At 71.2% G+C, this 113,223-nt stretch carries 103 protein-coding genes and 2 pseudogenes (2 of these 105 running past the window's edge); 41 read left to right on the plus strand and 64 right to left on the minus strand.

Annotated features, from left to right (window positions below):
* The 8 genes from ACH4U7_RS18825 to ACH4U7_RS18860 all read right to left on the minus strand — a co-directional run.
* Nucleotides 1–658, minus strand: partial view of a response regulator gene (locus ACH4U7_RS18825; RefSeq protein ID WP_398529017.1) — the 5' portion only. It extends 35 nt beyond the left edge of the window; only the first 658 of its 693 coding nucleotides appear in the window; it begins with the start codon at nucleotides 656–658; its stop codon lies beyond the left edge, outside the window.
* Nucleotides 586–1,776 (minus strand): hypothetical protein, encoded by a 1,191-nt coding sequence (locus tag ACH4U7_RS18830; protein ID WP_398529018.1) that lies wholly within the window; start codon nucleotides 1,774–1,776, stop codon nucleotides 586–588. The genes ACH4U7_RS18825 and ACH4U7_RS18830 overlap by 73 nt, the downstream gene beginning before the upstream one ends.
* The gene (locus ACH4U7_RS18835; RefSeq protein WP_398529019.1) at nucleotides 1,773–2,891 is read right to left on the minus strand and encodes a sensor histidine kinase; all 1,119 of its coding nucleotides are present in this window, start codon (nucleotides 2,889–2,891) and stop codon (nucleotides 1,773–1,775) included. Before ACH4U7_RS18835 ends, ACH4U7_RS18830 begins: the two co-directional genes overlap by 4 nt.
* A gap of 257 nt (nucleotides 2,892–3,148) precedes the next feature.
* Complete coding sequence (locus ACH4U7_RS18840) at nucleotides 3,149–6,217, minus strand: PQQ-dependent sugar dehydrogenase (RefSeq protein WP_398529020.1); 3,069 nt, start codon at nucleotides 6,215–6,217, stop codon at nucleotides 3,149–3,151.
* Nucleotides 6,218–6,319: 102 nt separating this feature from the next.
* A complete protein-coding gene (locus tag ACH4U7_RS18845) occupies nucleotides 6,320–6,802 on the minus strand; it encodes a hypothetical protein (protein ID WP_398529021.1) in 483 nt (160 codons plus the stop codon).
* Complete coding sequence (locus ACH4U7_RS18850) at nucleotides 6,799–8,838, minus strand: BRCT domain-containing protein (RefSeq protein ID WP_398529022.1); 2,040 nt, start codon at nucleotides 8,836–8,838, stop codon at nucleotides 6,799–6,801. Before ACH4U7_RS18850 ends, ACH4U7_RS18845 begins: the two co-directional genes overlap by 4 nt.
* Before the next feature lie 52 nt (nucleotides 8,839–8,890).
* The gene (locus ACH4U7_RS18855; RefSeq protein WP_398529023.1) at nucleotides 8,891–9,358 is read right to left on the minus strand and encodes a MarR family winged helix-turn-helix transcriptional regulator; all 468 of its coding nucleotides are present in this window, start codon (nucleotides 9,356–9,358) and stop codon (nucleotides 8,891–8,893) included.
* 144 nt (nucleotides 9,359–9,502) lie between these two features.
* Complete coding sequence (locus ACH4U7_RS18860; protein ID WP_398529024.1) at nucleotides 9,503–10,009, minus strand: hypothetical protein; 507 nt, start codon at nucleotides 10,007–10,009, stop codon at nucleotides 9,503–9,505.
* 279 nt (nucleotides 10,010–10,288) lie between these two features.
* On the opposite strand from ACH4U7_RS18860, the gene ACH4U7_RS18865 reads away from it, so the two are divergent.
* On the plus strand, nucleotides 10,289–11,017 hold the full coding sequence (locus ACH4U7_RS18865; RefSeq protein WP_398529025.1) for a GntR family transcriptional regulator: 729 nt from the start codon (nucleotides 10,289–10,291) through the stop codon (nucleotides 11,015–11,017).
* A 97-nt stretch (nucleotides 11,018–11,114) separates the two neighbouring features.
* Here the strand turns inward: ACH4U7_RS18865 and ACH4U7_RS18870 are convergent, their stop codons facing one another.
* Nucleotides 11,115–11,693, minus strand: a complete 579-nt coding sequence (locus tag ACH4U7_RS18870; protein ID WP_398529026.1) for a TetR family transcriptional regulator — start codon at nucleotides 11,691–11,693, stop codon at nucleotides 11,115–11,117.
* 245 nt (nucleotides 11,694–11,938) lie between these two features.
* Here ACH4U7_RS18870 and ACH4U7_RS18875 point away from each other — a divergent pair, with 245 nt between their 5' ends.
* Entirely contained in the window at nucleotides 11,939–12,862 is a 924-nt protein-coding gene (locus ACH4U7_RS18875; RefSeq protein WP_398529027.1) for an SDR family oxidoreductase, read from the plus strand.
* A 292-nt stretch (nucleotides 12,863–13,154) separates the two neighbouring features.
* Here the strand turns inward: ACH4U7_RS18875 and ACH4U7_RS18880 are convergent, their stop codons facing one another.
* Nucleotides 13,155–13,424 carry a hypothetical protein gene (locus tag ACH4U7_RS18880; RefSeq protein ID WP_398529028.1) on the minus strand — a complete coding sequence of 90 codons (270 nt, stop codon included), beginning with the start codon at nucleotides 13,422–13,424 and terminating at the stop codon, nucleotides 13,155–13,157.
* 163 nt (nucleotides 13,425–13,587) lie between these two features.
* Here ACH4U7_RS18880 and ACH4U7_RS18885 point away from each other — a divergent pair, with 163 nt between their 5' ends.
* Entirely contained in the window at nucleotides 13,588–13,944 is a 357-nt protein-coding gene (locus tag ACH4U7_RS18885; protein ID WP_398529029.1) for a DUF488 domain-containing protein, read from the plus strand.
* A 21-nt stretch (nucleotides 13,945–13,965) separates the two neighbouring features.
* On the opposite strand, the gene ACH4U7_RS18890 is transcribed toward ACH4U7_RS18885, so the two are convergent.
* Both ACH4U7_RS18890 and ACH4U7_RS18895 read right to left on the minus strand, forming a co-directional pair.
* Nucleotides 13,966–14,508, minus strand: coding sequence for a hypothetical protein (locus ACH4U7_RS18890; RefSeq protein WP_398529030.1), 543 nt, complete (start codon nucleotides 14,506–14,508; stop codon nucleotides 13,966–13,968).
* Between the two features lie 2 nt (nucleotides 14,509–14,510).
* Entirely contained in the window at nucleotides 14,511–14,753 is a 243-nt protein-coding gene (locus ACH4U7_RS18895) for a helix-turn-helix transcriptional regulator (protein ID WP_398529031.1), read from the minus strand.
* A gap of 149 nt (nucleotides 14,754–14,902) precedes the next feature.
* Between ACH4U7_RS18895 and ACH4U7_RS18900 the strand changes: the two genes are divergently transcribed.
* From ACH4U7_RS18900 to dctA, 5 genes are all read left to right on the plus strand, one after another.
* Nucleotides 14,903–15,976 (plus strand): Ldh family oxidoreductase, encoded by a 1,074-nt coding sequence (locus tag ACH4U7_RS18900; protein WP_398529032.1) that lies wholly within the window; start codon nucleotides 14,903–14,905, stop codon nucleotides 15,974–15,976.
* Complete coding sequence (locus tag ACH4U7_RS18905) at nucleotides 15,973–16,275, plus strand: putative quinol monooxygenase (protein WP_398529033.1); 303 nt, start codon at nucleotides 15,973–15,975, stop codon at nucleotides 16,273–16,275. The genes ACH4U7_RS18900 and ACH4U7_RS18905 overlap by 4 nt, the downstream gene beginning before the upstream one ends.
* Nucleotides 16,276–16,306: 31 nt before the next feature.
* Entirely contained in the window at nucleotides 16,307–16,741 is a 435-nt protein-coding gene (locus ACH4U7_RS18910; RefSeq protein ID WP_398529034.1) for a cupin domain-containing protein, read from the plus strand.
* Complete coding sequence (locus tag ACH4U7_RS18915) at nucleotides 16,738–18,129, plus strand: aldehyde dehydrogenase family protein (RefSeq protein WP_398529035.1); 1,392 nt, start codon at nucleotides 16,738–16,740, stop codon at nucleotides 18,127–18,129. Before ACH4U7_RS18910 ends, ACH4U7_RS18915 begins: the two co-directional genes overlap by 4 nt.
* Before the next feature lie 234 nt (nucleotides 18,130–18,363).
* A complete protein-coding gene (gene dctA / locus ACH4U7_RS18920) occupies nucleotides 18,364–19,707 on the plus strand; it encodes a C4-dicarboxylate transporter DctA (protein ID WP_398529036.1) in 1,344 nt (447 codons plus the stop codon).
* Nucleotides 19,708–19,723: 16 nt separating this feature from the next.
* Here the strand turns inward: dctA and ACH4U7_RS18925 are convergent, their stop codons facing one another.
* Nucleotides 19,724–20,281, minus strand: coding sequence for a TetR/AcrR family transcriptional regulator (locus ACH4U7_RS18925; protein WP_398529407.1), 558 nt, complete (start codon nucleotides 20,279–20,281; stop codon nucleotides 19,724–19,726).
* Nucleotides 20,282–20,421: 140 nt separating this feature from the next.
* Between ACH4U7_RS18925 and ACH4U7_RS18930 the strand changes: the two genes are divergently transcribed.
* Together ACH4U7_RS18930 and ACH4U7_RS18935 are read left to right on the plus strand one after the other, a co-directional pair.
* A complete protein-coding gene (locus ACH4U7_RS18930; protein WP_398529037.1) occupies nucleotides 20,422–21,612 on the plus strand; it encodes an FAD-dependent monooxygenase in 1,191 nt (396 codons plus the stop codon).
* Between the two features lie 107 nt (nucleotides 21,613–21,719).
* Complete coding sequence (locus tag ACH4U7_RS18935; protein ID WP_398529038.1) at nucleotides 21,720–22,577, plus strand: NmrA/HSCARG family protein; 858 nt, start codon at nucleotides 21,720–21,722, stop codon at nucleotides 22,575–22,577.
* Between the two features lie 30 nt (nucleotides 22,578–22,607).
* Here ACH4U7_RS18935 and ACH4U7_RS18940 read toward each other — a convergent pair whose 3' ends face one another.
* The 6 genes from ACH4U7_RS18940 to ACH4U7_RS18965 form a co-directional block, all read right to left on the minus strand.
* Entirely contained in the window at nucleotides 22,608–25,622 is a 3,015-nt protein-coding gene (locus tag ACH4U7_RS18940) for an NACHT domain-containing protein (RefSeq protein WP_398529039.1), read from the minus strand.
* An 89-nt stretch (nucleotides 25,623–25,711) separates the two neighbouring features.
* The gene (locus tag ACH4U7_RS18945; RefSeq protein ID WP_398529040.1) at nucleotides 25,712–26,578 is read right to left on the minus strand and encodes a haloalkane dehalogenase; all 867 of its coding nucleotides are present in this window, start codon (nucleotides 26,576–26,578) and stop codon (nucleotides 25,712–25,714) included.
* A gap of 43 nt (nucleotides 26,579–26,621) precedes the next feature.
* Nucleotides 26,622–27,011 (minus strand): pyridoxamine 5'-phosphate oxidase family protein, encoded by a 390-nt coding sequence (locus tag ACH4U7_RS18950; RefSeq protein WP_398529408.1) that lies wholly within the window; start codon nucleotides 27,009–27,011, stop codon nucleotides 26,622–26,624.
* 2 nt (nucleotides 27,012–27,013) lie between these two features.
* Nucleotides 27,014–27,838 carry an SDR family oxidoreductase gene (locus tag ACH4U7_RS18955; RefSeq protein WP_398529041.1) on the minus strand — a complete coding sequence of 275 codons (825 nt, stop codon included), beginning with the start codon at nucleotides 27,836–27,838 and terminating at the stop codon, nucleotides 27,014–27,016.
* A gap of 68 nt (nucleotides 27,839–27,906) precedes the next feature.
* Nucleotides 27,907–28,233, minus strand: coding sequence for a hypothetical protein (locus ACH4U7_RS18960; protein ID WP_398529409.1), 327 nt, complete (start codon nucleotides 28,231–28,233; stop codon nucleotides 27,907–27,909).
* Nucleotides 28,202–28,522 carry a transposase family protein gene (locus ACH4U7_RS18965; protein WP_398529410.1) on the minus strand — a complete coding sequence of 107 codons (321 nt, stop codon included), beginning with the start codon at nucleotides 28,520–28,522 and terminating at the stop codon, nucleotides 28,202–28,204. The genes ACH4U7_RS18960 and ACH4U7_RS18965 overlap by 32 nt, the downstream gene beginning before the upstream one ends.
* Before the next feature lie 471 nt (nucleotides 28,523–28,993).
* Here ACH4U7_RS18965 and ACH4U7_RS18970 point away from each other — a divergent pair, with 471 nt between their 5' ends.
* Entirely contained in the window at nucleotides 28,994–31,003 is a 2,010-nt protein-coding gene (locus tag ACH4U7_RS18970) for a transposase (protein ID WP_398529042.1), read from the plus strand.
* Between the two features lie 60 nt (nucleotides 31,004–31,063).
* The gene (locus tag ACH4U7_RS18975) at nucleotides 31,064–31,657 is read left to right on the plus strand and encodes a TetR/AcrR family transcriptional regulator (RefSeq protein ID WP_398529043.1); all 594 of its coding nucleotides are present in this window, start codon (nucleotides 31,064–31,066) and stop codon (nucleotides 31,655–31,657) included.
* A 38-nt stretch (nucleotides 31,658–31,695) separates the two neighbouring features.
* On the opposite strand, the gene ACH4U7_RS18980 is transcribed toward ACH4U7_RS18975, so the two are convergent.
* Complete coding sequence (locus ACH4U7_RS18980) at nucleotides 31,696–32,799, minus strand: hypothetical protein (RefSeq protein ID WP_398529044.1); 1,104 nt, start codon at nucleotides 32,797–32,799, stop codon at nucleotides 31,696–31,698.
* A 136-nt stretch (nucleotides 32,800–32,935) separates the two neighbouring features.
* On the opposite strand from ACH4U7_RS18980, the gene ACH4U7_RS18985 reads away from it, so the two are divergent.
* Together ACH4U7_RS18985 and ACH4U7_RS18990 are read left to right on the plus strand one after the other, a co-directional pair.
* Nucleotides 32,936–34,159, plus strand: coding sequence for a DUF4032 domain-containing protein (locus tag ACH4U7_RS18985; RefSeq protein ID WP_398529045.1), 1,224 nt, complete (start codon nucleotides 32,936–32,938; stop codon nucleotides 34,157–34,159).
* Between the two features lie 187 nt (nucleotides 34,160–34,346).
* The gene (locus ACH4U7_RS18990; RefSeq protein WP_398529046.1) at nucleotides 34,347–35,921 is read left to right on the plus strand and encodes a PQQ-binding-like beta-propeller repeat protein; all 1,575 of its coding nucleotides are present in this window, start codon (nucleotides 34,347–34,349) and stop codon (nucleotides 35,919–35,921) included.
* A 111-nt stretch (nucleotides 35,922–36,032) separates the two neighbouring features.
* Here the strand turns inward: ACH4U7_RS18990 and ACH4U7_RS18995 are convergent, their stop codons facing one another.
* The 8 genes from ACH4U7_RS18995 to ACH4U7_RS19030 all read right to left on the minus strand — a co-directional run bounded on the left by ACH4U7_RS18995 (nucleotide 36,033) and on the right by ACH4U7_RS19030 (nucleotide 43,893).
* Nucleotides 36,033–37,679 (minus strand): AMP-binding protein, encoded by a 1,647-nt coding sequence (locus ACH4U7_RS18995; protein WP_398529047.1) that lies wholly within the window; start codon nucleotides 37,677–37,679, stop codon nucleotides 36,033–36,035.
* 10 nt (nucleotides 37,680–37,689) lie between these two features.
* A complete protein-coding gene (locus ACH4U7_RS19000) occupies nucleotides 37,690–38,703 on the minus strand; it encodes an alpha/beta fold hydrolase (RefSeq protein ID WP_398529048.1) in 1,014 nt (337 codons plus the stop codon).
* A 42-nt stretch (nucleotides 38,704–38,745) separates the two neighbouring features.
* Nucleotides 38,746–39,135, minus strand: coding sequence for an acyl-CoA thioesterase (locus ACH4U7_RS19005; protein ID WP_398529049.1), 390 nt, complete (start codon nucleotides 39,133–39,135; stop codon nucleotides 38,746–38,748).
* Nucleotides 39,122–39,598 (minus strand): holo-ACP synthase, encoded by a 477-nt coding sequence (locus ACH4U7_RS19010; RefSeq protein ID WP_398529050.1) that lies wholly within the window; start codon nucleotides 39,596–39,598, stop codon nucleotides 39,122–39,124. The genes ACH4U7_RS19005 and ACH4U7_RS19010 overlap by 14 nt, the downstream gene beginning before the upstream one ends.
* Nucleotides 39,574–40,524: an acyl-ACP desaturase gene (locus tag ACH4U7_RS19015; RefSeq protein ID WP_398529051.1), complete on the minus strand. Its 951-nt coding sequence runs from the start codon at nucleotides 40,522–40,524 to the stop codon at nucleotides 39,574–39,576. The genes ACH4U7_RS19010 and ACH4U7_RS19015 overlap by 25 nt, the downstream gene beginning before the upstream one ends.
* Entirely contained in the window at nucleotides 40,521–40,817 is a 297-nt protein-coding gene (locus ACH4U7_RS19020; protein WP_089506720.1) for a hypothetical protein, read from the minus strand. The genes ACH4U7_RS19015 and ACH4U7_RS19020 overlap by 4 nt, the downstream gene beginning before the upstream one ends.
* Nucleotides 40,818–40,963: 146 nt before the next feature.
* Nucleotides 40,964–42,388, minus strand: coding sequence for a cytochrome P450 (locus tag ACH4U7_RS19025; RefSeq protein ID WP_398529411.1), 1,425 nt, complete (start codon nucleotides 42,386–42,388; stop codon nucleotides 40,964–40,966).
* A 68-nt stretch (nucleotides 42,389–42,456) separates the two neighbouring features.
* Entirely contained in the window at nucleotides 42,457–43,893 is a 1,437-nt protein-coding gene (locus ACH4U7_RS19030) for an MFS transporter (protein ID WP_398529052.1), read from the minus strand.
* Nucleotides 43,894–44,130: 237 nt separating this feature from the next.
* Here ACH4U7_RS19030 and ACH4U7_RS19035 point away from each other — a divergent pair, with 237 nt between their 5' ends.
* From ACH4U7_RS19035 to ACH4U7_RS19060, 6 genes are all read left to right on the plus strand, one after another.
* On the plus strand, nucleotides 44,131–45,924 hold the full coding sequence (locus ACH4U7_RS19035; RefSeq protein ID WP_398529053.1) for a fatty acyl-AMP ligase: 1,794 nt from the start codon (nucleotides 44,131–44,133) through the stop codon (nucleotides 45,922–45,924).
* 192 nt (nucleotides 45,925–46,116) lie between these two features.
* The gene (locus ACH4U7_RS19040; protein WP_398529054.1) at nucleotides 46,117–46,383 is read left to right on the plus strand and encodes a MoaD/ThiS family protein; all 267 of its coding nucleotides are present in this window, start codon (nucleotides 46,117–46,119) and stop codon (nucleotides 46,381–46,383) included.
* A gap of 5 nt (nucleotides 46,384–46,388) precedes the next feature.
* Complete coding sequence (locus ACH4U7_RS19045) at nucleotides 46,389–47,243, plus strand: acyl-CoA thioesterase (RefSeq protein WP_398529055.1); 855 nt, start codon at nucleotides 46,389–46,391, stop codon at nucleotides 47,241–47,243.
* On the plus strand, nucleotides 47,240–48,976 hold the full coding sequence (locus ACH4U7_RS19050) for an acyl-CoA dehydrogenase (protein ID WP_398529056.1): 1,737 nt from the start codon (nucleotides 47,240–47,242) through the stop codon (nucleotides 48,974–48,976). The genes ACH4U7_RS19045 and ACH4U7_RS19050 overlap by 4 nt, the downstream gene beginning before the upstream one ends.
* An 89-nt stretch (nucleotides 48,977–49,065) precedes the next feature.
* A complete protein-coding gene (locus tag ACH4U7_RS19055) occupies nucleotides 49,066–49,338 on the plus strand; it encodes an acyl carrier protein (protein WP_398529057.1) in 273 nt (90 codons plus the stop codon).
* Nucleotides 49,335–52,010 carry an acyl-CoA dehydrogenase family protein gene (locus tag ACH4U7_RS19060; RefSeq protein WP_398529058.1) on the plus strand — a complete coding sequence of 892 codons (2,676 nt, stop codon included), beginning with the start codon at nucleotides 49,335–49,337 and terminating at the stop codon, nucleotides 52,008–52,010. Before ACH4U7_RS19055 ends, ACH4U7_RS19060 begins: the two co-directional genes overlap by 4 nt.
* Before the next feature lie 68 nt (nucleotides 52,011–52,078).
* Here the strand turns inward: ACH4U7_RS19060 and ACH4U7_RS19065 are convergent, their stop codons facing one another.
* From ACH4U7_RS19065 to ACH4U7_RS19075, 3 genes are all read right to left on the minus strand, one after another.
* The gene (locus ACH4U7_RS19065; protein ID WP_398529059.1) at nucleotides 52,079–54,289 is read right to left on the minus strand and encodes a hypothetical protein; all 2,211 of its coding nucleotides are present in this window, start codon (nucleotides 54,287–54,289) and stop codon (nucleotides 52,079–52,081) included.
* Nucleotides 54,290–54,300: 11 nt separating this feature from the next.
* Nucleotides 54,301–54,813 carry a hypothetical protein gene (locus ACH4U7_RS19070; RefSeq protein ID WP_398529060.1) on the minus strand — a complete coding sequence of 171 codons (513 nt, stop codon included), beginning with the start codon at nucleotides 54,811–54,813 and terminating at the stop codon, nucleotides 54,301–54,303.
* 140 nt (nucleotides 54,814–54,953) lie between these two features.
* A complete protein-coding gene (locus ACH4U7_RS19075) occupies nucleotides 54,954–55,778 on the minus strand; it encodes an alpha/beta fold hydrolase (protein WP_398529061.1) in 825 nt (274 codons plus the stop codon).
* A gap of 146 nt (nucleotides 55,779–55,924) precedes the next feature.
* Between ACH4U7_RS19075 and ACH4U7_RS19080 the strand changes: the two genes are divergently transcribed.
* From ACH4U7_RS19080 to ACH4U7_RS19090, 3 genes and pseudogenes are all read left to right on the plus strand, one after another.
* On the plus strand, nucleotides 55,925–56,863 hold the full coding sequence (locus ACH4U7_RS19080) for a LysR family transcriptional regulator (protein WP_398529062.1): 939 nt from the start codon (nucleotides 55,925–55,927) through the stop codon (nucleotides 56,861–56,863).
* A 194-nt stretch (nucleotides 56,864–57,057) separates the two neighbouring features.
* Nucleotides 57,058–57,459 (plus strand): annotated as a pseudogene (locus ACH4U7_RS19085) (DUF4158 domain-containing protein); the annotation flags it as partial.
* A gap of 983 nt (nucleotides 57,460–58,442) precedes the next feature.
* Complete coding sequence (locus ACH4U7_RS19090) at nucleotides 58,443–60,098, plus strand: Tn3 family transposase (protein ID WP_398529063.1); 1,656 nt, start codon at nucleotides 58,443–58,445, stop codon at nucleotides 60,096–60,098.
* Nucleotides 60,099–60,183: 85 nt separating this feature from the next.
* Here the strand turns inward: ACH4U7_RS19090 and ACH4U7_RS19095 are convergent, their stop codons facing one another.
* Nucleotides 60,184–60,600: a winged helix-turn-helix transcriptional regulator gene (locus ACH4U7_RS19095; RefSeq protein ID WP_398529064.1), complete on the minus strand. Its 417-nt coding sequence runs from the start codon at nucleotides 60,598–60,600 to the stop codon at nucleotides 60,184–60,186.
* Nucleotides 60,601–60,707: 107 nt separating this feature from the next.
* Between ACH4U7_RS19095 and ACH4U7_RS19100 the strand changes: the two genes are divergently transcribed.
* The 8 genes from ACH4U7_RS19100 (at nucleotide 60,708) to ACH4U7_RS19135 (ending at nucleotide 66,316) form a co-directional block, all read left to right on the plus strand.
* The gene (locus tag ACH4U7_RS19100; protein WP_196945089.1) at nucleotides 60,708–61,415 is read left to right on the plus strand and encodes a DsbA family protein; all 708 of its coding nucleotides are present in this window, start codon (nucleotides 60,708–60,710) and stop codon (nucleotides 61,413–61,415) included.
* A gap of 41 nt (nucleotides 61,416–61,456) precedes the next feature.
* Nucleotides 61,457–62,101 (plus strand): FMN-dependent NADH-azoreductase, encoded by a 645-nt coding sequence (locus ACH4U7_RS19105; RefSeq protein WP_398529065.1) that lies wholly within the window; start codon nucleotides 61,457–61,459, stop codon nucleotides 62,099–62,101.
* A 25-nt stretch (nucleotides 62,102–62,126) separates the two neighbouring features.
* Nucleotides 62,127–62,789, plus strand: a complete 663-nt coding sequence (locus tag ACH4U7_RS19110; protein WP_398529066.1) for an NAD(P)-dependent oxidoreductase — start codon at nucleotides 62,127–62,129, stop codon at nucleotides 62,787–62,789.
* Nucleotides 62,790–62,845: 56 nt separating this feature from the next.
* On the plus strand, nucleotides 62,846–63,562 hold the full coding sequence (locus tag ACH4U7_RS19115) for an SDR family NAD(P)-dependent oxidoreductase (protein ID WP_398529067.1): 717 nt from the start codon (nucleotides 62,846–62,848) through the stop codon (nucleotides 63,560–63,562).
* A gap of 210 nt (nucleotides 63,563–63,772) precedes the next feature.
* Nucleotides 63,773–64,780, plus strand: coding sequence for a recombinase family protein (locus tag ACH4U7_RS19120; protein ID WP_398529068.1), 1,008 nt, complete (start codon nucleotides 63,773–63,775; stop codon nucleotides 64,778–64,780).
* A gap of 126 nt (nucleotides 64,781–64,906) precedes the next feature.
* Nucleotides 64,907–65,707 (plus strand): hypothetical protein, encoded by an 801-nt coding sequence (locus ACH4U7_RS19125; protein ID WP_089513090.1) that lies wholly within the window; start codon nucleotides 64,907–64,909, stop codon nucleotides 65,705–65,707.
* A 203-nt stretch (nucleotides 65,708–65,910) separates the two neighbouring features.
* Nucleotides 65,911–66,117: a hypothetical protein gene (locus ACH4U7_RS19130; protein ID WP_398529069.1), complete on the plus strand. Its 207-nt coding sequence runs from the start codon at nucleotides 65,911–65,913 to the stop codon at nucleotides 66,115–66,117.
* Nucleotides 66,118–66,142: 25 nt separating this feature from the next.
* Nucleotides 66,143–66,316 carry a hypothetical protein gene (locus tag ACH4U7_RS19135; protein ID WP_398529070.1) on the plus strand — a complete coding sequence of 58 codons (174 nt, stop codon included), beginning with the start codon at nucleotides 66,143–66,145 and terminating at the stop codon, nucleotides 66,314–66,316.
* Here the strand turns inward: ACH4U7_RS19135 and ACH4U7_RS19140 are convergent, their stop codons facing one another.
* Entirely contained in the window at nucleotides 66,317–66,913 is a 597-nt protein-coding gene (locus ACH4U7_RS19140; protein ID WP_398529071.1) for a Clp protease N-terminal domain-containing protein, read from the minus strand. It lies immediately after the preceding gene.
* Nucleotides 66,913–67,122 (minus strand): helix-turn-helix domain-containing protein, encoded by a 210-nt coding sequence (locus ACH4U7_RS19145; protein WP_043491624.1) that lies wholly within the window; start codon nucleotides 67,120–67,122, stop codon nucleotides 66,913–66,915. Before ACH4U7_RS19145 ends, ACH4U7_RS19140 begins: the two co-directional genes overlap by 1 nt.
* Nucleotides 67,123–67,213: 91 nt before the next feature.
* Between ACH4U7_RS19145 and ACH4U7_RS19150 the strand changes: the two genes are divergently transcribed.
* Nucleotides 67,214–67,873 (plus strand): GNAT family N-acetyltransferase, encoded by a 660-nt coding sequence (locus ACH4U7_RS19150; protein ID WP_398529072.1) that lies wholly within the window; start codon nucleotides 67,214–67,216, stop codon nucleotides 67,871–67,873.
* A gap of 161 nt (nucleotides 67,874–68,034) precedes the next feature.
* Nucleotides 68,035–69,042: a hypothetical protein gene (locus ACH4U7_RS19155; RefSeq protein WP_398529073.1), complete on the plus strand. Its 1,008-nt coding sequence runs from the start codon at nucleotides 68,035–68,037 to the stop codon at nucleotides 69,040–69,042.
* Here ACH4U7_RS19155 and ACH4U7_RS19160 read toward each other — a convergent pair.
* Nucleotides 68,987–69,481 (minus strand): MarR family winged helix-turn-helix transcriptional regulator, encoded by a 495-nt coding sequence (locus ACH4U7_RS19160; RefSeq protein ID WP_385610546.1) that lies wholly within the window; start codon nucleotides 69,479–69,481, stop codon nucleotides 68,987–68,989. The genes ACH4U7_RS19155 and ACH4U7_RS19160 overlap by 56 nt on opposite strands.
* A gap of 70 nt (nucleotides 69,482–69,551) precedes the next feature.
* Between ACH4U7_RS19160 and ACH4U7_RS19165 the strand changes: the two genes are divergently transcribed.
* Entirely contained in the window at nucleotides 69,552–70,124 is a 573-nt protein-coding gene (locus ACH4U7_RS19165; RefSeq protein ID WP_398529074.1) for a carboxymuconolactone decarboxylase family protein, read from the plus strand.
* 101 nt (nucleotides 70,125–70,225) lie between these two features.
* Here the strand turns inward: ACH4U7_RS19165 and ACH4U7_RS19170 are convergent, their stop codons facing one another.
* The 5 genes from ACH4U7_RS19170 to leuA form a co-directional block, all read right to left on the minus strand.
* Entirely contained in the window at nucleotides 70,226–70,939 is a 714-nt protein-coding gene (locus ACH4U7_RS19170; protein WP_353589591.1) for a response regulator transcription factor, read from the minus strand.
* Entirely contained in the window at nucleotides 70,936–72,297 is a 1,362-nt protein-coding gene (locus ACH4U7_RS19175; RefSeq protein ID WP_398529412.1) for a sensor histidine kinase, read from the minus strand. The genes ACH4U7_RS19170 and ACH4U7_RS19175 overlap by 4 nt, the downstream gene beginning before the upstream one ends.
* 175 nt (nucleotides 72,298–72,472) lie before the next feature.
* On the minus strand, nucleotides 72,473–74,632 hold the full coding sequence (locus ACH4U7_RS19180) for an MMPL family transporter (protein WP_398529075.1): 2,160 nt from the start codon (nucleotides 74,630–74,632) through the stop codon (nucleotides 72,473–72,475).
* 325 nt (nucleotides 74,633–74,957) lie between these two features.
* Nucleotides 74,958–75,725, minus strand: coding sequence for a TerB family tellurite resistance protein (locus ACH4U7_RS19185; RefSeq protein ID WP_398529076.1), 768 nt, complete (start codon nucleotides 75,723–75,725; stop codon nucleotides 74,958–74,960).
* A gap of 217 nt (nucleotides 75,726–75,942) precedes the next feature.
* Nucleotides 75,943–77,727: a 2-isopropylmalate synthase gene (gene leuA / locus ACH4U7_RS19190; protein WP_398529077.1), complete on the minus strand. Its 1,785-nt coding sequence runs from the start codon at nucleotides 77,725–77,727 to the stop codon at nucleotides 75,943–75,945.
* A gap of 307 nt (nucleotides 77,728–78,034) precedes the next feature.
* On the opposite strand from leuA, the gene ACH4U7_RS19195 reads away from it, so the two are divergent.
* Both ACH4U7_RS19195 and ACH4U7_RS19200 read left to right on the plus strand, forming a co-directional pair.
* The gene (locus ACH4U7_RS19195; protein WP_398529078.1) at nucleotides 78,035–79,132 is read left to right on the plus strand and encodes a M4 family metallopeptidase; all 1,098 of its coding nucleotides are present in this window, start codon (nucleotides 78,035–78,037) and stop codon (nucleotides 79,130–79,132) included.
* A gap of 129 nt (nucleotides 79,133–79,261) precedes the next feature.
* Nucleotides 79,262–79,528 (plus strand): protealysin inhibitor emfourin, encoded by a 267-nt coding sequence (locus ACH4U7_RS19200; protein WP_398529079.1) that lies wholly within the window; start codon nucleotides 79,262–79,264, stop codon nucleotides 79,526–79,528.
* A gap of 170 nt (nucleotides 79,529–79,698) precedes the next feature.
* On the opposite strand, the gene era is transcribed toward ACH4U7_RS19200, so the two are convergent.
* The 13 genes from era to hrcA all read right to left on the minus strand — a co-directional run bounded on the left by era (nucleotide 79,699) and on the right by hrcA (nucleotide 91,635).
* Entirely contained in the window at nucleotides 79,699–80,664 is a 966-nt protein-coding gene (gene era, locus ACH4U7_RS19205; RefSeq protein WP_398529080.1) for a GTPase Era, read from the minus strand.
* Between the two features lie 88 nt (nucleotides 80,665–80,752).
* Nucleotides 80,753–81,103, minus strand: a complete 351-nt coding sequence (locus tag ACH4U7_RS19210) for a cytidine deaminase (RefSeq protein ID WP_398529081.1) — start codon at nucleotides 81,101–81,103, stop codon at nucleotides 80,753–80,755.
* Nucleotides 81,104–81,262: 159 nt separating this feature from the next.
* Nucleotides 81,263–82,576, minus strand: coding sequence for a hemolysin family protein (locus tag ACH4U7_RS19215; protein ID WP_398529082.1), 1,314 nt, complete (start codon nucleotides 82,574–82,576; stop codon nucleotides 81,263–81,265).
* Complete coding sequence (ybeY, locus tag ACH4U7_RS19220; RefSeq protein WP_311722500.1) at nucleotides 82,573–83,070, minus strand: rRNA maturation RNase YbeY; 498 nt, start codon at nucleotides 83,068–83,070, stop codon at nucleotides 82,573–82,575. Before ybeY ends, ACH4U7_RS19215 begins: the two co-directional genes overlap by 4 nt.
* A gap of 12 nt (nucleotides 83,071–83,082) precedes the next feature.
* Nucleotides 83,083–84,084, minus strand: coding sequence for a PhoH family protein (locus ACH4U7_RS19225; RefSeq protein ID WP_398529083.1), 1,002 nt, complete (start codon nucleotides 84,082–84,084; stop codon nucleotides 83,083–83,085).
* 197 nt (nucleotides 84,085–84,281) lie between these two features.
* On the minus strand, nucleotides 84,282–85,406 hold the full coding sequence (locus tag ACH4U7_RS19230; protein ID WP_398529084.1) for a carbohydrate kinase family protein: 1,125 nt from the start codon (nucleotides 85,404–85,406) through the stop codon (nucleotides 84,282–84,284).
* 143 nt (nucleotides 85,407–85,549) lie between these two features.
* A complete protein-coding gene (locus ACH4U7_RS19235) occupies nucleotides 85,550–86,470 on the minus strand; it encodes a ribonuclease Z (protein WP_398529085.1) in 921 nt (306 codons plus the stop codon).
* 5 nt (nucleotides 86,471–86,475) lie between these two features.
* Entirely contained in the window at nucleotides 86,476–86,835 is a 360-nt protein-coding gene (locus ACH4U7_RS19240; RefSeq protein WP_398529086.1) for a histidine triad nucleotide-binding protein, read from the minus strand.
* A 142-nt stretch (nucleotides 86,836–86,977) separates the two neighbouring features.
* Nucleotides 86,978–87,454, minus strand: coding sequence for a hypothetical protein (locus ACH4U7_RS19245; protein ID WP_398529087.1), 477 nt, complete (start codon nucleotides 87,452–87,454; stop codon nucleotides 86,978–86,980).
* Nucleotides 87,455–87,564: 110 nt separating this feature from the next.
* Entirely contained in the window at nucleotides 87,565–88,308 is a 744-nt protein-coding gene (locus ACH4U7_RS19250; RefSeq protein WP_014179732.1) for a 16S rRNA (uracil(1498)-N(3))-methyltransferase, read from the minus strand.
* Nucleotides 88,305–89,396 carry a nitronate monooxygenase gene (locus ACH4U7_RS19255; protein ID WP_398529088.1) on the minus strand — a complete coding sequence of 364 codons (1,092 nt, stop codon included), beginning with the start codon at nucleotides 89,394–89,396 and terminating at the stop codon, nucleotides 88,305–88,307. Before ACH4U7_RS19255 ends, ACH4U7_RS19250 begins: the two co-directional genes overlap by 4 nt.
* Before the next feature lie 82 nt (nucleotides 89,397–89,478).
* Nucleotides 89,479–90,618: a molecular chaperone DnaJ gene (dnaJ, locus tag ACH4U7_RS19260; RefSeq protein WP_358703309.1), complete on the minus strand. Its 1,140-nt coding sequence runs from the start codon at nucleotides 90,616–90,618 to the stop codon at nucleotides 89,479–89,481.
* Nucleotides 90,619–91,635, minus strand: a complete 1,017-nt coding sequence (hrcA, locus tag ACH4U7_RS19265) for a heat-inducible transcriptional repressor HrcA (RefSeq protein ID WP_358636095.1) — start codon at nucleotides 91,633–91,635, stop codon at nucleotides 90,619–90,621.
* A 150-nt stretch (nucleotides 91,636–91,785) separates the two neighbouring features.
* Between hrcA and ACH4U7_RS19270 the strand changes: the two genes are divergently transcribed.
* On the plus strand, nucleotides 91,786–92,514 hold the full coding sequence (locus ACH4U7_RS19270) for an MBL fold metallo-hydrolase (RefSeq protein ID WP_398529089.1): 729 nt from the start codon (nucleotides 91,786–91,788) through the stop codon (nucleotides 92,512–92,514).
* Nucleotides 92,515–92,575: 61 nt separating this feature from the next.
* Nucleotides 92,576–93,406 (plus strand): DUF3097 domain-containing protein, encoded by an 831-nt coding sequence (locus tag ACH4U7_RS19275; RefSeq protein WP_398529090.1) that lies wholly within the window; start codon nucleotides 92,576–92,578, stop codon nucleotides 93,404–93,406.
* A gap of 132 nt (nucleotides 93,407–93,538) precedes the next feature.
* Here the strand turns inward: ACH4U7_RS19275 and hemW are convergent, their stop codons facing one another.
* From hemW to lepA, 4 genes are all read right to left on the minus strand, one after another.
* Complete coding sequence (gene hemW / locus ACH4U7_RS19280; protein ID WP_398529091.1) at nucleotides 93,539–94,771, minus strand: radical SAM family heme chaperone HemW; 1,233 nt, start codon at nucleotides 94,769–94,771, stop codon at nucleotides 93,539–93,541.
* A gap of 225 nt (nucleotides 94,772–94,996) precedes the next feature.
* Nucleotides 94,997–96,994 (minus strand): SpoIIE family protein phosphatase, encoded by a 1,998-nt coding sequence (locus tag ACH4U7_RS19285; RefSeq protein WP_398529092.1) that lies wholly within the window; start codon nucleotides 96,992–96,994, stop codon nucleotides 94,997–94,999.
* Between the two features lie 366 nt (nucleotides 96,995–97,360).
* Nucleotides 97,361–99,250 carry an AMP-dependent synthetase/ligase gene (locus tag ACH4U7_RS19290; protein ID WP_398529093.1) on the minus strand — a complete coding sequence of 630 codons (1,890 nt, stop codon included), beginning with the start codon at nucleotides 99,248–99,250 and terminating at the stop codon, nucleotides 97,361–97,363.
* 249 nt (nucleotides 99,251–99,499) lie between these two features.
* Nucleotides 99,500–101,380 carry a translation elongation factor 4 gene (gene lepA, locus ACH4U7_RS19295; protein WP_398529094.1) on the minus strand — a complete coding sequence of 627 codons (1,881 nt, stop codon included), beginning with the start codon at nucleotides 101,378–101,380 and terminating at the stop codon, nucleotides 99,500–99,502.
* 259 nt (nucleotides 101,381–101,639) lie between these two features.
* Here lepA and rpsT point away from each other — a divergent pair, with 259 nt between their 5' ends.
* Complete coding sequence (rpsT, locus tag ACH4U7_RS19300) at nucleotides 101,640–101,906, plus strand: 30S ribosomal protein S20 (protein WP_089506760.1); 267 nt, start codon at nucleotides 101,640–101,642, stop codon at nucleotides 101,904–101,906.
* Nucleotides 101,907–102,070: 164 nt separating this feature from the next.
* On the opposite strand, the pseudogene ACH4U7_RS19305 reads toward rpsT, so the two are convergent.
* Nucleotides 102,071–103,846 (minus strand): annotated as a pseudogene (locus tag ACH4U7_RS19305) (hypothetical protein); the annotation flags it as partial.
* Between the two features lie 407 nt (nucleotides 103,847–104,253).
* On the opposite strand from ACH4U7_RS19305, the gene ACH4U7_RS19310 reads away from it, so the two are divergent.
* Nucleotides 104,254–105,069 (plus strand): hypothetical protein, encoded by an 816-nt coding sequence (locus ACH4U7_RS19310; protein ID WP_398529095.1) that lies wholly within the window; start codon nucleotides 104,254–104,256, stop codon nucleotides 105,067–105,069.
* Nucleotides 105,070–105,179: 110 nt separating this feature from the next.
* Here ACH4U7_RS19310 and holA read toward each other — a convergent pair whose 3' ends face one another.
* Nucleotides 105,180–106,166, minus strand: coding sequence for a DNA polymerase III subunit delta (holA, locus tag ACH4U7_RS19315; RefSeq protein ID WP_385610639.1), 987 nt, complete (start codon nucleotides 106,164–106,166; stop codon nucleotides 105,180–105,182).
* Nucleotides 106,167–106,219: 53 nt separating this feature from the next.
* Between holA and ACH4U7_RS19320 the strand changes: the two genes are divergently transcribed.
* Nucleotides 106,220–106,498, plus strand: coding sequence for a hypothetical protein (locus ACH4U7_RS19320; protein ID WP_398529096.1), 279 nt, complete (start codon nucleotides 106,220–106,222; stop codon nucleotides 106,496–106,498).
* Nucleotides 106,499–106,543: 45 nt separating this feature from the next.
* Here ACH4U7_RS19320 and ACH4U7_RS19325 read toward each other — a convergent pair whose 3' ends face one another.
* The 5 genes from ACH4U7_RS19325 to leuS form a co-directional block, all read right to left on the minus strand.
* The gene (locus ACH4U7_RS19325; protein WP_398529413.1) at nucleotides 106,544–109,108 is read right to left on the minus strand and encodes a ComEC/Rec2 family competence protein; all 2,565 of its coding nucleotides are present in this window, start codon (nucleotides 109,106–109,108) and stop codon (nucleotides 106,544–106,546) included.
* 452 nt (nucleotides 109,109–109,560) lie between these two features.
* Entirely contained in the window at nucleotides 109,561–110,625 is a 1,065-nt protein-coding gene (locus tag ACH4U7_RS19330; RefSeq protein WP_398529097.1) for a helix-hairpin-helix domain-containing protein, read from the minus strand.
* 120 nt (nucleotides 110,626–110,745) lie between these two features.
* Entirely contained in the window at nucleotides 110,746–111,591 is an 846-nt protein-coding gene (locus ACH4U7_RS19335; RefSeq protein WP_398529098.1) for a DegV family protein, read from the minus strand.
* A gap of 60 nt (nucleotides 111,592–111,651) precedes the next feature.
* Complete coding sequence (locus tag ACH4U7_RS19340; RefSeq protein WP_398529099.1) at nucleotides 111,652–112,413, minus strand: hypothetical protein; 762 nt, start codon at nucleotides 112,411–112,413, stop codon at nucleotides 111,652–111,654.
* A gap of 203 nt (nucleotides 112,414–112,616) precedes the next feature.
* Nucleotides 112,617–113,223, minus strand: the final stretch of a protein-coding gene (leuS, locus tag ACH4U7_RS19345; protein ID WP_398529100.1) for a leucine--tRNA ligase. 2,267 nt of this gene lie beyond the right edge of the window; only the last 607 of its 2,874 coding nucleotides appear in the window; the start codon falls outside the window, past its right edge — the gene reads right to left on this strand; the stop codon is at nucleotides 112,617–112,619.

Genomic DNA, 113,223 nt, shown 5'->3' on the forward strand with positions numbered 1-113,223 from the left:
TGATCTCATGGGGACTGACCAGACCGTCCTCAATCGCCCTGGCCAGCATGTCGGCCTTGGTCGGCGCGGCCCTGCCGACCTGCGCGTACTTCACCCGGGCCCGCTTGATGTACATGTCCACGGTGTGCGCCGACACTCCCATACGACGTGCCACCGACGCCTTCGACATGGACTGGAACCACCACAGCAACGCACTGCGCTCCTGCTCGGAGAGTGCGGGACGCCGTGGACTGCGGTCCCCCACGAGGACGCCTGCCACCGTCGGAGTGAGGTACGGCCTGTCCGCAGCCGCCTCGCGTACGGCGTTCAGCAGATGCGCCCGGCCCTCGTGCTTGGCGACAAACGCGCAAGCGCCCACGTTCAGCGCGCCCATGACCACCGCCTCCTCGGTGAACTGGGAGAAGGCGATGACCCGTTGGCCGGCGGCGGCGAGCTCGCCCATGTCGTCGAGGACGAGCCGACCATGCAGATTGAGGTCCATGATCAGCACATCCGCCGCCCCGGGTCGCAGCCCCGTCGTAGTCTCGGCCGTGTGCACGATCTGGATCCACGGTTCCTCGGCCAGCCAGGTCCGGATGCCTTCGATCACGACGGGGTGGTCTTCGATGACGCCGACCGCAAGCGGTCGGGTGGCGCGCTCCACCGGGTCTCTACCCATAACTGATTCTCCTCCTCGTCGAACAGCACGGAGGTCTCCAGCCGGTCCGCCCGATCAAGCCGGATACCAGAGCCCGGCGGATCGAGTTGGTTACCGGACGGAGCATCGGCGACGACGCTCACCGTGACCCCCGCCACGTCGGCCACCACGGTCACCCTGGCCCGGGCCCGCGCGGAAGCCAGCACGAGCAGGGGAGTCTCGATCAACGCTCGGCGTACCGACACCGGCACCGACGGTAGGTCGCCACAGGCGGCCAGGGTGACGGCGACATCGCGGCGCTCGGCGATATCCGCGCACGCCCGGATCTCGTGCAGGAGTGGATGTGGGACCTCATCGGTCTCGGCGAACAGCCGGCGCAGCCGGGACGCCTCGATCGCGGTCGCGCGGCGCACCGCGTCATCGGACGGATCGAGGCAGCCGTCGGCCAGCCCGTACAGCAGGGGCTCGATCCGCTCCCGTAGATACATGTAGCGACGCCGCCGGTCGGCGTGCACGGTCTCGTTGGAGACGGCACGGGCCAGGCTCTCCGCGTGGGCACCCACTGTACGCGTGGCGTGCCGCGCGGCTTGGTGCAGTTGCCGGCCCAGCAGCGCGAAGATCAGCTGGATACCCGCGGTGGCATAGGTGACGGTGATGAGCCGGGACCAGGTCACCGAGTCGTCCAGATCGCCGTCCAAGGCCAGAACCACTACGGTGACAGCGGTGTTCAGGGTCAGCAGGACGGCCAGTTCCGACAGCGGACGCCGCATCAGCAGCAGCACCCCGAACCAGCCCACCGTGTTCCACGCCCAGCTGATGTCGCTGATCGCCTGCCCCGCGGGATAGGCGGCAGTGGCGGCGGCTCCGGCCGAAAGCGCCGCAGTGGACAGCGCCCAGGCCATCCGCCTCCCGAGCGCGGACCGTAGCAGCAGCACCGAGCCGACTGCCTGGATCACGGCGAGGGCCAGCCAGGCGCCCGCGGCCGCCCACCGCGGCTCGTACTGCCCCCAGCCCCGCAACACGATCAGCACGTCATAGCCAAAATGCCATACCGCGACGATGACCACGACCGCGACGCTCACCGCATGGGCGTACCGGACCGCCACCAGATCCTCCGCCGTCCTCGAGCCGCCGGTCACGGCCGCCACCGCAGCAGGACCCGACTGCCCGCCCCCGGGCGGGACACGATCTCCGCGCTGCCGCCCACGGCCGCCATCCGGCCTGCGATCGACTCGCGCAGCCCTCTGCGGTGCAGGGGAACGGCATGGGTGTCAAAGCCCCGGCCCAGGTCACGCACCTCCACGGTGACCCCGGCTCCGGTCGCCCCGGCCGTCACCCTGGCCTCGCCACTGCCCGCATGTCTGGCCACATTGGACAAGGCCTCTGCGACACTCTGTGCGATCTCCACAACCACCGCGCGCGGCAGTTGCATCGGCGGTACGTCGAACTCGATCGCAGCCACCGGCAGTCCGGGCCGCGGCGCCTGCACCACTGTATGGAGCGCGAGATCCAGCCGCGCCGTGCCCACCGTCCTTGCTCCCGGCGCACCAGGCGGCGTTCTCATAACGTCGATCACCCGCAGATCCGCCCGCGCGCGCCGACGAATGCTGCGGAAGTCGCGGCTGACGCCGCCGGTGCCGACCATGGTGAGAGTGGCGAGCGCAGTGTCGTGCAGCCGGCGCTGCTGATCGAGTTCATCGGCACGGGCCGCCGCCCTGGCCCGGGCGTCCGCCAGCGCCACCGCCTGCCGGGCCAGCGTCGCGTCCGCCGTATCGGCCGCCCTGTGCAAGAGCGCCGTCAGGGCCGCCGCGAGCAGTCCCTGTGCCACGAGCACGACCGGAGCCTCCCTGGCCCCCGGGGCCCCCGCCATATAGGCCGCGGTGATGCCGAGCGCCGCCATCAGCCCGTACGGCTGGCGCATACCGAACTGGGCGATGAAGACGGCCGTGCTGGCCATGAGATCCACCCAGCCGGTGCCCGCGCTCGCCGCCAGCACCGCGCCTGGAACCAGTCGGCCGTGCAGCGTGCAGAGCACGGCGGCCACGAGGCTGTCCGCCAGGAACAGCCATCGACACAGCCCACGGCGCAGTAGCTGGTGGCTGAACAGCGCGGTCCATATCAGCAGCCCCGCAAGGGCAGGAAGCATCCAGGCCCGGTCTACGGGCGCTGTTGACCCGATCAGCGCCACCACGGTGCCCACCACCGTGCTCGATACCCGGAGCACCACCGACATGACCACCGCTCGACGTTCCACGGCGAGCTTCGCCGGACCACCAGCGGACCCGGGTCCATATTCAGCCAGCAGAGCGCGGATGTCCTGCAAACACGCGTGCTGTTCCCCCGTCACGTGCCCACCTAGAGAATCGTGGCGTACTGGGCATTCAGGATGACGAGTGCGGCAGCAGTCCCCTTTGTCATTCTGCGCAGAGTTGTTGACGATGCGCGCACGTCGTGGGCGGCAGGGGTGACCGGAGAGGACCCCCTCCGGCCACCCCTACTTCACCGCAACGGCTACGTGCCCGCGTTGGAGTTACCGCGCAGCTTCACGTTCGCCGTGCTCGCGTTCTTGATCGCCGTTTCGATCTGGGCCATCGACGAGCCGGAGTTGATCCCGGGCACGGTCGAGCTGTTCACCGCGTACAGCGTGAAGGTGTACGGATGTGTCGAACCGCCGGGGCAGGGCCCGAAGTACTGCTGGGCGTTCGCGCCGCTGCCCATGGCCTTCTGTTTGGCGCCGTCCTGGCCGGGGACGTTGAAGCCGGACCCCAGCGCCTCGGGCAGTGACAGCTTGGTCGCCGGGATGTCCCAGATCGCCCAGTGGAGCTTGTTGCCGCCGTTGGCGACATCCGCGAAGACGATGGCCCAGCTGCGCCCGCCGGTGGTTCCGGCGCCCCAGGCCAGCGGGGGCGAGGGGTCCTGGCCCGCCGTTCCGTCCCCGGCGCAGGTGTGGCGTGTGGGGATGGTCGCGTTGTCGTTGAAGGCGCTGCTGCTGAGCTTGAAGTCGCCGGCCGTGCCGTCGTCCGAGTAGACGATGTCGATCCGCAGGATGCGGTCGTTGCCGTCCGTGCCGTCCTTGTCGGTGGAGGTGGTGAGCCAGATGTCGCCGTCGTGGTCGACCTCGACCGTACGCAGCCGGTCGTAGGTGCCCTGGAAGTACGTCTTCTGCTCGACGAGGTTCGACGAGGAGTCGATCCGCATCCGGTAGACGCGCTTCCCCACGGTGGTGGCGACGAAGACATGGTCATTGATGATGGTCAGCCCGCTGGGCGAGGCCGAGGAGGTGGACCAGGTCTTCTTGGGGGCGATGTAGCCGGAGCCGGAGCAGTCGCCGCTGGTGCCCTCGCAGTTGGGCCAGCCGTAGTTGCCGCCCTTCTGGATGAGGTTGACCTCGTCCATGACGCTGTTGCCGAACTCGGACTCCCACAGGCGGCCCTTGGAGTCGAAGTCCAGGCCCTGCGGGTTGCGGTGGCCGAGGGACCAGACGGCGTTGCCGAAGGGGTTGTCGGACGGGATGGAGCCGTCGGGGTTGATCCGGAGGATCTTGCCGTTGAGCGAGTTGCGGTCCTGGGCCCGCGACTCGGTCTGGGCGTCGCCCATGGTGGCGTACAGCTTGCCGTCGGGGCCGAAGCGCAGCCGGCCGCCGTTGTGGTAGCGGCTCTTCTCCATGCCCTGGAGCAGCACCTTGTAGCCGCTGAGGGTGTTGTTCTCCAGGGTCATACGGGCGATGCGGTTGCCCTCGCCGGCGGTGTGGACGAAGTAGAGGTAGTGGTCCGTGGCGAAGGTCGGGGAGACCTCGAGGCCCAGCAGACCGCCCTCGCCGCCGGTGGTCTGGGAGTTGGGCACCTTGCCGACCAGGGTCTTCGTACCGGACTTGGTGAGCTTGTAGACGTTGAAGGTGTTGCGCTCGGTGAAGATGCCCGTGCCGTCGGGCAGGAAGCCGAGGCCCCAGGCGACGTCCACCCCGCTCGCGATGGTGCTGACCGCGCCGGGGTCGGGGGTGCCGCCGGGCTGGGTGCCGGAGGTGGTCACCGTGATCTCGGGCGTGAAGGCGGACTTGTTGCCCTTGAGGTCGTACGCCCTGACCTTGAAGGCGTACGCGGTGTTCGGGGTCAGGCCCGCGACGCTGGTGGAGGTGGTCTCGGAAGTGCCGGACAGGGCGCCGTCGCGGTAGATCTCGTAGCCCGTGACCTTGACGTTGTCGCTGGACGCGGCCCAGGACAGATCGACGGTCGTGGCCGTCTTCGACGGGGAGGTCAGGTTGCCGGGGGTGGTCGGCGGCTCGGTGTCCGGCGGGGCGGGCAGGGTCGCGATGGTGACGGCGTTGGATGCCTCCGAGGCGTTTCCGGCCGCGTCGCGCGCGAAGACGGTCCAGTCGTACGAGGTCTCGGGGTCGAGGTTTTCGACGGTCGCCGCGAGGACGTCCGGGCCGACCTTCTTCATCAACTGGCCGTGCTGATAGATGTCATAGCCGGTGACGCCCACGTTGTCGGTGGCCGCGTCCCAGGCCAGCGAGACGGTGGTGGCCGTCGGCTCCTTGTCCTTGCGGAGGTTCGCGGGGGCGGTCGGCCGCTCGGTGTCGGCGGGGCCGGTCGGGGTGACGGTCAGCTTGTCGAGGTTGGGGCCGTCGACGCCGGAGGTGGTCGCGCGGATCTTGTTGCTGCCGGCCTTGAGCGTGGCGTTCACGCTGACCGTCTTCCAGGTGGTCCAGGCGCCGGTCGCCGGGAAGGAGAGGTCGTCGGCGACGGTGGCGCCGTCCACGGCGATGTCGAGCGGGCGGTCGGCGGAGGCGCTGGCGTAGCGGAAGTCGAGCCGGGCGGGGCCGGCCTGTGCCGCGTCGACGCTGAACTCGACGTATGCGCCGGTGACGACGTCGAAGTTGACGAATCCGGTGCCGGAGTAGCCGTCGTGGTTGGACTCGGCCGCGCCCTGGGAGATCTGGGCGGACTCGGCCTCGTAGTCCGTGCCGGCCGGTCCGTCGGCGGCGGTGACGTCGACGTAGTCGAGGTTGGGCCCGCCCTCGGCCGCCGCCGAGGTGGTGCGGATGGTGTTCGCACCGGCCTTGAGGGTGACGGTCGTGGTCACCGACGACCAGGTGGTCCAGGCGCCGGTGGACGGGAACGTCGGGTCGTCCGCCGTCTGGTCGCCGTTGACGGCGATGCCCAGCGGGCGGTTGGCGTCGGTGCCGTTGGCGTAGCCGAGGGTGAGGGTGGCGCTGCCCGCGGCCGGGGCGTCCACCGTGAACTCGACGTAGCTGCCTGTCTTGTTGTCGAAGTTGACGAATCCGGTGCCGGAGAAGCCGTCGTGGTTGGACTCGACCGCGCCCTCGGAGATGACCGCGGACTCGGCCTCGTACCGTACGGGCGCGGCGGCGGCCTTCGCCCCGGCGGCCTTCGCTCCGGAGGGCTGGGCCACGGAGGGGTGGGCGCCGGAGGGGTGGGCGCCGGCGGGGTGGGCGCCGGCGGGGTGGGCGCCGGCGGGCTGGGCCGCGCTGAGATTCGGCAGGGCGATGGTTAAGGCCGCGGTGGCCGCGGCGAGGAAGGCACCGACCGCTCGGCGCGGTCTGTGGGAGATGGGTGGCACAGGGGTCCTCCCGCTTTATGGACTGATAGGAAAGGTTCCTAACAGTGATGCGCAGCCGACGCGTCCACGTCAAGAGGCATGCAAGCGTTTACCGAAGGTGATCTAGACGCGGCCGGTGTGAGCGGTCGACCAGCGCATGCCACCGACCATGTGCTCCAAGTAGGCCGGGTCTCGCACCGTTGCCGTGAAGTCCGCGTAGAGAGACTCCTCAAAGGGGCGGGTGCCCGCGAACACCCATGTGCGCCAGTCGGACAGATCCGCCGCGCCCTCCAGGTCCGCGATCTCGGCGGTTCGCCGGTAGAACTCCTCGGGGTTTCTTTCCGTCATGACATAGCGGGAGATCTGGTCCTGTCCGCCGCCACCAGTCAGTTGTTCCCCGTATACGGCTTTCGCGGTGCGCCTGGGGGTGAGCACGGTCTTGCCGTCGTCCGCCAGCAGACACCCGTCTTCGCTGACTCGTATCTTCTTGCCGAGGAGGGCGTGATACCCCTCGTCCAGCAGCCACCACGCGTCCACCAGCAGCACCCTCCCGCGGAGGGTGCACCCGTCGACGGCGTCGATGGAGACAGCGAAGAGATCGGTCATGGCGCGGTTCCCTCTCGCCGGGCGCGGGTCGCGACGGTCGCGGCGCCGTTCGGTGGCCGGGAGGCTTCCTCCTCGGCGGGCTCGGCGGGCTCGGCGGACTCGGCGGACTCGGCGGGCTCCGCGGGCTCCGCGGGCTCGGCCTGCTCCGCGCTGGCGCGCACCGCCCAGCCGTCGTACCGGTCCCCCAGCCGCTCACCCGCCGTCCGCGCGTCCGGTACGACATCGAGCTCGCCCCAGCGGACCGGCCAGGCCAGGCGCTGGTCCACCGTCCAGGCGAGCATGTCGTCCAGCGCCTCCCGCCGGCCGTCCGGAGCGATGACGACACCCGACGGGAACGTCGCACACCACGTCTCGTCGTCGAGCGCGCAATGGTTCGCGTCGAACCGGTCGTCGCCCTCCAGCGGCCTGGGGGCCGGGGGTTCGCGGAGGAAGGTGAAGTCGCCCAGGACCTCGCCCGATCCGGCCTTCACAAACCTGAGGGTGGTGGCGCCCAGCGCGACCAGGACGTCGTCCGCGCCCCACACCACCCCGGCGGTGCCGGACGGTACGTCCAGGTTGCGCAGCCGCAGCGGCTCGTCGTCCGCGAGCGACCACACCTCGACGCGCCCCTCGCCCGTCAGGCAGGCGCCCGCCTCACCGGACGGCGCCCAGGCCCAGGTGCCGACGTCGGTGAGCCCCGGTTCCACGGGCGTGACGTCGAGGCGGAAACGGTACCGGCCGTCGTCGTAAATGAGGACGCCCGGCTCCACTCCGGCGTCGTTGTCCGCACGCACCACGGCCGCCAATCGGGGGGTGTCCCCCCGCATGCCCCACAGCAGCGCCGACGCCCCTTCGTGCCCCCTGGCGTCCTCGCCGATCGGCAGGCCGGTCGCCGCGTCGAGGAACCGCAATCCGTTGTCGTCGTGGGCGAGGAGACGGTCGTCCGGGGACCACGCGGCGAGCCCGCCGATCTCGGCCAGCCAGCTCAGCTGCCCGGAGTCGACATCGATGGCGAACGCCTGCCCGTTGTCCCCCCAGTTCCTGTCCCGCCACGAGTTGACCGCCTGCAGCCTCGCTCCGTCCCGCGACCAGCGAACCCAGTCGTAGACCCGGATCGCCTCCTCGTCGTACTTGTCCATCTCCTCGGTCCGCAGATCCTCCCGGACCCGCTCGGCCAGCAGGAACGGATGCGGGGCGGTCGCCTCACCGGATGTCCACATCAGCTCGCCCCGCTCCAGGGGAACGACACAGCCGCTCACCTCGCAGGGAGACCCGGCCGCCACAAAGGCGCGCCGGCCGTCGGGCGCCAGCGCCCAGGCCGGCGGCCGCGACGCGCCGTTCGTCACCAAGCACTCGGCGACGGGCTCGCCGTAGGTGAGGGGGCTGAACGGGTCGAAGACACCGACCACGTTCGTGGAGTACGCGAGACCGACGCGCCGGCTGTCGGCCGACCACTGGATGGTGCGCTCGTGGTCCGGCCAGCCGACGCCGCCGTCGATGCGGTCCAGGACATTGACGCAGCGTCCGGCGGCCAATTCCCAGATCTGAAGCGTGCCCCCGGCGTCGTAGTCGTCGCCGACCCAGCTTCCGGTGGCCAGATACCGGCCGCAGGGGCTGAGCGCGGAGGCAAGCGGCTCCGTCTGGTGTCCGTACGGATGCCGCAGCCGTACGCCGTCCATGGCGCGGACCTCGCGAGTGGCGGCACGGTGCTCCTCCGTGACGCCCTGGTCTCGCTCCACCTCCAACAGCCGTGCCCGCAGGGCCAACAGATCCTGCTCTCGCCCGGACCCGTCGCCCCCGTCGCCCCCGTCGTCGTCGAAACCTTCCTGATAGCCGAGCACGCCCCGCAGCGCCCGGTCGTCGAATATCGGAATGTTCCGCTTCCAGGCTTCGTCGAGGGCCCGCCCCTCCGCGCGGTGGGCGAAGACGACGTCCGTCCTGCTGGACACCTTGGCGGACACCTGGGCGCCCAGCTCCTCCAGCAGTCGCTTCGCCTCGCCCTTGCTCAAGTCGCCGAAACGGCCGACGAGCACGATCCGCTTCCCCCGTACATCCATGCCGGGGACCATAACCGCATCCTGTGACAACGGACTTGTCCGGGGGCAGACGCTAGACCGGGGTGCCGCCGGTGTTACGGATCATCTGCTGAAGGACCTTCAGGGTGGCGACGTAGTCGGCGTCGTCGATGCCGTGGTGGATACGGTCGCGGATCGCCGGGGCGTGCTGCTTGAGTCCGGCGCGGGCCTCGTCGCCCGACTCGGTGATCCACAGCCGCCCCTCGCCGTCGCGGGTGAGCCAGCCGCGCTCCAGCAGGACTGCCGCTGCGGCCTCCAGATCGTCCTCGGGCCTGAGGTAGCTGCTCATGGCCTGCTGGAGCTCGGCGATGGTCATGCCGTGGCCGTTGGGTGAGATGTCGTTCTTCGACAGATTGCGCAGCAGCCAGTACTGGGGCTGGGTGAATCCGAACTCGGCCAGCTGGGCTCGGGTGAAGGCGATCAGGGACTCGTAGGCCACCCCCGTCCAGTACGCGGCGGGCTGTGCGGCGAGTTCGGCGTCGGAGAGGTGCTGGGTCTCCATGAGGGCGCTCCCTACGCGTGGTGATCACTGACCCGAGCAACGTAAGACTCGAAGTGAGGTTGAGATCAAGACGGACAGGTCGGCGCCGAAGCGGTGCCGGCATGGCCCGGGGGAACGCGTGGACCCCCGGGCCGCACCTGACCGCTATGTGTACGGGTTGTCGGCGCTGTTGCCCGGGTAGAGGATCGGGCCGTGACTGCCGTTCTTGACGTAGACCTGGGCGTTGATCGCCCGGATCTTCCACGAGGCCTCGAAGTGCAGGTTGTACCAGGCGTCAGCCGGCTTGTGGCAGGCGCCGTCGTACCGGTTCCAGTGCACCGGGCCGCCCCACGTCTGCCCGCTGACGCCCAGGACTTGGAGCTGGACGCCGACCTGCTTGCCGTCGCACTTGGTGTCCCGCACCGACATGCTCACCTGAGTCAGCTTCTTCGCGCCCCAGGTCACGGTCACGCTTCCGCAGGCCCGCGAGCCGCACGCGTCACTGCGTCCCGTGGCGGCGGCGATCGTGTGGGCGGCCTCGTCGGCGTGGCCCGACGCGGCGAGGGAGGTTCCGGGGGCCATGAGCAGCCCCGCCGTCGCCGCGGTGGCGACGGCCAGCGCCTTCCACGGTCCGTGCTTCGACGCCTTCATCTGCGTCATCTGCGTCTTCATGTGCGTTGAGCTCCTTCGGATCGCCGTCGGCCGCCGTCTCGCGGCCGAGCGGTCCCCAGGCTCGCCACCCCGGCGAAGGCCGCGCCAGGGTCGCGGACGATTGCGGGACAAGGAGGGATGAAAAGAGCCGTTGCCTGCGGAAACACCGTCCCGGACGGGATTTCCCGGAACACTCGTCGGCCACGGCAGCCCGATATTCCGGGCCGCAAGCCAGCACCGCCATGACGGTAACCTGCGTATACAGGCAGGTGTGCAGGTGGATCGACAAGGAGAGCCACGATGGCCCGGGCGACCGGCAAGAGCGAGGCCGTCTACGAGCGGCTGAAGGGGGACATCGAGTCGCTGCGCCTGAAGCCCGGGGCGAAGCTGAGCGAGGTCCAGCTCGGCGAGGAGCTGGGGGCCTCCCGTACCCCCGTGCGCGAGGCCATCCGCCGACTGGCCGCCGAGGGGCTGGTGGACTTCGTACCGGGCGAGGTGGCGCGGGTGGCCACCATTTCGCTGGGCGGGGTGCGGGCGCTCTTCGAGATCCGGATGCTGCTGGAGCCCCGGGCCGCGGCCCTGGTCGCCACCTCGGCGGCGGCTGACGAGCGCGTACTGGCTCCGTTCCATGAACTGCTGGCGCGGCTGGACGAGTTCGACGAGTCATTCCGGGCACTGGATGCCGCCGGGCAGACGCGCGGCTATCAGGACTTCTACGTGCTGGCCGAACGCCACGACCAGGCGGTCATCGCCGCGTGCCGCAACCCGTACCTCGCCCGTACGATCCGCGATCTGCGCAGCCAGACCGTACGGCTGCGGCATCTGTCGCACAGTGGCCCGCGGCGCATGCTGACGTCGCTGGAAGAGCATCGCGCGATGCTGAAGGCGATCACACACGGGGATGCCCAGGCGGCCGAGTCGGCCTCGCGGCACCATCTGGCGCAGACCCTTCAGGCGCTTATCGACAGCCTGACGAGCGGCGAAGGCGCGGCGCCCGGTGTGGAGATCCAGTTGGACATCGCCCGCTGAGCCTCAGAGCCACTGAGCCTCAGGGCCTCAGGGCCTCAGGGCCTCAGGGCCTCAGGGCCTCAGGGCCTCAGGGCCTCAGCCACTGTGCCGCTGGACCCTACTCCGACGGACACTTCCCCGCGGTCGCGGCTTTGAGCTCGTCGAGCGCTTCCCGGATGAGTTGCGCCAGGTCGCGCGGGTCCGGCTCCTCGACCCAGCATTCGAACGCGACCTTGAAAACGGCGATGCCCGCCTCGGCGATCAGACTCGCGGCCGGGTCCCCGACGCCGCGCTGACGCAGGGTGTCGGTCAGCGCCGCGGACCAGGCCGCGAGTTTGATCAACTCACGCTCCCGGAGCTCCGCGTTGGCGGCGATGACGGCCTGGCGCTTCCGGGCGTGGGCGTGGCGCCCCTGGAACCCGGCGGCGACGGCTTCGAGGGCCGCGGCCACCGCGTCGATCGGCGCCACGTCAGCGGGTAGGTCGGCAACGATGCCCACGAAGAGCTCCTGAAGCGGGCCGCCGCCCGCGAACAGCACCTCCCGCTTGTCGGCGAAGTGCCGGAAGAAGGTCCGCTCGGTGAGCCCCGCCCGCTTGGCGATCTCCGCCACCGTCGTCTGCTCGAACCCGCGCTCGCTGTAGAGCTCCAGCGCCGCCTGTTCGAGTCGCCCGCGCGCGTTCGGCTCCCATCGACCCATGCCGCTGATCCTACGCGATGACAGTGAATGACATCAGATGGGATCAGGTGCTACGGTCGATGACAGTGACTGACATCGCCTATCGGTCCGTCCTGGTCGCCGCGCCCTGCCGTGCGGCAGGGATGGCTGCCTTGCCACCCGATGCACCACCCGATTCACCACCTGATTCACCACCTGATTCACCGGCCGACTTACCGGTCGACTTACCCGCCGACCTACCGGTCGGCCTTACTGGAGGTCTTCTCATGCGCGTTTTCGTCACCGGCGCTTCCGGCTGGATCGGCTCCGCCGTCGTACCCGAGCTCATCGGCGCGGGCCATCAGGTCGTCGGGCTCGCCCGCTCGGACGTCTCGGCCGCCGCGCTCACCGCGGCCGGCGCCGAGGTGCAGCGCGGCACCCTCGATGACTTCGACAGCCTGCGGAGCGCGGCCGCCGCCTCGGATGGCGTGATCCACCTCGCCTTCAAGCACGACATCGCCTTCTCGGGGGGCTACGAGGAGGCCGCCGAGGCGGATCGCCGCGCCATCGAGACATTCGGCGACGCGCTCGCGGGTTCCGGGCGGCCGTTGGTCATCGCCGCCGGGACGCTCGGGCTCGCACCTGGGCGCGTGGCCACCGAAGCGGACGGCACTTCCAACGACCCGACCCCCCTGGGCGCCGGGCGGCACGCCAACGCACAGCTGACGCTGTCCTTCGCGTCCCGCGACATCCGCTCGTCGGTCGTGCGGCTCCCCCCGACGGTGTACGGCGAGGGGGACCGCGGCTTCATCGCGATGCTGGTCGACATCGCCCGCACCCGTGGCGTCTCCGGCTATATCGGTGACGGGACCCAGCGCTGGCCCGCCGTGCACCGGTTCGACGCGGCGCACCTCATCCGCCTGGCGGTCGAGAAGGCCCCGGCGGGATCGGTGCTGCACGCCACCGGGGACGAGGGCGTACAGATCCGCGCCGTCGCCGAAGTGATCGGACGCCATCTCGACCTCCCCGTCGCCTCCGTCTCCCCCGAGGAGTCGGCCGAGCACTTCGGCTGGCTGGCCGGCGCCCTCGCGGCCGACGGCCCGACGTCGAGCGTGCTGACCCGTGAGCTTCTGGGGTGGCAGCCGGCCCACCCCGGGCTCATCGACGACCTCGACAAGGGCCACTACTTCCGCACCACGACGGCGGCCTGACCGCCTGACCGCCTGACCAGCCCGGCCAGCCGGGTTGCCCGACCAGCCGGGCTGGCCGGCCGGCCGGGCTGAACCGCAGGTGCCCCGTCTCGGCCGACGCTCCGGAGGGCGGCGCAGGGGTATCGATTCCGCCTACAATGGACGAATTGCGGACGATTCACGGCTAGGCCGCCCGGATATGAACGGCAGCGGGCTCAGCGAGCCGCACTCTTTCACTCCGAAATCTCGGAACCAGGCCGGGCGAGCGATTCCCCACCCACAGTCGGCGCAGGATGGAGGAGTCGTGGAGAAGTCATTCGACGTTGTCGTGACCGGGACCGGGGAGGCGGGAGCGGCGGCCGCGCCCTTCGCCGAGTACGAGGGCGAGCCGGCCGCCCGTAACGTGATCGAGGGCAACCAGCACCCGGCCGAGCTTTCCGGCGTGGCGAGCGTCGTGCACTCCATCCCCCCGCTGGGTGCGGTCGGCCTGACCGAGGACCAGGCCCGGGCCAAGGGGCTCGACTTCGCCGTCAAGCAGACGCGACTCCTCCGGCTGGTACTCCGCGCGCCGGGTTGCAAACATGCGCGCCGACGACCTGCGGCAGACGCAGTTCGTCTACCCGGCCCATGCCTCCAACATGGCGTGGATGCTCTGAAGGTAACAATGGTAGTAGGACCGCATCGCATGGCGGGCCGAGTCAGCCGGCGGTGCGGACGTCGGAAACTCGAGAAGGGGTGACGATGCCATGCAGGAGGTGCGCTCGCGCCGCGTTTATGAGCAGGCCGAACGGTCCGACGGCAGGCGCGTACTGGTGGACCGGCTGTGGCCGCGCGGCCTGTCCAAAGAAAAGGCCCACCTGGACGAATGGCTCAAGGCGGTGGCGCCATCCGATGAGCTGCGCCGTTGGTACGGCCATCAGCCCGCCAAGTTCGCCGAGTTCAAGCGCCGCTACAAGACCGAGCTGACAGAACCGGACCGGGCCGAGGCCTTGCGCCATCTGCGTGACGAGGCCCGGACCGGTCCTGTGACGTTGCTGACCGCGACAAAGGACATCGAACACAGCGAGGCGGAGGTTCTCGTGCAGCTCATGCGCTCGAAGTAGGACACGCCCCGCGGGCTCACGTCATGTGGCGGCCGTCGTCATCACAAGTGCCTCGTCGTCGGCCGGCTCGTCCTGGGCCATGAGGCCGGCCACCCACAGCGGCATCAGCCAGTGGGCCACGAGGGCGGCGATGAGCACGGGCGCCACATAGGCCTTGGGCGCGTCGCCGCTGGCGGCACCCGCCATCAGCAGCCCGGCCGCGGCCGTGACCAGCAGCAGGGTCATCACTCGGTGGGCACGGGCCAGGACCCGGCTGCGCTCGGCCGACTGCCGCTCGTCCAGGGCGCGTTCACGCAGTTCCAGCAGACCGCGGGTGGCGGCGTTGATCACCCCCGTCGCGATCATCCAGGGCAGCAGCACCGCCATCACGACGATGGTCCACATAGGCTCGGGCTCCGCGAGGTAGAGGTGGATCATCAGCGCCCCGAAGGCCGCGGTGAGCGTGATGTGTACGGCGACGACCAGGCGTCGGCGTGCGGCCGTGGCGTACAGCGGCCGCCCTTGGGTGTTGTTCATCAGCCGCACCATGCGCCGGTCATAGTTGGTCATTCGAGTCGTCGGCATGGCTATTTCCTCCCGTAGACCTCGTCCGTGAGCGGCCGGAACGGCTCGAGCGAGAACAGCGCCTCCACCGGCAGGCCGAAGAACTTCGCGATCTTCAGCGCCAGGTCGAGGCTTGGGTTGTACTGCCCTCGCTCGATGTAGCCGATGGTCTGGTAATGCACCCCTACCGACTCGGCCAGGCTCTGACGCGACACTTTCCGCTCGGCGCGCACCATCGCCAATCTGTTGTGCACCTGCTCGCCCATGTATAAGAAGTACTACATCCCGAAGCATGGTCGCAACAGAACCGCCGACACGGGACCACCTCCACCCCGCCCCCCCATGGCCTCCTTGCACACACTGCTGTATACAGGAACGGATACAACTATGTACCCCTGACGCGAGGACAAGCCTCATGCCGCATACCGTCGGCGCCGCCGACCTGCTCCGGTTCGCCACCGCCGCCGCCGAAGCCCATGGCGTACCGCCCGCGGACGCCCGCCTGCTCGCGGACACGCTGGTGACCGCGGAGCTATGGGGGCATCCCTCCCACGGGATGCTGCGCCTGCCGTGGTACCTGGACCGCCTCGCCACCGGCGCGACGGCCCCGGTCGCCGACCCGCGGACCGTGAGTGACGGCGGAGCGGTGCTCGTGGTGGACGGCCGGGACGGGCTGGGGCAGGTGCTCGCCGACCGGGCTGTGGACCAAGGCGTCGAGCGGGCCCGGGAGCATGGGATCAGCGCGGTGGCCGTACGCAACTCCGGTCACTTCGGCACCGCCGCGTACTTCACCCGCAAGGCCGCCGAGCGGGGCTGTGTGGCGCTCCTCGCCACCAACGCCAGCCCGGCGATGGCCCCGTGGGGCGGGCGGGAGAAGCGCGTCGGCACCAACCCCTGGTCGATCGCCGCCCCGGGCGGCCGCTACGGCACGGTCGTGATGGACATCGCCAACACGGCCGTGGCGCGCGGCAAGATCTACTACGCGAAGGAGCGCGGGCGGCCGATCCCCGAGGGCTGGGCGGCCGATGCCGACGGCGTGCCGACCACCGATCCGCGCCGGGCCGTCGAGGGGCTGATCCTGCCGATGGCCGGCCACAAGGGGTACGCCATCTCGTTCATGTTCGACGTGCTGGCCGGGGTACTGACCGGCAGCGCGTTCGGATCCTCGGTGGTCGGTCCGTACCGGCCGACGGACCGCAGCGGCGTGGGCCATCTGCTGATCTGCCTCGACATCCGCGCGATGGCCGAACCGGCCGAGTTCGAGCGGCGGATGGAGACGCTGATCGAGGAAACCAAGGCCACCCCCACCGCTCCGGGCGTGCCCGAGGTCTTCGTCCCCGGCGAGCCGGAGGCCCGTACCGCCGAGCGGCTGCGCACCGGGGGCATCGCGGTCGCCGAGGACACCTGGCGCTCCCTCACCCGCGTCGCCACCGCCACCGGCGCGCCCCTGCCCACACCAACCATGACGTCCAAGGAGCTCTCCGCATGATCGCGCTGACCGTATCCCTGCAAGTCGTCCCCGGCAGCCGCAAGGAATTCCTGGCCGCCATCGAGGAGAACGCCGAGCGCTCCTTCCACGATGAACCCGGCTGCCGCTTCTTCGACGTCGTCTGCGATCTCGACGACGACCACCACTTCGTCTTCCACGAGATCTACGACGACGAGGCCGCCGTCGCGGCCCACCGCTCCGCCCCGCACTACGCGGTCTGGCGCGAGGCCGCCGCGAAGTACGTGGTGCCCGGCAGCCAGGTCAACACACTCTCGCACCGCCTGTTCCACCACTCCTGACCCCGTATCCCCAGAACGGAACCCCACCCCCATGTGCGCCAAGCCCATCCCACCGAACCTGCTCATCCACCCCGACGAGGTCGAACGCTTCGACCGCGGCGGAGGTGTCGCCACCGTCCCCTACGTCGGCAAGTGGAACTCCGACACGGCCCTCATCACCACCGGCCAGACCGTGTTCCAGCCGGGTACCGGACTTCCGCTGCACAGCCACAACGTCGAGGAGTCGGTGCTGATCCTCGCCGGCGAGGCGACGGCGGAGATCGACGGCGAGCTCTTCGACCTGGAGCCCGGCCAGGCCACCTGGGTCCCGGCCGGCGTGCCGCACCGGTTCTTCAACCGGGGCGAGGGCGTGATGCGGATCTACTGGGTCTACGGCGGGCGGGACGTCACCCGGACCATCACCGCCACCGGCGAGACCTTCGTGCACCTCTCCGAGCACGACAAGGGAGGGGCGCCCACAGCATGAGCGACACCACCATCAAGGTCGTCAACCCCGCTACGGGCCGGCTCATATCGGCCGTCGAAGGGTGGGACGCGGAGCGCGTCGAGGCGGCCGTGGAACGGGCGCACACGGCGAGCCGCGCCTGGGCGCTGCTCCCGGTCGCCGAACGGTCGGCCCGCGCCGCCCGCCTCGCCCGTACGCTGCGCGAACACCGGGGCGCGCTCGCCTCCCTGGCCGTTGCGGAGATGGGCAAACCGGTGCGGGAGGCGGAGGGCGAGGTCGAGAAGTCCGCGCTCACCGCCGAGTACTACGCGCGGCAGGGGCCGACCATCCTCGCCGACCGGCACATCGAGGTCGACACCGCCGAGGCGGCTTGGGTGTCCCATGAGCCCCTGGGTCTTGTGCTGGCGGTCATGCCGTGGAACTTCCCCGTCTGGCAGGTCATGCGCTTCGCCATCCCCTCCCTGGTGGCGGGCAACGGCGTGCTGCTGAAGCACGCGTCGAACGTGACCGGGAGCGCGCTGGCCCTTCAGGACCTGTTCGTGGCGGCGGGTTTCCCCGAGCACCTGGTGACCGCGCTGGTGATCGCGGACCGCGAGGTGCCCGAGGTCACGGCCCGGCTCATCGAGGACGACCGCATCGCCGCCGTGACCTTGACGGGCAGCGACCGGGCGGGCGCGGCCGTGGGCTCCGCGGCGGGGCGCGCGGCGAAGAAGTCCGTTCTGGAGCTGGGTGGTTCGGACGCCTTCGTGGTCCTCGACGACGCCGACGTCGGGGCGGCCGCGGCGGCCGCCGTGAAGGCGCGCTTCGCCAACTCCGGCCAGAGCTGCGTCTGTGCGAAGCGGTTCATCGTCAGCGCGTCGGTGGCGGACGCCTTCACCTCCGCGTTCGTGGCCGGTGTCGAGGCGCTGCGGGTCGGCGACCCGCGGGAGCCGGACACCCAGGTCGGCCCGCTGGCACGGGACGATCTGCGCGCGGCGATCCACCGGCAGGTCCAGGACTCCGTGGCGGCCGGGGCTCGCCTCCTCACCGGAGGCCGCCCCCTGCCGGGCGACGGCTACTTCTACGAGCCGACCGTCCTGGCGGACACCGGACCGGGCATGGCCGCCTTCGACGAGGAGACCTTCGGCCCGCTGGCCGCCCTCGCCGTCGCCCGGGACGACGAGGACGCCGTCCGGCTCGCGAACGCCACCGCGTACGGGCTCGGCCTGAGCGTATGGACGGCGGACCCGGCCCGCGGTGTGGCCCTGGCCCGCCGCATCACCAGCGGCGCGGCCTTCGTCAACGCGATCGTCGCCTCCGATCCGCGGCTGCCCTTCGGCGGCACCAAGCGGAGCGGATACGGGCGGGAGCTGGCGGCCGCGGGCATCGTCGAGTTCACCAACGCCCGTACGTACTGGGTGGGGTGCTGATCCCTGCCGCCACCCGTGCGCCACATCCGTAAACCACCCGTGTGACCTGCTGAGTTTCTTCCGGGGTCCCGTCTGCGCGGCTGCGCGGACGGGACCTCCGGCGTTGCGGGGGCACCGCCCCAAATCGTGTCGACAGAGCTCTATACAGCAGTGAATTCAGCGCTGTATACAGAGACTGCTTTCCCGGGTTTCCGGGTCTCCGGCCCCTAGAAGGGCCCGTAGAAGGGATGAGAAATGTCCAGCACTCCGAGCGCGGCAGCAACGACGCGCGGCATCGGATACTGGCTGCGCCAGCTGTGGGTTCAGGTCCTCATCGGCGTGGCGGCAGGCATCGTGGTCGGCGCGGTGTGGCCGGGCGCCGCGGTGCGCATGCAGCCGTTCAGCGACGGATTCGTCGGCCTGATGAAGATGATCGTCGCTCCGGTGATCTTCTGCGCGGTGGTCCTCGGCGTGGGCAAGGTGGACAGCATCGGCCGGGTCGGCCGGGTGGGCGCCAAGTCACTTCTCTACTTCGTCGTTCTGACGGGGCTGTGCATGGCCGTCGGCCTGGTGGTCGGCAATGTGTTCCAGCCGGGCGCGGGCATGCACATCGACGCGTCGTCCCTCAGCACGGAGGACCTGCCCGAGGGCACGACCAGCACCCATATCGACCTGCCCGACTTCGTGCTGTCGATCATCCCGACCACCATGTTCAGCGCCTTCACCGAGGGCGAGATCCTGCCGGTCATGCTCGTCTCCGTGCTGTTCGGCATCGGCGTCAAGGCCGTGGGCGAGCCCGCCCAGGGGCTGCTGCGCGGCGTGGAGAACCTCTCCAAGGTCGTCTTCAAGGTCGTCGGCTGGGTCATGCGCACCGCCCCGCTGGGCGCCTTCGGAGGCCTGGCACTGACCGTCGGCAAGTACGGCATCGGCACCCTCCACCAGCTGCTGATTTTGATCGCGATCTTCTCCGTGACCTGCCTGGTGTTCATCCTGGTCGTCTTCGGCGGACTGCTGCGCTACACCAGACTGAACCTGTTCAAGCTCTGCCGCTATCTGAAGGAAGAGCTCCTGATCATCCTCGCCACCTGCTCCAGCGAAGCCGTCCTCCCCCGGATGGTCGGCAAGATGGAGCACCTGGGCGCCTCGCGGCCGGTCGTCGGCCTGACCCTTCCGGCGGGCTACTCCTTCAACCTCGACGGCACCGCCATCTACCTCACGATGAGCTCGCTCTTCCTCGCCCAGGCCCTGGACATCCACCTGTCGCTGGGCGAGCAACTCACCATGCTCGGCATCATGATGCTCACCAGCAAGGGGGCGGCCGGTGTCCCCGGCGGCGCCTTCGTCGTCCTGGCCAGCAGCGTCAGCATCATCGGCCATGTCCCGATGGCCGCCCTGGCCCTGATCGTCGGCATCGACCGCTTCCTCAACGAGGGCCGCATCCTCACCACCGTCCTCGGCAACGCCGTCGCCACGATCTTCATCGCCAAATGGGAGGGCGAGTTCGACCTGGAACGCGCCAAGGCGGTCCTCGACGGCAAGGACGTCGCCCCCGTCGCCGACGTCGACATGCCCCTGGTGCACGCGGGCGCTCCGAAGTGACTCGACGCCGCGCGGGCTATCGCAGAGCCGCGGCCACCAGTTGGCGGATCTCTTCGCCGGATACGCTTCCGCCGTTCACCAAGCGGTCGAAGACCATTCCGTCCACGCAGGTCAGCAGCGTGACGGTACGGCCCCCCGGGTCCGCGACGCCGTGCGCGGCCAGGAAGTCGCGCACGAGCTGTCGCCCGGCGTTCTCGCGCGGCACCAGAATCTCCCGCAGTTCGGGATGGTGGACGCTCTCGATGGCGCATGCGTAGCGCGCGAGGGTGCGCCGACGGCCCTCTCCCGTGAGCCGCAGCTCGGCGAGTGCGGCGATCCCGGCCACCAGGTCCTCGGGGGTGCGGGGCGGCGGTGTCCGGCTCCCGAGCTCCTGGAGCTCGGCCTGGTCGCGTGCGACCAGGCGCCGGACCAGGGCGGTCAGCAGCGCCTGGCGGGTGCGGTAGTAGGCGGAGGTGGTGCCGGGCGGCAGCTGCGCCGCCCGGTCCACCGCGCGATGGGTCAGTCCTCGTATCCCGGCCTCGGCGAGTACGTCGATGGCCGTGTCGGCGAGGAGGGTGCGTCGGCCGGCAGGCACGTCGGTGGGCTTGTCGGTGGGTTTGTCGGTGGATACATCGGTGGGCATGTCGGCGGGCATACCCCTTTCTACACCTGTAGAGGAGGCGGAGTACGCTCCTCCCATATCTGCTTTCTACATCTGTAGAAGAAGGAGCGGGCATGGGCGGTACTGCCGTGGTGGTCGGGGCAGGCATCGGAGGGCTGGCCGCCGCGATCGGCCTGCGGCTGATCGGCTGGGAGGTGACGGTCGTCGAACGCGCCCGCGCACTCGCCGACGTGGGCGCGGGCATCTCCCTGCACGCCAACGGCCTCCGCGCCCTGGACGCCCTCGGCGTCGGCGAGGCGGTACGGGCGGCGGCCCGGCCGCAGTACACCGGAGGCACCCGTACGCCCGGCGGCCGGTGGCTGGCCCGGATGGACGGGGCCGCGCTCGAACGCGCGCTGGGCACCCCGATCGTCGGCATCCCCCGCGCCGAACTCCACCGCCTGCTGCGCGCCGCCCTGCCGCCCGAGTGCCTGCTCGTCGGCGCCGAGGTGTCATCCGTCGACCGCTCCCACCCCACTCGCGTACGGGTGCCCGTGGGCAGCAATGTCCTGGACGCGGACCTGGACGCGTATCTGGACGCGGACCTGGTCGTGGCCGCCGACGGGGTGGGCAGCCGGCTGCGCACCCAGCTGTTCCCCCGGCACCCCGGCCCCGCCTACAGCGGATCGACCGTCCTGCGCGCCATCACCGAACGCCCCGTCCCGCTGCGCACCGACTCCGTACTGACCTGGGGCAAAGGCGCCGAGTTCGGCCATATCGCCTTCACCGACGGCCGGGCCGAGTGGCACGCCGTGCTCAACTCACCCCCGGGGCTGCGGCCCGTCGACGCCCTCGCCGCGCTGCGCCACCGGTTCGGCGGCTGGCACGACCCGATCCCCGCGCTGTTGGAGGCCACCCGGCCCGACGCCGTCCTGCACCACGACATCCACGAACTGGCGACCCCGCTGCCCACCTTCACCGCGGGCCGGATCGCCCTGCTCGGCGACGCGGCCCACGCCATGACCCCGAACCTGGGCCAGGGCGCCTGCCAGGCCCTCGAAGACGCGGCCACACTCGCCGCCGCGCTCGCCGGCGAGCCCACCGTCCCCGCGGCACTGTCCCGTTACGACGCCGAACGCCGCCCGCGCAGCCAGTCCGTCGCCCGCGCCGCCCGCCAGGCCGGCCGGATGGGACAGCGGCTGGCACACCCCCTGGCCATCGCCGCGCGCAACACGGCCCTCCGGCTGGCCCCGTCCCGCGTCACCGTCCGGGCCGTCCTCCGACACGGCGGCTGGGCACCACCGCGGCTGCCGGCCGCTCGCTGATCATGTACGACGATGGGGGCGCACAGGGCACAAGCGCGCCCACCGAGTTCCGAGGCCATCGGCCTCGGCTGTTCTACTCGGCTGTTCTACGAAGTAACGGAGTACTCATGATCACAGTGCTGGGAGCCACCGGTGGACAGGGCGGCGCGGTGGCACAGGCGTTGCTGGCGTCGGGGCAGGCCATCCGCGCCGTGGTCCGCAACCCCGCCGAACCGCGGGCGCGCCGGCTCGCCGACCAGGGGGTGGACGTGGTCCCCGGCAACCTGTCCGACGCGGCGTCGCTGACGGCGGCCTTCGAAGGCTCGTCCGCCGCCTTCGCGGTGACCACGCCGTTCGAGTCGGGCACGGACGCGGAGGTACGGCAGGGCCAGGCGATCATCGAGGCCGCCGGGCGGGCCGGGCTGGAGCATCTGGTCCTCGCCTCGGTGGCCTCGGCGGACCGCTCCACCGGCATCCCCCACTTCGAGAGCAAGGCGCGGATCGAGCGCGCGCTGGCCGAGGCGGGCCTGCCTGCGACCGTGGTCGCGCCGACGTACTTCTTCGAGAACGCCATGGGCGGCCTGGACGAGATCGCCCAGGGCACCCTGTCCCTCGCGGTCCCCGCCGACACCCCGCTCCAGCAGATCGCCCGCCGCGACCTGGGCGCGGTCGTGGCCGCCGTGATCGCCGCCCCCGAGCGGTGGATCGGCCACCGGGTGGAGGTCGCGGGCGACGCGCCCACGCCGCGGCAGATGGCCCAGGCGATCAGCGCGGCGGCCGGCGGCCCGGTCGAGTACCGCCATGTGCCGCTGGACCTGGTCCGGCAGGCCAGCGCGGACATGGGGGCCATGTTCACGTTCCTCACCGAGACCGGCTATTCCGTGGACATCCCCGCGCTGCGCGACGACTTCCCGGGCATCGCCTGGACCTCCTTCGCGGACTGGGCCGCCGATCAGCGGTGGCCGCAGCCGCGTCCGCTGGGCTGAGCTGAGTCCGTTCCGCGTGATCAGGCGCGGTCAGGCACGGACCAGGACGATCGTCTCGGTCGGCGCGATGGTGCCTTCGGCGCGACGCTGAAGCACCAGAAAGCCGGCCGCGACGTCCCGGTAGAGGCCCACCAGCATGGGCTGGTGGAAGAACCGGTCCATCACCGCTGCCATGGTGAGCGCGGCGATCCGCAGGTACGGGCCGTCGGCGGGATCCATGGCGTGCGGCGCGTCGGCCAGCACCCCGGCCCGAGAAGCGATGAACTCGGCCAGTTCGCGGATCGTGGGCCTCAGCCGCTCCGGCGCGTCGCCCGGGCGCAGTTCGTCGAGGCTCTCCGCGCACCTGACGGCATAGGAGTGACACAAGTCCGGGAAGTGAGATCGGTGGCCGACGGCAAGGGGGCCCAGCCCGTTCAGCAGCGGTCTGCAGCGTTCCGCGAGAGGTTGTGTCCCCCAAGCGGAACGGTCGTTCCCGTCCCCCAGCTCGCCCAGCGAATACAGCAGCGCCACACACCGGGTGGCCCACTCGATTCGCGCCGGGAACCCGAGATCGGCGAATTCGCCATCCAGGAGTTGTAGACCCGCCTCGACTCTGTCGAGAGTGATCCAACCCTCGCCTCGGTGGATTCGGGCCATCAAGTCGGCGAGGTCCGAGCCACTTGCGGCGCCGAACCGCTGGCTGCGCCCGTGGACGGCGCCACGTACGCGAATTTCGAAGTTGATTTCCACGACAGAAGAGCGACCGCGGTCCACGCCGGTGTGGCGGGTGATCGCGCTGGCGAGCCCGAGGCTCCCCTCGGAGAAGACGACGTCGTCCTTAATGCTCCAACCGAGCCACGCGCCGTCCACCGCGCCCGCCGGAACCGCCCACGGCTGCTCGGCCCCGTCCGGCACCCACAACAATGGAGGGGCGTGCCGCCCCACCTCCGCGCCCCCCTCGCACCACACCGACCGGTTGCCCGGCCCAAGGACCAGACCGAACGCCTCGTCCTTCACCTCCGCCCAGGTAGGCAGCCGGTAGCCGAACTCACCGCCCGCGCGGGCATTCACCCACTCCACGAAGGCCACCGCTTCTGTTCTCGTCATCCCGACCGCGATGTCATCGGCCGGACCCTCGGTGAGCCCCGGGGCCGCGGGGATACCGCACTCCGCCGCGAAGAGCCGGTAGACCTCCTTCGTCACCGGCCGCGCACAGACCAAGGTGTCCTCACCGAGCCGTACGGCCGACCGGAGCGAGCGCATCAAGGTGACCCCCGTCATCACCATGCGCTGGGGGGAGTCCACCGGCCCGTCCATCAACTGCTCGCGCACCGCCCGGAGACGGGCCGCCGTGGCCGGGGCGAGCTCGGTGGCCTCCTCCTCGCAGTCGAAGGCGAGCGCGAGTTTGTTGATGGTGAGGGGTCCTCCCTCGGAGAGGCAGGCCTCCACCACCGGCGCCGGATCCACCCGCGCCGCGTACAGCAGCGTGGTCTCACGCCACCAGTCGTCGTCGACGCCGGCGACCAGGACGTCGGCCAGCCCCCGGTGCTGGATGTGCAGGGCGGCCAGATGCTCCTGGAGGGTGAGATGGGCGAACGCGTACAGCTCGCGCTCCCGCTCCACCAGCAGCCCGCTGGAGACCATCGCGTCCAGGAACTCCCGCGAGGACAAGGTCGCGGCGACCCTCAGGAGGACCGGCCGCAGCACCTCGGACGCGTACTCGCCCCGGATGTCCCGCAGCCGGTCGGCCATCATCACATACGCCAACTCGCGCGCGACCAGCTCCTTCTTGGCCCCGCTCAGCTCGTCCGGCGCGGCCGTGGCCCCCTTCGCCTCCTGCCGCCGCCACAGCAAAACCTCGCAGATCTCGCCGTACAGCTCCGCGCGGCTGCCCGGCAGCGCGCCCCGGTAGCGGTGGACGTTCGCGATCATCGTGAGCAGCAGGGGGTTGGCCGCGAGGTCGTACAGGACCGGGCGGGCATGGAGGCGCGCGAGGAGGTCCCGGGCGCCCTCCTCCGCGCGGTCCGCCACGGCCGCGTCGTCCGTGCCCGTGCTCAGCCGCTCGATGGCGCGGTACCAGCCGTGGACGAAGCGGGTGATCTGCTCCCCGGTGAAGCGGCGGACCTGCAGTACGCGGGCGCGGTTGACGGGGGCGCTCGCATAGCCGTGGGGGCGCGAGGTGAGCACGAAGTCGTTCGGCTCGTACTGCTCGATCTGTTCCTCGACCCACTTGGACACATTCCGCCGGTCCTCCTCGCGGGCCACCTCGTCCAGGCCGTCCAGCAGCACCACACAGCGCCCGTCCTGGAGTTGCCGGTCGAACCAGCCGGGCAACTCGTCGTCCGGCGGGCGCCGCAGCGAGGCCCCGATCACCTCGGGGAGGGTGATGGCGGGGTTCGCGGTGATCGCCCCGATGTGGTCCCGCAGAAGCAGCAGTACGGGCAGGTCGCGGCGGCCCCGCCCGCCGCGCTCCCGGGCCAGGCCCAGCGCGAGGTGCTTGAGCATCGTGGTCTTGCCGGTGCCCGGGGCACCGATCACCGCGAGCGCCGCGCCCTCCGGCCGGCCGAGGAATTCGCGGATCGACCGGCGTACGGGTATGCCGCCGTCCGTGCCGCCCGGCGGCGGCCCGGGCACCGGACCCGCCAGCGACTCCTGCGATGCCTCGTGCGTCGGCCGGGGCACCAGGCTGACGTCGACGAACACCTCCTCCAGGCCCGGGGTGTAGTCCCCGCGCGTCGCCAGCCCCTTGAGGTCGATGAACCGGTGGTGCCGCAGCACATAGGCCCGGTGGTCCCGTTCGAAGCGGGATATCCGCCACTTCAGCCGCCGGTCGACGGCGTCGGCGGCCCGGTCCACCCACCGGTCGGCCACCTTGCCGTACACCTTCGCCGCGAACGCGATGGCGGCCAGCGCGGCCTCGTACGCCAGGAACAGGAACAGCGCCACCACCGGATGGGCGGCGACGGACGACCAGAACTTGGCGCCCACCACCGCCGGCGGCCCCACACTGGCCGCCGCCAGACCGACCTTGGTCAGGAGCTCCGCGCCCTTGCCACCACCCGCCACAGCCGTCGTCCCCCTCGCGCCCTCATCCGCTGTGCGTGCACTTCTCGTGACAATCTGTATAGCGCACAGCGGGGCGTGGCCGTGCCGAGTTACGGGTGGCGGAGGCCGAGTCGGTCCGCCCAGGCGGAGATGGCCTCGGCCATCAACGCCGGTTGGTCCTCAGGGGTGTGATGGCTGGCGACGGCCTCGGAGTGTTCGATCTCAAGACCGGCGATGTTGGCCGCGCACCACGCGATGATGTCCGCATGCATCATGGCCCCCGGCCAGGGCTGATACGTGAGCAGCAGTTTGGGCACTTCGGGGCTGGCCGCCAGCCACCGGTCGTACGCCTCGATCCTGGCCACGACGTCGGCGGGCTCGCCGCCCAGCGGCATCGAGCGCGGCCACCGCAGAAGCGGCAGCCGGCTCTCCCGGGTGGGGTAGGGCTTGCGGTAGACGTCGTGGTCGCCCTGGCTGAGGGGGGTCGCCACGGCGGCGGGCAGGGCCTGTTCGATGAAGGCGTTCTCGTCGAGGATCATCGCCTCGCCGACGCCGTCGGTCTTGATCGCCCGGAACAGCTCCCGGCCGCCCTCGGGAAACTCCTCCCAGGCCATCGGCTTGACGATGGTCTCGGTGAACGCGATGCCGCGCACCCGGTCCGGGTGACGCGCGGCCCAGTCGAAGGCCAGCGCGCCGCCCCAGTCATGGCCGACGAGCACCACGTCCTGAAGGTCGAGCGCGTCGAACCAGGCGTCCAGGTAGTGGGCGTGGTCGGCGAAGGTGTAGTCGATATCGGGCTTGCCCGAATCGCCCATGCCGATCAGGTCGGGGGCCAGCAGCCGTCCGGGCCCTACGGCCGGCATGACGTGCCGCCACAGGTAGGAGGATGTCGGGTTGCCGTGCAGAAAGACGATCGGCACTCCGGTGCCGGACTCCCGGTAGTGGATGGTCGAGTCGTGGATGGGGAGGACGGGCATTTCGGTTCCTTTATCCGTTCAGTTCAGTTCAGTTCAGTTCAGTTCAAGGGAGGTTGAGGCGGGTGAAGCGGTCGACCGAGATCTCGATGACCACGCGGCCGGGCGGGGCGGGCGGCGGCGTCCCGTAGCGCGCGGTGTAGCGGCGGGCGCCCTCGGCCACCCGATCGGGTGCGTCGTGCACGGTGGCAGAGCCTTCGAGCGTCACCCACCGGAACCCCACCGCCTGGCAGAGCGCCACGCGCCCGCCCGGCCCTGCGGTGAGGTTTCTGGCCTTGCGGGTCGTGTCGACGGTCAGGACGCGGGCGAGGCCCGCCGGAGCGTCCCAGGTGAAGCGCACCGCGACCACGTGGGGCGAGCCGTCGGGGCGCAAGGTGGTCAGGGTGGCCATGTGCGGCTCGGCGAGGAAGTCCTCGGCCGACGCGCTCACCGGCACCCTCACCGGAAGGCCGCGATGTTGCGCTCGGCCCAGCCGGCGAAGGTGCCCGGCGCCCGGCCCAGAATTTCCGCGACGTCGGGGCTGACCTGCCGCTCCTCCTCGGTCGGTGCACCAAGGAGGGCGAGGGTGCCCTCGACCACGGGCAGCGGCATGAACCGCGCCATCAGCTCATGGGCCTCCTCGCGGGTCTGCTCGGTGAACCGCACCGCCTCCCCCAGCGCCGCCGCGATGGCAGCGGCCCGCTCGCGCGGGGTGGTGGGGGCGGGGCCGGTGAGGGTGTGGACGGCGCCCTGGTGGCGGGCCTGGTCGCGCAGCACGGCGGCGGCGACCGCGGCCACGTCGTCGGGGTCGACGAACGGCAGTCCGATGTCGCCGAACGGCGCCGCGGCCTGCCGCGCCGTACGGATCGGCTCGGCCCAGGCGAAGGCGTTGCTGTCCAGCCCGCCCGACCGCAGGATCGTCCAGTCAAGACCCGACTCCCGTACGGCCGCCTCGAACAGGCCCGCGTGCCGGTACGCGTCCGGGCGGGTCCCGGCGCCCTGGGAGGACAGCAGCACCACCCTGCGGATCCCGGCGGCCTTCGCCACGCCCAGGATGCCCCGCGGGTCCTCCCCCGCCACCAGCAGGAACAGCGCCTCCGCCCCCTCGAACGCGCCCCGCAGACCGGCCGGTTCGGCCAGGTCGGCGGCCACCGCCCGCACCTCCGGGGCCGCGTCGGCGTCGGTGATGTGCCGGGCCACGGCCGTCACCGGCACCTGGGCCTCGGTGAGGGTCCGCACCAGCGCCCGTCCGACGTTTCCGGTCGCACCGGTCACAACGATCATGTCGATCTCCCTACTCCGAAAGGCTCACAAACGAGTTAGTCGACTAACTAACTTCGCCGAGGCGGACACTAGCAGATGTTCCGTATTCGCCGATAGTCGATCTTCATGTTGTGGAGAACGGCGCCGACGCAGGCGGTGTCGTTGAAGACCTTCCCGCGCCTGCGGTGCTGGCGTAGGACCTGGAAGTCCTTGAGTCGGGCGATGGCGTGTTCCACCCTGGCCCGCCGCTTGGCGAACGCCTTGCTCTTGGTCTTGCTGGTGATGACCTCGGGTGCGGCGCGGTATGCACCGTCGCCGATGATGAGGCGGTGACCCGTGGCCTGGTCGGTCATGGTGGCGCGGTAGACGACGATGTCGTTGCGGTTACCGGGCCAGGCGTCGCCGACCGCGACAATAACGCCGGTCGCGGGCTCGTACGGGAATCTGGAAGTTGACGCTGCGCCGGTAGTTCTTGGAGCAGGCCGCCGTGGTGCGGTCGTGGACGGGAACGAGGGTGCCGTCCACAACCCACAGATCCGAGCGGCTTCCTTCGGGTGATTCGAGGAGCCCGGCGGCCAGAGGCGTCATACGGTAAATGGTCCGGTGCACGGTCGCCAGGCGGACGCCGAACAAGTCGGCAAGCTGCTGGTGGGTGAGGTTGGTCCGCCATGCGATGGCGGCCGGCAGAACGCGGTTGTCCAGCAGGAGCGTCCATGGCCGTCCGCGCCCCGACTTCGGCGACGCGAGTGACCAGGACGATGAACGCCTTGATGGTCAGGCCGGTCCAGTGCGGCAGGGCGCGGGGGCGCAGGCTGATGAGGTTGATCTTCGACACGGTCGAACAGAACGACACATGAGGTCACTTACTTCCTGTTCGGGAAAAGGGCGATTGATCTCCGCGCTTCGGGTGCGCTGCCTGCCATGTGTCCAACAGGTCCACCCCACAGCGGGGCGCTCGTGACGCAGACCGGGGTGGGGAAGTCGGCGCGACCGCTGTTGAGGTTGCAGACGTGCTGCGCGGTCACCTTGAGTCGTGTCGCGACCCGCCGGGCACTACATGCGTACGTGCGTACGAGACGTCGCGGGGATTGGTGAATGTGTGCGCAGTTCGCGTGTGTGTGCGAGGTGTTCTCTAGGTTGGTCTGGAGCCGTGGTGATGCCGAGGGGGTGACGGTTATGCAGGCTGCCCGGGCGGCGGGGAAGTTCCGGGGGAAGAACAAGGCCCCGAAGTGGAAGAAGCCCGACGACGGGATGGTGTCGGTGATGGTGCTGCCGCTCACCGTCACCGACACGGGCGACCTGGACCGGCTGAACAAGCTGTTCGGCGCGATGTGGAACATCAAACGGGCCCTCCAGCGCGACGCCCGCAACAAGGTGGACGCCTACTGGGCCGCGTACCACGAGCGGAACGAGCAGGGCGCGAAGGCCGTACGCCAGCGCCTCGGCCTGTCCCGTGAGGCGTTGGAGCGCTGCGCCTACCGGCATCTGCAGGACTCGGGGCATCTCAAGCACCACGCCTCGAAGGCTCTGGCGATGCACATGGCCGACGAGGTGTGGAACGGCGTACAACGGCACCTGTTTCCCGACGCCACCGGCCACCGCTTCGGGCGCCTGAAGACCGGCCGCTGGTACGACTTCACCCGCATCCCCGGCCGCGCCCGCTCCCACACCACCGCCAACAAGTGGGAGACCTTCCGCCTCGTCGGCACCCTCCACGGCCACGCCAAGGCGTACACCGACGGCGAGCAGCACGAGGTGCAGCAGCCCCGGCGGATGCCGAAGCCGACCCTCCCGGCCGGCACCGTGCCCACGGGGAAGGTGACCGCCTCGGGCAAGCCGGGGATACGGAAGGCGACGTGGTGGGACCACACCGGCCCGCTCGCCGTCGTCTTCGCGGGCGGCCCCGACGGCACCAAGGGCGACTTGATGTTGCCCGTGCGTATCCCGCAGGGGCCTGGGCAGCGGGCGCGGGTGGAACACTTCCTCGCAGGCCCCGGCCGCTGGCACAGGGTAGACCTTGTCCGCCGCCGCAAGCCGGGTACGCCGGGCGGCTGGGCCTATGAGGCGCACCTGATGATCCTCGGCCCTGGCTACACCGCCCCGGCCGTACAGCAGATGCGGCAGCAGGCCGCAGACCTGGACCGGATCGGCGGGGTGGACGGCAACGTCTCCAACCTCTCGATCGTCTCCTTCCCTGCCAGCCTGGACCCCGCCGAGGACGCCCCCGCGGTCACCGAGATCACCCTGAGCGCGCAGGAGCAGACACGGCTGGAGAAGGAAGCCAAGAAGCGGCGCGGCCGTGCCCGTGCGCTGGAACGCTCCCGCCGGGCCACGAACACCGCCCAGTATGGGCTGTCGAAGAAGCAGACCCGCCGCGCTGAGCACAGGGCGGCGAAGGGCCTGCGGGAGAAGACGGTCACGGTGCCGGGCGGTGCCCGCACCGCCCGTTCAGACGGGGTTCCCAAGCAGGCGTTCCGCCGTGACCGGCTGTCCGAGGGCTACCGCCAGCTACGCGCCCGCCAGGCCGAAGCCGCCGCCAGCGCCGCCAAGCACCGCCGCCACCGCGCCCGCCTGGTGGCCCAGGAGATCATCGCCACCCACGGAGTGAACCTCACGGTGGAGGACTGCGACATCCGCGCCTGGTACCGGCTGTGGGGCAAGCGCCTCTCCCAGACCACCCCCGGCATGCTGATCGCCGCCCTGGACCGGGAATGCCAGGCAGCGGGCGGACGCCTCGTCCGCGCCTCCACCTGGTCCACGGCCCTTTCCCAGCACTGCCTGTGCGGCCAGCGGATCAACAAGACACTGCGCGACCGCGAGCACAAGTGCATCGCCTGCGGCCTGGTCGGCAAGCGCGACCTCGTGTCCGCAGCCCTGGCCGCGTTCGTCCGCCTCACCAACGTGGACGACCCCAAGACCGCGCACCTGGACACCGCCATGTCCCGGCACGCACAGATCACATACGGACAAGGGCTGGAAGAAGCCCTGCGTGAGTCAACCACACCGAACCCGACACCGGTTCGCCGGTCGGGACGCGTGGCAGTCCCCCGGCAACGGGAGACCTCTGCTCACCGAACCGCCGAAAAGCGGCCCCGAGCGACCCCGGATGAGACACGCCCCGCGCGTGACCACGCCGGAAAGCCCGGACGCCACCCCGGCTGCGAACCGCAACTCACCCACTGGTGAATTGCGGAACAAGTCTTAGCACGCTTCGACCACCGCGGTTGGTTGTCTATAGTTAGTCGGGTGACTGACTCAGCGGATGCGCCACCTCGTCGGCAGAAGGCCGTCGGCAAGCGGCAGCGGCTGACCGCCGCCGCGGCACGGGTCCTGCACGAGCAGGGCGTGGAGCGCACGACCATCGCCGATATCGCCCGCGCCGCCGATGTCCCGGCGGGCAATGTGTACTACTACTTCAAGACCAAGGACGAGCTGGTCGAGGCGGCCCTCGCCGAGCACGGCTCCCATCTGAAGTCCCTCACCGACCAGTTGGACCAGCTCCCCGACCCGCGCGAACGCCTCAAGAGGCTCGTGGCCGCGTGGGTCGGCGGGCGCGACACCGCGGCCCGCTACGGCTGCCCCACGGGCACCCTCGCCGTCGAAGTCGACAAGCGCGCCGAGGGCGGCCTCGACCTCGCGGCGGGCCGGGCCTTCCGGCAGCTGCTCGACTGGGCGGAGAAGCAGTTCCGTGAGATGGGCGTGGCCGACCCCGACGGGCTCTCCATCGCGCTCGTCGGCGCCTACCAGGGCATGTCCCTGCTCTCCAACGCCCTGCGCGACCCGGAGATCATGACCCGCGAGGGGGCCCGTCTCACCCGCTGGCTGGACACCCTGACCTGATCAGCGGTGCCTGATCAGCGGGCCTGATCAGCTGGGTTCTACAAGGTCCACAGGTGCAGGGCGCCCCCGGCCTCGGAGCCGGTGAGCCAGGTGCCGTCACCGAGCGCCGTGGGCCAGCCGGATATGGGGAACGGATAGTCGATCTGCCCGGTGAGGCTCATCCCCGCAGCGTCCAGCAGCCAGTGGCGCTCGGCGCCGAACTCCTCGTCGCTCCCGGCCGTGCCCACGATGACGGTGTCCTCGCCGAGGAAGCCGGCGTAGTAGTCCCAGCACGGCTCGTCCTCGTCGTTGTCCGGGGGCGTCTCGGGGTGGCGGGGCACGGTGGTCGCGGCGTCCGCCTCGGCGAGCACCGAGCCGTCCGCCGCGCGGTGCACGGCAAGCGTCTCCTGGTAGTGCGTGACCGTCAGAAAGCGGTCGCCGGACGGGCTGACCGCCAGCAGCACCCAGTCGTCGTCGCCCAGCCGGTCCACGGTGAGCGTCCGGCCGTCCCAGCGGCCCCACAGCAGCGGCACCCCGTCCTGGCCCTCGCCGACGCTCAGGCCCATCTGCCCGGGGTCGGGGTGCGGCACATGGTCCGATCCGGCGGCCGCGGTCTGCGCGTCCACCCGGGCCAGCACCTTGCCGTCCGCGGCGTCGAGCACCAGCCATTCGTCGAGCGCGCCCGGATCGGGGTCGGCGTCCGAAGCGAGCGGGCCGCGGATATGGGCCCAGACCAGCTTGCCGTCGGCCGCGACGGCCGCCGAGCCGCTGTCGGCGTACAGATGACCGTGGGAGTCGGGGTATTCGTCGAACGACATGTGCAGCTTGCGGCAGCTCCCGTCCCAGCAGCCGTGCCGGATCTCCCACCGCACCGCGCCCGTCGCGTCCACGGCCCGTATCGCGTGCACCCCGGCGAAGACGGCGAGGTCCAGGCGCGGGGAGACGGTGACGGTGCCGAAGCGGCGCGGCCAGGGCGCCGGGAAGCGGATCACCGCGGCCTCGCCCCCGGCGGCGTACTCATCGAGGTCGTACGCCACCACCTCGGCATCGCCGCGCTGCACGACCAGCCGCGCCTCCGGCCCGATCTGCGGCGACGGAGCGTCCGCCGAGGCCAGGTCCAAGGGCGCGGCGAGCGTGGTGACGAGACGGGCGGCGAAGGTCATGGCCCCTCCGGTGTGGACGGCGTTGGGAGAACCGTACGGCGAGGGTCTGACAACGGCCCTCGGCCAGGTGTGATGCCCGTCGCTGCCGGGCGCCAAGACCTGGACTCCGGCGCGCGGGTGTGTCACTGGTTTCTCCATGGACCTCAAAATCACCGCGACCTCCCCCGAGCACCCGGCCGCCCTCCTGGACCTCCCGTGGAGCGTCCCGCTGGAGCAGTGGCCGGATGAGCATCTGGTCGCGCTGCCGCGTGGTATCTCGCGCCATGTGGTGCGGTTCGCGCGGGCGGGCGGGGAGGTGGTGGCGGTCAAGGAGGTCGGCGAGTGGGCGGCCGTGCGGGAGTACGGGCTGCTGCGGGATCTGGACCGGCTGGCCGTGCCCGCCGTGGACGCGGTCGCGGTGGTCACGGGGCGGACCGATGAGCGCGGGGAGCCGCTGGAGCCCGCGCTGATCACCCGGCATCTGGTGGGGTCGCTGCCGTACCGGTCGATGTTCGAGACGACGATGCGGCCCGGCACGATCAAGCGGCTGCTCGACGCGCTCGCCGTGCTGCTGGTGCGGCTGCATCTGAGCGGCTTCGCCTGGGGCGACTGTTCGCTGTCCAACACGCTGTTCCGGCGGGACGCGGGCGCGTACGCGGCGTATCTGGTGGACGCGGAGACCGGGCAGCTCCATCCGCGGCTGTCGGGCGGGCAGCGCAGCTATGACCTCGAGGTCGCCCGGGTGAACATCGCGGGCGAGCTGATGGACCTGGAGGCGGGCGGTTCGCTGCACCCCTCCGTGGATCCGGTGCTGTTCGGCCGGGAGATCGTCGAGCGGTACGACGAGCTGTGGCACGAGCTGACCCGCGAGTCGGTCTATCCGCTGGCCAAGCGGCACTACATCGACCGGCGGGTGCGGCGGCTGAACGATCTCGGTTTCGACGTCGCGGAAATGCAGATCCAGCGGTCACCGGACGGGGATACGGTCACTTTTCTGCCAAAAGTCGTGGACGCCGGACACCATCAGCGGCAATTGTTGCGGCTGACGGGTCTCGACGCGGAGGAGAATCAGGCGCGCAGCCTCCTCAACGACCTGGAGACGTGGATGGTCTCGCAGGACGACTACGCTCCTGGCGATCCGCTCGGCGCGCGCCCGGAAGTGCTCGCGCACCGCTGGGTCCGCGATGTCTTCCGGCCCACCGTACGGGCCGTGCCCCTGGAGCTGCGGGGTTCCACCGATACCGCGCAGATCTACCACGAACTGCTCGAACACCGCTGGTCGTTGTCCGAGCGGGCGGGCCGGGACGTGGGGCTCGAGGCGACGGTCGAGGACTATGTGCGTACGGTACTCGGTCCCCGGCGGGCCGAATTCGGAAAATAATCCGCGGAACATTTCCACTGGAATTTAGATCAGTAATCCCGTGAACTGCGGTTTTCCGGAAATCCGGACCCTGCGGCGTGCATCAATGGCGCGTGTTTGATAGAAATCCTTCTCGCTGCCTGTTCACATTGTCGGTCCACATATTCGTGTGACCCGTGCGACCACCCCTGCGAGAAGGAGAAATGGGATGTCCCAGCCGCCCCCGCCGTCCGGATACGGCTATCCGCCGCCGGGCCCCCCGGGACCGCCGGCCCCACCGCAGATGCCGCAGCAGCCGTACGCGTCACAGCAGCCACACATGCCGCAGCAGCCGCACATGCCCCAGCAAGGGCCTCTGCCCGGCCCGCCGCCCGGCGGGGGCCGGGCGAGCCGTCGGCGGCAGCAGTCGAAGTCGCCTGTCGGGGTCATCGTCGGCGCGGTGGTGGCGCTCGCGCTGGTCGCCGGCGGCGTCTGGCTCGCCGTGGGCAGCGACTCGGGCGACGACGGCGGGGGCGGTAAGGGCGGCGACTCGGCGTCCGGGGCCGTCGAGGCACGGCTGCTGAACAAGATCCCGATGCCGAAGGTCGACGAGTTGGTCAACACCCCCGGCATGTGGGTGACCGACAAGAACTGGGTCAAGTCGGATGTCAACAAGATCGTCGGCTATCCGCTCGCCGGGGGCACCGCCGCGTGGGAGATCCCGCTCAAGGGCGAGCTCTGCTGGGCATCGCCGCAGGTCACCGAGGCGGGCCTGACCGCGGTCCTGTTCCAGGACGATTCGCAGGACAACCCGGTCTGCACCCAGATCGGCCTGGTGGACCTGAAGAAGGGCAAGCTGCTCTGGACGAAGGAGGGCAAGGAGACCGGTGAGTTGGCATCCGACAGCCCGATCATGTTCGACGAGGTGTCCATCGGCGGCGACACCGTCGCCGCGGGCGGCATCAGCGGCGGCGCGGCCTGGTCGATCGACGGCAAGCCGCTGTGGATGCCGGACTCAGACGAGGACTGCTCGGACAACGGCTATGTCGGCGAGGGGCCGAAGCTGATCGCGGTGCGCGAATGCAAGGTGTCCGGCAGCCCGCAGCTGGAGGTCCAGACGGTGGACCCGAAGACCCGGGCGGTGAAGTCCTCGTACAAGGTGACCTCGGGCATCGAGTACGCCCATGTGGTGTCCACCGACCCGCTGGTCATCGGGATCAACGCGGGTGACTCGTCGGGGGCGGGGGTCTCCGACTTCCTGGCGATCGACGACAGCGGCAAAGAGGGCAAGCTGCTGAGCAAATTCGGCATGCAGGGCGGCAAGTACGAGGCCGACTGCGAGGCGACCAACGTCGGCGGCTGCGCGGAGATCGCCGTCAGCAAGTCGGCCAACAAGCTCTACCTGGGCACGGACTACCGTGCGAGCGCCGCATCGGGCCCGTCCAACGAAATCGTCGCCATCGATCTGAAGACCGGCAAGGTGACCGCCAAGGCCGACGGCGCCGAGGGCGGCCCGCTGGTGCCGGTCAGCCTCGACAAGGACGGCTCCCTCATCGCCTACCAGGAGGCCACGCTCAGCCAGGGCAGCGCGGTCTGGCGCGTCGACACCAAGTCGTACGAGAAGAAGAAGCTGATGCAGAACCCGGAGGAGACCGCGTTCATCGAGAGCGTGTCGCTGCACCATCAGGTCATCTACGCAGGTGGGCGGCTCTACATCGGGAACACCAGCGCCTCGAAGCCGTCGACCGACTCCAGCGACCCCGACAAGAAGTCACCACTGGCCCTGGTGCTCGGGGCGAAGTAGCCCCGGGCCATCGGCATGCGGCTCCGCCGCGCGGCTTGGGTTCCGCCCCCGGACGGGGGTCTGGGGCGGGGCCCGGCGCGGCGGAGCCGTGTAGGTTCACCCGGTCGCGTCCTACGCGCCCGCGGGCAGGTCGCCTGCGGGCAGGTCGCCCGCGGGCAGGTCGCGCGCGGGCAGGTCGAAGGTCAGCCCCTTCAGCCGCCCCTGCTCATACGCCTCGGCGATCGCCCGCCGCCGCAGCTTGCCGCTGCTGGTGCGCTCCAGCTGGCCGGGGCGTACGTAGTGCACATCCGTGGCCCGCACCGTCACCCCGACCGTGCGCACCAGATGGTCGACGATCGTCGCCCGGCTGCCCTCGATGTCCTCGCGTGCGGTGCGGTCCACCTCGGTCAGGACGACGATGTCCGCGCCGATCTGCAGCACGGCGGTGCGGCCGTCGCGTACGAACTCCAGCCGCTCTATCGCCTGCTCGAAGTCGGAGGCGAAGTAGCTCTGGCCGCCCACCTTGATCCGGTCGCTGATGCGGCCGGTGATGAACAGCTCGCCGCCGTCGAGGAATCCGATGTCGCCGGTGGCGTAGTAGCCGTCGTCCCCGGTCAGCGGGGCCTGTTTGTCGAGGTAGGAGGCGGCCAGGCTGCCGCCGGCCAGCTCGATCTCGCCCAGCTGGCCGTCCTCGCACACCCGCCCCCGCTCATCGCGGAGGCGCACGGTGTACTCCGGCATCGGGGGGCCCACCGAGATGGCCGGCACTCCCGAGGGGGTCTCGACGCACCGGATCTCGCTGCTCACGGGGCGGCTGGAGACCAGCAGCACGGCCTCGGCCATGCCGTAGCAGGGCATGAACACATCGCGCCGCAGCCCCGCCGGGGCCATCAGGTCCAGGAAGGCGTTGAGGTTGGGCAGGTTGATGGGTTCGCTGCCGAGGTAGATCGACCGCACCCGGGACAGATCGATCTCGGCCAGATCCTCTGCGTCGAGGTCCTGCATCAGCTTGAGCGAGTAGTCGACCGCGAAGTTGGGGATCACCGTGCCGGCGGCCCCCTCCCGGGCCATGTGCTCCCACCAGCCGGGGGCGTCGAACAGGAAGGTCACCGGCTCGGCGAGCAGCAGATCGCACCCCGCGGCGAGGCAGGACAGCAGCCCGCCGACCAGTCCCATGTCGTGGTAGAGCGGCAGCCAGCTGCTGACCCGCTCCTCGGGCTGACGGCCGTCCGTACGGGTGATCATGTCCAGGTTGGCGCGGAGCATGTCCTGCCGGACCGGGATCCCCTTGGGGAAGGACGTCGACCCGGACGAGAACTGGACGAACGCCAGCTCATCGGCCGCGGGGGTGCGCAGCCGGGCGCCGGGCTTACGGATCCCGGCCGGCGGCAGCGGCAGGCCGGGGACGGGCAGATCGAGCGGGGCCACGGTCGGGGTCTCCAGCACGCGGACCGCCTCGTAGTCCCGCGCGACCCGGCCCAGGAAGTCCAGATAGGAGTCCTTCGGCGTGTCCAGGACCAGCGGTTTGACCGACAGCGGGACGGCGCCGAGCTCCATGAGGCCCAGGAAGGCGAAGATCACCGCGCTGGAGGTCTCGAACGGGAACAGCACCCGCGTCCCCGGCTCGATGCCCTGGTCGCGGAAGTAGTCGGCGTACGCGGCGGCCTGCTCCGGGAAGTCCTGGTAGCCGAAGAACTCGGGCGGGTCGATGAACTTGTCGTACAGGTACAGGCCCCGTTCGGGCGGGCACTCCTGGTTGCGCTGAATGTGCTCGAGCACCGCGCCTCTCCTACTCCTTGGTCGTGTCGTCGGTGGTCGTGTCGTCAGTGGCGCCGCCACGGGCGTCGCCGGCGGGGGATGTCCCGCGCATCCAGGCCACCAGCCTGGGCAGCACCTGCTCCTGGGCGCGGGCGCCGCGGATCACATCGACATGGCCGGGGTCCCAGCTCAGCCCCGTCTCCCGGCCGAAGAGGGTGAACTCCGCGCCGCCGCCCAGGTGGTCGGCCAGCTTCCGGGCCCGGGCGGGGGACGCGTGGAAGGTGTCGCCCGCGCCGATCCCGACCAGCACCGGCAGCGTCACCTGGCCGAGCGCCTGCCAGTAGTCCGTCGCTCCGTCGGCGCTGCGGAAGGCGCCGGAGGGGGCCCAGGCGGCGAACTGCCGCATCAGTCCGGGCGGTTCGTCGCACCGGCCCTGTTTGAGGGCCCGGGCCGGGAACCGTCCGACGAGCCGGGAGATCACCGAGGAGAACGTCATCTGGGCCCGTTTGGACAGTCCGCCGTCGCTGTAGTCGTTGACCGCGGAGGAGACGGTGGCCACCCCGGCGAGACGTTTCTGCAGGTCGGGGTCGACGCCGAGGGCGGCCAGGGCCGCATAGCCGACCATGCTGTGCGCCAGGACGAACAGCGGCCCGTCGTGGGCCGCCGACACCGCCCGGATCAGATCCGGGACGTCGTGGCGCACATAGGTGTCGAAGTTCCAGTCGTACGCCCGCCGCTCGGGCCAGCGGCTGGGGCCGTGTCCGCGCAGCGAGGCCACGTACGCGGTGAAGCCCTCGTCCAGGAACGCCTTCGCGGGCCCCTGCCCGGACCTGCCGAGGAAGAACCCGCCGTCCGCGAACAGGCCGGGCAGGAACAGCACTCCGGGCGCTCCCCCGTCGCCGGCCCCCGGCCGCACCTGCCTGAGGTGCAGCTCATGGCCGTCGGAGGTCGGCACCCAGCGTTCGGTCTCGGCCCAGTCAACGGTCGGATCGCCTGCCGGATCGTCTGCGGTCGGATCACCCGCCGGATCGTCTGCCGTGCTCATCGCGCTCTCCATTCCTGCTCGTTCAGCCCGGCTCAGGCCCGTTCAGTTCGGGACGGCGGAGGCCGCGAGGAAGTCCTGCATCGAGACCAGGCACCGCTGGTCGGCGTCCAGGAAGGCCACGGTGACCAGGGCGTCCACCGCGGGGCGCGCCGCCTCCGGAAGGTGGAGGCGCTGCCGGAACCTGGCCCGGAAGGTGAGGTCGTCCTCGTCGAACTCCTCCGCGGACGGCGACTCGAGCGACGTACGCACCTCGACCTGGCCGCGGGGGATCTCAGCCAGGTAGTCGATCTCGGTCCGGGCGACCACCGCGATCATGCGGTCGCCGTGCACAAGACCCTGGCGGCCGAGCCAGTCCCACCGTCCGGCCTCCAGATATTCGAGCGCGACCGCGTTGTTCACATGCCCCAGCGCATCGAGGTCATTGGGGCGCACCGGCAGGGTCAGCCGGGATTCGCCGAAAAACACGTCGTACCGCCCGATTGGTCGTATCGAAGAAACGCGTCAGTGCCGAGGTCCGGCCGGTCACCATGACCACGGCGGAGACAAAGCCACCGCTGTGCGAAAGCGAAACGCTCGCCCGCAGCCGGTGCCGGGCCAGATGGCCCGCCAGCGCTCCATGGGTCTGGAACCGCGGTGCGCCATGGTGGTCGTGGACCAGCTCGGCATCGGTCCAGAACCAGGTCTCATCCGCCGCCGGAATTGCCTTGAAAAGAGCTTCTTTGGCCGCGAACGCCCCCGCCATGCTCTCCAGGGGAGAGACCTTCGATTCGAAGTGGCGCAGTTCTCCGCGGGTGAAGAAGACATCGGGTTCGCGGAGCGAGGAAGCGACCTCCAGTTCACTGATCAGCTGGAGGTCGTGCCCCAGACCGATCAGCTCCCGACGAGATCCATCCACGTGTCCTCGACCTCTTCACGGGAATGGACCTCGATCCCGGTGATCTTCTTCAGAGCGCCGCAGATCAGCTGCTCCTTCTTCTCCAGCGCCTCGGGACGGAAGTCGTTGTCGCCCACTTCGAGCTGGTCCCACCAGTTCACATGCGAACCGCGCTGCTCCAGCTGCTTTCGGGCGCTCCCCTGGAGCTCACCGTCCTCACGGAGGAAGAGGTGGGCCACCGCGAAGGCGTCCTTGGCCGGGTATTCGCCGCTGTCCACCAGCGCCTTGGCGAAGGAGACGAAGTAGTTGCGGTGCTGAATCTCGTCGGCGGCGACCTGCTTGAAAATACGGCGCAGCCCCGGGTCCTCGATGACGTGCTGGCACTGGCCGTAGTTGACCGCGGCCGTGATCTCCGAGATGGCGAGCAGCACCAGCGTGCGGAGCATGTCGTCGTCGGGGAAGACCTGGCGGAACTGGATGAAGGTCTCGTCCGAGATCGGCTCCATCCCGCTGAGATCGGCCAGCCGGTTGAAGACCGTCTCGTGGTGGGCTTCCTCTTCGTTCCAGTAGCGGCTCCAGGTGCCGCACGCCTCCATGATCGAGGCGACCGTGGGGTTCTTGTCCTGCCAGCGCCGGACCTCGGCCTCCGACTGCCGCTCGAGGCGGTCCGCACCCGGCTTGGTGGTCAGCTCGGCCCGGCCCGCGTTCCAGACCAGGTTGCGGTCGAGCGGGGTGAGGCTCTCCAGATCGACGGCCGCCAGCATCTCCACGACGCTCCACCGCCGGGACTCGTGCAGCCGCTGCTGCTCCCAGGTGACGTCGACCAGGGACATACCGCGCTTGGTCAGCGCGTCATAGAGGTCGGTGATGATGGCGGGCGGCCCGTCGGAGGCGGCCGACCGGCGGATCACCGGGGAGGAGGCGCGGCCCGTCTCGGCGATACTCATACGGCCGCCTCCTTTTGCTCGCGCTCGAATTCCTCGAGGAAGGTCTTCAGCACCGTCGTAATCGGGGTGTCGAGGGGAAGCGCGGGGAGGCGCACCCGCACCCCGTAGTCCTTGCGCAATCCGTTTGCGGTGCGTGCAAACGCTTCCATGAGATCGATGCTGTTGGTCATCCGCGGGCTACTGGCGATGACGTCGGCCAATGTCGCGTCGGCCGTGAATAGCTGCTCCTCCGTGAGGCCCGCGTTCTCGGCGAATTTCTGCCGGATGTAAGGCTCTACTTCAGGTGTGACCATGGATCAGAAGCGTACTGGCTTTCGGCTCCAGCGGCCAAGCGATCGGAGAAACAGGCAAGTTGATGCCAATCGAGCCGAACAAACGGAGGGCATCGATCCGAGATACCGAATGTACTGGTCCGGCGAAATCTCGGCAATGTCGCCAATTAGACGCGGGATCGTACACGGACTCGCACCGGACCCTTCGTCAGGAGTGTGATCCCGGCGCCGAGCGGAATGTCGCCGCCGCCCGTCGCGTCTTCCACCTCGTACGCGCGTAGCAGCGTCGCCAGGCTCAGCACCGAATGCAGCGTCGAGAAGTGCTGCCCGATGCAGGCCCTGGGCCCGCCGCCGAACGGAAAGTACGCATACCGCGGCCGATCGGCCTCGGCCTGTGGGGTGAAACGCTCCGGATCGAAGCGCTCCGGATCCTCCCAGTAGGCGGGGTGGCGGTGCGCGACCCACTGGCTGACCAGCACGGCGGCACCGGCCGGGATGCGGCGGCCGCCGATGACGGTCTCGGCCACGGCGAGCCGGCTGACGGCCGGGGACGGCGGAAACAGCCGCATGGCCTCCTTCAGCACCATGGTGAGTCGGGGCAGGGCCTCCAGATCCGCCGCGGTGGGGGTGCGGCCGTCAGGGAGCGCCTGGTCCAGCTCCTCGTGCACCCGGCGCTGCTCGGCCGGGTGGCGGGCCAGGAGGTGGAGGGCGAAGGTGAGCGCCGTGGCGGTGGTGTCGTGTCCGGCGAGGAAGAAGACCAGGACCTGATCCCGCAGTTCGGCGCGGGTCAGGCTGCCGTCCTCGGCGTTGTGGGCGCCGATGAGGAGGGTGAGCAGATCCTCGGCGGCGCCGTCCTCCGGTCCGAGTCCGGATCCGGGTGTCTGCTCGCGTTCCTCGCGCTCCCGGGCGTCCATGCGCCTGCTGATGATCGCGTCGCACAGCGCGTACAGCCCTGCCTGGGCGCGGGCGGCGCGGCGGTTGGCGGGGGTCGGCCAGTCGCGGGGCAGCTTGACCGGGGACAGGGCGCGGGCCCGGGCGCGCTCGTTGAGCATCGGCAGGCTGTCCCGGACGACCTCGATGCTCTGCTCGACATCGGAGCCGAACAGAACGCGGCCGACGACGCGCAGCGCGTATCCGCGCATCTCCTCCACCAGCTCGACGGCCCCATCGGCGCCACCGGGGGTTTCCCGCCAGCGGGCGGCCAGCGCCGTGGCCTCCGAGGTGACGGCGGTGGCGTAGTCCTCGACCCGGCGGCGGGTGAACAGCGGCTGGATCAGCCGGCGCTGGCGTCGGTAGTCCTCGTCCTGGCTGGTGAGCAGGCCGTTGCCGAGGGCCTGCCGCAGCTCTTCGTAGATGGCGTTGTCCTTGCGGAAGTTGGCCGCCTCCGTGGCCAGGACCTGCTGGATGCCCTCGGCCGAGAACACCCCGTAGATCTCCCGCCGCAGACCGGGCGGCCCGGCGCGGAACCGTACGACGTCGCCGTGGTCGCGGCGGGCCCGCAGATACGCCGCCAGCGGATCGCCCAGGAGATCGGCCATCGAGCCGAGCAGCGGCGTCCCGGCCGCGTACGGCGCTTCGGTCACTTTGGTCACCTCGGTCACGTCTGTTACGTCAACCGCTGTGGTCGTGCTTGCCTTGGTCGCCATTCTCGTCTCCGGTGTCAGGCCGCCGCCGGGGCCGTGGTGCGGCGTACGGTCACGGCCGCGAGCACCGCCACCCCGGAGGCGAAGCCGATCGAGAGGTACCAGGTGTTGCGCGCTCCGCCGAGCGCGTCGCTCGCGGACGCGGTGACGATGGACACCGCGAGCGCCGTGCCGAGAACGGCGCCGAGCTGGCGGAAGGCCGCGTTGGCCGCGCTGGCGGTGGCCAGCCGGCTGGGTTCGACCCCGGCCAGGGCCACCCCGCCCAGCACCGGCCAGACCAGTCCGGCGCCAAGACCCATGACGGCCGCGCCGGGCAGCCAGTGGGTGAGGAAGTCCGGGTCCTGGCCGCCGCCCCAGAACAGCAGCAGGGTGCCGCAGATGTAGATCAGACAGCCCGCGATGACGACCAGCGGGTCGCCGAACTTCTCGGCGAGGCGGGCGGCCGGCCGGGCCACCAGGGCGCTGGCGAGCGGCGGCGGCGTGGTGGCCAGGCCGGCGGTGAGCAGGGACCAGTGCCAGTGGCCGGTCAGGAACAGGATGTTGTTCAGGATGACGGCGTAGAAGGTCACCGAGAACAGCATCGAGCCGATGTTGCCGCCCACGGCGTTGCGCGAGCGCAGCAGATCGAGGGAGACGACCGGGGCCGGATGGCGTGCGCTGCGCGCCACCACCGCCGCCGCCAGCACCGCCCCGCCGACCAGGCAGCCGATGGTGCGCGTGCTCGCCCAGTCCCAGTCGGGGGCCTTGACCAGGCCCAGGGCGAGCAGGCCCAGCGAGGCGCCGAGCAGCGCCGAGCCCAGCACGTCGGGGGTGGGGCCGCTTCGTTCGCGCTGCTCGGTGAGGTGCCGGCCGGCCCATACGGCGACGATCCCGATCGGGATGTTCACCAGGAACACCGCCCGCCAGCTCCAGTGCTCGGCGAGCAGCCCGCCGAGACCGGGCCCGATCCCGGCGGCCAGCGCGGCGGACGCGCTCCAGAGGGTGATCGCCGCCAGGCGCTTGGCCATGGGGAACATGGGCAGCAGCAGCGCGAGTGAGGTGGGGACGAGGATCGCGGCGCCGACCGCCTGCACCAGCCGGGCGCCGATGAGGACGGCGGCGGAGTCGGCGATACCGCAGACCGCGGACGCGACGGTGAACGTGGTGAGCCCCACCGCGAAGGACCGCCGGCAGCCGAGCCGGTCGGCCGCCCGGCCGGCGGGCATCAGGAGCGCGGCGATCACCACGTTGTAGCCGTTGAGCACCCAGGACAGGGTGGGCAGGTCGGTGGTGTCGAAGGTCTCGGCGATGTTGGGGAACGCCACGTTCACGATGGTGCTGTCCAGGAATGCCACGAAGGCACCGAGGCAGCACAGCAGGACCAGTTTGACGGGTGGTTTGGCGGGTGGGTCTGCGGCGGAATCGCCCGCCGCGGCGCCCCGCGTTCCCTCGGGAGCGACCGGTACGTCGGTCATGGGTGTCCTCTCCTGGACAGGCACGCGGTCGTTGAGCACCGATCCTTCACCCTGGTTCAGCCGATCACGATGCTCGTTGTTACCCGTGAGTGTCAATCCCCCCAGCGGCCCCACGGAACACGTCCGTAAGTCCTCAACCATCCGTCGCCATAAGATCATTGACCACTCGTCAGCATTGCTGTAACACTTGCTCGCCGTATCGATCACGGGGGTCGATCACGGGGGGAGACAGCTCAGTTGGCTGGTCCACATGGGCGCGGTGCCGGAAGCTTCGCGCGGCTGCTGCGTGAGCGGGCGGCGTACGAGCCCGACGCCCTCGCCTACCGGTTCGTGGCGGACGACGAGTCGGCCGCCGAGATCACCTACACCGAGCTCGACGCGCGCGCCCGCGCCGTCGCGGCCCGGCTGTCGGCCGCCACCGACGGGCGGCCGGACCCGGTGCTGCTGCTCTTCGCGCCCGGCCTTGACTATCTCGCGGGGCTGTTCGGCTGCTTCTACGCCGGGGTGCCCGCGGTGCCCGCCTTCCCGCCCGACCCGGCGCGCCTGGCCCGTACGATGCCGCGGCTCGCCGCCATCATCGAGGACACCGGCTCGGACACCGTCCTGACCACCTCGGACATCGCGCCGCTGCTGGCCGACTGGCTGACCACGGCGCTCGGCGGCCGCACGCCCCGGCTGATCGCGACCGACCTGGCCGACCCCGCCGACGCCCCCACCGACGAGGGTCCGCTGCCGGAGATCAGGCCGGACCGGCTGGCGCTGCTCCAGTACACCTCGGGGTCGACATCGCTGCCGCGCGGCGTCATGCTCAGCCACGCCCAGTTGCTCGACAACTCCCTGGAGATCGCCCGCGGGTTCGGGCTGCACCAGGGCAGTTCGGGCGGCGTCTGGCTGCCCCCGTACCACGACATGGGGCTGATCGGCGGCATCCTCACCCCGCTGTCCACCGGCATTCCGGTGACGCTCATGTCGCCCGTGACGTTTCTGCGCCGCCCGCTGTCCTGGCTGCGCATGGTCTCCCGCTACGGCGTGACGGTCACCGGCGGCCCGAACTTCGCCTACGACCTGTGCGTACGGCGCGCGAAGGACGCGGACCTGGAAGGGCTCGACCTGTCGGGCGTGGAGCTCGTCTTCACCGGCGCCGAGCCGGTCCGCGCCGACACCATGGCGCGCTTCACCGAACGTTTCGCGCCGTGCGGCTTCAGAGCCGAGTCGTTCTATCCGTGTTACGGACTCGCGGAAGCGACTCTGTTCGTGACCGGCGGTAAACCTCTGGGCGGCTGGCGCTCGGTGTCGGTCGCGCGCGACGCGCTCGAAGCACACGGTACGGCCCGACCGGCCGAGTCGCGGGAGCGCTCCCGGTCGCTCGTGAGCTGTGGCTCCCCCGGCCCGGGGACCAGGCTGCTGATCGCCGACCCGGCCACCGGCGAACCGCTGGGCGAGGGCGCGGTGGGCGAGATCTGGATCGACTCGCCGAGCGTCGCCGACGGCTACTGGCGTCGCCCGCAGGACACCGACGCCACCTTCGGCGCCACGACCACCACCGGCGACGGCCCCTATCTGCGCACCGGCGACCTCGGGTTCGTCCTGGACGGCGAGCTGTTCCCGGCGGGGCGGCTGAAGGACCTGATCGTCGTCAACGGGCGCAACTACCACCCCGTCGACATCGAGCGGGTCTGCGAGGCCGAGGTCACCGGCATCCGCCGCAACTGCGGCGCCGCCTTCGCGGTCGAGGACGACGAGGGCGCGGCCGAGCGGCTGGTGCTGGTTTACGAGGCGGATCCCGCAGAAGAGGAGCAGTACGCGGCGGCCGTCGAAGGGATCCGGCGGACGGTCTCGATGGAGCTGAGCGTCCCTCCGTACACCGTGGTCCTGGTGCGGCCCCGGACCGTCCCCAAGACATCGAGCGGCAAGGTGCAGCGCTGGCTGGCCCGCCGCCAATTCCTCGCCGGCGAGCTCGACGAACTCACCCGCTGGCAGGCTCCTGGCCAGCCAGCGCGCGACATCACCACACCCACGAGGGGGAACTGAATTGAACCCTCCCCCAGCTGAAGCTGTGGGATTCCTGGCTCAGGAAGCCCCACAGACCAGCGGTCTGAGAGGTCTTACTCCCTCAACACCAGCCGGGACGGAACCTGCCCGGTTTGTTGAGCAAAGCTCGACTGTGCCGTCTTGGTTCTCGACCGGCACAGTGCACAGCCTAACCGACGAGAAGGAGACTTGGTGATCGTCAAAGTGCGGGGCGTCCTGCTCCGGTTCACCGACTACGAGAGCGAGATCGAGGTCGGCGGCGACACCGTGCGCGACGGGCTGGCGGCGCTGACCGACCGCTACCCGGACCTGGCCGAGGTGCTGATGGACCGCGAGGGAAGCGTACGCGCCACGCATCTGATCGCCCTCAACGGCGAAAAGCTCACCCTGGACGAGCTGGACCGGGAGGCCACCGAGGACGACCGGGTGGACATCGTCACCGCGATATCCGGGGGCTAGCGCCGATGCCGCGCAGCTCCACGTACGAGGTCGTGCTCGACGCGAGCCTGTTCACCCCGGCCCAGCTCCAGCCCACCGCCGTCGGGCGGCTCGCGTTCCAGGCCGGCACCCGCTGGCTGCGCGACCATGTGTGCAGCCATCGCACGCTGGTGTCCGAGCACCAGGTGGGGTTTGTGCTGTGGGCCTGGCAGCTGGAGTACGAGCAACCCCTGCGGTTCCTCGACGCCGACGAGGCGCAGGTCGAGGTGCGCGCCCGGGTGCGCGGGCCGCGCTCGTCGCAGCTGGAGATGGAGATGACGGTCTCGGGCCCGGCGGGCGTGGCGGCGCGCACCCGCGCCACCTCGGTACCGCTGCGGCTCAGCGGCGACCAGGCCCTCTCGGGCGCGCCGACGACGCTGCCGGACTCGTTCGTGGCGGGCTTCCACGAGGACGAGGTCGAGCGCTCCCCTTATCTGTCGCCGGTGCGCGCGCTGTTGGGCGCGTACGAGCGCGAGGGCGAGCGCATCGCCTCCCACACCACGACGTTCCGGGTCCACCGCCACCACTGCGAGGTGGCCGACCAGTGGTACTGGGTCGAATCCCTCGGGTTCGCGGGCGGCGCGCGCGAGGAGTGCGTGATGCGGCACGGCGGGAAGGCGCCCGAGCTGCGGCGTGCGCTGGCCGAAGGGATCCGCCGGGTCGACGCGACGTGGCTGCGGGCCGGTCAGCTGTGGGATCAGCTGCGGGTGCACACCACGGTCTACCGCCACGACGGGCGGGTCGCGTTCGTCCATGAGCTGGGGCTCGCCGAAGACGACGATGCCGATGGCTTCGACGGCTTCGACGGCGGGCCGTACGCGATCGTGGTGGAGCACGTATGACCGGGGCATCGCTGGCCATTTTTCCGGCTTTTCCGGCGTTTGCGGCGGCTGAGGAGCTGGAGCGGGCGCTGGGCTGCCCGTTCGATCCGGACACCGGTATGTCGCTGGCGCGCGGTGTGCGCGCGGACGATCTGGAGGCCGAGCCCACCGCAGCGTACGAGGCGGCCTGGGCGGCCGGGCTGCATGAGCATCTGGTGCCGGTCGCCGAGGGCGGGCGGCTCGGCTCGTTCGAATCGCTGCTGGCCGTGGTGCGCGCCGCCTCGCGCCGGGAGCTCGCGGTCTCGGTCGGCTTCGGCTCGACGCTGCTGGCCACCGCGCCGGTGTGGACCTGGGGCGACGACGCCCAGCGGCGCCGGGTCGCCGAGCTGGCGCTCGGCCGCGCCTGGGGCACCGCCGGCATCAGCGAGGAGGCGGCGGGCAGCGATCTGCTCGCCACCACCACCCGCGCGGCGCCCATGGGCGACGGGTTTGTGCTGAACGGCAAGAAGTGGCTGGTCGGCAATGGCAGGCGGTCCTCATTCGCCACCGTACTGGCCGCCTCCGACCCGTCCTTCGGGCTGTTCCTGATCGACTTCGAGGCCGTCGGCGGCGACGCGGTACGGCGGCTGCCGAAGGTGCCCACCCACGGGCTGCGCGGCCACGACCTGAGCGGCTTCGTCCTCGACGACTGCCGGATCGGCTCCGGCGCCGTGATCGGGCGGCCGGGCCGCGGCATCGAAATGGTCACCGGCATGCTCCAGTTCACCCGGACGCTGGTGGGCGGGAGCAGCCTCGGCGCCGCCGACACGGCGCTGCGCATCGCGCTGCGGCATGCCCGCGGGCGGGTGCTGTACGGCGAGCCGGCGCTGGCGCTGGCCCCGGTGCGCTCCCTGCTGGCGCGCGCCTTCGCCGATCTGCTGATCGCGGAGTGCACCGGTCTTGCCGCGGCGCGCGCCCTCGATGTGGCGCGGCAGCGGATGGCGCTGTGGTCCGCGGTGGCGAAGTACGTGGTGCCCGCGCTCTGCGTGGACGCGGTGAACGCGTGCGGCGAGGTGCTGAGCGCGCGGGCCTATCTGCGTGAGGGGGTCGCGGACGGGGCGTTCCAGAAGCTGGTGCGCGATGTGGCGATCACCCCCGTGTTCGAGGGCACCCAGCTGGTGCAGCTGGACACGGTCCGCGCCCAACTGGTCAGCGGGGCGCGGCGGCGCGCCGGGGCGCAGCGGGCCGAGGTGCCCCTGCCGCTGCTGTTCGGGTTCGGCGAGCCGGTGACCCCGGTGGCGCCCCGGGACCAGCGCCCGTCGCTCACCTATGGGGCCGCCGACGAGGTGGTCGACCTCCTCGACGAGGCGGTGGCGGCGCTGGGCGACGACCAGGAGCTGCTCTCGCTCGGGCACACACTGCTGAAGGTGCGCGGCGAGACGCGGGAGACGCTGCGCGCGCTCGGCACGGCGCGGGACTCCGAGGCGTACGAGGCGGCCCGCCGGCACTGTCTGGTGCATGCGGGCGCCTGCTGTCTGCACACCTGGCTGCGGCGCCGGGACGCGCTCGGCGGCCTGGCCGCCGACCGGGCCTGGCTCTCGGCCGCGCTGCGCCGCGTGGTGGAACGGCTGGGGTTCCCGGTCGAACCGGACCGGGAGGCCGAGGACCGGCTGGTGCGCCGGCTCGAAGACCTTGACGACGACGATCGGGCGTTCTCCCTCGTACCGCTGCGGCTCGCCCCGCAGTACCGGGGGTCCGCGCCGGGCCCCATCTAGGCCCCATCTAGGCCCCATCCAGGCCCCATTCAGGCCGCATTCAGGCCGCTCGTAGGCAGCTCGCAGGCCGCTTGTAGGAGGACGACGCCATGACCACCGAACACCGCGACGGCACCGCCGAGTCCGCCGGCGCCTGGCTGCCCTCGCTGATCGGCGAGCTGCTGGGCCTCGACGGGCAGCGGCTGCCCGTCGACCGGCCGCTGGGCGAGATCGGCATCGACTCGCTCACCGCGGCCCAGCTCTCCGTCGAGGTCGAGGAGCGCACCGGCGCCACCATCCCGCTGGAGCGGTTCCTCGGCGAGGAGACGCTTGCGGACCTGGTGCGCGAGCTGGACGCCGACGCCCAGGAGGTCGGCGCATGACGGACCGGGGCATGACGGGCCGGGCGCACGCTGCCGATGTGATGAACCGGGGGGACCTGTCCCCAAGGAATGGACACCCCACGCTCGACGCCGAGATCGAGCGGATCCGCCGCGAGGCCCGACGCCGGTTCGGCAGCTTCGTCCTGGATATCGCCAACCCCGGCTCGCACTTCCGCAACAAGGAATGCCGGCCGCTCGACAACCGCGTCTTCGAACAGGCCGGTGAGCTGGGGCTGATGGGATTCTCGCTGCCGACCGAGATCGGCGGCGAGGGGCGGGACAAGCTGGCGTGGGGCGTGGTGGTCGAGGAGATCGCCCGCCTCTCGCGCGACCCCGGCTTCGCCGTCCTCCTCGACATCAGCGTCGAGATCACCGAACTGATCCTGTCCAGCGGCACACCGGAGCTGATCGAGACCTACGTTCCGGACCTGGTGGCCGGCCGGCGGTTCGGGGTGCAGGGCGCGTACGAGAGCCGGGACCCGTACGACTACCACTCCACGGCGCGGCTGGAAGGCGACGTTTGGGTGCTGAACGGCGCCAAGCGGTTTCTTGCCGGGGCGCGCTTCGCCGACCTCTTTGTGCTGTTTCTGCGTGACGAGGCGTCCAACGACATGCTGGCGTTTCTCGTCGAGAAGGACGACCCGGGCGTCACACCCGTACACATGGACACCATGGGCATGCACACCATGGGCCTGGGCCAGGTGATCCTGCACGACGTACGGCTGCCCGCGGCGCGGCTCGTGTGGCGCGCGGACGCGCTCAGCGAGCTGAACACCTATGCGCGCATCCGCCGGACCATGAGCGCATGCGGGGTGCTTGGCGCGCTGGACGGGGTGGTCGAGAACTGTGTGGACGCGCTTGACCCCCGTAAGCGCGGCGGGCGTCGGGTTCTCGAATACCCCAACGTCGAGCGCTCGGTGGGCGAGATGCGCATGCTGCTCCAGTCGGCCCGCGCGAGCGTCTACCGGGCGCTGGACGGCACCAGGTCGCCGGACCGCGATCCGTACTTCGACGAGTACGCGACCGTCGCCAAGCACCACGCGTCGGAGTGCGCGCTGCGCGTCGGCCAGCTGGTCATGAGCCTCCAGGGCGGCGAGGCGTATATGTCCGCGTTCCCATGGGAGCGGTTCATGCGCGACATCCTGGGCCTGATCTCCGGTCAGGGCTCCCAGGAGATGCTGCTGCTGCAACTGGGGCAGCGCACGATCGTCGGCCTGGAGGGCAAGCGGGTACGGGAGGAGGCCGCCGAGCGCGCCGTGTCCAAACTGGCCGACGGGTGGTGGGCGCTGCACGCCGCCGCGCACGGGGGCGGCGAGGAGTACGCCGACGCGGTGGCGGCGGTGGTCTCGGCGGCCGGGCTCGACGCTCCCAACACGTTCGACGCTTTTGAGACAGATGGGCGCGGCGCGGTGGCCGCGCTGCTCGAACGGGCCCACGCCCTGCTGGCGGCCGTACGGGCGGGACGGCCGCCCGAGGCGCTGCCGCAGGGGCCGGAGGGCCTGTTCGAGGGGCGGCTCGCGAAACTGGCGGCGGGGGCGTGGGGCCTGCTCGCGTGCGGGGTGGCGAACGAGACCGGGCTGCTGGCCCGGCTGCTGGAGCCGTGCTCCGTACGGGAGGCCGCCGAGGATCTGCTGCCGCCCGCCCTCGCCGAGGGGCTGTTGGAGGCCCTGGTGGCCGCCTCGGTGGTGCGCCGGGACGGCGAGGGCCGGTACGTCGCCGACGAGGGCCTGGAGCGGGTGCTGATCGGCGGTCCGCGCGCCTCGGCGTTCACGGCGCGGCTGCGGCGCGCGCTGGACGGCGGGGCCCGGCTGCTGAGCGACCTCGGGGAAGTGAGGCACGCCCCCACGCCGCCCGGCACGGCGCCCCCAGCTACCGCTGGGGGTGCCCCCGGCCGCGTTGTCGCAGCACCCGCCACGCCGCGCCAGCGGCATATCGACCGCAGCGCCCAGTACGAGGGCGCCGCTCCGCCTTGCGATGCACCGCACCGGACGACGCGGGAACGCACCCCACTTCCCCGAGGCCGCTCAGACGGGAAGCCGGTCGCCGGGCGGGAGTCGCTGACCGGGTGCGGAGGCGAGGCGGCGGCGCTGGCGGATGTGCTGGTCAACTCGCTGCTGGGCAGGCTGGAGGGGCTACCCGAGCTGCTGGACCGGCCCGGGGCGCAGGTGGGCTGCGCGGCCGGGGACGGCGGCCGGTCCGCCGTCGAACTGGCGCGTCATATCCCGTTCGTACCGGTGCTCGCGCTGGAGCCGGAGCCGGTGGCCATGGGCACGGCCGGGGGCGACGGTGAGGTACGGATCCGGACCGACGACGGCACGGGAAGCACAACGGCGGGCTTCGCGGCGGGGGACTTCAAAGAGGGCGACCGGCTCGCGCTCGCCTGGCTGCCCGCCGCCGGACTGCCGGACCCCGAGCAGCTGCGGGCGGCCGTCGCCACGGCCATGGAGGCGCTGCTGCCCGGCGGCTGGCTCGTCCTGCCGTGCCCGCTGCCGCCCAAGCGCCCCCTGGGGGCCGCGGCGGCGCGCCTGGACCTCGCGCTCGCGGGCGGGCGTACGCCCGCGGACGGCGAGGTCGAGGGCGCGCTGACGGCGGCGGGTCTTGGCCACGTACGGACCGCATGGGACGACACCGCGCTCGGTGTCCGGCTGATCGCGGCGCGCCGCCCCGCCTGACGGAGGTATGGCCGGTGCGGGACCCGCGGCCGTGCCTGCGGGACCCGCCCCGGCCTCCGGGAGGAGCCTCAGTAGTCGGCGCGCAGATGGATCAGGGCCTGGTTGCGGCCCTCGGCGTGCTTGGTCTGGCCGATGCCGATGAGGTCCTTGGTGTAGTCGCTGTCCTTGGCGTGGCCGCGGGTCTCCGCCCAGTTGGCGACCATGGAGTCGACCTCCTTCTGGCCCGCCGTGAACTGCTTGGCGTTCTCCACGCTCGCGTCCAGGTTGGCCTCTTTGATGCGATCCCACATGATGCCGTGGGATTCGGTGCGGATGATCCGGTAGAGGATCTCCGAGCCGAACGCGGCGGCGTTGTTGGACACGAACTTCGGGCCGATGCTGGTGACGCTGGTGAGGGCGTTGTTGAAGTCCCGTTCCCACTGGATCTTCTTGTCGCGGTCGTCGAAGAGGACGTCCGCACGCACCCCGTCGTACATGCCGAGGGCCGAGGACGCCTCCTGGATCGGCACCCGGGTGTGCTCGGAGATCTTCTCCGGCATGCCGGCGAAGGTCCCCGCCGCGTAGTGCCGCTCGGCGTTGTAGAGATCCGCGAACGCGCTGGGGTCGTTGGCGACCCCGCGCATGATCTTGACGAGGTGTTCCTCGGGGACGGAGACCCTGAGTTCGCCGTTGTCGTTCCAGAGTCCGTTGTGCTCGCGGTAGAGGGGGTTGTCGCGGGCGAGGGTCTGGTGCAGGTCGGGGGTGTAGTCGGCGAGGATGTTCGCCATCGGCCGGCGCAGCATGGGGTCCAGGTTCTCGGCCGCGCCCGCCTTGTTGAGCGATTCGATGGCCTGGTACATCACCCGGGCCTGGTCCTCGGTGTGCTTCCCCAGGGGGTAGTCGGTGCCCGGGACATGGCCGGTGGCGGCCGCTTCGAGCGCGGCGCCGAAGCCCATCTTGCCGAACGTGTCGTCCATCGACTGGGGCGGGCCGTAGCCACCATTCATCACCTGCTTCGGCCAGTCGCGCTGCTCGATGAGATAGGTGAGGTGGTCGTTCTTCAGCGCCCCCTTGCCCTCGGGGTCGAGGAACGCGGTGGCGGTGTCGGGGTCCTTGCTCATGAGGCCCAGGACGGTGTCGAGCGGATCGTTGACGAATTTGGGGTCGGCGCCGGTCCACTCGTCCCACACGCCCGAAGGCTGTTTCTTCTCCGCTTTGATGATGTCGTCGCCCAGCGTGTAGAGGTACTGGTCGTCGAACTTGTCGTAGTTCTGGAGCATGGTCAGATACGACTGGTAGCCGTACCGCGGCACCTGCTTGCTGCCGTACTTCTCGAAGCCGACCTTTCGGACGCCTTCCGTCCACTCACGGAAGAACTTTCCGTCCGGGCTGTTCAGCCAGGCGTTGAACTGCGGTGAGCCGGGCGGGCGCTCCTTGAGGGTGCCCGGCACCGTGGTGGCCGTGGCCACCGAATGGGCCAGCCCCTGCTCCACGGAGAGATATTCGGTGTTGCTGACCGTGCCGTCGCGGTTGTACGAGAGCCCGACGAGCTTGTCGCTCAGCTTGATGGCGTCCCCGGGGCCCAGGCCGCTGAGGAACGTCTGACTGAAGGGCTTGCTGTGCGCGTTGTTGCGCATCAGTATCTGCATTTCCTTCAGCTCCGCGGGCGACAGCTTCCCGTCGACGAGCTTCTCCCCGAGGTCCGTGGCCCGGCGCCCCTCGTACACCTCGACATCGCCCTGCGCGGCCCCGTTGAAGCCGTGTGGGTCGCCCTTGCCGTCCGTGTCCTTCACGGACTCCCGCAGCGCGAGTTTGACGCCGTAGTCGGCGTCGTCGACGGCCTGGACGGCCTGCTCGATCTTCTTGGTCCAGGAGCGCTCGGTCTCCGCGAGGTCGGGGTCGTGATGGGCGGCGAAGGCCGCCTCCTTGGTGGCCTTGGCGTAGTCGAAGGTGCACCGGCCGTCGGCGTCGACCTTCATCCCGGCCTGCTGGGCCTCCTTGACCACGCCCTTGACCAGGCCCACCAGCCGTACGAACTGGCCGTGGGCATCGCGCAGCAGATCCGCGACGGCGCGCGCCTCCACTTGGGCCGCGTCGAACTCGTGGCGGGTCTGGGTGGCGGTGTTGGCGGCGGAGTTGGCGCTGAGGCCCCTCCAGGACATACCGGCGCTGATCTTCTGGACCTTGGTCTGGTACGTCGTCTCCAGCTTCTGGAGCTGGTCGGCCATGTCGTCCCACGCCTGGGCGGCGTCGGTCAGCTTGGCGAGGTCGGTGTCCATGACCTGGCGATAGGTGACCATCTGGTTCCCTCTCAGGGGTGCGAGGAGGTGAGGGGGAGGGGCAACGACGGCTGCGTGCCGCCGCCCGCAGGCGTGCCGTACGAGTTGTTCTGGGTCCCGAAGATGCCGCAGAAGCTCGAACCGGTGCGCAGATCCGTGCCCGTGAAGAGGGTGTTGGTGCCGCGCAGGGCCTCCTTCTCCCCGCCCATCCGCTTCGTCAGGGCCTTCACCTGCGTCTGCCACTCGGTCAGGACATGCTTGAGCCCCAGGGCCGTGTCCCAGCCGTGGAACTCGCTGATCGCGGTGTTGGACTTGGTGTCCGCGTCGTCGCCCGCCTTGGTCAGGCCCGGCTCCAGCTCGTCCTCGATCACCCCGGCCGCCGTCTTCTTCTGCGCCGGAGACGTGCACACCCCGCCGAACGGGGTGACCCCACCACCGCCGCCACCGTCGAGCTGGTTGAGCCGCGTACCGCTGGACCGCCCCGCCGCCGAGTGCTCCTCCTGCGCGGCGGCCTTGAGCTGGGCCCACTCCTCGTCGAAGGACATCTTGAACTCCCCCGTCCCTACACACGGCGCGAAGCCGTCGACTATCCCCTGGGCATAGTTCGGGACGACGGAATACAGATCTTTACGAGGATGGAAACAAAACCCCTACACCAGCTGTAGATCGTGGGCTGCGCCGCAGGTCAGCGCACCTGTGGCACGGAGCTCAAAAACTGCCGGACGGCCGGGGCCACCGCCTCGGCGAGGTCGGCGGCGGTGCGCAGATCCGGCGAAACGCCCACCGGAGCGAGCCGGCCGCGGGGCATGATCCGGGCGGCGCGCGCCGCCAGCTCGGTCGGGTGGCGCGCGTCGGTGCCGGGCACGACCAGGGCGGGCGCCTGGACCGCGGCCAGCTCGGCGATGTCGTGGAAGGCCCGGTCGTGGCCGATATGCGCGGCGGCGGCGACGCTGGCCGGGTCCGTACGCGGAAACGCGTCGCGCACCATCGAGCCGATCACCGGCGGCATCGTCTCCAGGATCGGCGCCCATGCCGCCTCGAGCCCGTCGGCCAGGACGCGAGCGGCGAACGCGTCAAGGAACGCGGTCTCGGCCGCTTTGGCCTCGTCGTCCTCGATCTCCTCAAGGCTGATCAGTACGGTGGCCGCCACCCGGTCGGGGTGTGTGAGCGCGGTGCGCAGGGCCACCGTGGCACCGAGGCCGGTGCCGCCCAGGACGGCGCCGGGCGCCTCCAGGTGGTCGAGCAGCGCGATGACGTCGTCGGTGTACCGCGCCCAGGTGTGCCGGGACGGATCGGAGCAGACGGAGCGACCGTAGCCCCGTACGTCGGGGAGGACCACCGTCACACGGTCGACCAGCAGCCGGGCCAGGGGCAGCAGGCTGTGGTGGTCCGGGCCCCCGCCGTGCAGCAGCACCAGCGGCGGGCCGGCGTGGTCGGGCCGGCCGGCCGTGGTGGCGTACAGCGGACAGCCGTCGCCGCCGTGGAAGGTGAACTCGCCTACCGGAATCATGGGTTCGCCTCACTCTGTCTCATACGCGGATCCGAATGGCCGCTCCTGCGAGGCTAATTGGCGACTTCGTGGCAAACAAAGACGACTATGGTGAGGTAGTCATAGCCAGATGGCTATGGCGTGTGCGAGGGAAGGGGCAAGCCCGGGTGGACAACCGGATCTCGCTGCACAAGCTGGAGGTCTTCTGCACGGTCGTCGAGCTGGGCGGGATCGGCCGCGCCGCCGGCCGGCTCTATGTCTCCCAGCCGGTGGTCAGCGGCCATATACGGTCCCTGGAACAGCGCCTGGGAGTACGGCTCTTCGACCGGACCGGACAGCGCCTCGAGCTCACCGACGCCGGCCGGGCCGCGTACGGCTGGGCGCGCGACACGCTGCGCCGCGGCACCGAGCTGGAGCGCGAACTCGCCGGGCTGGCCGACGGGACCGCGGGCGCCGTGGCGGTGGCCACCAGCATGACGGTGGGCAGCTATCTGCTGCCGCCCGTCCTCGTCGACTTCGCTTCGGCCCACCCGGCCGCCCGTATCGCCGCGCATGTGCTCGACCCCAACCACATCTGGGAGGCCGTCACCTCGGGCCTGTGCGACCTGGCCGTGACCATCGCCCACCGGATCCCGACCGGTCAGGGCCTGTCCGGCGAGCTGGTGGGACATCACGACCTCGTCCTGGTCGGCGCGGCGGAGGCGGGGGGCACGGCGGACTCCCCGGTCCAGGTAACCGACCTCGCGCGGATGCCCTTCGCCTCCACACCGCGCGGCTCCCGCCGCCGGGACATCGAGGACATCGAACTCGCGAAGCTCGGCGTCATCGACCGCAACGTGGTCATCGAGCTGGGCCACCCCGAGGCGATCAAACATGCCGTACGGGCCGGGCTCGGGGTCGCGCTGCTGTTCCGCGCCTCGGTCGCGGCCGAGCTGGCCGACGGCTCGCTGCGCGAGATACGGATCGCCGACGCCCGGCCGCGGCTGCCGGTGTTCGCCGTCCGGCGCGCGGACCGGCGGCCGTCCGCCCTGCACCGGACGCTGCTCGCCGCGATCCACCACGCCCTGGGCGACGCCCCGGACGCCCCCTTTGACGACAGACCCTAGCCCACCTCGGCCCGGCGGCCCGCTAGGGCCCGTTCGACCTGGACGGCCCTGTTCTCCCGAAGCTACGGCGAAGTGACAAGTAGCTCTCTGTAACGGATCCCGGATGCGCTTGTCAGTGGTTTCGATCTTCTGGGCTCATCCGGGGACCTGCTCGGCGAGGTTGGTCAGGCCATGACGACCGGAGGGAGCGCGGGGTGCGGCAGGAGTGGGAGCCGGAGGACCTGATCGAGGTCTGGACGCTGCTGGAGGAAGATCAGGAGCGGCTGAGGAACAAGTCGGGGGCGAACCGGTTGGGGTTCGCGCTGTTGCTGAAGTTCTTTGAGGTGGAGGCCCGGCTCCCGGAGGACGCGGGGGAGATCCCGGGGCCGGCGGTGTCGTACGTCGCCCAGCAGGTGAAGGTGCCCGCGGAGGAGTGGGCCGCGTACGACTGGGCTGGGCGGGCGATCAAGCGGCACCGGATGGAGATTCGGGGCGCGTTCGGCTTCCGTGAGTGCACGGAGGAGGACCAGGTCCAGCTCGCCGAGTGGCTGGCGGTGGAACTGTGCGGGGTGGAGCTGAACCGGGACCGGCTGGCGGAGGCGGTGGTGGCCCGCTGTCGCAAGGACCGGCTGGAGCCGCCGGCTCCAGGGCAGATCGCCCGGCTGGTAGGCAAGGCGGTCAGCGCCTTCGAGGAGCGGTTCTGCGCGGCCACCGTGGGCCGGCTGTCGGCGGCGACCCGGTCCCGGCTGGACGACCTGATCGCCGAGAACGCCGGCGCGGACGAGGGGAGCGCGGGCGGCGGGGGCACGCTCTTCACCGAGCTGAAGGCGGACCCAGGTGCGCTGGGGCTGGACAGCTTGCTGGCGGAGGTGAACAAGCTCCAGCGGGTGCGCTGGCTTCAGCTTCCGCCGGAGCTGTTCGGGGACGTGTCGGGGAAGTTGGTGGCGGCCTGGCGGGCGCGGGCAGCGAAGGAGTATCCCTCGGACCTGCGGACGGCGGCCGCGCCGGTGCGGTACACGCTGCTGTCGACGCTGTGCCATGTGCGGGAGACGGAGATCACCGACTCGCTGGTGGAGCTGTTCATCCAGCTCGTGCAGAAGATCAACACGCGGGCGGAGAAGAAGGTCGAGGGCGAGTTCAACAAGGAGCTCAAGCGGGTCCGCGGCAAGGAGGGCATCCTGCTGCGGCTGGCGGAGGCGGCGGTCGCCGAGCCGGGCGGCACGGTCCGCAAGGTGATCTATCCGGTGGCCGGGGAGTCCACGCTGAAGGCCCTCGCAGCGGAGGCCGCGGCGAACGAGGCCCGTTACCGGGCCCGGGTGCGTACGGTGCTGCGCTCCTCGTACTCCAACCACTGGCGCCGAATGCTCTCGCCGCTGCTGAACGCGCTGGAGCTGAAGTGCAACAACACCGCCTACCGGCCGGTGATGGACGCGATCGACCTGCTCAAGCGGTACCTGGACCAACCCATCGCGAAGGAGGGCGCGTTCTTCGACGAGGCGGAGAAGGTCCCGCTGGCCGGGGTGGTGCGCGAGGAGTGGCGCAAGGCGGTGGTGGATGAGCGCGGCCGGGTCGAGCGCATCCCGTACGAGCTTGCGTGCTCGTGGCGCTGCGGGACGCGCTGCGGCGGCGGGAGATCTGGGTGCCGGGCGCGAACCGGTGGCAGAACCCGGAGGACGATCTGCCGCCGGACTTCGAGGACAACCGCGATGTGCACTACGACGCGATCCGCCAGCCGCAGGACCCGGAGAAGTTCATCGAGGCCCTGGAGAAGAGGCTGCGCGAGGCCCTGACCCGCTTCGACACGGCGCTGGAGCTGGGCACCACGGGCGGGGTGGACATCGTCAAGAAGCACGGCGAGCCGTGGATCAAGGTCTCGCCGCTGGGCAGGCAGGAGGAGCCGGAGAACCTCGTCGCGCTGAAGGCGGAGATCGAACGCCGCTGGGGCACCATCGATCTGATCGACATCCTCAAGGAGGCTGAGTTCGCCACCGGCTTCACGTCCGAGTTCACCTCGGTCGCCACACGGGAGGCGGTCCCGAAGGCGGTGCTACGGCGCCGGTTGCTGCTGGTGCTGTTCGCGCTGGGCACGAACATGGGCATCAAGCGGGTCGCGGTCACGGGCAAGCACGGCGAGAGCGAGGCTGTCCTGCGCCGGGTGCGGCACCTGTTCGTCAACCGGACCAACCTGCGCGCCGTGCTGGTGCGGCTGGTCAACGCCACCTTCGCCGCCCGCGATCAGGCGTGGTGGGGCGAGGGCACCGCCTGCGCGAGCGACTCCAAGAAGTTCGGCTCCTGGTCCAGCAACTTCATGACCGAATGGCACCAGCGCTACCGCGGCCCGGGTGTGATGATCTACTGGCACGTCGAGAAGAAGTCGCTGTGCGTCTACAGCCAGCTCAAGTCCTGCTCGGCCTCCGAGGTCGCCGCGATGATCGAGGGCGTGCTGCGGCACTGCACGGACGTGGAGATCGACCGGCAGTACACCGACACGCACGGCGCCTCCATCGTCGGGTTCGCCTTCGCCCACATGCTCGGCTTCAACCTGCTGCCCAGGTTGAAGAACGTCGGCTCAGCGCGGCTGTACCGGCCGGCGGCCGGCGAGGATGAGAAGTGGCCGAACCTGGCGCCGGTGCTGTCGCCCAAGACGATCGACTGGGACCTGATCCGCCAGCAGTACGACCAGGTCGTGAAGTACACCACCGCCCTGCGCCTGGGCACCGCCGAGGCCGAGCAAGTTCTGCGACGCTTCACCCGCGGCGGGCCCAAGCACCCCACCTACCGGGCAACCGAGGAACTCGGGCGGGCGGTGCGGACGGCATTCATCTGCGACTACCTCGCCGACGCCGACCTGCGCCGCGAGATCAACGACGGGCTCCAGGTCGTGGAGAACTGGAACTCCGCCAACCACGACCTGTTCTACGGCAAGGACGGCGACCTGACCGGCTTCGACAAGGAGTCCCAGGAGGTCTCGATGCTCGCCCTGCACCTGCTCCAGTCGGCGCTGGTGCACGTCAACACCCTGCTGCTCCAGGACATCCTGAGCGAGGAGAAGTGGCAGAAGCGGCTCACCGACGCCGACCGGCGTGCCTTGTCCCCGCTGTTCTGGACCCACGTGAACCCCTACGGCCGGTTCGAGCTGGACATGAACTCCCACCTCGACCTCGCTGCGGCAGAGTCCATGGTGCCCGGACCCCGTACTGGGCCCGAGCGAACTCCCGAACCGGCAACAGAGGGTGCGACCGGCCGGGCATCCTGAAGATCAGTGCCCGGCCTCGCTGGTGGGCGGCTCGATCGGGGCTGCGGCCCCTGCGCGACCCGGCAACGCCGGTGGGCGCCGCGGCTCAGGACCGGGACGGGGAGGCGGCGGCGCCGTTGCGGGAGCGGTTGCTGCGGATCTCGTCGTGGTGGTCGGCTGCCCAGCCGATGAGCTGTTTGACGATCTCGTTGAGGCCGTCGCCGAGGGGTGCGAGGGCATACTCGACGCGCGGTGGCACCTCGGCGTAGGCAGTGCGGCTGATCAGCCCGTCCTCGGTGAGCTGGCGCAGGGTGTGGGTCAGCATGCGCTGGGAGATGCCCGGTATCTGGCGTTGCAAGTCGGTGTAACGCATCGGGCCGCCCTCCAGGACGGCGATGATCAACATGCTCCACTTGTCGCCCACGCGGTCGAGTACCTGGCGGATGAAGTCCATGTGATCGGCGGGGATGCTCGCGCACGGCCCGACCGCGGCTGCCATCCCGACGTCCGCGCTGTCCTGCATAGCGCCCATTCCTCTCCGTCGCGCACACCGATGTGCCTTTTGTGTCGACTTCCATACTGGCGCACCATGGCGTTACGAACAAACAGTAGGAATTGGAGGTCAGCCCCGTGAAGGTAGAGATCTGGTCTGAGATTACCTGCCCCTGGTGCGGGCTGGGCAGCCACCGGCTGGACCGGGCCGTGGACCGCTTCGAGCACAGCGACCAGGTGGAGGTGGTTCACCGCTCCTTTCCCCTGAGCAGCGGTTTCCCCACCGACCGTACGCTCAGCGTCCGTGAGGCGGTGATGGCCAAGTACGGTGCCGTCCCCGAGCAGGCCGGCGCCCCGGACATCGAGGGCATGGCCGCCGCCGAGGGCCTGAGCCCCTACCGGGTCCTGGACAACCGGGTCGGCAACACCGACCTGGCCCACGAGTTCCTGGCCCACGCCTCCGCGCAGGGTAAGAACCGCGAAGCCTGGGACCTGTTCTTCCGCGCCTACTTCGGCCAGGCCGAGCCGATCTTCACCCTCGATGACCTGCTCGGCTTCTCCGACAGGCTCGGCCTGGACCGCGACGAGACGCGCCAGGCGCTCAGCGAGCACCGCTACCGCAGCCAGGTGCAGGCCGACGCACGCCAGGCGCAGCGGCTCGGAGCGACCGGCGCCCCGTTCATCGTCATCGACGGACGCTACGGCGTGCCCGGCGCGCAGGACAGCGACGGCCTGCTCGACCTGCTGCGCACGGCGTGGAACGAGTCCCACCCGGTCACCGTGACGGCGGGCGGCGACGCCCCGGCCTGCGGCCCGGACGGCTGCGCCGTCCCCGCCCGCCCCTGACCCGCCGCACCACCATCTCGCACACCAGCAAAGGCACCACCATGTCCTACCTGTTGCACATCGACTCCTCCTCGCTCGGCGAGGCGTCCGTCTCCCGCCAGGTCGCCCAGTCCTTCCGCGATACCTGGCAGGGGCCGGTCGTCCACCGCGACCTCGCCGCCTCGCCCGTGCCCCATCTGGACGCTGCCGGTATCACCACCCGTATCACCGACCCCGCCCAGCACACCCCGGAGCAGGCCAAGGCCGCCGCGGTGCAGGACGAACTCATCGAGGAGTTCCTGGGCGCCGACGCCTATCTGTTCACCGTGCCGATGTACAACCTCACGATGCCGTCGGTGTTCAAGGCGTGGCTGGACCAGATCGTCGTCGCCGACCGGACCGTGAACCACGCCGGGTCCTCGCCCGTCGCCGGTCGTCCGGCCGTCGTCATATCCGCCCGCGGGGGCGGGTACGGCCCCGGCGCGCCCAAGGAGGGCCTGGACTACGCCGTGCCCGCGCTGGAGGCCCTGCTGGGCCGAGACGACATGCTGGGCCTGGACGTCACCACGGTGATCCCGGAGCTGACCATGGCCCCGCATGCCCCGGTGCTGGCCTCGCTCATCCCCATGCACGAGGCGTCCTTGGCCGCCGCCCACGACCAGGCCCGCCGTCTGGCCGCCACGCTCGGCACCCCGAGTGCCGCCTGACCTCTCCTCTCTCCAGGTGATCACCATGACTGACTTGCTCGTGCTCGGCGGCAGCGGCCGCACCGGCATCCACGTGCTGCGCCAGGCCGCCGAGCGCGGCCACCGCGTGCGCGCCCTGGTGCGCAATCCCGATGCCGTCCAGGCCCCGGCCGGGATCGAGCTGATCCGGGGCACGCCCTCCGACATCGACGACATCCGCAAGGCCGCCCGGGGCGCCGATGCGGTGATCAGCGTTCTCAACAACGCCCGCGCCTCGGACAACCCGTGGGCCAAGCCGATCAGCCCGCCGCATTTCATGACCGACGCAGCTCGCGACACCCTGACCGTGATGAGCGAGCAAGGCATCCGCCGGATCGTGCTGACGTCCTCACAGGGCGCGGGTGACGACTGGGCAAGGCTCAACCCGTTGGTCAAGGCGTTCATCAAGATGTCGAACATCAAGGCCGGCTTCGACGACCACACGGGGGTCGACGAGGTTGTCCGCGCCTCCGACACCGACTGGACCCTTGCCCGGGCCGTCGCTCTGACCGACAAGCCCGTCAGCGGGCCGCTAAAAGCAGCCGAGGCCGGCACCGCCAAGCCGGGGCCCCGGGTCAACCGCGCCGACCTCGCCGGCTTCCTCCTGGACGCTGTCGAGCAAGGCACCTGGATCCGCAAGGCGCCTCTGGTGTGGAACGCCAAGGGCTGACCCAACCCCCCCATCCGTCATCCGCCGTCACTGTGACGGCACGTGGAGGAGTACCCATGTCCAAAGTGATCGTGATCTTCGGTGCCGGCCCCGGCCTCGGCGCTTCCGTCGCCCGTCGTTTCGCCAGCGAGGGCTTCCGCGTCGCCCTGGTGGCCCGGCGCAAGGGCCGCCTCGACGCGCTGGTCGACCAGCTCAGCGCCGAGGGCATCGAGGCGGCCGGCTTCACCGCCGACCTGTCCGCACCGGAGGAGATCCCCGGCCTGATCGAGTCCATCCGCGAACGGTTCGGCCGGATCGATGTCATCGAGTACGGCCCCCTCCCCAGCGTCGGCTTCACCCCAGCTGCGCAGCTCGAACCGGCCGCCCTGGTCCAGGGCATGCCGCTGCTCGTGCTCACCCCGCTGGCCGTCCTCCAGGCCGTGCTGCCCGAATGGAAGGAACGCGGCGACGGCGCGTTCCTGATGACCACCGGCGCAACCGCTGTCCACCCCAGGGCCCACACCAGCGGCGTCGGCACGCTGATGGCCGCCGCCCGCAACTGGCTGTACTCCCTCAACGGCGAACTCGCCGAATCCGGGATCTACGCGGGCACCTTGTCGATCGCCGCGTTCATCACCGGCAGCGAGGCCGAGCGGGCCGCTGCCGCAGCCGGTGACCCCCTGGCCGCCGCGCAGCCACGCGTCGACCCGGCCGACCTCGCCTCGCTCTACTGGGACATGTACACCAAGCGCGACCGCGTCGAGGAAGTCCACCCCAACCTCAAGACCGGCTGACGCACCGGCCCCCGCAGCGGTGTGCACCGCACCCGCGGTGCACACCGCTGCCCACGTCAGGGCATTCGCACAATCGATCCTTTGCGCGAGCAAGATCAATCACGGGCCACCGGACCCCCGCCCGACCCGGATTCGTTCGCAGAACCCGTTCTCACCCAAAAGCGGGACGGACCCCTTTCTGAGACTTGCATTGTGCGAAAATCCGGGCCCATGACGGACCCTCAGCAACCTTCCCCAACCGACCGGTCGGACGCCGACGACGTCGAACAGCACGCCTGTCCGAAGTGTGACGCCCAGCCCGGCTCGCCTTGCCGCTCGCGCGGCGGCGCGGTCGCTTCCGCTTACCACACCCGCCGCTTCACCATGGTGCCCCGGCTGAGGAAGGCGCTGCGGGTCCCGACCCCGGCCGACCGCGGACCGGGTCGACCGTGGCGGCCGGGCACCCCGCCGCCGACGTCGATCGACCCGGACCTGCCGAGCGCGGACATCCGCATCGGCTACGCCCGCTGCTCGACCCTCGGGCAGGAGCTCGACTCCCAGCTCGACGCGCTCGCCAAGCACGGCATCCCGAGGGAAATGATCTTCAGCGAGAAGATCAGCACCCGGGTGCGGGTCCGCCCGAAGTTCGAGGAGGCGCTGAGGACGGCGCGGAAGGTCAAGGCGCACGCCCCGCACTGCCGGGTCATCTTCACGGTGTACGAGATGAAGCGGCTCGGTCGCGATGCCGCCGAACTCACCGCCCTCGCTGACCACCTCACCGCCCACGGCTTGGTCCTGGAGATGCTCGCCGGGCCCCTGCCCGGCATCTACGACCCCACCGGCCCTGGGAAGCTGCTGTTCGCGTTCTTCGCCGCGATGGCGGAGACCGAGCGGGAGAATATCCGCGAGTCCACGCTCGAAGGGCTCGACACCGCGGCCCGAAAGGGCAAGCACGGCGGCCGACCCCCGGTCATCACCGACGACATGCTCCACACCGTGCTCCGGCGCCGCGCGGGCGGCGAGTCCGTCGAGCAGATCCAGCCCGACCTGATCATCCCCACCGGCAAGCGCAAGGGACAGAACCCCTCCGTCGCCAGCATCTACCGGGCGCTCGCCGAACACGCCAAGCGCGAGGCGTACCCCGAAGCCGTCGAACAGGCCCACACCGACTTCGCCGCCCTCCAGGCCGACGAAGTCCCCGGACCCCGCCTCGCTCTCCCTGACCGAGCGTCACTCTGATTGCAGGGAGCTACTTGTCACTTCGCCGTAGCTTCGGGAGAACAGGGCCGACCGGACGGACGTCAAGCTGTCGGCGAGCTGAGCCAGGCGGGACCGGTCCCCGGACCCGAGAAATATGGTGAGACGATGACTCGTCGCTACTTCAACGATTACAGTCGCTTCGAGCTGGCGCTCCTGGTGATCTTTGTGTGCCTGGTGGGATTGGGGATTGGGAGCGCCGTCTGGCCGGACTCCGACGGCGACGACACCGCCACTCCCAGTACCACGGCAGCAACCGCGAGCGAGGAAGCCGCAACCGAGGACTACGGGCCGAGTCCTTCGTCATCGGTCGAGGGCGAGGAACTGCCGGTCAAGGTCAAGTCGGCTGAGCCACACCTCATCGACAACCACTCCAGCAGGTCGGAAATGGGCCTACCGCCAAGGGCGGGCTACGATGCTCCGCTCACCGAGCAGGTGCTGGACGAGATACGGGCGGACACTCTCATCATGGCGGGAATCCGCGCCAAAGTCAGTGCTGGGTGCGAAGGTGGCCAGGTCACCGTAAAAGCCGGGCAGAGCACGATGTGCACCGTCACTTACCAGGGCGCGAAGGTTAGGTGGGATGTCTATATCGAGCGCGTGACGGGCAACGAGTCCTCGGCTATCCAGCTCGCCACGTACAAGATCTTTCCTCCCGATGAGGGGCTGCTGGTGGCCAAGTCGGTCTACGGACAGTTCTGGGACTTGCACCATGAATCGTCCAACGAGCTACGCTGCGACAGAATCCCGCCCTTCAAAAGGATCCCGTACGACCTCGCCAGCTCCGAGTACGAGGACACTGGGTACCAGTGCCAGTACCTTGAGACGGACTTTGGTCCGCCTCGCTGGGTTAACGAAGCGGTCGTCCTCCTTGAGAGCGGCGTCATCTTCCAGGAGATCCGGTCTTGAACCGGCGCAGCAGGGCACGACACCAGGTGAACCGATAGCCTGGCATCGGCATCGCAGCCCGCACCAGCAGCCACTCCGCGTCCCCATGTCCGCGTCATGATCGAGGTTCTGGTGGTGCCTGCCCGCACCGGCAGCTCGCCGAGGAGCGGCTGCGGCAGGCGCTGGCGGGCGCCGGGCTGGGCACCACGGGCTTCACCACGCGGGTGGTCGGCGACCAGGCCGAGGCCGAGCGGTTCGGCTTCACCGGTTCCCCAACGATCCTCATCGACGGTCGCGATCCATTCGCCGAGCCCGGCACAGCACCGCCGCTCGCCTGCCGGATCTACCCCTCCTGCACTGGTCCGGCCGGGGCGCCCGGTCTCGACCAGCTCCGGCGAGCCCTCCAGGCAGCTACCGGCGCCGCGGGCTGACCTTCGAGGGCTTCAAGATCATCTCATGGCGGCTTTTGGGCTCACCTTGGCTGGACCCCTCTACCGGGCGCTCGCAGAGCACGCCAAGCGCGAGGCATACCCCGAAGCCATCGAGGCCGCGCACGCCGACTTCGGCGCCCTCCAGAACAGCGAGGTCCCCGGACCCCGCCTCGCCGCTCCTGACCGAGCGTCACTCTGATTACGCCGAGCTACTTGTCACTTCGCCGTAGCTTCGGGAGAACAGGGCCTGGACGTACGTCACTCCGTGGTCGGCGAGCACATGGGCGGCGACGCCCGGGCGGGCGGTCAGGGCGAGCAGCAGATGCTCATCGCCGATGTACTTGTCGCCGCGGCCCAGCGAGATCCGCAGGGACCGCTCCAGGACCGACTTGGCCTCCCGTGCGAAGGGGCGCCGGAGCGGACGGCCACGGCGACGGGCGGTCTCCGCGGGCTCGGCGAGGGCGCCCGGGCCATGGACCCGCTCGACCCGCGCGACGACCTCCTCGACGTCGATGCCGAGCCCGGCCAGGGCCTTCGCGTCCTCGGCCGAGATGCCGCCGCGGCGGCGCACCGCGGCCAGGTCGCGCTCGATGGCCGCGCGCCGGCCGGCCGCGCCGAGGGCGGCGAGGACGTCGGCGGCGGGGGTGCCCGCACGGTCCAGGAGCGCGAGCAGCAGCTCCGCCTCCCCGACGGTGCCGCTGCCCGTGCCGCCGCCAGCCCCGGCGCCCATGCCGTCGGCGTACTTGACGGCGCCCTTGACGACCTGGCGCGCGCTGGTGGTGAACCTCTCGAACATCAACGCCTCCCGTGCTTCTTGTGGACCGCCTGCCGGCTGACGCCCAGCTCGGCGGCGATCTCCTGCCACGACCACCCTTTCGCGCGGGCGCTGCGCACCTGCACGGCCTCCAGTTGCTCCAACAGCCGGCGGAGCGCGGCGACGGCACGCAGCCCGACCCGGGGGTCCTGGTCGCCGGCCCGCTCGGCGAGGTTCGTTGCCTCGGTCATGGTGTCAATGTAGGTTGACATAACGGAAGGCGTCAACCTCAGTTGACGAAATTGGTTCGACGAGCGACTCGGAGTCCGGCAGCCTCTCGTCATGGAACTCCATTACTGGCCGCCCTACGGGTTGCGGCTCACCACCCCACGCCTGGAACTACGCCTCCCGGACCTGGAACTCCTCGACGAGATGGCCGCGGTCGCGGTGGCGGGCGTACACGACCCCGCCGAGATGCCGTTCTCCTTCGCATGGACCGACAACCCCCCGGAACAGGTGGGGCGCAGCACCTTCCAGCACCTGCTGGGCACCATCGCGCAGTGGACCCCGCAGAAGTGGAACATGAGCTTCGCGGTACTGCACGAGGGCAAGGTGGTCGGCCGCCAGGACCTGTTCGCGACCGACTTCGCGGTGACCCGGCAGGCGGAGACGGGCTCCTGGCTGGGCCTGGCCCACCAAGGGCAGGGCATCGGCACGGAGATGCGGGCGGCGGTGGCACATCTGGCCTTCGAGGGGCTGGGGGCGCGCAGCGTGATCTCGGGCGCGATGCTGGAGAACGCGCGCTCGCTGGGCGTCTCGCGGCGGATCGGCTACCGCCCGGACGGCATCGAGGTGCTGTCCGTACGCGGGCAGTCCCGCACCATCCAGCGGCTGCGCCTGGAGCGCGCCGACTGGGAGGCGCGGCGGACCGTCCCGGTGGAGGTGACGGGCCTCGAGCCGTGCCTGGAGCTGTTCGGGGTGGGTGTCCCGGACGGCGAGTGAGCCAGTGAGCCGGTGATCGGCCGGCCGGTGCGCTCGGGCTGGCCTGGCTGACGAGAACGGGCTCCGCCGGATGGGGGAGCCGGGTGGTTCCGGCGGTGGATGCGGGCGCGCGGGGTGGGGTTCGAGGCTGGGGTTCCGGCGGACAGAGGAGGGAAGTCCGGATGGAACGCTGGGATCGGATCGGGCGGCGCGCGGCATACGGGGCGGCGCTGGCGCTGCTGCCGTATGTGCTGATCAAGGTGTCGTGGGTGATCGGCTCACTGGCAGGACTGGCTCCGGTCGGAGGGGGTTTCAGCCTGGCCGGGTGGGTGCTCTTCAACATGGTGACCGTCGGCATGGCGGGGACCGGGATCGCCCTGGCCCTCGCCCTGGCACGGCCGTGGGGGATGCGGATTCCGGGGTGGCTGGTGGCGTTCTGCGCCTGGACGGGGTCGGGGTTCCTCGTGTCCGTGCTGCCCTACTCCGCGCTCAGCGCGCTGCTGGACTCCGGGTCCGGCGATCGGGACGGGGGCGACGACCCTGTCATGCCGGGCTGGGAGGCGGCCCTGGTCCAGTTCGGCTTTGTCGGGATGGGCCTGGGACTTGCCATCGCGCTCCCCGCCTACCTGCGGCGACGCTGGCCCGCGGCGTTCACCGGGCGCGTCGGGGACGGCGCCGGGGACGGCGAAGGTGCCATTACTGGTAGCGGCGCCGGTACGCCGCCGTGGTCGGCCGCCGTCGCGGCCGTGGTCGGGCTGGTCTGGCTGTACTGGGCGGCCGGCGGCACCCTGGGAATCGCACATCCGGCCGAGCGGACCAGCGGCGGCTACCTGCTGACCGGTATGGGCGCGGGGTGGGCGCTGGTCGGCGCCGCCGCCCTCTGGGCGCTCGTCCGGGCACGCCCGGCCCGGCTGCCCCGCTGGCTCCCGATGGCGCTCGGCTGGCTCGGCTCGGGCTCGCTGTTCGCCTGGAGTGGCTGGAAACTGCCGGTCACACTGTCCGTTTCGCTGGCCGACCCGTCCGAAGTCACGCAACCGGAGAACCTTGCCGTTGCCACGGCGCTGCACCTCGCCGCCGTCGTGGCGGGCGCCGACATGATGCGGAAACTGGTGGCCCGCGCCGCCGGTGATGGGCTCAGGGGCCGAACCACCCGGCCGCATCGAGACGGAAGCCGCTGGGCGGCACCATGACGCTCAGGTCGTCCTCCAGGTCGCGCAGCCGCTCGGGGCCGAGCGCCGCCGCCCACTGGGCACGCAACTCCTCGAAGATGGCGGCCGATTTGGCCAGCGAGTCCAGGCCGCGCGGGGTCAGCCGGATCACCTTGCGCCGGGCGTCCGCCGGATCGTCGGCCCGGACGGCGTAGCCCAGCGCCTCCAGGCGGTCGGCCGTCTTGCCCGCGGCCTGTTTGGAGACGCCGAGCCGTCGACCGAGCTCGCTGGCGGTAGCCCCGTCGCGGCCGATGGCCTGCATGGCGAAGCCGTAGGCGGCGCGGCCGTCCGGGTGGCCCTGGCGGGCCAACTCGGCGTGCAACTGATCGATGATCGACCGGAACCCGGCGAACAGCAGCAGAGGCAGCTCGTAGCCGGGCCGGTCCTGGGCGGGCGGCATGCGCCGGATCTCATCGGCCATTGCGAAACTCGACAACCTGGTTTACTTTTTCGACAACCACGTTGTCCATCCTAGGTCAGGGGGATCCGTCATGCCCACCCACCCGTCCACCCCGTTCGTCGATCACACCCTGGAGTCCGCCCCGGCCGCCTCGCGCGGCCTCATGGAGGCCGTGTCCCGGCGCCTGGGCTACCTCCCGGCGCCCGTCGGGCGGCTGGCCACCGCGCCCCAGCTGCTGGACGGCTTCCTCAAGCTCAGCGGGCTGTTCGAGACGACGACCCTGGACCCGCTGGCGCGCGAGGTGGTCATCCTCACCGTCGCGACCCGTAACGCCTGCCACGTCTGCGTCGCCATGCACACCGGCAAGCTCGCCGCGCTCGGCGCGGACGCCGAACTCACCTCGGCCCTGCGGGAGCGGCGGCCCCTGGCCGACGAACGCCTCGAGGCCGTACGGGTCTTCACCATCGAGGTCCTGGACCGCGCGGGGGCGGTCGGCCCCGACGCCCTCGACGCCTTCCTGGCGCACGGCTACACCCCGCGCAACGCCCTCGAAGTGGTGCTGGGCATCGGCGCCTACACCATGTCGACCCTGGCCAACCGGCTGATCGACGCCCCGCTGGACGAACAGCTCGCGCCCTACGCCTGGCACGAGCACGCGGCCTGAGCCGCCGGTCCGGTCCGGCGGGCGTCAGGGTCCGACGGCCCGGGTCCGACGGCCGACGGCCCGGGCCCGACAGTCAGGGCCCGACGGTCAGGGCCCGACGGTCAGGGCGCCTCGGAGCGGGACGGGGTGACCAGGCCGCACTCATAGGCCGCGATGACCAGTTGGGCCCGGTCACGGGCGTCCAGCTTGCCCATGATGCGGCTGACATGGGTCTTGGCGGTCAGCGGCGACAGCCCGAGCGCCTCGGCGATCTCCGCGTTGTTCAGGCCGCGGGCGACGAGGGTGAGGACCTGACGCTCCCGCTCGGACAGGGCGCCGAGCCCCGCGGCGGCCAGGGCCGCGGGCGGCGGGGCGGCCGGGAGGCGCAGCATACGGGCGATGAGGCGGGCGGTCGGGCCGGGGGACAGCAGGGACTCACCGGCCGCCACGGTCCGTATCCCGTCCAGCAGATCGGCGGGCCGGGTGTCCTTCACCAGAAACCCGGAGGCACCCGCGCGCAGCGCCTCGACGATGTGGTCATCGGTGTCGTACGTGGTCAGGACGAGGATCCGGACTCCGGCGAGATCGTCGTCGGCGGCGATGCGGCGGGTCGCCTCGATACCGTCGAGATCGGGCATGCGGATGTCCATGACGACCAGGTCGGCGCGCGCGGTGCGGGCCAGTTCGACCGCCTCCCGGCCCGTGCCCGCCTGTCCGACGACCTCCATACCGGGAGCCGACTCGATCAGCATGGCGAAGGCCGCGCGTACCAGCGTCTGGTCGTCGGCGAGCAGCACCCTGATGGGGGCGCTCGGGGTCGGCTTCGTCGCGCTCATGCGGTTCCCTCTGTCGGTGGTATGGAGATCGGCGAGGGGCCGTGCCCGGGCGGCGCCGCGCGCTCCCGCCCGGACCTGCCGTACGGGAGGACGGCCGTCACAGCGAAGCCGGGGCCGTCCTGGCGCGGTCCGGCGGTCAGGGTTCCCGCCACGCTGCGGGCGCGTTCGCGCATGCCGACGAGGCCGTAGCCCTGCGGGCGGTCGGGGTCCTCCGCCGCCTTCACCGGGGGCAGACCCTCCCCCGGTGAACCCGACGGACCCGGCAGACCGGACGGACCGTCGTCCACGGCCGCGACGCGCAGGCCGCCAACCGCCTCCCGCGCCACGGTGAGCCGCACCAGGGTGCCGGGCGCATGGCGGACCGCGTTCGTCAGCGCCTCCTGCACGATGCGGTACGTGGCCGCGCCCACAGCCGACGACAGGTCCGCCTCGTCCACGTCGACGGTCAGCCGCACCCGTACGCCCGCCGCCTCCGCTGCCGCCGCCAGGTCGGCCAGACCGGCGAGCCCGGGCGGCGGCCCCGTACCGACTCCGTCCGCCCCGTCCGCCTCCCCGGCCTCGCCGCCCTCCCCCGCCCTCAGCACCTGCAAGGTAGCCCGCAGCTCGGCGCGCGCGTCGCGGCAGGTGTCGGAGATGGAGTCGAGCGCCTTGGCCAACGTCCCGCGGTCGAGCCGGTCGGGGTCGGTGATCAGGACATGGGCGGCGACCGAGGTCTGGACGCCGATCAGCGTGATGCTGTGCGCCAGCAGGTCGTGCAGATCGCGGGCGATCCGCAGCCGCTCCTCCGCGACGCGCCGGGCGGCCTCCTCCTCGCGGGTCCGCTCGGCGCGCTCGGCCCGTTCGACGATCGCCGCGATGTACGCGCGGTGGATCCGCACCGCCTCGCCGACCAACACGACCGACAGCACCCAGCCGGAGGAGCGCAGCATGTCCACCGCGCCATGAGGTCTGCCGCCCCACGACATGACCGTCACCATGAGCCCGATCACAAAGGTGACGGTGAGCAGGGAGCGCAGCGGCGGGCCGAGGACCGCGAGGGTGTAGAGGGCGGTGAGCCCGGCCGGGACGACGGCGACGTGCTGGTAGTTCAGAGCGTGGTACGGGCCGACCATCAGGACGACCGCCACGGTGACGAGCATCGGGCTGTGCCTGCGCCCGATCAGCGCCACGGCGCTGCCGACCAGCAGCGTCCACCCGAGCGCGTCGAGCCGGCGGTCGCCGTCCACGTGCGCGAACAGCGCCAGCCCGCACTGCACGGCCAGCACGACCGCCGCGACCGCGGCGTCGACCCGCCGCCGGGACGCGGCCTCGGCGGGGGTCTCGGCCGCGGCGCGGCGGCGGTGGAGGGCGCGCGGCAAGCGCGCCGCCAGCGGTCGGCGTCCCGGGCCTGGCGGCGCGGCGGGCTCCGTCCGCCGCTCGGACTCGGTGCGGGTCAGTGGGGGCACGGGTCCATCCTGACGGGTCGTCCCGGGCGAGTCCCGGCCCGAGCCGGGCGAACCGGCTCGGGCCGGGGGAATCTCACCGCTCATCCCCTCATCTCCGGGCTGCGGGCACCGCCCGCCTCGGAGCAACGGCCCCGGGGGCGGCCGGGCGGCGGGAGAGCGCTCCCGGCCACCACACCCAGCGCCCCAGCAGCAGGCTCGCCGAGGTCACCAGATACGTCCGGACCAGGAAGGTGTCCAGCAGCACCCCGACCGCGACGACGAACCCCATCTCGGCCAGCATCACCAGCGGCAGCGACCCCAGTACCGCGAAGGTCGCCGCGAGCACCAGGCCCGCCGAGGCGATGACACCGCCCGTGGTGCGCAGGGCGGTGACCGCGGCCTCCGATACGTCCGCGCCGCGCAGGGACTCCTCCCGCATGCGGTGCATCAGGAAGATGCCGTAATCGACGCCGAGGGCGACCAGGAAGACGAAGGACAGCAGCGGCAGTCCGGGGTCGATGCCCGCGAAGCCGAAGACCGGCTCGAAGAAGAGGCCGCCGAGGCCCATCGCCGCGCCCCACACGGCGACCACGGCGACGACCAGGACGAGCGGCGCGACCAGGCTGCGCAGCAGGGCGGCGAGGATCAGCAGGACGGCGAGGAGGACGAGCGGGACGACGACCGCCCGGTCCCGGGAGTTGGTGTCCTCCAGGTCGAGTTCCTGGGCGCTGGCCCCGCCGACGTGGGCGTCGGCGCCCTGGATGCGGTGGAGTCCGTCGCGCAGGGCGTGGATGGTGTCCCGCTCCCCCGCGGACTGCGGGGGCGCCTTGGCATAGACGTCGATCTCGGTCCATCCGCCGCCGCTGCGGCCGCGCTCGGCCCGTTCGACGCCCTCCGTACCGCCCACGCGGTCGAGTACGTCACCGGCGCGCTCACTGCGCGCGAGGACGCTGATCGGCTGGCTGCTGCTCCCGGGGTAGGCGTCGGCGAGGGTCTGCATGGCGACGACGGACTCGGGCCGTTCGGTGAAGGTGTCGGCCTGCTTGAGGTCGCCGGGCAGGTTGAGGATGCCGAGCGCGAGGGCGCCCAGCAGCGCGCCTCCGGCGACCAGCACGGTGCCGGGCCGGCGCCCCGCCGAACTCCCCATGGCGGCGAACAGGCCGCGCCGGGCGCGGGGTTCGCTGCCGTACGCGGGGATCAGCGGCCAGAACACCCGGCGGCCGAGCAGCACCAGCACCGCGGGCAGCAGCGTCAGCATGGCGGCGAGCGCGCACACCACGCCGACCGCGCCGACGGGCCCGAGGCCGCTGCTGCTGTTGAGGTCGGCGGCGAGCAGACACAGCAGCCCGGCCGCGACGGTGCCGCAGGAGGCGAGGACGGCGGGGCCACAGCCGCGGACGGCGGCGCGCATCGCGTCGTACGGCAGCCGGTGGCGGCGCAGCTCCTCGCGGTAGCGGGAGACCAGCAGCAGCGCGTAGTCGGTGCCCGCGCCGAACACGAGCACGGTCATGATCGACGAGCTCATGCTGGTGACGACCAGGTCGATCCCCTGGACCAGGCCGTAGACGACGGCCATCGAGGCCATCGCGGCGGCGCCGACGACCACCAGCGGCACCAGCCACAGCAGCGGGCTGCGGTAGGTGAGGATCAGCAGCACGGCGACGACGCCGACGGTGGCGAACATCAAGGTGCCGTCCGTGGAGGCGAAGACTTCCTGCGAGTCGGCGCGCAGCGCGCCCTGGCCGCCCACCTGGACGCTCAGCCCCTTGGGGTGGTCGGCCAGTTCGGCGCGTACGTCCTTGACGGCGTCACCGCGCTCCGTCTCATCCGTCAGCTCGGTGAGCGCCACCGGGTACATCACGGTGCTGCCGTCCCGGGACGGGATGGCCTGCGGTGCCCTGCCCTGGACGGTCGCATGGCGGCCTGTGACCCGGGCGACCTGCGCGGCGGCCGCCTCGCGGTCGGCGGCGGTCAGCCCACCGTCCCGCCGGTAGACGAGGACGAGGTCGGTGGTGTCGCCGCCGGGCAGCGCCGCCTGGAGCTTGGCAACCTGGGTGGAGTCGGCGCTCGCGGGCAGATAGTCGACCGCCGTATCGCGCTTGACGTCGCCCAGCTTGCCCGCGAAGGGCACGGCGGCCAGGAGCACCAGGGCCCATACGGCGATGACCGTCCACGGCAGTGCGCGGCGGCGCCCGGTGGCACGGCCTGGCTCTTCCGGTCCCTCCGGTTTTCGTGGCGCGGTCGTATGCGTCGGCTGTGTGGTCTGCATGCCCTCCAGGCTCCCGGCGCCGGGCGGGCGAATCGTCGCGCCGGCGAGGGAGATGGTGGCTACTGCGCCGGGTGCGCGGCGGGCCGGATTACTCCCGGGGGAGTACTCCGGCCCGGCTCACCGCGGACCGGCGCGTACCGCAGCGGACCGCCCCGGCCCGGACGGACCGGCTCAGACCGGACCGACTCAGACCAGCCCGGCTCAGACCGGACCGACTCAGACCAGCCCGGCTCAGACCGCCCCGGCCCAGAACGGCCCGGCTCAGACCGGACCGACCCAGACAGACCAGACCGGCTCAGACCGCCCCGGCTCAGACCGCCCCGGCTCAGAACGGCGCGCGGATGGCGGCCATCAGCCGGGCCGTGTCGTCGGGGCAGATCATCAGCGCCCGGCCCACGGTCTCCAGCACGGCGCGCTCCGCCGGCCGGTACGGCCCGTCGGCCACCGCGATCCGGGCGCCCTGCAGCAGGATCGACTCCCGCCCCGTCGGCGCCAGGTGCGGTGCCAGCGGCTCCAGGGCCTCGTGGAGCTCGATGGCCAGCGCGGTGCCGCACGGGTCGAGGCCGTCCCGCCCGATGTCCCGCCCGCCCTGTCCGGCGGTGCCCGCGGCCGCGGCGGTCGCGGCGTCGTACGCGGCGGCGCCGGGCAGCCGCCCGGTGTCGGCGGCCAGCGCCTCGACGATCTCCAGCAGCTGCTCCTCGCCGCATTCGGTGAACCCGGCGGCCCGCACCGCGCCGACCGCGGCCTGCCGCACGGCGGGCGAGTCGGTGCCGCCCGCGGCGAGCACCGCGAGGGCCACGGTGTGCACGGCGTCGCGCAGCATCGCGGAGAAGCGGGTGGTGGTGGGGTGGTCCAGCGCCTCGGTGCCGAAGCGGCCGCCGCAGGCGGCGCATTCGACGACCGGCGCGACCGGCCCGCGCGGCAGCACCGGCAGGCCGAGGACGACGATACGGCGGCGGCCGGTACGGCGGCGATAGTTCCGGTCGCCTCCGCACTCGGGGCAGAAGAACTCGCCGTCGCCCACGGTCCGCCACAGAGTGCGAACGCCTATCACACACAGATCCCGGCCGCGTCGGGCTTGCGCGTGCGCCACGTCACACCTCCATAACGCTTCGGCCACGTTGCCGCGCTGACGTGATGCTAGCCACATCCATGATGCGGCGTCAGTACCCCGAACGGAGACAACAGGCCAAAGACGGAACCCCGCCCGCCGTGACATCCGGGTACACGGCGGGCGGGGCCCGTGTGGGTGAAGGCGTTTCGTGGTGCCTTACGCGGTTGACGCGGCCCCCGCGGCAGGGGGCAGCGGGTCAGCGGCCGGCGCGGTTGACCGCCGAGACGACGGCCTTCAGAGAGGCCCGCACGATGTTGGCGTCGACGCCGACGCCCCACAGCACCTTGCCGTCGATCGCGCACTCGATATACGCGGCGGCCTGTGCGCCCGCCCCCTCGCTGAGGGTGTGCTCGGAGTAGTCCAGCAGCCGAACGTCCACGTCAATGGCGGCCAGGGCGTCGAAGAACGCGGCCAGCGGGCCGTTGCCGGAGCCGGTCAGCACGGTCTCGGCGCCGTCCACGACCGCCTCGACGGTGAGCGCGTCGGTGCCCTCGCTCGTCGTCGAGGTCTGCGCGGTGCGCAGCGAGATCCGGCCCCACTGGTTGTCGTCGGTGGGCAGATACTCGTCCTGGAAGACCGACCAGATCTGGGCCGGGGTGACCTCGCCGCCCTCGGCGTCGGTCTTGGCCTGAATAATCTTCGAGAACTCGATCTGCATCCGGCGCGGCAGGTCCAGCTTGTGGTCGTTCTTCAGGACATAAGCGATGCCGCCCTTGCCGGACTGCGAGTTGACGCGGATGACCGCCTCGTACGAGCGGCCGACGTCCTTGGGGTCGATCGGCAGGTACGGGACCGCCCACTCGATCTCGTCGACCGTCTTGCCCTGCTCGGCCGCGCTCGCCTCCATCGCCTCGAACCCCTTCTTGATGGCGTCCTGGTGGGAGCCGGAGAAGGCGGTGTAGACCAGATCGCCCGCGTACGGGTGGCGCGGGTGGATCTCCATCTGGTTGCAGTACTCGGCGGTGCGACGGATCTCGTCGATCTGCGAGAAGTCGATCTGCGGGTCGATGCCCTGGGAGAAGAGGTTCATGCCCAGCGTCACCAGGTCGACGTTGCCGGTGCGCTCGCCCTGCCCGAACAGACAGCCCTCGATACGGTCCGCACCCGCCATGATCGCCAGCTCGGCGGCGGCGACGGCGGTGCCGCGGTCGTTGTGCGGGTGGACGGACAGGCAGACGTGCTCGCGCCGGGACAGATGGCGCGACATCCACTCGAAGCGGTCCGCGTGCGTGGAGGGGGTGGAGCGCTCGACGGTGGCGGGCAGGTTGAGGATGATCTCGCGGCCGTCCTCGGGCTGCCAGACGTCCATGACGCCCTCGCAGACCTCCAGCGCGAAGTCCAGCTCGGTGTCGGTGAAGATCTCGGGGCTGTACTGGTAGCCGAAGACCGTCTCGTCGCCCAGGATCTTGTCGGCGTACTCCACCACCAGCCGGGTGCCGTCCACGGCGATCTGCTTGACCTGCTCGCGCGAGCCCCGGAAGACCACCCGGCGGAAGACGGGCGCGGTGGCGTTGTACAGGTGGACGGTCGCCTTGTGGGCCCCGCGCAGGGATTCCACGGTGCGCTCGATCAGCTCCTCGCGGGCCTGGGTGAGGACGGAGATCGTCACATCCTCGGGGATCGCGCCCTCTTCGATGATCGACCGTACGAAGTCGAAGTCGGTCTGCCCGGACGAGGGGAAGCCGACCTCGATCTCCTTGTAGCCCATGCGCACCAGCAGGTCGAACATCTCGCGCTTGCGGGCCGGGGACATCGGGTCGATCAGGGCCTGGTTGCCGTCGCGCAGATCCGTGGACAGCCAGCGGGGGGCGGCGGTGATGCGCTTGTTCGGCCAGGTGCGGTCGGGGATGTCCACGGCCTCGTACTGGCCGTACTTGTGGATCGGCATCCCGGACGGGCGCTGGGTCACGGTCGCGGCGGTGATCGGCGTACGACGGCCGACGGGGCTCTGGGCGCTCGCGGAATGATCAGACGTGCTCATGATGCGTGGGGCTCCTCGTATGTCCGCTGGGCGGCCGACGGGGCGAATACACCGCAACACCGAACTCCGCGGGGAGGGGGTCGGCCTACGACTACAGGCCCTCGCCGCGGCAGCTAAGAAGAAGCAGCCCGAAACGCATGATGCGTAGAAGCGTAACCGAGACCCCGGGGACCGGCCGACCCGTATCACTATGCGGGATGACGCATTCGCCACTCTCACTTGGCACGATCGGTCATCAACCACTCGTTTTCAGGAATCGTGACGTCAAGGCGTGACAAGCGATGCACAGACTGCCACATTGCCTCGCATGGACGCCAACGCGAACAACCACGCTGTTTCCCGCACCCCTGTTTTCTGCACCATCGTGCCGCCGCACGTCCTCGACAAACTGGCCCGTGCCCAGGACCCCGCGCTGGCCGAGCCCGCCCGCCGCACCCTGGAGCGCGACGCCCTGGAGCGCACCCGCCGCCGCATCACCACCGTCCGCGGCCTCGCCGCCCCCACCGGCGCCCCCTCCGACAAGCCCAAGCGCACCATCTTCGACGCCGGGCACAAGGAGACCCTGCCGGGGAAGAAGGCGCGCGCCGAGGGCGGCCAGGCCACCGGCGACGCGACGGTGAACCGCGCGTACGACGGCCTCGGCTCGACCTTCGAGATGTTCCTCAAGGCGTACGGCAGGCACTCCATCGACGACTCCGGGCTGCCGCTGAACGCGACCGTCCACTACGGCCAGGAGTACGGGAACGCCTTCTGGAACGGCGAGCAGATGGTCTTCGGCGACGGCGACGGCGAGATCTTCAACGACTTCACCATCCCGGTCGACGTGACCGCCCACGAGCTCGCCCACGGCGTCACCCAGTACACGGCCAACCTGGAGTACTTCGGCCAGTCCGGCGCGCTCAACGAGTCCCTGTCGGATGTCTTCGGCTCGCTCACCAAGCAGTTCCAGCTCGGCCAGACGGCCGACGAGGCCGACTGGCTGATTGGCGCCGGGCTGCTGGCCGACCGGGTCACCGGCGTCGCGCTGCGCTCGATGAAGGCCCCTGGTACGGCGTACGACGACGACGTCCTCGGCAAGGACCCGCAGCCGGCGACGATGGAGCACTATGTGCGCACCTCGCAGGACAACGGCGGGGTGCACATCAACTCCGGCATCCCCAACCACGCCTTCTACCTCGTCGCCAAGGCCCTCGGCGGCCACGCCTGGGAGCGGGCCGGAAAGATCTGGTACGCCACCCTGACCGGCGGGGAGCTGGCCACCGACGCGGACTTCGCCGACTTCGCGCAGGCGACGGTGGCGACCGCGCAGTCGCAGTACGGGGACGGCGAGGAGCAGCGGGCGGTGCTGGACGCCTGGGCCAAGGTGGGCATCTCCGACCTGCGGGCGCGGGCGGGGGCGCGCTAACCCCTACGGTGCGTCGGGGGCCGTCTCGGGGACCCTGTCAGGGGCCGCGTCGGGGGCCGTACGGACGGATCTTCGGTGGATCTCCGCGTCTGCGGCGGGCCGCGGCCCGTACCGGGTACTGATGGATCCATGCGTATTTCCGTCACCCGCACCGGCGGGTTCGCCGGTATCGAGCGCCGGGCCGAGCTGGACACCTCCGGCCGGCCCGACGCCAAGCATCTGCAGGCCCTGGCCCACCAGGCCGTCGAGACCGGACACATCACGCCCACGCGCGGTGTCCCGGACGGCTTCCACTACGAGATCACGGTGGACGGGCGCACCGTCCACGCCACCGACCCGCATCTGAGCGACGCCCAGCGGGAGCTGGTGCGTACGGTGCTCAAGGAGGGCGCGTAGGGGCCGTCCGTTCGGCCCCCTCAGAACCCCAGCTTCGGCCTCCTCGGAACCCCAGCTTCCGCAGCTGCTTCGGGAGCCCTCTTGTCTGCCGCCCTCGCACCGCTCGGCCCCAGGGGCCTCCCGGGCTTCGGACGGCTGCGCCGGCCTCCGACCGGCGGTGACCAGTGCGGTTAGAACCCCAGCTTCCGCAGCTGCTTCGGATCCCGCTGCCAGTCCTTCGCGACCTTGACGTGCAGGTCCAGGAAGACCGGCGTGCCCAGCAGCGCCTCGATGTGTTTGCGGGACTTCGTCCCGACCTCCTTCAGGCGCTTGCCCTTGGGGCCGATGATGATGCCCTTCTGGCTGGGGCGCTCGATGTAGAGGTTGGCGTGGATGTCGAGGAGCGGCCGGTCGGCGGGGCGGTCCTCGCGGGGCAGCATCTCCTCGACCACCACGGCGATGGAGTGCGGCAGCTCGTCCCGGACGCCCTCGAGGGCCGCCTCGCGGATCAGCTCGGCGACCATGACCTGCTCGGGCTCATCGGTGAGGTCGCCCTCCGGGTAGAGCGCCGGGCTCTCCGGGAGCAGCGGCACGAGCAGGTCCGCGAGCAGGCCCACCTGGTTGCCTCCGGTGGCGGAGACGGGGACGATCTCGGCCCACTCGATGCCCAGCTCCTTGCCGAGCCGGTCGACGGCGATCAGCTGCTCGGCGAGCTGCTGGGAGTCGACCAGGTCGGTCTTGGTGACGATGGCGACCTTGGGGGTCTTCTTGATCCCGGCCAGCTCGCCCGCGATGAAGCGGTCGCCGGGGCCGAGCTTCTGATCGGCGGGCAGACAGAAGCCGATGACGTCGACCTCGGCCCAGGTGGTCCGTACGACGTCGTTCAGGCGCTCGCCGAGCAGGGTGCGCGGCTTGTGCAGACCCGGGGTGTCGACCAGCACCAGCTGGGCGTCGGGGCGGTGCACGATGCCGCGGACGGTGTGGCGGGTGGTCTGCGGGCGGTTGGAGGTGATCGCGACCTTCGTCCCCACCAGTGCGTTGGTCAGGGTCGACTTGCCCGCGTTGGGGCGGCCGACGAAGCAGGCGAAGCCCGCGCGGTGCGGGGTCGCCCGCGGCTCGGGCTGGGAGGGGGACGTAGCGGCACTCATGGCGCCCATTGTCCCCGATGCCCCGGCCCTCGCCGACCGCGCGGTTCAAAAGGTCAGCGCGGTCAGCCGAGGAGGGCGCTGGTGCCTCTCATCCTGCTCAGGCCTGGAGCGTGGTGCGCAGCCCGCCGTCGGGGCCCGCCAGCAGCACCGGGGTGCCCGCCCCGCCCAGGTCCCGTACGGCCGCGCGGTCCTCCTCCGGAAGGTCCTCGGCCTCGGACACGACGGCCGCGGCCTCCAGGGACTCGGCGCCGCTGGCGACGGCCATGGCGACGGCGGTCCGCAGCGCGCTCAGCGGGAGCGAGGGGAGGGCGACGGTGCCGGCGACATACGTACGGCCCGTCTCATCGCGTACGGCGGCGCCCTCGGGCACGCCGTTGCGGGCTCGCGCGGAGCGGGCGAGGGTGATGATCTTGCGGTCTTCGGGGTCCAGGGGTGCGGCTTCGCTCATGCGGATGAGCATAGGCGGGGCGGGACTCATGCAGGTGTGAAGGGCCAGGCCCGCGCGGGGGCTCAGTTCTTCGGGCTCAAGGACTCGGGCTCAGTTCTTCGGGCTCGCGGCCTCAGACTCAGTCCTCAGGCTCAGTTCTTCGGGCTCGGGGCCTCAAGCTCAGTCCTCGGGCTCGGTCTCCGCCGTCGCGCGGACCGGCTCGACCAGGACCGTGACGATGCGGTTCCGGCGGCCGGCCGGGGACTCGGCGGTCAGCCGGAGGGACTTGAGGTCGGAGTCCGGGCCGCCGTCCTCGACCGCGACCTCCGCCGTGGCGCCCGCGATCGGCACCCGCCCCAGCGACTTGGCCAGCAGCCCGCCGACCGTCTCGACGTCCTCGTCGTCCAGGTCCGTCCCGTACAGCTCGCCGAGGTCGTCCAGGCCGAGCCGGGCGGTGACCCGGTGGGTGCCGTCGCCCAGGTCCTGGATCGGCGGCAGCTCGCGGTCGTACTCGTCGGTGATCTCGCCGACGATCTCCTCGAGGATGTCCTCGATGGTGACGATCCCGGCCGTGCCGCCGTATTCGTCGACGACGACCGCGACGTGGTTGCGCTCCTGCTGCATCTCGCGCAGCAGATCGCCCGCGTTCTTGGTGTCGGGCACGAAGGCGGCGGGCCGCATGGCGGTGGAGACCAGCTCGGACTCGGCATCGCGGTTGATATGCGTCTTACGGGCCAGGTCCTTGAGGTAGACGATGCCGACGATGTCGTCCTCGTTCTCCCCGGTGACCGGGATCCGGGAGAAGCCGGAGCGCAGTGCGAGGGTCAGGGCCTGCCGGATGGTCTTGAAGCGCTCGATGGCGACGAGGTCGGTGCGCGGCACCATCACCTCGCGCACCAGCGTGTCGCCGAGCTCGAAGACGGAGTGGACCATGCGCCGCTCCTCGTCCTCGATCAGCGACTCCTTCTCCGCGAGGTCCACCAGGGCGCGCAGCTCGGCCTCGGAGGCGAAGGGGCCCTTGCGGAAGCCCTTGCCGGGGGTCAGCGCGTTACCGATGAGGATCAGCAGCGGCGGGATGGGGCCCATGACGCGGGCCAGGGGCAGCAGGACATACGCGGCGGCGGTCGCCGTGTTCAGCGGGTGCTGGGCACCGATGGTGCGCGGCGAGACGCCGACGGCCACATACGAGACGAGGACCATCACGCCGATCGCGATGGTCAGCGCCTTCCATGTCTCGTCGAACTCGCGCAGACACGCGTACGTGACGACCGCGCCGGCCGCCATCTCGCAGGCGACCCGCACCAGCAGCGCGACGTTCAGATAGCGGGTGGGGTCCTCGGCGACCTGCATCAGCTTGGCGCTGCCGCGCCGCCCGGCCCGTACGGCCTCCTCGGCGCGGAAGCGGGTGGTGCGGGCCAGGCCGGCCTCGGCGCAGGCCGCGAGCCAGGCGACCACCACCAGCAGGACGGCGGCTGTGATCAGCGGGCCGTTCATCGGGTCGTGGGGGCCGGGGAGGGGCCGGTCATGCCGCGCTCGGCGCGCCAGCCGTCGACGATGGCGGCCTGCAGGCCGAACATCTCGGCCCGCTCGTCCGGCTCCTCGTGGTCGTAGCCCAGGAGGTGGAGGACGCCGTGGACGGTCAGGAGCTGAAGCTCCTCGTCCATGGAGTGTCCGGTCGGCGCCTCCTCCCCCTGCTTCTTGGCCACCTCGGGGCAGAGCACGATATCCCCGAGGAGGCCCTGCGGGGGCTCCTCGTCGTCCTTCGCGGGCGGGCGCAGCTCGTCCATCGGGAAGGACATGACGTCGGTGGGCCCCGGCAGGTCCATCCACTGAATATGAAGCTGCTCCATGGCGTCGGCGTCGACGACGATCACGGAGAGCTCGGAGAGCGGGTGGATACGCATCCGGGCCAACGCGTAGCGGGCCACGTCCAGCACCGCCCGCTCGTCGATCTCCGTGCCGGATTCGTTGTTGACGTCGATCGCCATGAGAGTGTTGTTTTACTTTCCGTTCCGGCTGTCGTACAGCTCGTATGCGTCGACAATGCGGCCGACCAGCCTGTGGCGGACCACATCGGTGCTGGTGAGCCGGGAGAAGTGCACATCCTCGACGCCCTCCAGGATCTCCTGCACCTGGCGCAGACCGCTCTTGGTCCCGCCCGGGAGGTCGACCTGGGTGATATCACCCGTGATCACGATCTTGGAGTCGAAGCCGAGCCGGGTGAGGAACATCTTCATCTGCTCGGGGTTCGTGTTCTGGGCCTCGTCGAGAATGATGAACGCATCGTTGAGCGTGCGACCGCGCATATACGCCAGCGGCGCGACCTCGATCGTGCCCGCGGCCATCAGGCGCGGGATGGAGTCGGGGTCGAGCATGTCGTGCAGCGCGTCGTACAGCGGACGCAGATACGGGTCGATCTTCTCGTAGAGCGTGCCGGGCAGGAAGCCGAGCCGCTCGCCCGCCTCGACCGCCGGCCGGGTCAGGATGATCCGGGTGACCTGCTTGGACTGCAGGGCCTGGACCGCCTTGGCCATGGCCAGATAGGTCTTGCCGGTACCGGCCGGGCCGATGCCGAAGACGACGGTGTGCTTGTCGATGGCGTCGACGTAGCGCTTCTGGTTGAGGGTCTTGGGGCGGATGGTGCGCCCACGGTTGGAGAGGATGTTCTGCGTGAGCACCTCGGCCGGGGTCTCCACCCCGCTCTCGCCGTCCTCCGCCGCGCGCAGCATGGAGATCGAGCGCTCCACCGCGTCCTCTGTCATCGGTTGACCGGTGCGGAGCACCAGCATCATCTCGTCGAACAGGCGCTGGATGAGGGCGACTTCCGCGGGGTCCCCGGTCGCGCTGACCTCATTGCCCCGCACATGGATGTCGGTCGCCGGGAAGGCCTTTTCGATGACGCGCAGCAGCGAATCGCCCGATCCCAGCACCATGACCATCGGGTGCTTGGTCGGGACCGTGAACTGCGCATGCGCCTGGCGTGCTGTGGTTGGTTGCGTCATGGGCCGGCTCTGAGGCCTGCTCCTACCTCCCTCTTGCGGGGTTCTCGTTGCTCGACAACCTCGAGTACAAGGGTACGACGGAGCACTGACAAGACCCGAGTGCTTTTACTCCACTCCGGATCCACACCCGTCTCCCCTGCCTCGCCCCTGTCCCGCCCCTGCCACTCCCCTGCCACTCCCCTGCTTCACTTCCCGCTTCACGCCTGCCGGAAGCCGATCGTGGGCACGGCCCGGCGCAGCGGCCAGGGGCGGGCGGCCGCCGGGAGGATCCGGTCCAGGAAGGCATAGCGGCGCAGCGCGGAGGGGTCCTGGTCGTCGTACGACTTGGCGTGCTGCCACCAGGCGGCGATCTCCACCCAGCCCGGCGCCGACAGCGAGCCGCCGAACTCCTGCACCGACAGCGCGGCGCTCAGACCCGCGAAGGCCAGCCGGTCGGCGAGCGGCCACTGGGCGAGGGTGCCGGTGACAAAGCCCGCGACGAACACATCGCCCGCGCCGGTCGGGTCCAGGGCCTCCACGGCGATCGCGGGCACCTCGGCGGTCTCGCCGGTGCGCCCGTCCACCGCGTACGCCCCCTCGGCGCCGAGGGTGACCACCGCGAGCGGCACCTTGTCGGCGAGCGCGCGGGCGGCGGCGCGCGGGCATTCGGTGCGGGTGTAGCGCATCGCCTCGGCCGCGTTGGGCAAGAACGCCTCGCAGTGCTCGAGATCGGCCAGGTCGGCCGGGTCCCAGCGGCCGGTGTCGTCCCAGCCGACGTCCGCGAAGACCATGCTGCCGTGGCCGACGGCCTGGGTGACCCACTCCTCGCGGCTCCCCGGGACCAGGGAGGCGATGGCGGCGCGGGCCGGGGGCGGGCAACTGGGGGCGGGCTCCTCGGGCGGCGGCGCCTCATGGCCGTGGGAGACCATCGTCCGCTCGCCCTCATAGGCCATGGACACGGTCACCGGGGAGTGCCAGCCGCGCACCGTACGGGACAGCGACAGGTCGATGCCCTCGCCGCGGTCCAGGGCGTCGCGGCAGTAGTCCCCGTACATGTCGTCACCGAAGGCGGCGGCGAGGGAGGTACGCAGACCGAGGCGGGCCAGGGCGGTGGCCATATTGGCCACCCCGCCGGGGCTGGAGCCCATACCGCGGGCCCAGGACTCGGTGCCGCGCACGGGGGCGGAGTCCAGGCCGGTGAAGATGATGTCCAGGAAGACCGAGCCGGTGAGATAGACGTCACAGGCCGGGTCACCAGGTCTGCGGACGGCCTCGAGCGGGTCGAGCAGGGGGTACTCCGCCGGGTACGCCGCCGCGAGCGGCTGGCCGTGGTCTGTGGTCACCGTGCGCTCCCAGAGAGGACCGGTCTCGTCGCCGGTCCCGTTCCATGAATCTCGTTCAGTGAATGCGATGCGGATGAATGTGGATGAATACAGTTGCCGCCAGTCTGCACGATGGCACTGACAGCGGCGGGCGCCCCGGGCGATCAGCGCCGCTTGGGCAGCGCCACGCTCATCAGGTCCTGCGCCACCGTGAGCTCCCCCTCGAAGCCCGCCGCCCGCGCCTGGCGCTCGAAGTCGGCGGGGTCGCCGTACCGCTGTGAGAAGTGGGTCAGCACCAGATGCCGCACCCCCGCCTCCGCGGCCAGCCGAGCCGCCTGCCCGGCGGTGAGATGCCCGTACTCGACCGCCAGCGGCTCGTCCTCGTCCAGGAAGGTGGACTCGATCACCAGCAGGTCACAGCCCTGGGCGAGGTCATGGGCGCCCTCGCACAGCCGGGTGTCCATGACGAAGGCGAAGCTCTGTCCGCGCCGCACCTCGCTGACCTCCTCCAGCGTGACCGTGCGCCCCTCCCGCTCCAGCGCCCCCTCCCGCTGCAGCCGGCCGATCTCCGGCCCACGGATGCCGTGCTCCGCAAGCCGATCCGGCAGCATGCGGCGGCCGTCGGGCTCGATCAGCCGGTAGCCGTAGGACTCGACCGGGTGGGAGAGCCTGCGCGCCTCCAGCGTGTACGCGGCGGTCCGCACCAGGACGCCGCCCTCCCCCGCCACCGGCGCCTCGGCCAGCGACACGGTTTCGCGGTACGCGGTCGCGTACCGCAGCCGCTCGAAGAAGCGCTGTCCGCTCGCCGGGTAGTGCGCGGTCACCGGGTGCGGCACCCGGTCCAGGTTGATCCGCTGGACGACCCCGGCCAGGCCCAGCGAGTGGTCACCGTGGAAGTGGGTGACACAGATCCGGTTGATGTCATGGGCCGCGACCCCTGCCCGCACCATCTGGCGCTGGGTGCCCTCGCCGGGGTCGAAGAGGATGCCCTCGCCGTCCCAGCGCAGCAGATAGCCGTTGTGGTTGCGGTGCCGGGTCGGCACCTGGCTCGCGGTGCCCAGGACGACCAGTTCTCGTACGGACAACGGGGTTACCCGGGGGGCCAGTTGAAGCCGCGGCCGCCCAGGATGTGGGCGTGCGCGTGGAAGACGGTCTGGCCCGCGCCCGAGCCGGTGTTGAAGATGACGCGGAAGCCGGTGGCGTCGATCTCCTCGTCGGCGGCGACCGCACCCGCCTCGCGCAGTATGTCGGCGGCGATCTGCGGCTCCGCGTCCGCAAGGGAGGCGGCGTCCGGGTAGTGGACCTTGGGGATCACCAGGACGTGGGTCGGCGCCTGGGGGTTGATGTCCCGGAAGGCGAGGGTCGTCTCGGTCTCGCGGACGACGGTCGCCGGCACCTCCTTCGAGACGATTTTGCAGAACAGGCAGTCGGCCTGCGGTTCTCCCGCCACCGGTGGCTCCTTACGCAACGTCGGCTGGTACGGAACCGGATGCTACCGGGACGCCCGGAGAGCGCGCGCCGGAACCGCATGGCGCCCTTGCCGCCCTTGCCGCCTGCTTGTCCCGCCTGCCCGTCCCGCCTGCCCGTCCCGCCTACTTGTCGCTGCCCGCCGTGGTCCGCCGGTCCCACGGGTGGGTGGTGTGCCCGGACGGCCGGGGATGCGTCGTCTTCCGTGCGTTGCAGTCGCCGATCACATTGGCCTGGAAGACCTGGTGCCCGTCCACCTTGGCGGTCAGATCGCCCCGAACGCAGATGTTCTTGCGCTCGTAGGTGACAGTGCCGCTGACCTTGATGGTGCGGTCGTCATCGGTCTTGCCCCGGCAGTGGACGGATGCCTTCGCGTCCTGCGACGGGCCGGACGTGTGCTTGCCCTTCACATCCGCGTTGCACGTCATCCACCGCACGTCGATGCCGCCCTTTTCGAGCGCGCGCGTGCTGACCCGGTCCGTGGTGACCGCCACCCCGATGGCGTTGAGCCCGGTGTCGTCCCTGGGCTCGCACGCCGCCACGGCGCCGATCGTCAGAGCCGCCGCCACCACCGCGAAGAGCGCGTTCCTTTGATGCCTCATTGCCCCCATAAGAAAAGGTTCCCACCGGAGCGGGGGGAACCGGAAGAGCAACCTCGGCCACATGATCCGCCGGGTGGGGGCCATCCGGGCCCATCCGGGCCGAGGTTACGTCAGCCCCAGCGGCCCGTACGGCCCAACAGCAGTGCGGCCGCCGCCGTTCCAGCTGTGGAGGTGCGCAGCACGGTCGGGCCCAGGCGGTACGGACGCGCCCCCGCCTCGGCGAAGGCCGCCAACTCCTCAGGCGATACGCCCCCTTCAGGGCCGACCACCAGCACGACGCTGCCCTCGGCGGGCAGCGGCGCGGTCGCAAGCGGTTCGGCGCCCTCCTCGTGCAGCACGGCGGCGAAGTCGGATTCGGCCAGAAGCCGAGCAACCTGGCGGGTTGTCATCGCGTCCATCACCTCGGGAAAGAGGAGCCGACGCGACTGCTTGCCCGCCTCCCGGGCCGTCGCACGCCACTTTCCCAGCGCCTTCAGGCCGCGTTCGCCCTTCCACTGGGTGACACAACGCGCCGCCGCCCAGGGCACGATGGCGTCCACGCCGGTCTCCGTCATGGTCTCCACGGCCAGTTCGCCGCGGTCCCCCTTCGGCAGCGCCTGGACGACGGTGATCCGCGGGCTCGGCGGCGCCTCATGGCGCACCTCTGCCACCTCGACCAGCAGCCGGTCCTTGCCCTCGACGGCCGCCACGGCGCCGAAGGCGCCCGTACCGGCCCCGTCCGTCAGCACCACCGGCTCGCCCACGCGCAGCCGGCGCACCGACACGGCGTGCCGCCCCTCCGGCCCCTCGAGCGCCAGCCGCGCCCCTACGGCCGCCCCCGCGAGGGAGTCGGCCAGGAAGACAGGGGCGGTCACGACACCGCCCCTCTGTCCCACGTAAGGCCCAAACCCTCACGTGCCGCGTCCAGTTCGGCCGCCAGCACCTCCACCAGCCGCGCGGCGGGCAGCTCCCGGGCCAGCCGGTGCCCCTGCCCCGCCCACAGCGCCATGCCCTGCGGATCGCCGGCCTTCGCCGCCGCCTTCCGCAGCCCCGAGGTGAGGTGGTGCACCTGGGGGTAGGCGGCCGGGGCGTACCGGCCGTGCTCGCGCATGAAGCGGTTGACCAGTCCGCGCGCGGGGCGCCCGGAGAAGGCGCGGGTCAGCTCCGTACGGCCGAAGACCGGGTCGGTCATGGCCCGCTTGTGCAGGGCGTTGGCCCCCGACTCGGGGCAGACCAGGAACGCGGTGCCCAGCTGGGCCGCGACGGCGCCCGCCGCCAGCACCCCGGCGATCTGCGAGCCGCGCATCAGCCCGCCCGCCGCGATGACCGGAATCTGCACGATCTCCCGGACCAGCGCGAGCAGCGACAGCAGGCCGAGCCCGGCACCCGTCCCGTCGGCGCGCGGGTCGTCGCGGTGGGTGCCCTGGTGGCCGCCCGCCTCGACACCCTGCACGCATACGGCGTCGGCGCCCGCCCACTGGGCGGCCTGCGCCTCGGCGGGCGAGGTCACGGTCACCACCGTCCGCGTCCCGACCTTCCCGAAGGCATCGAGCACGGCGCGGGCGGGGCAGCCGAAGGTGAACGAGACGACCGGGACCGGGTCGTCGAGGAGTATCGCCAGCTTGGCGTCGTACGCGTCGTCGGAGCCCGCGTCGGGGTCGCCCAGCGGGGTGTCGTACCAGGCCGCCTCCCCGGCCAGCTGCTCCCGGTAGACCTCCACGGCGGCCGGGTCGGCGGTGAGCGGCTGCGGCATGAACAGGTTCACGCCGAAGGGCCGGGCGGTCTGCCCCCGCAGCTGCTTGATCTCCTCGTACATCGCCTCCGGCGTCTTGTAGCCGGCGGCGAGGAACCCGAGGCCACCGGCCTCGGAGACGGTGGCGGCCAACTGCGGGCAGGAGGCCCCACCCGCCATCGGGGCCTGCACGATCGGGTACCGAAAGAGATCGGTCAACGCGGAGGACATGGCGACATCGTGTCATGTCCTCCGCGTGAATCCGTACTCGGCTCGGTGCCGCTCAGGGCCGCCTCAGGCCCGCTGAGGCGGCCTACCGTCCGTTGAACGCATCCTTCAGCCGCGAGAACAACCCCTGCTGCCCTGGCTTGAATTCGCCCGTCGGCCGCTCCTCGCCCCGCAGCTTGGCCAGCCGCCGCAGCAGCTCCTCCTGCTCCGGGTCGAGCTTGGACGGGGTCTGCACCTCGACGTGGACGATCAGATCGCCTCGGCCGCCGCCGCGCAGGTGGGTGACGCCGCGCTGGTGGAGCGGGATCGACTGGCCGGACTGGGTGCCGGGCCGGATGTCGACCTCCTCCCGGCCGTCGAGCGTGTCCAGGGGCACCTTGGTGCCCAGGGACGCCGCCGTCATCGGGATGGTCACCGTGCAGTGCAGATCGTCGCCCCGGCGCTGGAAGACCGGATGCGGCAGTTCGTGGATCTCCACGTACAGATCGCCCGCCGGGCCGCCGCCCGGGCCGACCTCGCCCTCACCGGCGAGCTGGATCCGGGTGCCGTTGTCCACACCGGCCGGGATCTTCACGGTCAGCGTCCGGCGCGAGCGGATCCGCCCGTCGCCCGCGCACTCCGGGCACGGGGTCGGCACCACGGTGCCGAAGCCCTGGCACTGCGGGCACGGCCGGGAGGTCATGACCTGGCCGAGGAAGGACCGCGTCACCTGGGACACCTCGCCCCGGCCGCGGCACATGTCACAGGTCTGCGCCGTGGTGCCGGGCGCCGCGCCCTCGCCGCTGCACGTCGTACAGACGACCGCGGTGTCGACCTGGATGTCCTTGGTGGTCCCGAAGGCCGCCTCAGTCAGCTCGATATCGAGGCGGATCATGGCGTCCTGGCCGCGCCGGGTCCTGGACCGCGGGCCGCGCTGGGACGCGGTGCCGAAGAAGGCGTCCATGATGTCGGAGAAGTTGCCGAAGCCGGCGCCGAAGCCGCCTGCGCCGCCCCCGCCGCCGCCCGCGGCGGACAACGGGTCTCCGCCCAGGTCGTAGACCTGCTTCTTCTGGGGATCGGACAAGACCTCGTAGGCGGCGTTGATCTCCTTGAACCGCTCTTGGGTCTTGGGATCCGGATTCACATCCGGATGCAGCTCACGGGCGAGCCGGCGAAATGCCTTCTTGATCTCGTCCTGCGAGGCATCACGCCGCACGCCCAGGACTGCGTAGTAGTCCGTCGCCACTTACGACTCCGCCAGGATCTGTCCGACGTAACGTGCCACTGCGCGTACCGCTCCCATCGTTCCGGGGTAGTCCATGCGGGTCGGTCCGACCACGCCGAGTTTGGCGACCGCCTCGTCGCCCGAACCGTAGCCGACTGCCACGACCGAAGTGGAATTCAGGCCCTCGTGAGCATTCTCATGACCGATCCGTACGGTCATGCCCGAGTCCTTCGCCTCGCCCAGCAACTTGAGCAGCACGACCTGCTCCTCAAGCGCTTCGAGCACGGGCCGGATCGTCAGGGGGAAATCATGCGCGAAGCGGGTGAGATTGGCGGTGCCGCCGATCATCAGCCGCTCCTCGGTCTCTTCGACCAGCGTCTCCAGCAAGGTGGCCAGAACCGTCGAGACGGCGCCCCGGTCCTCCTGCTCGAAGGACTCGGGCAGGTCCTGCACCAGCTGCGGCACATCCGCGAACCGCCGACCCACGACCCGGCTGTTCAGCCTGGCCCGCAGGTCCGCGAGCGACTCCTCGCTCACGGGCGCCGGACAGTCCACCATGCGCTGCTCGACCCGCCCGGTGTCGGTGATCAGCACCAGCATCACCCGCGCCGGGCTCATCGCCAGCAGCTCCACATGGCGGACCGTCGAGCGGGTCAGCGAGGGGTACTGCACCACCGCCACCTGCCGGGTCAGCTGCGCGAGCAGCCGGACCGTACGGCCCACCACGTCGTCCAGGTCCACGGCGCTGTCCAGGAAGTTCTGGATGGCCCGCCGCTCCGGCGTGGACAGGGGCTTCACCCCGGCCAGCCTGTCGACGAACAGCCGGTAGCCCTTGTCCGTGGGAATGCGCCCGGCGCTCGTGTGCGGCTGGGCGATATAGCCCTCGTCCTCCAGAGCCGCCATGTCGTTGCGCACCGTGGCCGGGGAGACGCCCAGCCGGTGCCGCTCGGTGAGCGCCTTGGAGCCGACCGGCTCCTCCGTGCCCACATAGTCCTGGACGATCGCACGCAGTACCTCGAGTCTGCGTTCGCTGAGCACCGCGCGCACCTCCAGTCCAGCCGTCTCATCAGGTATTCCCCCTGGCACTCAATGGTCACGAGTGCCAGAACCCCTCAGCCAGTGTACGGCGGGGTGCCGTGGCCGGGGCAAGAGCCGCCGCTTTGCCACCACTGGAGCTAGCGTCTCCGTATGGACACCCGTTGGGAAGAGGCGCGCTGGGAAGATCTCGCGCCGTCCGTCGTCCGGTGCCGTCTGCCCGGCTGGGACGCGACCGTCGGCGCGATCGCCGGCCGAACCGGCGTCCTGGTCGTCGACACCGGCGCCGACCTGGCCGAGGGCGCGTGGGTTCGGCGCGAGGTCACCCGGCTCTTCGGCCGCCGGCCCACCCACATCGCCCTCACCCATCCCCACTTCGATCATGTCTTCGGCACCGCCGCCTTCGCGGGCTGCGAGGTGTACGGGGCCGCCGGGCTCGACGAGCTGCTGCGCCGCGAACGGGACGCGCTGCGCGACGACGCGGTGCGGCACGGCGTGGACCCCGGCGCCGCCGCCGGGGCCGCCGACCATCTGGTACGCCCGCACCACCTGGTGTGCGGCGAGCTCACCCTGGACCTGGGCGACCGGCCCGTCCTGCTGGCGAACGTGGGCCCCGGCCACACCGCCCACGACCTGGCCGTCCTCGTCCCCGGCCGGGCCCCGGGCGAGCCCGAGGTGGTCTTCTGCGGCGATCTGGTCGAGGAGTCGGGGCCGCCCCAGGCGGGCGCCGACGCGATGCCCGGCCAGTGGCCCGCCGCCCTGGACCGGCTGCTCGCCCTCGGCGGTGAGGACGCGGTGTACGTCCCGGGGCACGGCGCCGCCGTGGACGCCCGTTTCGTCCGGGCGCAGCGCGATGAACTCGCGGCTCGTTTCGGCCGCTGAACTCACGGCTCGTTTCGGCGTGTCCTCCTGAGGTCGGCGGCACGGCGCTAGGGTCATGCGGATGCGACAGTACGACCCGGACCTGACCCCGCCCTGGAAGCGCCAGGCGCCCGCGCCCGAGGTGCCCGCCGAGCCCGACCTGGTCGTCGAGGAGGTCACCACCGGGTTCTGTGGCGCCGTGATCCGCTGCGAGAAGACCGCGCAGGGCCCCACGGTGACTCTGGAAGACCGTTTCGGTAAACATCGGGTCTTCCCCATGGAGCCGCGCAGCTTCCTTCTGGAGGGCCGCGTCGTCACCCTGGTACGCCCCCGCGCCGCCGCCCCCACGGGCCCGCGCCGCACGGCCTCCGGCTCCCTCGCCCTCCCCCAGCCCCGCGCGCGCGTCGCCCGCGCGGGGCGCATCTATGTGGAGGGGCGCCATGACGCGGAGCTCGTCGAGCGGGTGTGGGGGGACGATCTGCGCATCGAGGGCGTGGTCGTGGAGTACCTGGAGGGGATCGACGACCTGCCCGCGATCGTCCGCGACTTCTCCCCCGGCCCCGACGCCCGCCTCGGCGTGCTGGTCGACCATCTGGTCCCGGGCACCAAGGAGTCCCGTATCGCGGCCGAGGTCACCGGCGAGCACGTACTGATCGTCGGACACCCCTATATCGACGTATGGGAGGCCGTGAAGCCCTCCTCGGTCGGCATTCCGTCCTGGCCGACGGTGCCGCGCGGCCAGGACTGGAAGACGGGTGTCTGCCGGGCGCTGGGGTGGCCCGAGAACACGGGGGCCGCCTGGCAGCGGATCCTGTCCTCGGTCCGCTCGTACAAGGACCTGGAGCCGGCCCTGCTGGGGCGGGTGGAGGAGCTGATCGACCATGTGACCGTGGGCGGCCCGGCCGGGCCGTAGGGGGCCTGTGGGGCTGTGGGCCTGTCGGGGTGCCGGGTCGGTCGTCCGGGCGCCAGGTCAGGGCCTCGGGTCGGGCGAGCGCGTCGGGTCGTCCTCCGGGCCTCGGATCAGGCGGGCACCTCGGATCAGGGGTCAGTCCACCAGATCGCGCACCACCGCGTCGGCCAGCAGCCGCCCTCGCAGGGTGAGCACCGCCCGGCCCGCGCCGTACGGCTCCGGCTCCAGCAGGCCGTCCGCCATGGCCCGGGCCGCCGCGGCGGCGCCCGCCGGGGCCAGCAGGTCCAGCGGGCAGCCCTCCGCGAGCCGCAGCTCCAGCAGGATCCGCTCCACCCGGCGCTCCTCGTCGGTCAGCACCTCGCGGCCAGCCCCCGGGGACCGGCCCTCGCTCAGGGCCTGCGCGTAGGCGCCGGGGTGCTTCACGTTCCACCAGCGCACACCGCCCACATGGCTGTGCGCGCCGGGGCCGGCGCCCCACCAGTCCGCGCCGCGCCAGTACAGCTCGTTGTGGCGGCACCGGCCGGCGTCCGACGTGGCCCAGTTCGACACCTCGTACCAGCGGAACCCGGCCGCCGACAGCATCTCCTCCGCGATGAGATACCGGTCGGCGTGCACATCGTCGTCGGTCATCGGCACCTCGCCGCGCCGGATCCGCCGGGCGAGCTGGGTGCCCTCCTCGACGATCAGCGCGTACGCCGACACATGGTCGGGCCCGGCGCCCAGCGCGGCCTCCAGCGAGGCGCGCCAGTCCTCGTCGCTCTCCCCCGGCGTGCCGTAGATCAGGTCCAGGTTCACATGGTCGAATCCGGCCGCCCGCGCCTCGGCCACGCACGCCTCGGGGCGGCCCGGGGTGTGCGTGCGGTCCAGTATCCGCAGAACGTGCTGCCGGGCGCTCTGCATCCCGAACGACACCCGGTTGAACCCGGCCGCCCGCAGCTGCTCCAGATAGCGCGGGTCGACCGACTCCGGGTTGGCCTCGGTGGTGACCTCGGCCCCCTCCGCCAGCCCGAACTCGTCCCGGATGGCACCGAGCATCCGCCCGAGGTCGGCAGCCGCCAGCAGGGTCGGGGTGCCGCCCCCGACGAATACGGTCTCGACCGGCCGGGGGTCGTCCCCCAGCACCTTGCGGGCGAGGCGGACCTCCTCGACGACCATGTCGGCGTAGTTGTCGCGCGAGGCGAGCACGCCACCGGATCCGCGCAGCTCAGTGGCGGTGTAGGTGTTGAAGTCGCAGTAGCCGCAGCGCGTCGCGCAGTAGGGCACATGCAGATAGAACCCGAGCGGCCGGTTCGCCGCCCCGGCCACGGCGCTCACGGGCAGCGCGCCGTCCTCGGGCATGGGCTCGCCATCGGGCAGTACGGAAGGCATGCGCCCATTGTCCGCCATCGGCGCAGCGGGCCGGCCGCCGCGCGGCTGGAACGCCCGCACGGCCGGACACCAAACGGTCCAGGGGCCCGCCCCGCCAGGAGCCCGCCCCGCCAGGAGCCTGGGCCGGGCCCAGGCCCCTGGCGGGGGCGGAGCCCCGGTGTCAGGTCGGGGAGCCGCCCGATACGCGGCTCTGCGGCTCCGCCGGGTGGCCCGTCCGGAGCGCCCCTACCGCGCCCGCAGCACCAGCATCGCCAGATCGTCGTCCGGCGGCTCGACCGCGAACGCGTGCACCGCCTGGCGGATCCGCTCCGCCAGATCGCCCGCGTCCAGCCCCACGCAGTCACCGAGCAGCGACGCCAGCCCGTCCCCGTCGTCGAACTGCCGGGCGCCGGATCTGTGCTCCGTCACCCCGTCCGTCACGCACACCAGCGTCTCCCCGGGCGCCAGCTCGAAGGTCTCGCTCTGATACGCCACGTCGTCCACAACACCCAGCAGGATCTGCGGCTCGGCGACGGTGCGCACCGACCCGTCGGGCCGCAGGACCAGGGGCAGCGGATGTCCCGCGCTGGCGAGCGTGCAGCGGATGCCGTCCTTGCCCTCCTCGCCCAGCGGCACCAGCTCCCCGTACAGCAGCGACAGGAACCGCGACACCCCGCCGCCCACCGGCAGCCCCACGCCCGCGGCCACGGCCTCCGCCGCGCCCTCGACCGCGGCCTCGACGGCCTCCTCCCCGAGCATCCGGTTGAGTCGTTCCAGGACCGCCCCGACGTCGTACCCCTCGCGCGCCAGCAGCCGCAGCCAGGGCCGTACGAGCCCGGTCACCACGGCCGCCTCCGGCCCGTTGCCGCATACGTCGCCCAGGACGAAGACCCAACGGCCGTTCCCCGCGGGGAAGATGTCGTAGAAGTCACCCCCGGCCGAGGTGCCGCCGGTCGGCTCGTACACCACCGCCGACTCCACGCCCGGGATCCGCGCGATACGGGACGGCAGCAAGCCGCGCTGGAGCACCCGGCTGATCGTCTCCTGACGCGTGTACTGCCGGGCGGAGGCCAGCGCCAGCGCGACCCGGCGGGCGAAGTCCTCGACCAGTCCGGCCACCTCGCCCGGCACCCGCATCAGCCCGGCCCGGCCGAGCAGCAGCGTGCCGACGGTGCGCCCGCCCGCGATCAGCCGGCAGGCCAGGGCCGCGCCGCCGGGCCCGTACGCGGAGGGGTCGCTGGGCCACTGCCAGGGCACGGCCCGGCCGCGTGCGGTGGCGGGCAGTTCCAGCGGCTCCTTCTCGAGCAGCTGGCGGAGGGTTTCGATCCGGCTCTCGCTCGCGTGCCACACCTGGGCGAGCCGCGGCGGGCCGCCTTCCGTGTCGAGCCACACCGCGCTCCAGTCGGCGAACCGCGGTACGAGCAGCTGGGCGGCCAGCGAGGTCACCATGTCCTCGTCGAACTGTCCGGCCAGCAGCTCGGACGCCTCGGCGAGGAAGGACAGCGCGCCCTCCCGGACCCAGTCGGCGTCGGCGTCGCGGCCGCCGACGCGCCGGGGGTCGGGGGCCAGCAGTTCGACGGCGTACGCATCGCCGCGCGAGTCGCCGTTCAGTGTGCCGCCACTCGACGGATCGCCCTTCAGGGAGGCGCCGTTGAGGGAGCCGTCCTTTAGGGGGCCGTCTTTGGGGGAGCCCAGGGCGTCGCCCGGGGCGGTGGGCAGATCGGTTGGCAATGAGCCGTCTGAAAGTGGTTCCCCCGGAAGGGCGACGGACTCGACCGCGGTGACGGGCAGTTGGAACCACACCGTCTTGCTGTCCCGGCGATACGCCGTGCCCCAGCATTCGGCCAGCTCGGCGACCAGCCGCAGCCCGTGCCCGGCGCACACCGGGTCCTCGCCCTCATCGGGTGGCTCACCGCGCAGGAAACGAGTGGGATGATGATCCGTCACCTCCACGACCACGGAGGGGACTTCACCATCCCCGGTTAAGACGTCCAGCGCACAGCTCACCTCGACCGCCGTCCCTGCGTGCACCACGGCGTTGGTGACCAACTCGCTCACCAGCAGTACGACCTCGTCCGCGACCCGGTCGGGAATCCGGCCGACGGCGGGGAAGTCGAGCGAGGTCCAGTCCGCGAGGGCCGTGCGCGCGAACCGGCGCGCGGCGGAGGCCGCCAGCGGATTGCCGGGCAGGCTGGTGCGCGCGGCGGCGATCCGAGCGGCCGGTACGGCCCCGGGCACGGCCACGAGCGCCGGCCCTGGCCCGGATCCGGGCCGAGGGCGGGGCACTACGCCCGGCACCGCCCCCGGCGCCGGATCAGATGTGACAGAAGCAGGTGTGACAGAAGCAGGTGTGGCAGAAGAAGGCGTCCCCACTGTGCGGCTCCTGAGCAGTCCCGGCCTAACGCCGTAGTCCGACACCGACAGAGTGGCAGACATGCCGCCCTCATATGCGCCGAGTTACGCAAGTGAGCCGCGATGAGGGGAAAAATCAGGTGAACAGTGTGTCGGAGCTGCGGCACCTGTGCGGATGTTACGCCTCGGGTGGCGCATCAGCCCCACCCGACGCCCCCGCCCGACGCCCCGCCCGGGATGCCCGCCGCATACGTCCGCTCAGTTCTCCCTCGTACCCGCGTACATATCCTCCAGCAGGTCCTTGTATTCCCGCTCGACCACCGGTCGCTTGAGCTTCAGGCTCGGCGTGAGCTCACCGTGCTCGACGTCCAAGTCGCGCGGCAGCAGCCGGAACTTCTTGATCGTCTGCCAGCGCTGCAGCCCCTCGTTGAGCCGCCGCACATAGCCGTCGATCAGCTCCCGCACCTCGTCCGTGGCCACCAGCTCGGCGTACGACTTGCCCTCCAGGCCGTGCTCCCGCGCCCAGTCCATGATCGTGGGCTCGTCGAGGGAGATCAGCGCGGTGCAGTAGTTGCGGTCCGCGCCGTGCACCAGGATGTTGGAGACGAACGGACACACCGCCTTGAACTGGCCCTCGACCTCGGCCGGCGCGACGTACTTCCCGCCCGAGGTCTTGATCAGGTCCTTCTTGCGGTCGGTGATGGTGAGATAGCCGTCCGGCGAAAGCTCGCCGATGTCTCCGGTGTGGAACCAGCCGTCGGACTCCAGCACCTGCTCGGTCAGCTCCGGCAGCCCGTGGTAGCCCTGCATGATCGACGGTCCGCGCATCAGGATCTCGCCGTCCTCGGCCACCCGCACCTCCAGGCCCGCGAACGCTTTGCCCACCGTGCCGGTGCGGTACTCCACGGGGTTGAGGAAGCCGGGGCCGCTGGTCTCGGTGAGCCCGTAGCCCTCCAGGATGTTGATGCCGGCGCCGGCGAAGAAGTAGCCGATCTCGGGCGCGAGTGCGGCCGCGCCGGACACCGCGGCCCGCAGCCGCCCGCCGAACGCCTCGCGCAGCTTGGCGTAGACCAGCTTGTCGGCGACGGCGTGCTTGGCCTTGAGGCCCATGGGCACGGAGGCCGTGCCGGTGCGGCGGAAGTTGTCCTGGGAGGTCTTGGCGTACTCGCGGGCGACCTCGGCCGCCCACTGGAAGATCTTGTACTTGGCGCCGCCGCCCGCGCGGGCCCGCTGCGCCACGCCGTTGTAGACCTTCTCGAAGATCCGCGGCACGGCGCACATGTAGGTGGGCCTGACCACCGGCAGATTTTCGATGATCTTGTCCTGCCGGCCGTCCACGGCCGTCGTGTGCCCGACGTACACCTGCCCCGCCGTCAGCACCTTGCCGAAGACATGTGACAGCGGCAGCCACAGATACTGCACATCGTCCTCGAAGAGGATCCCGTCGAGATTGCCGATCACGATGGCCATGTACGACCAGGTGTCATGCGCCAGACGTACGCCCTTGGGGCGTCCGGTGGTACCGGAGGTGTAGATGAGCGTGGCCAACTGATCGGCGCGGAGCGCGTCCATGCACTCGCGCACCGCGTCCGGGTGGTTGTCGAGGTGGGCCGTGCCGCGCTTCTCCAGCTCGGCGAGCGAGAGCACCCAGCCCTCGGGGTCGCCCTCGGCGGGGATCGCGTCCTCGGCCTTGATCACCACGACATGGGCCAGCTCAGGAAGTTCCTCGCGCTGCTCCCGCGCCTTGGCCAGCTGCGCCCCGTCCTCGGCGATCAGCACCCGGCTGCCGGAGTCGGAGAGGATGAAGGCCGTCTCCTCGGCGTTGGTGTTCGGGTAGACCGTGGTGGTCGCCGCGCCCGCGCAGAGCACCCCGAGGTCGGTCAGGATCCACTCGATACGCGTGGAGCAGGCGAGCGCCACCCGCTCCTCGGGGCGGACGCCGAGGTCGATCAGACCGGCGGCGATGGCGAAGACCCGGTCCGCGGTCTCGCGCCAGGTCAGGGGCTGCCAGTCGTCGGGGCCCTCGCCCGAGGCGGGCGGGACCGGATAGCGGTAGGCCTCGGCGTCCGGCGTCGCCTCGACGCGCTGGAGGAAGTGCGTCGCCAGGGACGGCGGGCGGTTCTCGAGCAAAGTCTTTGTGTCGGTCACGGTCACGGCATCCTCCGGAGCCCGCCTCAGTGCTTGTCTCGCTTGCCTCGCTTGCCTCGCGCTAATTAACTCGCGAGTAACCTTTGAGCAGTGATCAGGGTAAGGGCCGGAACCGTACCGCGTAAGGGGGCTTCGGCCACCTTGTTGAAACTTAGGGCGCGCCAGTCCGTAAACGTGGGGAAGCAGTCGCGTAACGAGGGCAGTGGGCCTGGCGCGACACGTGCCGGACCCACTGACCTCCAGTCCGCCCTACTTCTTCGCTTTCGCGTCGCCCTCGGAGTCGGAGGACAGCACCGCGATAAAGGCCTCCTGCGGGACCTCCACGCTGCCGACCATCTTCATCCGCTTCTTGCCCTCCTTCTGCTTCTCCAGCAGCTTCCGCTTCCGGGAGATGTCACCGCCGTAGCACTTGGCCAGCACGTCCTTGCGGATGGCGCGGACCGTCTCGCGGGCGATCACCCGGCTGCCGATGGCGGCCTGGATCGGCACCTCGAAGTTCTGCCGCGGGATCAGCTCGCGCAGCTTGGCGACCAGCCGGACGCCGTACGCGTACGCCTTGTCCTTATGGGTGATCGCGGAGAACGCGTCGACCTTGTCGCCGTGCAGCAGGATGTCGACCTTGACCAGGTCGGCGACCTGCTCGCCGGTGGGCTCGTAGTCGAGCGAGGCATAGCCGCGGGTCTTGGACTTCAGCTGGTCGAAGAAGTCGAAGACCACCTCGGCGAGCGGAAGGGTGTAGCGGATCTCGACCCGGTCCTCGGAGAGGTAGTCCATGCCGAGCATCACACCGCGGCGGTTCTGGCAGAGCTCCATGATCGCGCCGATGAACTCGCTCGGGGCCAGGATGGTGGACCGTACGACCGGCTCGTGCACCTTGTCGATCTTGCCCACGGGGAACTCGCTGGGGTTGGTCACCGTGTGCTCGGAGCCGTCCTCCATATCCACGCGGTAGATCACATTGGGCGCGGTGGCGATCAGATCGAGACCGAATTCGCGCTCCAGGCGCTCGCGGATGACCTCCAGATGCAGCAGGCCGAGGAAGCCGACGCGGAAGCCGAAGCCGAGGGCCGCCGAGGTCTCCGGCTCGTAGACCAGCGCGGCGTCGTTGAGCTGGAGCTTGTCCAGCGCCTCGCGCAGCTCCGGGTAGTCCGAGCCGTCCAGCGGATACAGCCCGGAGAAGACCATGGGCTTGGGGTCCTTGTAGCCGCCCAGCGCCTCGGTCGCCCCGTGGGTGAACTGGGTGATCGTGTCGCCGACCTTGGACTGGCGGACGTCCTTCACTCCGGTGATCAGATAGCCCACCTCACCGACGGACAGCCCGTCGGCAGGGGTCATCTCGGGCGAGTTGGTGCCGATCTCCAGCAGCTCATGGGCGGCGCCGGTGGACATCATCTTGATGCGCTCGCGCTTGCCCAGCGTGCCGTCGACGACCTTGACGTAGGTCACGACGCCCCGGTACGCGTCATAGACCGAGTCGAAGATCATGGCTCGGGCCGGGGCGTCCTTGACGCCCACCGGGGCCGGGACCAGCCTGACGACCTCGTCCAGCAGCTCGGCCACGCCCTCACCGGTCTTGGCGGAGACCTTGAGCACATCGGAGGGGTCGCAGCCGATGATGTGGGCCAGCTCGGCGGCGTACTTCTCGGGCTGGGCGGCCGGAAGGTCGATCTTGTTGAGGACCGGGATGATCGTGAGGTCGTTCTCCAGGGCCAGGTAGAGGTTGGCCAGGGTCTGCGCCTCGATGCCCTGGGCCGCGTCGACCAGCAGGATGCAGCCCTCGCAGGCCGCGAGGGAGCGCGAGACCTCATAGGTGAAGTCCACGTGGCCAGGGGTGTCGATCATGTTGAGGATGTGGGTGGCGCCCGCATCCCCGCCTTGATCCCCGCCCTGGGGCGCCCAGGGCAGCCGGACCGCCTGGGACTTGATCGTGATGCCGCGCTCGCGCTCGATATCCATGCGGTCGAGGTACTGCGCGCGCATCTGCCGCTGCTCGACCACACCGGTCAGCTGGAGCATCCGGTCGGCGAGCGTCGACTTGCCGTGGTCGATGTGCGCGATGATGCAGAAGTTACGGATGAGAGCCGGGTCGGTACGGCTCGGCTCCGGCACATTGGTAGGGGTCGCGGGCACGCAGGGTCCTGTGTCTAGGCGGGACTCGGTGTTGTCAGTCAGTGATGTCAGTCAGTCGTCAGTCCATGGTCCCACGACTGACGACCGCGCCCGGGTTCGGTACGGCGACGGCGCCCGGGTTCGATATGGATTCGGCTCCGTTTAGGAGGCCGCGAAGCCTGCTGGTACCCTGGTCGACTGTGTCTCGTGCCGCTCCCGCGAGCGACACCGGATGCGAAACGAAACAGCGAAATCCAACGAACCTGCGAAGGCTCTTTACGTGGCGAACATCAAGTCCCAGATCAAGCGGAACAAGACGAACGAGAAGGCGCGCCTGCGCAACAAGTCCGTCAAGTCCGAGCTGAAGACCGCGATCCGTCGGACCCGCGAGGCCGTCGCCGCCGGTGACGTCGAGAAGGCCACCGCCGCCGCCCGCGTCGCGTCCCGGAAGCTGGACAAGGCCGTCAGCAAGGGCGTCCTCCACAAGAACAACGCCGCCAACAAGAAGTCGGCCCTGGCCAGCCAGGTCGCCGGCCTCCAAGGCTGATTCCCGGGGCCACTGCCCCTCGGGGCCACCGCCCCACCCCGCCGTGGGAACATTCGAGCCCTCTACCTCGAATCACGGACAGTCTTCGTAGTACGCCACGCTACGTTCAGTGCCCCCGGGCCCACTCCGGGGGCACTGCTGTGTCCCGGGCGTCACCACAGCCGTCACCACAGCCGCACGCGCCAGCATTTGCCGGGCGGCTCACCGGTCTTGCCGCTCTTGCCGCTCTTGCAGACCCTGAGCGAGAGGTGTGCCGCCTCGTGGATATCGCGCGAGGACTCCTTGCATACACCGTCGTCACTGGTGTCGCTCCCCTTGATGAGAGCGTCCCCGCCGTCGGCCCAGATGTCCGTGCCGGCCGGAGTGAAGACGTACGCCCGTATGCCCACCCCATCGGGGGTCTGATCGCAGACCCGCAGGGTGTCCGCGTCCTCGATCCACCGCACGGCGTCCCCGTCGAAGGTCGTCGGCACGTCGAACGGCATCCGCGCCGCCACGTTCCCCGGCGGCAGCCAGACGTAGTGCACCAGCATGGCGGCCGCCGCCCCCGCCGTGAGGAGCCCACCCCACAGGGTCAGGCGCCCTGCCCGGCCCGCGGGCAGGCGGACGCGGCCCTTACGGTGGCGGCGGCCGGACACGGTCGGCGTCGGCGGGGTCTGTACGGCGGCGCTGGCGTCGTGAGCGGCGGCGCTGGCGTGGAGGAAATCCCGCTCCTGGGCATTCGCCCCGCCCGTATGCTCCGCGCAGCGCCGCGCAAGAGCGAGCTTCGCGCCCGGGTAGAGCGCGCCCGGATCACGCCCCAGGGCCTGCCACGCGCTGGCCGCCTCGGTCAGCTGACGGTGGATGCGCAGCTCCTCGCGGCCCTCGGTGAGCCAGCGCCGCAGGCGCGGCCAGGCCGTGAGCAGCGCGTCGTGGGCGAGGTGGATGCCGTCGCCGTCGAGGACGATCAGCCGGTGCGCCGCCAGGAGTTCGAGTACGGCGGACAGCTCGGCCTGTTCCGCGAGTCCGGTGAGTTCGTCGCGGCTTGCGCACCGCCTGGCGCCGACCGGGCCGTCTCCCGGGGCGGTGAGCCGCAGTACAAGAGTGCGCAGGATGTCCTGTCGCGCGGGCGGCAAGGCGGTGAACACCTGCTCGGCCGTCGTTGCGACGGCGCGCCGCAGCCCGCCCACGGCCTCGTAGTCGGCGAGTCGTAAGGACGCTCCTCGACGGGCCTGCCAAGTCTCCCGCAGGACGTGGGCCGCCCAGGGCAGGGCACCGGGCTGCTGTGCCGCCTCCGTGAGGACACAGGCCACCAGGTCCGGCTCCACGGTCACCCCCGCGCGGGCGGCGGGCTGGACGACCATCTCCCGCAGTTCGTGCCGCGAGGGCGGACCGACCGGGATGCGCGCGCCGTCCCGTAGCGCGGCGGCCAGGTCCGGGTGGTCCAGGCAGCGGTCGACGGCATCGGACCGTACGGCGAGGATGATCCGTAACCAGTGGCGGGCGCCCGCCGTCACTTCGGCCAGCGCGGCGAGGAACGCGTCACGCTCGTCGGCGTCGGCACACCGGGTGAAGGTCTCCTCCAACTGGTCGACGACGAGCAGCACGTGGGTGCCGCTCGGCCGGCCCGCCGGCCACGTGGTGAGCGCGGCGCCCAGGCTCGCGGGGTCGAGAGCGAGGTCGCGGCACAACGCCTCGGCGTCCCCGCCGGTCAGCCGCGTCACCGCCGTGGCCAGCTCGCTCAGAGGGTGCGGTCCCGGCGTGAACAGGACGGGATGCCGGTGCGGTTCGAGGTTCGGCAGCAGCCCGGATCTCAGCAGCGAGGACTTCCCGCTGCCCGAGGCGCCGCAGAGCGTGATCACATACGTGCCGGTCGGGTCGGAGATCCTTCGCCCGGCCTCCTCGGCCAACTCCGCCCGGCCGAAGAACACTTCGGCGTCCTCGGGCCCGTACGGCGACGGCCCCGGGTAGGGGCACCGGCCCGCACCCTCGGGCCGTCGGGAGTTGTCCGAAAGCCCAGCTCAGACCGGACAGACAAGCGGACAAGTCCGGCCTCGGCGGCGGGCGGGCGACGGCGTCGATTAAGGTGAGCGGCGGCTCTGCGTCACTGCGGCACCGGAGCGTCCGGCGCATTCCGCAACAGCTCCGCGGTGGCGGGACGTTTCCCCAGGGCAGCGTGGGGCTTTTGGCCTTTATCGGGTATGTTCACGTCATGTCGATACCGGGGGAGTCTCCCAACCCGTACGGGCCGCCGCAGCAGCCTCAGCCACCTCAGCCAGGCGCACCGGCCCCACAGCCGAACCCCTACGCGCAAGGCCCGCAGCAGGGACAGTCGCCGTATCCGTACGCGCAGCCGACGATGCCCGCCATGCCCGCCGTCACCGCGATGCCCCCGGGCCCCCCTGGTCCTCCCGCGCCTCCCGGGGCCGGTGGCTGGTCCACACCCGAGACGGCGGCCGGGGCCGGGTACGGCCCGATGGGCGCCCAGCCGCCCATGCCGCCCGCAGGGCCGGGCAACCCCGGCGGCCGTGGCAAGGGCTGGCTGTGGGGCCTGGGCGGGGCGGTCGTCGCCTCGGCGGTGTGGGCCGGGGTCGTGTTCTCGACCGGCGGCTTCGGGAGCGACGAGAAGAGGGCCGACCTGGGGACCTACCAGTACGCCAGCAACCTGTGCTCCTCCAGCGACTTGACCCCCATCGAGAACGCCTCCTTCAAGGAGAAGGACTCGACCAGCGGGACCAATCCGCAGCACAGCAGCTCGGAGGACCCGGCCATGGACTCGATGACATGCAATGTCGACTACGAGCCCAGCTCCTCGTCCAGCAGCGACTACTCCTCCGCCTGGCTCTACACGACGGCGTATCTGCACCGGAAGACGGACCCCACGCCCGAGTTCAAGGCGACCTACATGTCGTACAAGAACCAGAAGACCTCCACCACCCACTACAAGGTGTCCGAGGTCAGCGGTGTCGGCGACGAGGCGTACGTGGTGGCCCAGGAGTACGAGGGCACCAGCAACACCAGCGCCTATGTGATCCTCGGGGTGCGCGACGGCTGGATGACGTACCAGACGACGTGGTCGCAGTACGCGTCGAGCTCGTCGGACAGCCCGGTCAAGAGCAATGCCGAGATCACCGAAATGCTCAAGGCGAGCGCCAAGGGGACGCTGGAGAAGCTCCAGAAGTAGTCGGCCAGTCGGCCCGAAGCGGCACCCGCGCGGGCTGTCACCGTCGGACCCGTCCGGTCGCCCCGGGCGGGTCCGGGGCTTTTCTGCCGGATCTCCGTGGGAAAAGTGGCCTAGCGGCCCGCTCGGGCGGCACGGGCGACGGTGACCACCGCCTTCTCCAGCGCGTACTCCGGGTCGTCGCCGCCACCCTTGACCCCCGCGTCGGCCTCGGCCACGGCGCGCAGCGCCACCGCCACGCCATCCGCCGACCAGCCGCGCATCTGCTGCCGCACCCGGTCGATCTTCCACGGCGGCATGCCGAGCTCACGCGCCAGATCGCCGGGGCGCGCACCGCGCGGCGCTGAGGCGAGCTTGCCGATGGCGCGCACGCCCTGGGCGAGGGCGCTGGTGATCAGCACCGGGGCCACGCCCGTGGACACGGCCCAGCGCAGCGCCTCCAGGGCCTCGGCGGTGCGCCCTTCGACCGCGCGGTCGGCGACGGTGAAGCTGGACGCCTCGGCACGGCCCGTGTAGTAGCGGGCGACGACGGCCTCGTCGATCGTGCCCTCCACATCGGCGACAAGCTGCGCGCAGGCACTTGCCAGCTCGCGCAGATCGCTTCCGATGGCATCGACCAGCGCCTGGCACGCCTCCGGCGTGGCGGACCGCCCGGTGGCCCGGAACTCCGCCCGCACAAAGGCCAGCCGGTCGGCCGGCTTGGTCATCTTCGGGCACGCGACCTCGCGCGCGCCCGCCTTGCGGGCGGCGTCCAGCAGCCCCTTGCCCTTGGCTCCGCCGGCATGCAGCAGCACGAGGGTGATCTCCTCCGCGGGGGCGCTCAGATACCCCTTCACGTCCTTGATCGTGTCCGCCGACAGATCCTGTGCGTTGCGCACCACCACGACCTTGCGCTCGGCGAACAGGGAAGGGCTCGTCAACTCGGCGAGCGTGCCGGGCTGCAGCGCGTCCGGCATGAGGTCGCGCACATCGGTGTCCGGATCGGCGGCCCGGGCCGCCGCCACGACCTGCTGCACGGCTCGGTCGAGCAGCAGGTCCTCCTGGCCCACGGCGAGAGTCACGGGGGCGAGCGGATCGTCGGTCGTCGTCTTCCTGGCCATCGTCGTCCAGCATCCCACGACCCGCCGACAACCCCGACAGCCCCGCTCCCCGGATGCCCGACAATGATCCGGTGACCGATGCACTCCTCGACCCCGTAAGACATGTCCTCGTACTGCCCGACCGCGACGCGGCCGAGGAGGTGGCCGAGGGCCTGGCCGACCGCTTCGGCGTCGCCGAGGAACCCCATCTGATCCGGGACGCGCTGGCGGGCGAGGACGACGCGGAGGACGCGCAGTGGCTGGTGGTCGTGGAGGACCCGGCCAAGGCCCTGGACCCGGCGGCGCTGGACGCGTACGCGGCCGAGTACGAGGGATGGCTGGAGGCCGAGTAGCCCCGGTGGCGTGTGGCCACCCGCCACCGCCGAGCGTGACCCGCGTCATCTGACCGCCGCCCGCAGGTCCGGGCCGATGATCGCGATCGGACCGGCGGAGTCGGTACGCAGGACGGCGGCGCCCTGGGCGCGGAGGGCGGCGACGGTTCGGGGTGATGGGTGGCCATACGGGTTGTCCGCACCACAGCTGATCAACGCGAGGCGCGGGCTCACGCGGCGGAGCAGGCCCGGATCCTGGTAGGCGGAACCGTGGTGGGCGACCTTGAGGACGTCCACCTCGGACAGCGTGGGGTGGGCGGCCAGCAAAGCGCTCTGTGCGGGCGGTTCGAGATCGCCCAGGAGGAGGAAGGTCAGGCCCGCCGTGCGGACCAGGAGCGTGACGCTCGCGTCGTTCGGCCCCTCCACGGGCAGCCCGGTTGCGCCTTGCCCCAGCGCGGGCGATACGGCCGCGCCTCGTCCCTTCGCGGTCGGCGCGGGCGCGCCTTGCCCTTTCGCAGAGCGCACGGCCGTGGGCGGCGGCCACAGCACCTCCCAGGACAGGGAGCCGACCCGGCGGCGCTCCCCCGGTGCGGCGGTGATCACCGGGATATGCGCCGCCCCGGCCCGGCGGCGCACGGACTCGGCCTGATCCGGCGGGTCCCGCAGGGGCGTCGTCTCGATCGCGCCCACCGCCCTGCCGCGCAACGCGCCGCTCAGCCCCGCCACATGGTCGGCGTGGAAGTGGGTGAGAACGAGCAGTGGAATGCGGACCACGCCCAGCCTCCGCAGGCAGCGGTCCACGGCGCGCGGCTCAGGACCGGTGTCCACGACGACGGCCGTGCCGGGGCCGGCCGAGAGGACCAGCGCGTCGCCCTGGCCGACATCGCAGACCACCAGCCGCCAACCGGGCGGTGGCCAGCCGGAGATGACACGGGCCAGCGGGGCCGGGCGGGTGAGGACGAGCAGCAGGAGCAGCGCGCAGAGCGCGCACAGCAGCCGGTGCCTCAGCAGGCGGCGGCCGGTAAGCACGGCGACGGCGGTGACGGCGGTCAGCAGCAGCCCGCCGGTCCAGCCGCCCGGCCAGGCCAGCTCCGCCCCGGGCAGCCCCGCGCCCGCGCGCGCCACGGAGGCGATCCCCCCGGTCGGCCAACCGGCCAGCCAGGCCAGGAACTGGGCGACCGGGAACGCGAACGGGGCCGCCGCGAGAGCGGCGAAGCCGAGGATCGTGGCGGGGGCGACCGCGAGCTCGGCGATCAGATTGCAGGGGATCGCCACCAGGCTCACCCGGCCGGCCAGCACCACGACCACCGGCGCGCACACCGCCTGGGCCGCTACGGCCGCGGCCAGCATCTCGGCGGGCCGCGGCGGCAGTCCGCGCCGCCGCAGGGCGGCACCGAGCCCCGGAGCGAGGGTGAGCAGCGCGCCCGTGGCCAGCACGGAGAGCAGAAAACCGTAGCTCCGCGCCAGCCAGGGGTCGTAGAGGACCAGTACCAGGACGGCGGCGGCCAGGGCGGGCAGCAGGGACCGGCGGCGGCCGGTGGCGATGGCCAGCAGGGTGATCAGCCCGCACGCGGCTGCGCGCAGCACGCTGGGGTCGGGTCTGCAGACGATGACGAAGCCGAGCGTGAGCCCACCGCCGAGCAACGCGGTCATCCGCAGGGGGATGCCCAGCCGGGCGGCGAGCCCGCGCCGCTCGGCCCGGGCGGCGAGGTGGGGCGGTCCGATGAGCAGCACGAGGATCACCGACAGGTTGCTTCCGCTGACCGCCAGCAGATGCGTCATGTCCGCGGCCCGGAACGCCTCTTCGAGATCCGGCGACACCCGTGAGGTGTCCCCCACGACAAGCCCCGGGAGCAGCGCCCGCGCGTCCGGGGCCAGCCCGTCGGTCGCGGCCCGCAGACCGCCCCGCAGCCGCCCGGCCACGCGCTGGGCCGCGGTGGGCCCCGCGACGATCTGCGGCGCCCCGCCGCCGTTGACGCGCACCACGGCGGCGATGCGGTCGCCGTCGCGCATCGGCGGGGCGAGACGGCCGTGGACGCGCAGGCGCGTGGAGGGCAACAGCCGCAGCCACGCGGCCTGCTGCTGCGGCCGTGGCTGGGCGATCACGAGGACGGGGGCGCGGGTGGTGGCCGCCGAGCCGCCGTGGTCGGCCGCCACACGAGTGGCCTCCGCCTCCAGCACCACGGACACGGGCGCGGGCGCGGCGCCCCGCACCCGGGGACGGGTGAGGCGCGGATCGCCCGTGACGGTCAGCTCGACGGAAGCCCCGGCGTACACCCGAGCCAGCGACGGCACCGGCCCCCGCCGCACATCCGCCCCATGCGCCCAGGCCACGGCAGCCGCCGCGGCCCCGCACACCAACGCCGCAGCCACACTCCCCCGAAGCCCACGCCACCGCGCCCCGGCCGCCGACGCGGCCACGGTTCCCCGGGCTGCAACCGTTCCCGGACCGTCTGCGGCTGCTGGGGCTGCTACGACTTCTGGAACGGCTACCTCTCCCGGGGCGGCTGCGCCTTCCGGGACGCCCGCAGCCCCCGGGACGCCCGCAGCCCCCGGGACAGCCGCGCTTCCCGGGGCCGCTACAGCTCCCGAGGGCGCCGCGCCTCCCCGCGCTGCCCCGCCTCCCGGCACAGCCTCGCCTCTCCCGGCGGTCACGGCTCCCGGCACGGCTGCACCTTCCGGCGCTGCCCCGCGTCCCGCGGACGCCACACCTCCCGCTTCGCAGCGACCTGTCGGTCCCGCTCGCGAGGCTGTGCCCTGGGCCCTGCCCGGGCCTCGGGTGGCGCGTCGGGGCGGGGCAGGGGTCGTGGACCGGGGCGGAGTGTTGGGCGGGGGTCGGGTGGCGGTCCGGGGGCGGTGGGTGGCCCACATCAGGGCCGTTGCGGCGAGGCATGCTCCCGCGCAGGCCAGAGCCACCGTGCGGCCGGACGCTCCGAGGGCGAGGGCCGCCGCGAGCCAGGCGGCGAGGGCAGGCGGTACGAGGCGTAGGTCGGGCGGGCCCTCCTGGCGTGGGGCGGAGGCTCCGCGTGGGGAGGCGGCCTCGGCGTGCACCGGGGCGCGGGGGCGCGGGGCCTGTCGGGGTGTCATGGGCGGACCAGCGGGCGGAGGTCGGCGAATCGGCGGTCGCCGATCCCGTTGACCTCGCGGAGTTCGTCGACGGAGCGGAAACCGCCGTGCTGGGTGCGGTAGTCGAGGATGTGCCGGGCCAGCACGGGGCCGACCCCGGGAAGGGTGTCCAGTTGGTCGACGGTGGCGGAGTTCAGGCTGACCGGCCCGGCGGGCGCCGGGCCCGCGCCGCCCGCCACGCCGCCCGACTCGGCCGTGGCGGCGGGGCCGCTGCCGGTGGGGGTCGGGGCAGGGGGCGTGCCGACCACGATCTGCTCGCCGTCCGTCAGGACACGGGCCCGGTTCAGCCCGCTGAGATCCGCGCCCGGCCGGGTCCCTCCGGCCGCCTTCAGCGCGTCGGCGACCCTCGAACCCGGCCGCAGCCGATGCACCCCCGGGTCGCGGACCTTGCCCGATACATCCACCACGACCGACCCCGGCCCCGCCGTAGGCCCCGCCCCGGGCGACGGAGCCAGAGCCGAAGCCGGTTCGGAGGCCGCCGGGCGCGGCGGCTCCGGGGGCGGTGCCGCGACCGTCTGCGGTCGGCCGGTCAAGAAGTGGTACGCCGCGAACGCCGCCGCGACGAGCAGTGCGACGGCCAGCGCGGCCAGGGTCCGCAGTTCGATACCGCAGCGGAGCTGAAGCCACAGCGGCAGCCGCTCCTTCAGCGCCAGCCGCAGGCGGTCGCGGCGTGGCATCCCCGGGTTGCCGGTGGTCGCTTCCGCCTCGGCTCCTTCGGCCGCTTCGGCCTCGTTGGCTGCCTCGACCGGCTTCGTGTCGTCCGCCGTACCGGTACCCGTGCGCTCTTCGCTCGCCTCGTCCCGGGCGCCCGGCGGCGGCTGGGGCGTGGCGGCGGTGACTCGTGGTGCGCTGGGGAAGAGCGCGGTCGCTCGCGCATGGCGGTGGTACGCGGCCGCCGCCGGGCGCCTACCGACGCCGGGGCGGCGGCGGAGCAGATGGCGGCCCGGGCCGGAGGGCGGGCGGCGGTCGTGACGGCGGGCGGGGCCCGGCCGGGTGGTTACTGTGCGTGAGTGTGCTCCCATGCGCCTGACCGTAGGCGACCTCGGCCGATCTCGCCGACGCACCTCAATTTCCGGGGATAACCCACCAGTTGTGGATAACCCCGTCACCCGGACGGGCGCACCCGCCCCCTCCCCGCCCCGCTAGCGCGGCGAGACCACCGCGCCCAGCAGACCAGGACCGGTGTGGGCGCCGATCACCGCGCCGACCTCGCTCACGTACAGCTCCTCGAGCCCGGGCACCCGCTCGCGCAGCCGCTCCGCGAGGGCCGCCGCCCGCTCGCCCGCGGCCAGATGCTGTACCGCGATGTCCACGGGGCTCAGGCCGGCCCGCTCCACCACGATCTCCTCCAGCCGGGCGATGGCCTTGGACGCGGTGCGGACCTTCTCCCGCAGCTCGATCCGGCCCTCGTCCAGCTGCAGCAGCGGCTTGACCGCGAGGGCCGAGCCGAGCAGCGCCTGAGCGGCCCCGATGCGGCCGCCGCGGCGCAGATAGTCGAGGGTGTCGACGTAGAAGTAGGCGGCCGTGCTCTCGGCGCGCTTCTCGGCGGCCGCGACCGCCTCGTCCAGCATGCCGCCGCTCTCCGCGGTCTCGGCCGCCGACAGGGCGCAGAAGCCGAGCGCCATGGCCACCATCCCGGTGTCCACCACCCGCACCGGCACGGGCGCGTCCTGGGCCGCGAGCACGGCTGCGTCGTACGTGCCGGAGAACTCGGCCGACAGGTGGAGGGAGACGATCCCGGTCGCGCCCGCCTCGGCGGCGGCGCGGTAGGCGGCCGCGAACATCGCCGGGCTGGGCCGGGACGTGGTCACCGGTCTGCGCTTCTGCAACGCCTGCGCGAGCGACCGGGCCGAGATCTCGGTCCCCTCCTCCAGTGCCCGGTCTTCGAGCACCACCGTCAGCGGCACCGAGACGATGTGGTGCCGCTCCATGGCCTCCTGCGGAAGGTACGCCGTGGAATCGGTCACGATCGCGACATGGCGGGACATGACTGGGAGGTTATCGGGGGATGGCCTGGGCGAACAGCGCGACCCCGCCGGATGATCAGGTCACGTCGTGTTCTTGCGGCGTGCGCCCGCCGGGTCGGCGGCCGGTGTCCCCGCGGCATCAGCCGGTGATGTCGCTGCCTGCCACCAGCTGTCCGTCCCCGCCGTGGAGCCGGGGCCACTGATGGACCGGGGCGGCTCGCCGGACGTGGGCGCGGGCGCGGCAGGCCCGGCGGACCCCGCCGCGGTCCCGGAAGCCGCCGGGGAGGAGGGCTCGGGCTCCGGCGCCCAGTGCCGCAGCGCGCCCGCCTCGACCTCGATCTCGCGATCCAGCGCGTCCAGGTCGTCCCGGGCGAACCGCTGCGCCCGGTCCTGCGCCGCCCAGCGCAGCGAGTCCGCGGAGCGGGTGATCCGCTCCGTACGCTCCCGGAGCTCGGGCAGCTGGGCCTCCAGGCGGGTCCTGGTCGGCTCCTGCTCCAGCCGCTTCAGCTCCTCGTCCAGCTCCCGCCCATGGGCGCTGAGCCGTTCGAAAAGGCCCAACGCCTCGGACAGCGAAGGATCTTGGGGCGCCCCCGCCCGCAGCACCTCATGGGTCGCCCGCATCGAGGTGCGCAGCGACAGGCGCAGCTCGGCGAGCTCGCCCGCCGGGCCGGGCTGTACGAACTGCTTGGCTCGCAGCCTGGTGTCCTCCACCGTGCGGCGGGCCTGGCTGACGGTGCGGTCGATACCGCGCTTGGCCGCCTTGACCGCCCGGACGCCCGCGTAGACACCCACCGAGACGAAGAGCAGGAAGACAAGCAGCAGGATCCAGACAACGGCTTCCATGCGCGCTCCTTCGCGGCGGCGGGCCGGGCGGCTCCGGCCGACGGCATCGGTCGTCTTCCCATCCCACCGTAAACGCAACGGGTGGGTTAGGGGTTCCCGGCGAACCCCCAACCCACCCGTAGGTGGGATCCCTGACGCCCCAGCACTGAAGCACCCAGCGATCAGCACTCAGCGGTCAGCGGTCAGCACTCAGCGGTCAGCCATCACGCGGGGACGATGTTCACCAGCTTCGGCGCCCGCACGATCACCTTCCGGATCCCCGCGCCGTTCAGCGCGGCCACCACCGCCGGGTCGCCCAGCGCCAGCTTCTCCAGCTCTTCCTCGGAGACCGAGGGCGCGACCTCCAGCCGTGCCTTGACCTTGCCCTTGACCTGCACCACACAGGTCACGGTCTCGTCGACGACATACGCCGGGTCGGCGACCGGGAAGGGCTCGTGGACGACCGACGTGTCGTGGCCCAGCTTGCGCCACAGCTCCTCGGCGACGTGCGGGGCCAGCGGCGCGATCAGCAGCACCAGGGCCTCGGCGACCTGGCGCGGCACCTCGCGGGCCTTGGTGACGTGGTTGTTCAGCTCGGTGATCTTGGCGATGGCGGTGTTGAACCGCAGGTTCACCATGTCCTGCCGTACGCCGTCGATCGCCTTGTGCAGGGCGCGCAGCGTCGCCTCGTCCGGCTCGGCGTCCACGACGGTGACCTCGCCGGATGCCTCGTCCACCACGTTGCGCCACAGACGCTGCAGCAGCCGGTACTGGCCGACCACCGCGCGGGTGTCCCAGGGCCGCGACACATCCAGCGGCCCCATGGCCATC

Source organism: Streptomyces sp. NPDC020845 (assembly GCF_044334165.1).
GTDB lineage: Bacteria > Actinomycetota > Actinomycetes > Streptomycetales > Streptomycetaceae > Streptomyces.

Excerpts from the sequence above, each read along its gene's own strand:
- ACH4U7_RS18845 (WP_398529021.1), bottom strand. The coding sequence starts at position 6,802 with ATGACCGATCTCTTCGCTGTCTCCATCGACGCCGTCGACGGGTGCACC.
- ACH4U7_RS18850 (WP_398529022.1), bottom strand. The coding sequence starts at position 8,838 with ATGGATGTACGGGGGAAGCGGATCGTGCTCGTCGGCCGTTTCGGCGAC.
- ACH4U7_RS18855 (WP_398529023.1), bottom strand. The coding sequence starts at position 9,358 with ATGGAGACCCAGCACCTCTCCGACGCCGAACTCGCCGCACAGCCCGCC.
- ACH4U7_RS18860 (WP_398529024.1), bottom strand. The coding sequence starts at position 10,009 with ATGAAGACGCAGATGACGCAGATGAAGGCGTCGAAGCACGGACCGTGG.
- ACH4U7_RS18865 (WP_398529025.1), top strand. The coding sequence starts at position 10,289 with ATGGCCCGGGCGACCGGCAAGAGCGAGGCCGTCTACGAGCGGCTGAAG.
- ACH4U7_RS18870 (WP_398529026.1), bottom strand. The coding sequence starts at position 11,693 with ATGGGTCGATGGGAGCCGAACGCGCGCGGGCGACTCGAACAGGCGGCG.
- ACH4U7_RS18875 (WP_398529027.1), top strand. The coding sequence starts at position 11,939 with ATGCGCGTTTTCGTCACCGGCGCTTCCGGCTGGATCGGCTCCGCCGTC.
- ACH4U7_RS18880 (WP_398529028.1), bottom strand. The coding sequence starts at position 13,424 with ATGTTTGCAACCCGGCGCGCGGAGTACCAGCCGGAGGAGTCGCGTCTG.
- ACH4U7_RS18885 (WP_398529029.1), top strand. The coding sequence starts at position 13,588 with ATGCAGGAGGTGCGCTCGCGCCGCGTTTATGAGCAGGCCGAACGGTCC.
- ACH4U7_RS18890 (WP_398529030.1), bottom strand. The coding sequence starts at position 14,508 with ATGCCGACGACTCGAATGACCAACTATGACCGGCGCATGGTGCGGCTG.
- ACH4U7_RS18895 (WP_398529031.1), bottom strand. The coding sequence starts at position 14,753 with ATGGGCGAGCAGGTGCACAACAGATTGGCGATGGTGCGCGCCGAGCGG.
- ACH4U7_RS18900 (WP_398529032.1), top strand. The coding sequence starts at position 14,903 with ATGCCGCATACCGTCGGCGCCGCCGACCTGCTCCGGTTCGCCACCGCC.
- ACH4U7_RS18905 (WP_398529033.1), top strand. The coding sequence starts at position 15,973 with ATGATCGCGCTGACCGTATCCCTGCAAGTCGTCCCCGGCAGCCGCAAG.
- ACH4U7_RS18910 (WP_398529034.1), top strand. The coding sequence starts at position 16,307 with ATGTGCGCCAAGCCCATCCCACCGAACCTGCTCATCCACCCCGACGAG.
- ACH4U7_RS18915 (WP_398529035.1), top strand. The coding sequence starts at position 16,738 with ATGAGCGACACCACCATCAAGGTCGTCAACCCCGCTACGGGCCGGCTC.
- dctA (WP_398529036.1), top strand. The coding sequence starts at position 18,364 with ATGTCCAGCACTCCGAGCGCGGCAGCAACGACGCGCGGCATCGGATAC.
- ACH4U7_RS18930 (WP_398529037.1), top strand. The coding sequence starts at position 20,422 with ATGGGCGGTACTGCCGTGGTGGTCGGGGCAGGCATCGGAGGGCTGGCC.
- ACH4U7_RS18935 (WP_398529038.1), top strand. The coding sequence starts at position 21,720 with ATGATCACAGTGCTGGGAGCCACCGGTGGACAGGGCGGCGCGGTGGCA.
- ACH4U7_RS18945 (WP_398529040.1), bottom strand. The coding sequence starts at position 26,578 with ATGCCCGTCCTCCCCATCCACGACTCGACCATCCACTACCGGGAGTCC.
- ACH4U7_RS18955 (WP_398529041.1), bottom strand. The coding sequence starts at position 27,838 with ATGATCGTTGTGACCGGTGCGACCGGAAACGTCGGACGGGCGCTGGTG.
- ACH4U7_RS18970 (WP_398529042.1), top strand. The coding sequence starts at position 28,994 with ATGCAGGCTGCCCGGGCGGCGGGGAAGTTCCGGGGGAAGAACAAGGCC.
- ACH4U7_RS18980 (WP_398529044.1), bottom strand. The coding sequence starts at position 32,799 with ATGACCTTCGCCGCCCGTCTCGTCACCACGCTCGCCGCGCCCTTGGAC.
- ACH4U7_RS18985 (WP_398529045.1), top strand. The coding sequence starts at position 32,936 with ATGGACCTCAAAATCACCGCGACCTCCCCCGAGCACCCGGCCGCCCTC.
- ACH4U7_RS18990 (WP_398529046.1), top strand. The coding sequence starts at position 34,347 with ATGTCCCAGCCGCCCCCGCCGTCCGGATACGGCTATCCGCCGCCGGGC.
- ACH4U7_RS19000 (WP_398529048.1), bottom strand. The coding sequence starts at position 38,703 with ATGAGCACGGCAGACGATCCGGCGGGTGATCCGACCGCAGACGATCCG.
- ACH4U7_RS19015 (WP_398529051.1), bottom strand. The coding sequence starts at position 40,524 with ATGAGTATCGCCGAGACGGGCCGCGCCTCCTCCCCGGTGATCCGCCGG.
- ACH4U7_RS19020 (WP_089506720.1), bottom strand. The coding sequence starts at position 40,817 with ATGGTCACACCTGAAGTAGAGCCTTACATCCGGCAGAAATTCGCCGAG.
- ACH4U7_RS19030 (WP_398529052.1), bottom strand. The coding sequence starts at position 43,893 with ATGACCGACGTACCGGTCGCTCCCGAGGGAACGCGGGGCGCCGCGGCG.
- ACH4U7_RS19045 (WP_398529055.1), top strand. The coding sequence starts at position 46,389 with ATGCCGCGCAGCTCCACGTACGAGGTCGTGCTCGACGCGAGCCTGTTC.
- ACH4U7_RS19050 (WP_398529056.1), top strand. The coding sequence starts at position 47,240 with ATGACCGGGGCATCGCTGGCCATTTTTCCGGCTTTTCCGGCGTTTGCG.
- ACH4U7_RS19055 (WP_398529057.1), top strand. The coding sequence starts at position 49,066 with ATGACCACCGAACACCGCGACGGCACCGCCGAGTCCGCCGGCGCCTGG.
- ACH4U7_RS19060 (WP_398529058.1), top strand. The coding sequence starts at position 49,335 with ATGACGGACCGGGGCATGACGGGCCGGGCGCACGCTGCCGATGTGATG.
- ACH4U7_RS19065 (WP_398529059.1), bottom strand. The coding sequence starts at position 54,289 with ATGGTCACCTATCGCCAGGTCATGGACACCGACCTCGCCAAGCTGACC.
- ACH4U7_RS19070 (WP_398529060.1), bottom strand. The coding sequence starts at position 54,813 with ATGTCCTTCGACGAGGAGTGGGCCCAGCTCAAGGCCGCCGCGCAGGAG.
- ACH4U7_RS19075 (WP_398529061.1), bottom strand. The coding sequence starts at position 55,778 with ATGATTCCGGTAGGCGAGTTCACCTTCCACGGCGGCGACGGCTGTCCG.
- ACH4U7_RS19095 (WP_398529064.1), bottom strand. The coding sequence starts at position 60,600 with ATGCAGGACAGCGCGGACGTCGGGATGGCAGCCGCGGTCGGGCCGTGC.
- ACH4U7_RS19105 (WP_398529065.1), top strand. The coding sequence starts at position 61,457 with ATGTCCTACCTGTTGCACATCGACTCCTCCTCGCTCGGCGAGGCGTCC.
- ACH4U7_RS19110 (WP_398529066.1), top strand. The coding sequence starts at position 62,127 with ATGACTGACTTGCTCGTGCTCGGCGGCAGCGGCCGCACCGGCATCCAC.
- ACH4U7_RS19115 (WP_398529067.1), top strand. The coding sequence starts at position 62,846 with ATGTCCAAAGTGATCGTGATCTTCGGTGCCGGCCCCGGCCTCGGCGCT.
- ACH4U7_RS19120 (WP_398529068.1), top strand. The coding sequence starts at position 63,773 with ATGACGGACCCTCAGCAACCTTCCCCAACCGACCGGTCGGACGCCGAC.
- ACH4U7_RS19125 (WP_089513090.1), top strand. The coding sequence starts at position 64,907 with ATGACTCGTCGCTACTTCAACGATTACAGTCGCTTCGAGCTGGCGCTC.
- ACH4U7_RS19135 (WP_398529070.1), top strand. The coding sequence starts at position 66,143 with ATGGCGGCTTTTGGGCTCACCTTGGCTGGACCCCTCTACCGGGCGCTC.
- ACH4U7_RS19140 (WP_398529071.1), bottom strand. The coding sequence starts at position 66,913 with ATGTTCGAGAGGTTCACCACCAGCGCGCGCCAGGTCGTCAAGGGCGCC.
- ACH4U7_RS19145 (WP_043491624.1), bottom strand. The coding sequence starts at position 67,122 with ATGACCGAGGCAACGAACCTCGCCGAGCGGGCCGGCGACCAGGACCCC.
- ACH4U7_RS19150 (WP_398529072.1), top strand. The coding sequence starts at position 67,214 with ATGGAACTCCATTACTGGCCGCCCTACGGGTTGCGGCTCACCACCCCA.
- ACH4U7_RS19155 (WP_398529073.1), top strand. The coding sequence starts at position 68,035 with ATGGAACGCTGGGATCGGATCGGGCGGCGCGCGGCATACGGGGCGGCG.
- ACH4U7_RS19160 (WP_385610546.1), bottom strand. The coding sequence starts at position 69,481 with ATGGCCGATGAGATCCGGCGCATGCCGCCCGCCCAGGACCGGCCCGGC.
- ACH4U7_RS19165 (WP_398529074.1), top strand. The coding sequence starts at position 69,552 with ATGCCCACCCACCCGTCCACCCCGTTCGTCGATCACACCCTGGAGTCC.
- ACH4U7_RS19170 (WP_353589591.1), bottom strand. The coding sequence starts at position 70,939 with ATGAGCGCGACGAAGCCGACCCCGAGCGCCCCCATCAGGGTGCTGCTC.
- ACH4U7_RS19180 (WP_398529075.1), bottom strand. The coding sequence starts at position 74,632 with ATGCAGACCACACAGCCGACGCATACGACCGCGCCACGAAAACCGGAG.
- leuA (WP_398529077.1), bottom strand. The coding sequence starts at position 77,727 with ATGAGCACGTCTGATCATTCCGCGAGCGCCCAGAGCCCCGTCGGCCGT.
- ACH4U7_RS19195 (WP_398529078.1), top strand. The coding sequence starts at position 78,035 with ATGGACGCCAACGCGAACAACCACGCTGTTTCCCGCACCCCTGTTTTC.
- ACH4U7_RS19200 (WP_398529079.1), top strand. The coding sequence starts at position 79,262 with ATGCGTATTTCCGTCACCCGCACCGGCGGGTTCGCCGGTATCGAGCGC.
- era (WP_398529080.1), bottom strand. The coding sequence starts at position 80,664 with ATGGGCGCCATGAGTGCCGCTACGTCCCCCTCCCAGCCCGAGCCGCGG.
- ACH4U7_RS19210 (WP_398529081.1), bottom strand. The coding sequence starts at position 81,103 with ATGAGCGAAGCCGCACCCCTGGACCCCGAAGACCGCAAGATCATCACC.
- ACH4U7_RS19215 (WP_398529082.1), bottom strand. The coding sequence starts at position 82,576 with ATGAACGGCCCGCTGATCACAGCCGCCGTCCTGCTGGTGGTGGTCGCC.
- ybeY (WP_311722500.1), bottom strand. The coding sequence starts at position 83,070 with ATGGCGATCGACGTCAACAACGAATCCGGCACGGAGATCGACGAGCGG.
- ACH4U7_RS19225 (WP_398529083.1), bottom strand. The coding sequence starts at position 84,084 with ATGACGCAACCAACCACAGCACGCCAGGCGCATGCGCAGTTCACGGTC.
- ACH4U7_RS19245 (WP_398529087.1), bottom strand. The coding sequence starts at position 87,454 with ATGAGGCATCAAAGGAACGCGCTCTTCGCGGTGGTGGCGGCGGCTCTG.
- ACH4U7_RS19255 (WP_398529088.1), bottom strand. The coding sequence starts at position 89,396 with ATGTCCTCCGCGTTGACCGATCTCTTTCGGTACCCGATCGTGCAGGCC.
- ACH4U7_RS19270 (WP_398529089.1), top strand. The coding sequence starts at position 91,786 with ATGGACACCCGTTGGGAAGAGGCGCGCTGGGAAGATCTCGCGCCGTCC.
- ACH4U7_RS19275 (WP_398529090.1), top strand. The coding sequence starts at position 92,576 with ATGCGACAGTACGACCCGGACCTGACCCCGCCCTGGAAGCGCCAGGCG.
- hemW (WP_398529091.1), bottom strand. The coding sequence starts at position 94,771 with ATGCCTTCCGTACTGCCCGATGGCGAGCCCATGCCCGAGGACGGCGCG.
- ACH4U7_RS19310 (WP_398529095.1), top strand. The coding sequence starts at position 104,254 with ATGCCCGCCGTCACCGCGATGCCCCCGGGCCCCCCTGGTCCTCCCGCG.
- holA (WP_385610639.1), bottom strand. The coding sequence starts at position 106,166 with ATGGCCAGGAAGACGACGACCGACGATCCGCTCGCCCCCGTGACTCTC.
- ACH4U7_RS19320 (WP_398529096.1), top strand. The coding sequence starts at position 106,220 with ATGCCCGACAATGATCCGGTGACCGATGCACTCCTCGACCCCGTAAGA.
- ACH4U7_RS19330 (WP_398529097.1), bottom strand. The coding sequence starts at position 110,625 with ATGGGAGCACACTCACGCACAGTAACCACCCGGCCGGGCCCCGCCCGC.
- ACH4U7_RS19335 (WP_398529098.1), bottom strand. The coding sequence starts at position 111,591 with ATGTCCCGCCATGTCGCGATCGTGACCGATTCCACGGCGTACCTTCCG.
- ACH4U7_RS19340 (WP_398529099.1), bottom strand. The coding sequence starts at position 112,413 with ATGGAAGCCGTTGTCTGGATCCTGCTGCTTGTCTTCCTGCTCTTCGTC.